The following is a 104,381-nucleotide window of genomic DNA, read 5'->3' on the forward strand; positions in this document are numbered from 1 at the left end:
TAATTAAAAAGATTAAAATAGATAAAAGAAAAAAGTATCTAGATTCAAAAAATTCTGATAGATAGTATCGCAAAAAGAGAAGAAATAATATGTAACTGTACAGATACACATTTAAAGAAGCATACCAATAAAACATCTGGTATACCGAAGGCAGGGTGGTCAAATTAATAATAATAAAGAGAAAACCAATTAGTATAATTGAGAAGAATGAACTTTTCAGATTATAGAGCACTAATAACTTTCTAACAAAATAGAATTGTACACAAATAAAGATTATAAATGAGATTAGACATATAAACCTATAAAAACTCAAGCTGTATACAGGTAATAGGCTCAAAAAAGAATTGGTATACCTACCATTATGACTTTTATACCAGTGAATAATATTTGAGAAATATTGATCACTCTTAAGAAAAGCCCTACAGAAGTCGTCTGCTTGAGGAAATATGTAAGAGAATACTAATAAAAAAGGAAAAAGAAAAAGCAGGAAGATAAGCAATAAAAGTCCATACTGGAAGGCCTTCTTCTTCATCACTTATAAGTTTTATATATAAAGTATAACTGTTTCAATATCCTTAAATTCTGACTAAATTTGAAGTTGGAAAAATTGGATTTAGAATATCCCAAAACCGGAACCTCAACGATACGATTTCTTAGGTAAGGAATACCACTTCTAAGTCTTAAAAAAATTTCAATATCAAATAACCATTTTGAAATAAAGGGATCTTTAAAACACAATCTATAAATTTCCCTTTTAAATAATTTACATCCACATTGTGTATCGGATAATCCGGGTTGGAGTTTAATTAATTTATTTGCGATCTTAACAATAAAAACAGATCCGAAATTTCTAACAGAGAGCTTTTTTAAATTTTTCAATAAATCTCTTTTACTAATTGCTATTAAATAATCCCCGGCCTCAATTTCGTTTCTTAAAAATCTAATCTGATTTAAAGGTATATCGGAATCGGCATCTATAAATCCAAAATATTCGTAATCTTCAAGATCTGAATTTAATATAGCATTTCTTAAAGCAGGTCCCTTTCCAATATTTCTTACGTTCTCGATAAGAGAAACGTTTTCATAATTTAATAACTTTTGTTGTAGCAGCTTGCTGGTGTTATCTATACTCCCGTCATTGACGAAAAAAAAATCGATTGAATTTAATTCTGCCTCGATAAACCTTTCAAAAGCAGGTATATCTAATCGTTTTTCTTCATTATAACAAGGAATAAAAAGAGCTGTTTTTGTCACTTAACAAATACTTTATGAAAAAACATGTTACTCAAAATTCCGCATGAATTTTCTCCACGATTCCTTTAATTGTGATATTTTAGAAGGTGTGGCGCCATAATAACCCTTAGCATATTTATTATAACCATAACCATAACCGTAGCCATATCCATAACCGTACCCATATCCATATTTTGCCCTATGCACAAAATGGTTCAGCACAAAACTAATATTCTTAACCTCCTGCTTTTTATACTTTTCATTGATGGTTTCAAGCATTCCCCGTTTGGTATAATCCTGCCGAACTAAATATAAGGTTGCATCGGCATACTTTACCAGATTCAAGGCATCAGCCACCATCCCGATTGGAGGTGTATCTAAAATGATATAATCATATTGTTCCTTGAGCTTTTCGATTAAAGTATCCATTTTATTAGTCATCAATAATTCAGATGGATTAGGAGGTACTGGCCCTGAGGTTATCACATCAAGGTAAGGGATCTTGCTTTGCTGAATAATCTCGTCCGCTGATGCCTGATCAATTAGGTAATTCACAATACCAAAATCATTGTTCAGTTCAAAATCATCAAATATCTTGGGTTTTCGAAGATCGACCCCAACAAGAACAGTCTTCTTTTCACTTAACGCGAATACTGTTGCAAGGTTCATGGCACAGAAAGTTTTCCCTTCTCCTGAAACAGAAGAAGTTATTAGAACTGTTTTAGTTCCCGTTACTCCCTGACGTTTATACATAAATTGCAAACTGGATCTTAAGCCTCTAAAACTTTCAGCAATAGATGATTTAGGAGAATTGAAAACTGCCAGGTTAGAATCGAGTTTATTCCTCCCTATTAGACCAAGAATCGGGATTGGTGATAATCGTGTAATTTCCTGAGCATTATGAATATTAGTATTCAAGAATACCAATAAGAAAACAAAAGTTAAAGGAATAAGCCCACCCGTAAGTACTGCCATTACATAATTTAGCTGAGTATCTGGTCCAATTCGCCCTCCTCCAGTATCTTTTGCTTTATCAATAACCATTACATCACTAACATTCGCAGCCTTAATAAGTCCTGCTTCACTCCTTTTTTCAAGGAACATATTGTAAGCATTCTGACTAATTGAATATTTTCTCTGGATCTTAAGCAGATCCTGTTCCTCCTGAGGGAGTCTCTTTACCTGGCTTTCAAGCTGATTTATCCTGTAATTAATTTCCCTAAGTTCAGAGTTCAATAAACCTTTTGAAGAACTGATATTTTCAAGTAGTATGGATTTCACCGAATTTATCTGCCTGTCTATATCATCAAATACTGGAGAATTTTCTTTTAAAGTGTATTGGTAATTGCTACGTTCTTCTGCAAGTTGGATAATTTTATTCACACCATTAGAAATACTACCCTCATTGATTCCGGCTACTGATGGTGCTGGAACATCGGAATAGTTTTCCCTGGTCTGCAAATAAGTTTCAAGATTATCGTAATAAGAAAGTTGTCGCCTTATCGTTTCCTTTCGAAGATCCAGATCAGCCAATTTAGAAGACAATTGTCCACTCTCACTTGTAATATTTAATATTTCCTTTTCATTTTTAAATTCATTGAGTTCCTCCTCTACCGCTTTTAATTCTTCTGCTTGCACTGCCAGAGTACTATCTATAAAGCGTATGGTTTTAGAGGCAAATAAATTTTTTCTTTCCAACATATTAGCACTCAACACTCCAACCGAGCCATTTAGATAATCTACAATTCTAGCCTTATTTAATCCAGTCTGGCTAAGATTTAGTACTGATGAACCCTGCCCATTGGGAGAGATTGATACATTTCTATATCTACCAACTGCACCATCAAAAGGGGTAAAACTAACATAGACCGATTTATCTCTAGGTACTTCCTTTTCGGTTCTTACTATATAACCAGAAAAAAAAGGTAAAGTAATATGTTCTCCATATTTAAAATTCCGATCAAACTTCCCTGCTTCAATGATTCTTGTATCTTTCTCTTTTGTCTTATAATTTGTTCGGCTTAGAGTTCCCGGAATACTAGCCTGGATATTAAAAGATTCATCGTTCACCTGACGGATAACCATTGTAACATTATTGGCCTGATAAGCTGACGAATCGGCTATTACTCTAAAGGGAGTCTGACCATATACATCTACCCTTTGGTACTCTCCATCGGCCTGGTAATTGATATAAAACTGAAGTTTTTCAACTACTTCTTCATTATGTGAGCGAGATCGTAGAATGGTAATAGCAGTATTTACCTTATCTGATGTTCCTCCCCAGTTAAATGTTAAACTTGTAGTAGATGTGAAGAATGGGTTTTGATCATCTTTAATCGATATCTGATTCCCTAATCGGTAAACCGGTAATTTTCGAACATTATTATAATAGGCAACTGCCAAACTTATGCTTATAGAAAGAAGAATGAGTTTCCAGTAACTTACTGTTTTAAGAATAAAACCTTTGAAATCAAAGGTTGAACCTACATCTGATATGTGATCATCTTCATGCGCCATTTATCGTGTTGTTAAAAAATAAATCGAAGTAGCTAAAGTGATAAGACTGGTTACAGTTCGAAAAACTTCAAGTCCGGTTGTTCCAAATCCAAGAGCTTTTCTTGGCAATGGATTTACCACGATCATATCATTAGGTTGGATATAATAGTACGGACTTTTCATTATATCTATATCTGTTACATCAACAGTATGCACTTCTTCTCCCTGAGGGTACTGCCTTATGATCTGAACATTTTCACGATCTCCATAATCATTTATCCCTCCCGCATTGGCGATCGCTTCCATAATAGTAACCTGGTCCTTATAAACAACCTGGCTACCCTGACCTATTTCACCTAAAGTGGTATAACGTATCCCGGCTAATTTAACTGTAACGAATATATTTGCTTCTTCTCTAAAATATTCTTCCAGTAATTTCTGCTCTATCTTTTCCCTTACTTCTTTTTCTGTAAAACCCAGTACATTTATTTCTCCCATTGTGGGAACCCGGATATTTCCATGATCATCTACTGTAAAACCATCAAAATAAACGGCTTCCTCGGTAGTGGCATTAGGATTTTCGCTACCTATTGGATTGAACATTCCAACAATATCCTGGTCAAGAGCCTTCACCCTTATACTTAATAAGTCTCCTACCTGAATTCGATAAGGCTGCCGCAATCTTTCAACCTGAATGATACTATCTATCTCCTTCTCATGTTCCTGAAGATAGGACATCTGTTTGGTAGACACGCAGGAACTTAAGGCTAGCAAGGTAGCGAATAAAAACAGTAATGATCTATATCGCATAGGGGGACTTCACATAGTTTTAACAAATATAGTTTTTACGTGCTAATAATAAAATATTGGCTGTAATTTATCTAAGCTTTTGGTATTTAACGGGTATCCCAATTAATTCAAAAACCTTTCTTTATAGACCTTCTTTATTCCTTCCTTTAGTTTTATGCTATGCTTCCAACCTAATGAATGAATTAGGGACACATCAAGCAATTTTCTGGGTGTTCCATCAGGTTTTGTAGTATCCCACGAGATTTCTCCTTTATATCCTACAATTTCCTTAATAAGTATAGCTAATTCTTCTATTGAAATATCCTTTCCCGTCCCAATATTAACACTTACATTTCCCTCATATTTGTGCATAAGATGATAACAAGCTTCAGCCAGATCATCTACGTGTAAAAATTCCCTTCTCGGCGTCCCACTTCCCCACAACTCAACAAATTCCTTCTGGCTAAACTTTGCCTCATGGAACCTGCGCAGCATTGCGGGTAGAACATGGGAGGTTTTAAGGTCATAGTGATCATTGGGGCCATAAAGATTGGTAGGCATTACAGAAATAAAATTAGAACCATACTGCAGATTATAATTCTCGCACATTTTAACACCTGCTATTTTCGCAATGGCATAGGGTTCATTGGTAGGTTCCAGTTTTCCGGTAAGCAAATACTCTTCTTTTATGGGTTGAGGGGCCAGTTTCGGGTAAATGCAGGAGGAAGCCAGAAATAACAACTTCTTTACTCCATGAACATAAGACTGGTGTATCACGTTGTTCTGGATCATCAGGTTTTCATACAAAAAATTAGCTCTGTACTTATTATTGGCCTCTATGCCTCCTACTCTCGCCGCGGCCAGAAAAACATATTCCGGGTTTTCATTTCTAAAGAAAGATTCCACCGCCGACTGATTAGTGAGATCAAGTTCGCATGAAGTCTTTAAAACCAGATTGGAATAACCTTCTTTCTGAAGCTTTCTCACCAATGCTGATCCTACCATCCCGGTATGTCCAGCTACATATATTTTTGATCTCTTTTCCAAAATATCGCTATCTATTACTATTCCCTATTCACTATGCACTTTTCACTTAAAACTTATTCATTATAATTCAGGGTATCGTGCCCACCGTCCCTTAAATATTTCTCCTTTTCAAAAAGCCTTAGATCGGTCTCTACCATCTCTTTTACAAGATCAGGCAGTGTATATTTTGGTTGCCAATTTAACTTTTCCCTGCACTTGCTTGCATCACCCCTAAGCAAATCTACTTCGGTAGGACGATGATAGTTAGGGTCAATCCTCACAACAACCTTTCCTGGTTTTAACTGGAAATTTGTATTAGTACATGAATCCACCACTCCTACTTCATTCTCCCCCTTCCCTGAAAATTTTAAGACTACCCCAAGTTCAGAAAATGCCATTTCAACAAATTCCCTTACAGAAGTGGTGACACCGGTTGCTATTACATAGTCATCTGGCTCTTCCTGCTGTAGCATGAGCCACATCGCTTCTACATAATCTTTTGCATGCCCCCAATCCCTACGAGCATCCAGATTACCCAGAAAAAGACAATCCTGCATTCTAAGAGCTATTCTGGCTGCCGCCCTGGTTATTTTCCTGGTAACAAAAGTTTCCCCCCTTAAAGGTGACTCGTGATTGAACAGTATCCCGTTACATGTGAACATATCATATGCCTCCCGGTAATTCACCGTGATCCAGTAGCCATACAATTTCGCGACACCGTACGGACTCCGGGGGTAAAAAGGGGTCTTTTCGTTTTGAGGAACTTCCTGAACCTTCCCATAGATTTCTGATGTCGAAGCCTGGTAGACTTTGGTTTTATGCGTTAGTCCCAATAAACGCACAGCTTCAAGAATTCTAAGAGTGCCCAGTCCGTCAATATTCCCTGTGTATTCCGGAGTATCAAAACTCACTTTTACGTGAGACATGGCCCCAAGGTTATATAACTCATCTGGCTGCACCTCCTGAATGATACGGGTAAGGTTCATAGAATCGCTCAGGTCACCATAATGAAGTTTAAAACGAATATGCTTTTCATGTGGATCCTGATAAAGATGGTCTACACGTTGGGTATTAAACATGGAAGAGCGCCTCTTTATTCCATGAACCTCATATCCCTTTTCCAATAAGAACTCAGCTAAATAGGCACCATCCTGACCTGTTATTCCCGTAATAAGGGCTGTTTTCATATAATTTGGGTATTTACTCAAAATTCTTTTCTAATTTATCAATTTTGGCCTACCTATGGTAATTTTCTTTAATTTTCTAATGTTTAATCTAAATTGAATTCCACTATTGGAAGTATATTGAATACTTATATTGCCCAAAGTAGTTGACACCATAGATCAAAAGGACCCTAATATGAGGTGAAATGATTCAATCCACACACTTTGTTTCCTGATGTCATTTTTTAACAACGACCCCTTCATGCCTCTCATCTTAAAACTTCAGCAGTTAATTCTCATTTATCCATTCTCAATTATCAATTACCTATTGTACTTTTGAGTCCGAATAAAGACATAGACTAGAACATGAACTACCTTTCAGTAGAAAATATCGCCAAATCTTATGGAGAGCGGGAACTTTTCAGCAATATCTCATTCGGAATAAACGAGGGCCAGAAAGTGGGTTTCGTAGCCAAGAATGGTACAGGAAAAACCAGTCTGTTAAATATACTTTCCGGTTCAGACACCCCCGATGAAGGCAAAGTGATCTACAGGAACGATATACAGGTAGCTTTTCTTTCGCAGGAACCGAACCTTGATCCACATCTAACCATAGAACAGACCATCTTCTCAAGTGAAAATCCTACTCTTAAGATCATAGAAAACTATGAAAAGGCTCTAAAAAACCCTGAGGATGCCGATGCTCTACAGAAAGCTATGGATGAGATGGAAAGCCATAATGCATGGGATTTTGAAACCACATACAAGCAGATCTTATTTAAACTGAATCTCGAAGACCTTGAGGCTGAAGTAAAGAATCTTTCCGGCGGACAGAAAAAGCGACTCGCACTTGCAAGAATGCTACTAAAAAAACCTGACTTTATAATTCTTGATGAGCCCACCAACCATCTGGACCTGGACATGATAGAGTGGCTGGAAGAATACTTCAGAAAAGAAGACTTTACCATCTTCATGGTTACTCACGATCGCTATTTTCTGGAAAGAGTATGCAATGAGATCATAGAACTGGAAGATGGTAAATTATATACATACAAAGGAAATTACTCCTATTATCTCGACAAAAAGGAAGAAAGGCATCAGCTGGACCAAACCAATACCGACAAGGCTCAGCAACTATACAAAAAGGAGCTGGAGTGGATGCGCCGGCAGCCCAAGGCCAGAACTACCAAATCTAAATCCCGGATTGAGGATTTTCACGAAATAAAGCACAGGGCAAGTCAGCGAAGGAAGGATCACAAGGTGCAGTTAGAACTGAATATGGAACGCCTTGGAAGTAAGATCGTGGAACTTCATAATATCTCTAAAGAACTTGGAGGTAAACAGCTTATCCGGAATTTCGACTATAACTTTAAAAAAGGGGAACGATTAGGAATAATCGGGAAAAATGGTACAGGAAAATCCACTTTTCTTAATATGCTCACAGGTAATCTTAAACCCGATACAGGGAAAATTGTGGTAGGTGAAACTGTAAAATTTGGATATTATACCCAGAAAGGCATCGAAATTAAACCCGGCCAGAAGGTCATTGAAGTGATCAGGGAGTTCGGCGATTATATTCCGCTTAAAAAAGGTAGGCAAATCTCTGCCGAGCAATTGCTGGAAAGGTTTTTATTCGACAGGAAGAAGCAATACGATTATGTTGAGAAACTGAGCGGTGGGGAAAAGAAGAGACTTTATCTATGTAATGTGCTTATTCAGAATCCTAATTTCCTAATTCTGGATGAACCCACGAACGACCTGGATGTTCTGACGCTGAACGTTCTGGAAAACTTCCTATTGGATTTCCCAGGTTGTGTGATCGTAGTATCTCACGACAGATACTTTATGGATAAGATCGTGGATCACCTTTTTGTTTTCGAAGGTAAAGCCGAAATAACTGATTTTCCCGGTAATTATACCGACTACAGGGAGTATTCTGAAAGCAAAAAAAATTCGGAACCTAAACCCGTTGAAAAGAAAGCTAAAGAAAATACATGGCGGGATGAGTCAACCGGCTCAAAACTAAGCTATAAAGAACAAAAGGAATTCGGAAAACTTGAAAAGGAGATCACAAAACTTGAAAAGGAAAAAGAGGAGATCCAGAAAGAATTTTTAAAGGACCTAAACGGTGAGGAGATCAAGAAAACTTCGGTTAAGTTGCAATCTGTCGAAGATGAGATCGAAGAAAAAACCATCCGTTATTTTGAGCTGATGGAAAAGATGGAGAGTTAAGGATTCTGTTGTGGGTTGTGGGTTGTGGGTTGTGGATTGTGGATTGTGGGCTGTGGATTGTGGATTGTGGATTGTGGATTGTGGATTGTGGATTGTGGGTTAAGATTTGAAAAATCATGAAGAGCTACAAGGATCTAGATATTTATAATATGGCATTTGAATATGCAATTGAAGTTCATAAAGTCTCTATGAAACTTCCAAAATTTGAGATTTATGAGCAGGGTAGCCAGATTCGGAGATCTTCCAAAAGCATTAAAGACAATATAGTAGAAGGTTATGGAAGAAGAACCTATAAGCAGGATTTTATAAAATATTTGATTTATTCACATGCTTCTTTATTAGAATGCTTATCACAGTTGGAGATGATGGATCAATTATATGATATCCCGGAAATCAAAAAGCTTAAAGAAAAATACGAGATCCTTGGTGCGAAAATCTATACTTTCATCAAATATGTTGAAAAAGAATGGAGATAATAAAAAGGAGCAATAAATAACAAACAACTCAAAACCCACAACAGATAACAGTGTTCTTCGAAATAAAATCCTATCTCAAATTCCTTTCTAAAAGCCAGAACCAGCATGGCCTGCACTCTCCTTTTGTCTATGATCTGGTGACAAAATGTTTTTATGATAAGACCTCTTATCCTGAATATGCTTTGATAAAAAGTTACAGAAATGATCTTTTAAGGAACAGGCAAAAAATAAAGGTAACCGACTTTGGGGCAGGAAGTCGGGTTTTCAAATCAGATGTAAGACCGGTTTTTGCGATCGCTAAAAATGCTGGCATTACACTTCACCGGGCTAAATTATTATTCAGGCTTACCAGGTATCTCGATATTGAAAACGCTCTTGAACTAGGAACATCACTGGGAATCGCTTCTGCTGCTATAGGAGCTAATAAACAAACCAAACTCTCTACAATTGAAGGCTGTAAAGCAACAGCAGGTATCGCCAAAGAGCAATTCAGAAGATATGAACTTGATAATATAAAGCTACGAACCGGATCCTTTGATGAGGAGTTGAACACGGTAATAAAAACCAAACCTAAATTTGACTTGATATTTGTGGATGGTAATCACAAAAAAGATACTACCCTGCAATACTTCAAGACTCTATTACCGACCGCACACAACGATTCAGTTTTCATTTTTGATGATATACACTGGTCTCCCGGCATGGAGGAAGCCTGGGAAGAGATTAAAAATCATCCGAAGGTACAGGTTACAATAGATACCTATAAATGGGGGCTGGTGTTCTTTCGTAAAGAGCAGGCTAAACAGGACTTCGTTATTCGGGTATAACCCTTACTGCCATATACTTTTCGAGTACCAGATGTGTGGCTACAATTATTATCAGAATTTCCAAACCGCTCTGAGGCATTCGAAACCTAAAGCCTGAGTATACAATTATACTTATAAGAATAGTGGAAAAGAATATACCCCAGACAAGGGCCTTCATCTTTTCCGAACCTTTCAAAAGGATTACAAAACATGCTAAAAGTGCCAACACCTGATAGATGACCCGTCCCGTTTCCAGAATTCCCGGTCTGGCAGTTTCAGGAAGAGGATTAAAAGCACTTTTCAGTTTTTTAAAGATGATTGGCAAAATCATATCCGGATTGGATTTTATAAAATTCATGGTCGCTTCCTGATACAACTTCATCCCTCCCACTTCACCATTATAGTTAGATTTGATATGATCAAAATCCTGTAAAACAAGTGTTTCATCAGCCAGGTCGCCTTTAGTATTTGTATGCAAATCGGGCACTTTCTTATTCCAGCCTTTGGCCATCGCGGCACCCGAAGAAGTTGTGATTAAAAGTTTATCCGTATCAAGTACAATATAATTTCTTACTACCCAGATGGATACCGTGGCAATAGCTATAGTTCCTAACAAAAAGGTATTCTTGAAACTGAGCCTCTTATATAAGAAAAGAAAGAACCAGATGGAAAAGGGTAGAAAAATATAATATGAATGTGTGAGTATAAGAACACCTCCAAGCAACGCATTTAGCCAGAGTAAGCTTCCTATTTTTAGATATCTTACTAATGACCAGATGAATAGGGTCACAAAGAACAGCGTTATAGGTTCAGAAAGAAACACCCGAGAATATATCTGCCAGGCCGGATTCACCAGATACAATAAAACTCCGAGATATATAAAAATTGTGCGAATCTTAAAATATCCCAGCGTTTTGTAAAAGAACCAGCCACCTATTAAATGTAATATAAATTTAAAAGCTACCAGAAAACCTAAAGAATATCCCGATATAAGAAAACAAAAAGCGATGATGACCGGCCAAACCGGTGGTCTCCATGTAGAATGACCACTAAACTTATAAGTTTGATTGCGATGATTCCCATTCTTAAAACCTTGAACGAGTTCTCTATGTGATAGTTCAAGACGTCCGTATTTACCCGTTTTTGCAAGAGTTAATCCTAAATGAATAAAATCGGAAGCATCGCCTCCAAATTCATATTTTAAATCATTGGCTATAGAAAAATTATAAGCAAATAAGACTGCTGCAATTAGGGAAATAATTATTATAATTCTATTCACAGGATTTTATTTTTCACCAACCACTATAGTTGATAATCCAATCTTATGGTATACCAGTCTATCTGCTATGCGAAATAAAGGCACCAGACTTTCATAAATTTTCATTTTAGACACGGATATACTGTCATTTTTAAACAACTTACCATTCACAAACCACCCCGGTATTCCACCAAAGTTGAAATATTGAGAATGTACAATCTTTAAATTATTAAGTTTAAAAATAGTTTCTAATGATTTAACAGTATACCTTTTATAATGCCCCAATCCCTTATCTACTCGGTTATACAGAAACATATAAGATGGTACTAAAATAATTAATGTACCACCATCTTTTAATAATTGCCTGGCATTAAATATGGCAAGCTGATCTTCTTTTATATGTTCTAATACATTAAGAGCGAAGACTGTATCAAATTCATTGAAGTAAGAGCTGTATCTGGTTTGAAAATCCGGAGCAACCAGGTCAATGGATTCTACTCCAAGGCATTTTTTATGTGCACTAAATTTCTTTTTTAATATTTGGCAATAATCCGTATCAATATCTGATAGAAAGATTTGTCCGTCATGATTGTTAAGGAAAATCTCTGAAATATTACCAATTCCACTTCCTATTTCAAATACTTTACTTCCACAATAGGGATGAATAACATCAAACATCCATTTATTGAACCTTTTCGCAATTTTTATAGATTCTAAAATTTCCTTTCCCGTGTTATCCCGATAATCAAATTCCTTCATTATCCACGGAAAATATTATAACGAAAAACACACCAAATGGATCTCATCCCATCTTTCCAGTTGATCTTCTTTCCTTCGGCATAAGTGCGGCCATAATAGGAAATTCCTACTTCATAGATCCTTATCCCCGGCACCCTGCTTACTTTGGCAGTTACTTCCGGTTCAAAACCAAAACGTTCTTCCTTAAGATCCAGACTTTTTAAGATATCTGTCCTGAACATCTTATAGCAGGTTTCCATATCGGTTAGATTCAGGTTTGTAAAGGCATTGCTTAAAGTGGTGAGAAATTTATTTCCTATGGAATGCCAGAAGAATAAGATTCGATGGGCATAGCCGCCCATAAACCGGGAGCCATAAACCACATCTGCCTTACCCTTTAAGATAGGTTTTAAAAGATTGATATATTCTTCAGGATCATATTCGAGATCGGCATCCTGTATAACTGATATATCTCCGGTGCAAATCTCTATGGCCTTATGAAGAGCTGCCCCCTTTCCCTTATTAACTTCCTGCCTGAAAAAGAGTACCTGAAGCGATGGATTCTCCTTTATAAAACTCTCTACCAGAGAAGGAGTAGCATCGGTAGAACAGTCGTCCACCACCACCAGTTCCTTATCCAATTCCACACCCAAATTCAGGTCCTTCAGAACATTTAAAATTTCAAGAATCGTATTCTCCTCGTTAAAAGCCGGGATTAGGATAGAGAGTTTTCTGGTCAATTAGTTAGTTTTGGTTGTAAATCTAAGAATTCTGTTGAAAGATATTCCGTTTGTAACAAAAAACCTAAATTCACGTCATACATGTGAAATTTGAGTCTGAATGAGCAAAGTAATCGAAATAAGAAATATCACAAGGGATTTCCCATTAGGCCAGGAAGTGGTAAAAGTTCTTAAAGGTATTGACCTTGATATAGACAAGGGAGAATATGTTGCGATCATGGGGCCTTCCGGTTCGGGGAAATCCACCTTGATGAATCTGCTTGGCTGCCTGGACACTCCCACTTCAGGAACTTATATACTCAATGGAAAGGATGTAAGCCAGATGGACGATGATGAGCTCGCTGAAATACGAAATAAGGAAATAGGCTTTGTTTTCCAGACTTTTAACCTGCTTCCCCGCACCACCGCCCTGGATAATGTGGCGCTGCCGATGGTTTATGCCGGCGCTTCCAAAAACGACAGAATAGAAAGAGCGAAGCAAGTACTTCGAAGTGTAGGACTTGGGGACCGTATGGACCATAAACCCAACCAGCTTTCGGGAGGACAAAGACAGCGTGTGGCCGTTGGCCGTGCTCTGGTGAACAAACCTTCAATTATTCTTGCTGATGAACCTACCGGAAACCTGGATTCCAAAACATCGGTGGAGATCATGAACCTGTTCGATGAGATCCATGAAGCAGGAAATACTGTAATTCTTGTTACACATGAAGAGGATATTGCTAAGCATGCGCATCGCATCATCAGACTTATGGATGGTACCGTAGCCAGTGACCAAAGGAAGACAGTAAGCAGTGAAGTATAGAAAGTCTTTTTCAATATTTAAAATTCAAATCTCAAGCAAGAGCCACACTTTGAACTTCTTATAAACTTTACTATATTGTGCCTACTATAAGTCATTTACGATGATCGATTTAGACCAGGAAACCTGGATTTATCTTGCCATTATAGCTGTTTTCCTCGCTTATTTTCTGTGGAATTCCCGCAGGGCTAAAAAACTCAGGAAAGACAGGAAAAACAGAAATTTCAGAAAAAGATACTTCGAAAGAAAACAGGAAAAAGAGGCTGATTCCAGGCTGCAGTAATTATTTCAAAATCGCTTAGTAATATTTTGATTAGTAATCTGAGGCCTCTGCATCTATTGTCATTTTAAAGAAGCTAAGCGACTGAGAAATCTCAATAAATGATCTGAAAATCATCTGAATGAATATTTAGATTTCTCCCTCCGGTCGAAATGACTACAAATAATTAGCATAAAACCAAAATTCAGCAATCCAATCCAAACTTCGTATTTTAGCACAAAAGCTGAAGCATGAAAATTTACACAAAGACCGGAGACAAAGGAACCACCTCTTTATTTGGTGGAACCCGCGTCCCTAAACACCACATAAGGATTGAAAGTTATGGCACCGTAGATGAGCTTAATTCACATATAGGCCTCCTTCGGGATCAGGATACAGATAAGCAAACAAAAGAATTTCTCACAGAGATACAGGACAGGCTGTTCACGATAGGTTCTGTTCTTGCAACCGATCCGGAAAAAGCAACTCTTAAAAATGGAAAGGAAAGGCTTAATATTCCTAAAATCACCGAGGCAGATATTGAAAAACTGGAAAAAGAGATAGACCGTATGAACGAGGAGCTTCCCGAAATGACACATTTTGTTCTTCCTGGCGGTCACCAAAGCGTGTCATTCTGTCACATAGCCCGCTGTGTATGCCGCCGCGCTGAAAGACTTTCCAGCGCATTATATGACATTGAGGCCTTTGATGATAAGGTGCTGGTCTATCTTAACCGACTTTCAGACTATCTTTTTGTGCTGGCACGGATGTTGTCTAAACAATTAAAGGCTGAAGAAATTCAGTGGATTCCTAAAAAATCATGAATCCTAATTAGATATTAAAATACCCTTTGTAATACTTGCAAAGAATTAAAGAAATTGTTACGTTCTTATTATTATTGTTTAAATAATAGATTTTTTTCTTGGCTATTTCGGTAAAAAAATTATTTTTGCCAAAATTTAAAACCCGATTAATCAATGTATTGGACTTTAGAATTAGCATCCTATTTGAGTGATGCCCCCTGGCCGGCCACCAAAGATGAGTTAATAGACTACGCGATTAGAACCGGAGCTCCGCTTGAGGTTGTGGAAAATCTGCAGGCCATTGAAGACGAGGGAGACTCTTATGATTCTATTGAGGAAATCTGGCCCGATTATCCAACCGATGAAGATTACCTCTGGAATGAGGATGAATATTAAGATAACACACAAAAAAAATAGGAAAAAGTCTCATTCATGAGGCTTTTTTTTTGCTTAAATTTGAACCCCTTAAATAAAATGATCCTGAGCTTTAATAATGAAGAAGTGAAGTAGATACTAAATATCGCAGCCCGATGTTTCAAAACTTATAAGATTCTAATTAGAAACGCTTTTTTTAAGCTGCATATTGAATTAAACCCGGATCGATTAAACAAAAAAACCAATATGAGTTTTTTAAATTCTGTATTAAAAGCTTTTGTAGGCGATAAGTCTAAGAAAGATGTAAAGGAGATACAACCTATAGTAGATAAGATAAAGGCTCTGGAGCCCGAGATGGAAGCCCTGAGCCTGGATGAACTTCGCGGGAAAACCTCCCAGTTCAAAACTAAAATATCCGACGCTACCAAAGAGATCAAAGATCAGATAGAAAATCTGAATAAGGAAGCAGACGAAACCGATGATATTACCCGGAAAGAGGATATCTACGCTGAAGTAGACACCCTGAAGGATAAATCCTATGAAATATCTGAAGGCATCCTTAATGAAATTCTTCCCGAGGCTTTCGCTGTGGTAAAAGAAACTGCGAAACGATTTGTGCATAACACCGAACTGAAAGTACAGGCTTCGGCGTTTGACCGTGAAATTTCAGCAGAAAAGGATTATGTGACTCTTGAAGGGGATCATGCAATTTGGAGTAATTCCTGGGATGCCGCCGGTAAACCGGTTACCTGGGATATGATACATTACGATGTTCAACTTATAGGTGGTGTGGCCATGCACCAGGGTAAGATCGCAGAGATGCAGACAGGAGAAGGTAAGACCCTTGTGGCAACCCTTCCTGTCTACCTGAATGCACTTACAGGCCGTGGCGTTCACCTGGTAACGGTTAACGACTACCTTGCTAAACGTGACAGTGCGTGGATGGCTCCAATTTTTGAGTTCCATGGCTTAAGCGTTGACTGTATAGATTACCACCGTCCTAATTCAGCGGAGCGTAGAAAAGCATACAATGCTGATATTACCTACGGAACAAATAACGAATTCGGTTTCGACTACCTGAGGGATAATATGTCGCATGCGCCTGATGATCTTGTACAGAGACCGCATAATTACGCGATCGTGGATGAGGTGGATTCGGTATTGATCGATGATGCGCGTACTCCGCTTATTATTTCGGGACCCGTTCCAAAAGGAGACACCCACGAATTCATGGAACTGAAACCTGCGATTGCCAATATCGTAGAGGTTCAGCGTAAATATCTTACAAAGGTTCTGGCTGATGCCAAAAAACTCATCAAGGAAGGTGATGCTAAAGAAGGGGGATTCCAGTTACTAAGAGTATATCGTGGTCTGCCAAAGAATAAAGCTCTAATTAAATTCCTGAGTGAGGAAGGTGTAAAACAGCTGCTTCAGAAGACCGAGAACCATTACATGCAGGATAACAACCGGGAAATGCCTAAGGTTGATGCCGAATTGTATTTCACTATTGATGAAAAGACCAACCAGATAGACCTTACCGATAAGGGTATTGAATATCTTTCAGGGAAGGACGACCCTAATTTCTTTGTGATGCCCGAAATCGGGATGGAGATCGCGAAGATCGAAAAGGAAGGTCTTTCCAAGGAAGAGGAAGCTGAAAAGAAGGAAGAACTCTATCGCGATTACTCTGTAAAGAGCGAAAGGATACATACCCTTCGCCAGCTTTTAAAATCCTATACCCTTTTTGAAAAGGATACCGAATATGTTGTAATTGACAATAAGGTTAAAATTGTTGATGAACAAACGGGACGTATCATGGAGGGCCGTCGATACAGTGACGGACTTCATCAGGCCATCGAAGCCAAGGAAAATGTAAAGATCGAGGATGCGACCCAGACCTTCGCAACGGTTACACTTCAGAATTATTTCAGGATGTACCGGAAATTATCGGGTATGACCGGTACTGCGGTGACAGAAGCCGGAGAATTCTGGGAGATCTATAAACTGGATGTAGTTGAGATCCCAACTAACCGTCCAATTGCAAGAGACGATAAAGAAGATTTGGTATATAAGACCAAACGTGAAAAATATAACGCGGTGATAGACCATGTCACCGATCTTTCCCGGGCAGGAAGACCAGTGCTTATTGGTACTACTTCTGTTGAGATTTCGGAATTGTTAAGCCGAATGCTGAAACTCAGGAATGTACCACACAATGTACTTAACGCGAAACTCCACAAGAAAGAAGCCGACATTGTTGCTGAAGCTGGAAACGCGGGAGTAGTGACCATTGCAACCAACATGGCCGGTCGTGGTACCGATATTAAATTAAGCCCTGAAGTAAAGGAAGCCGGTGGTCTTGCCATTGTGGGTACCGAGAGACATGATTCCAGACGTGTAGACAGACAGTTAAGAGGTCGTGCAGGCCGTCAGGGGGATCCGGGAAGTTCACAGTTCTATGTTTCTCTGGAAGACAACCTGATGCGTTTGTTTGGTTCTGAAAGGATCGCGAAACTTATGGACCGTATGGGGCTTGAAGAAGGTGAAGTGATACAACATTCCATGATCTCCAAGTCTATAGAAAGAGCCCAGAAGAAAGTAGAGGAGAATAACTTTGGAGTTCGTAAGAGATTGCTGGAATATGATGATGTAATGAACGCGCAACGTGAAGTAATTTACAAGCGCCGTTATCATGCCCTCTTTGGAGAAAGATTAAGAGTGGATCTCGCGAATATGATCTTTGATATCGCTGAATCGGTTACCGAAACCAATAAAGCCGCAGAAGACTTTAAAAACTTTGAATTTGAGCTAATCAGGAACTTCTCCATGAGTTCTCCTGTAACTGAAGAGGAATTCAAAAAGATAAACACTCAGAAGCTTGCAGGAGAAGTTTATAAGGCTGCTTATAAGCATTATGATGAAAAAATGGCCAATAATGCCGAAAGAGCCTACCCTGTGATCAAACAGGTTCATGAAGATGAAAGGAACAATTTTGAGAGAATTTCAGTTCCTTTTACCGATGGCAATAAGACGCTTCAGGTGGTTACTAACCTTGAAAAGGCATATGAAAGTGAAGGTAAACAGCTGATCAAGGATTTTGAGAAGAATATTACCCTTGCAATTATCGATGATGCCTGGAAGACACATCTTCGCAAGATGGATGAATTGAAGCAGAGTGTTCAGCTTGCTGTGCATGAGCAAAAAGACCCGCTTCTTATCTATAAGTTTGAGGCATTTGAATTGTTCAAGGCTATGCTCGAGAATGTGAACCGTGATGTGATCTCATTCCTTTTCAAAGGAGAAATTCCATCGGCCGGAGCACCTAGTATTCATGAAGCCCGTCAAACCAGGCAGAAGGAAAAAGTTGAAACGAAAAAAGAGGATATTCCTAATCTTGATGAAAGAGCCGCTCAAAGCCGTGCTGCCGGAAATACTCAAAGCCAGCCTGAGATTACTGAAACCATCGTCCGCGAAAGACCGAAGATTGGTCGTAATGAGAAGGTAACGATCAAGAACGTTATGAGCGGTGAAAATAAGACCATGAAATACAAACAGGCTATTCCACTTCTTGATAAAGGAGACTGGGTGCTTGTAAATGAATAGACGTTAGACGTTAGACGTTAGACGTTAGACGTTAGACGTTAGACGTTAGACGTTAGACGTTAGACGTTAGACGTTAGACGTTAGACGTTAGACGTTAGACGTTAGACGTTAGACGTTAGACGAAATTAAAAATCCTGAAGTTAAAACTTCAGGATTTTTTTATAATTTTTCAATCATAGATATTTCGTCATGCTGAACTTGTTTCAGCATCTCTATTGAGAATTTAGACCACTGAAATAAGCTCTACTAGTGAAATTAGATTTCTCAGTCCCTGCGGTTCTTCGAAATGACTATCAAAAATTGATTCATAGCTATGTCATTTCGAGCGAAGCGAGAAATCTCATCCTATTCTAAATATTATTATAACCTATACTCCCTATCCAAAAATCTTTTAAGAAATGGTATCTGCAAAAAGAACAGTGCTATGAATGCAATTGCGTATTGCATGGTCCTGGAAAGATCTATTCTGGGCATATCGAAATATTGAGAAAGCTGTAGATCAAAAGACCAGCTTAAGGAAACATCGGCATACATCATATAAAGTCCCGCCACTGCCGATACCAGACATGCTGCCAGTAAATACCACATGAATTTGGGAATAAGGGGTTGATAAGGCTTAATAGTGACATTTCTATTTTCCACTGTCATCATTATCCTTTTCTTGAGATCGGCTGAAGGTCTTTCGGTTCCCGCTTCATTCAGCAACCTCTTCATCAGTTCATCCTCTCTGTTAAATTGCTTTTCCATTTCTATCTGATATTGCTGGTTTTATGTAGCCTTCCAGTAACGAAAATAGTTTTTTCCGGCTACGGTACAATTTGATTTTAATATTGTCTTCGGTCAGATTCGTCACTTCCGCTATCTCTTTGACCGATTGCTCTTCAAAATAATATAAACTAATAATAGCGGCCTCCTCTTCAGGCAACATTTTGATACAATCATTGATCACCCTGCTCCTTTCTTCCGAAAGCATATATTCGAGTCCGTTTTCAATATGGTCCAGGCTATCATCGGTGATCTCTTCTATGATCTCACAGGTCTGCTGCCGTTTATTCTTTTTTATCCTGTCCAGTGCTTTATGATAAACTATCCTGTACAACCAGGTCGAAAATTTTGACTCTCCTCTGAAACCCGACAAAGAATCGAAAGCCTTTATAAAACTATCCTGAGCAACCTCTTCGGCTTCCTCGCTAACCTTGAGCATTCTGATAGCGATAGTGAAAACAAAATTCTGATAACGGTCTACCAGCTCGCCAAAAGCAGAGGAATCCCCAGCCAGGATATCATCGATCAATTGTTGGTCAGTGCGTTTGCTCATTATTACATACGACGATCATTTCTGATCATCGGTTACAGAAGATTCTCAAATAAATTTAAGCTTTTTTGTAACCGGATATGAAATCGTGGCGTCCTAATAGCAAACGAACATTTATTTTCACATTAAAAACTAGAAATCATGGGATCAGAAGTAATTATTATGCCAATCATTTTCGGAGTCATTTTCGGAATGTTCTACTTATACATTTCGGCCAGGAACCGCGAGCGTCTCGCCCTTATTGAAAAAGGTGCCGATGCAAGTATATTCTACAGTAAAAAGAAAAGTGTAACTCCAATCTGGAAAGTGATAGTCATCAATCTGGCATTGCTATTAGTAGGTATTGGCCTTGGAATCTTTATTGCTAACCTTTTAAGCTATAATATGGGTATAGACGAAGATGTGGCTTACCCCGGAACTATTTTCCTTTTAGCCGGTCTTGGCCTGTTCGCAGGTTTCTTTGCCACTAAAAGGCTGAATAAAGACGCATAAAGTCTTAACTTTTCATCATAAGTCTGTCTTAAAAGTCGGTTTCCGTCAAGCTGAACTTATTTTAGCTTCTCACTGAAAAATGATTTCAATTAGTGTAGATTCTGAAACAAGTTCAGAATGACGAATTTGTGACCTTTAAGACAGGCTTTTTTATTATTGACCCGATTTAAAGAGGATTTTTTCTAATTTTAACATTGTAACCAATCAAACAATTCCATGAAAAAATTCTCTATAGAAATTAAATGGGGAATCATCTTCAGCATTATCTCACTACTTTGGATGTTTCTTGAAAAAGGCCTCGGATGGCATGATGAACATATCGCCAAACATGCAATCTATACGAATCTTTTTGCCATTGTAGCCATTGTGATTTATTTCCTGTCTCTGCTTGATAAAAGAAAGAACTTCTATAATGGTAAGATGAACTGGACACAGGGATTCATTTCCGGGATCATTATTAGTGTTGTAGTTGCAATCCTGTCTCCTTTAGCCCAGTACATAACCCATGAATTAATTACTCCCGATTATTTTAAGAATGCAATAGCACATGCTGTAGAGATAGGAAGGTCTAAAGAAGATGCAGAAGCATACTTTAACCTTACATCCTATATGCTTCAGTCATTTTTCTTTGCGCTTACCGTAGGAACGGTTACCTCTGCCATTGTAGCGCTTTTTGTTAGGAGAAAATAAAATTTGTACAGTCATTTCGACCGCAGGGAGAAATCTGTTTATAAACTCCTTTCTAAGCTTTTATGAATAGAACTAAAAAGAGAATTCTCAGTCGTTGCGCTCCCTCGAAATGACCTGGAAACAGAAAAAATAACCTCTGCCGTCATTTCGACTGTAGAGAGAAATCTGTTTATGGGCATCGTTCTAGCTATTTTAAATGGAACTAAAAAAGAGATTTCTCAGTCGCTGCGCTCCCTCGAAATGACCTGGAAACAGAAAAAATAACCTCTGCCGTCATTTCGACCGAAGGGAGAAATCTGTTTATGGACATCGTTCTAGCTATTTTAAATGGAACTAAAAAAGAGATTTCTTGGTCGCTGAGCTCCCTCGAAATGACCTGGAAACAGAAAAAATAAACTCTGCCGTCATTTCGACCGAAGGGAGAAATCTAATTTATGAAAGAATATTATGTATATATAACCACTAACTTTCAAAAGACTGTACTTTATATTGGTATTACGAATAATCTTCCACGCAGGTTAGATCAGCATTTTCAGGAAAGTAAGAATAATAAAAAGTCCTTTACAGGGAAATACAATTGTTTTCACCTGGTCTACTATGAAAAGTTCGAAAATCCTTCAGAAGCAATTTTAAGAGAGAAAACGATCAAGAAATGGAGAAGAGAGAAAAAGTTAAGGTTAATTCAGGAATTCAATCCTGACTGGGAATTTTTAGAAAAAGATATTTTATGAAAAGATTTCCCAGTCGTTAGTCTCCTTCCTAAGTCATTTCGACCGAAGGGAGAAATCTGTTTATGGACATCGTCCTAGTTATTTTAGATGGAACTAAAAAGAGAATTCTCAGTCCCTGCACTCCTTCGAAATGACCTGGAAAAAGAAAAAATAAACTCCGCAGTCATTTCAACCACAGGGAGAAATCTAAATTTTCAACAGTAAATTAGGATCAGGGCAGTTCTTTAAATAATCGTCCAGGTCCTCTTTTTTTATCACCCCCGGAAAATCTCCAGTATTACCTTTCAGGTCTTCTATTACCTGAAAATGCAGATGAGGAGCGTAATCACCATTTTCTTCAAAATCTCCAAGTTCACCTATCTTTTCCCCGGCATTTACAGGCTCACCTTCCCGAGGTCCTTTTAAGGATCCGCGGGTTAAATGACCGTAGAGGGTAAAGAATTCACGGCCATCAATTGAATGTTCCAGAATGAGCGTGGGTCCGTAATCTCCAAATTTATCATTGTCCCTGAAGCTATGGATCTTACCTTCTAACGGACTTAGAATATCTACAAAAGCTGGCGCCCAGATGTCCAGACCTATATGTATATTCCTGTTAGCCTCAGCATTATTGAAAAGTTCACTTCGGTTATATAAAGTCCTTAATTCATTATAACCGCCATAAGCTGCTTTGGCCTGTTTATTTTTCAGAAACTCAGAAATAAAAACAGAAAATGCTTCCGAAGAAGCAACTTCAAGTTTCAACAACTCAGGGTTATTTGCCGAAAGATCTATATAGGCAAAATCCTCTTTTTTATAGCCTTCCCCTATCACCGGCGTATAGCCGGAGGTAATTCCCTTCACAAATTCCGAAAAATCCTGCATCTCTTTCAACTTAAAGATGCCAAATGTAATCCCTAGGATTTAATTTATCAATACATCGCTGAAATTTGCTTTGATAGAGATACTACCATTACCGTCCCTTGATTTGTTATATCCGTTCAGGATCTCATTATCATACGACTTTGTTGATTTCAGCTTCATATTATCAGGGTATTTGATAGAGCTCTGCATACCGTTGAAGGTGAAATTAAAAGCAGTTTCAGGAACATTCAGTTCAAGATCACTATTCTCCAGAGTAATATTAAGAGTTTCAAAACCAGCTCCAAGATTGTCTATATCAAGCTTACCAAAAGAGCCGCTAAGCACCCCGGTTTTTTGAAGTTCTTTGATCCTGATGTCGCTGGAATTTGAATTCAGTTTTATACTCACGGCCTTTTCTATACTACAATTCTGGACGAAATCGGTTGAAAGGATTCCGTAATCCCAGTAGGCGATCTTTACAGGTGAATAAGCTACCTTCACATTGGTATTCTTTCCCATGAGACGGTTAGCTGAAAGCCGACTGTGAGACAGATCGGCCTTCAGATTTTTAATGGTACTTCCCAGTTTAAGTTCTCCGTGACGCACGTTCAGGTGAAGTTTAGCATCCCTGGGAACTTTAAGTTTGATAGTTTTTTTAGAGTTGGAGGATTTTCCATCTTCAAATATGAAAACCTTACTATTTCCATTCTCCATACTGGCCTCAAACTGCTTTCCAAATTCCTCACCCCAGGCTTCCATTTTCTTTCCGAATTCTTCACCCCAGGCTTCCATATCCTTTTCGAAGTTTTTGGCCCATACTTCCATTTTGGCCTCGTATTCCTTCTCGAACTTTTCAGAGTTCTTTTCCATTTCCTTAGCCCATTTTTCCATTTTGACCTCAAAGTCCTTTCCGAACTTCTTCTCAAAATTGGCTTCCCACTTCTCTAAATATTTATCGCCGTCCTTTTTATAAGCTTCATAATCAAATTTCATATCCCTCATATTATCGGTAAATTCTGGCGGTAGTGGATTCGCTGCTATACTGGATAACATCGGGGCGAGGTTTTCCATTAACGGTCCTAACATTTCTGGTAGCTCGGAAAGGGATCCTTCCAAACGTGCCATGTCTATATCAACGTTCATGTTCATACCGCCTCCCGATTTGATTTTTACTGTTCCCTGTGAAGACGCAGTCGAAAGTTGCCATGCTTCCAGAAGTTTCTGAGTTTCCTCCTTGTTACCTGTATCTCCTTCCAGGTAAGCTTCGATCTCCACCTCATTCTTATCCCAGTTCTCTATGATGATATTGGTATGACGGGAATCGATTTCTACGTTCACATCTGCCGGTGTCTTATAATTCTTGCTCAGCTTTTTGGTCTGGGCAAAACTTCCTGCCGTGATGAATAGCAGGACCAGCATCATATATTTAAGCCTGATAGTTCTCATATCTGTTGTCTTTTGATTGTTTAATTTCGTTCAATTTGTTTTTTAATCTTTTAAGAAGATCCAGTCTTAGCTGTAAGTTCGCGATCATAGCTTCAACTGTTTCTTCATTGAGACCGGTTTCCTGGATTTCAGCGTTAAGCGCTACATACTCTTCATCCAGGGTTTCCAGTTTATTCATAAATGCATCTATAAGTTCTTTGTTCTCTGGGGTCATATCCAGGTTGGCAAGCTGAATATTAATACTTGCCATATAATAGTCTTCTATCTTTTTAAATTGCGGAGAAACGTCACTCAACCTGTACTCTGTTGTTTCGTTTTCTTCGGAAGTCTCTTCAGTAACAGGAGTCTCAACGATCTGGGTATTCTCTTCCACAGGTGCACCGTTATCATTGAAGTAGAAGAAGGCTCCCACTCCAAGGGCCACTACAAAGATGGCTGCTATTTGAAGGATCTGATAATAGCTGGTTTTCTTCTCCTGAACCGGAAGTGCTTTCTCCAGCCTGGCCTCAAATCGTCTTTGATGCCCTTTTTCAAGTCTTTCTTTTCCTGAATGTTCCTGGTTGCGGAACATTTCTCTAATATCCTGTCCCATTGCTCATAGTTTTTAGTTCGTCCTGTAATTTTTTCTTTCCTCTGTGTACTAGTGTCCTGGAAGCCACCTGGGTGATCCCGAGGATCTCACTGATCTCCTCATGATCATATCCCTCTATTAGGTATAACATCAGGGGATACTTATATTTTTCAGGTAAATTTTCAATTTCCCTTTTCACCTCTTCCACACCTATTCCATCTTCAACCTGCCAGTTTTCCTCTTCTTCCACGGTGCCAAGAACCTGCTCGTTCATAGCTACCAGTTCAAGTTTTTTTGCTTTTAGCTTATCCAAACATTTATTGATGACGATCCTTTTTAACCAGGCCCCGAAGGTTACCTCTCCGTTAAACTGATGTATCTTGGTAAAGGCTTTTATAAAAGCTTCCTGCATTGCATCCTCGGCTTCCATCGTATCTTTCATAAACCTCAATGCCACGTAATACATCCCGTCGCAATATTTGTTGTACAGCTTGAGCTGGGCCCTCCGGCTGTTCTGTTTGCAAGCTTCTATTAGCTTATGCTGTATCAATTTAATCGGTTTTTGATGGGTTAGTTCACTTTAATGACGAGACAAAAACACTCGCGTTGCAAAAATTCCGAAAAAAAATTCAAATTCCCTTAATATTCCTATTTTTAGGATAGGCAAAGAACAGTTACGGACAAATTTTTGAAATATCTTCTTAATAGAATACGATGAATGAAAGTTTAAAAACTGGCTTAAAGATAGGAGGTACAATTCTGATCTTGGGAATTTTACTGGTTCTTATATTAAGGTATACCACAAAAGCCCATAGTCCTGAAGATACTGTTATCTACCAGAAAGATGACTTAAAACTCGAGGTCTTTTATAACCGTCCCTACAAAAAGGAAAGAAAGATCTTTGGAGAACTGGTGCCTTATGGTAAGGTATGGAGAACCGGGGCCAATGAAGCAACTACCTTTGAAACAAATAAGGATATACTTGTTGACGGAAGTCTTTTGAAAGCCGGGAAATATACTCTATGGACCATCCCAATGGAGAACAGCTGGAAAGTTATATTTAATGATAAAATGTATCCGTGGGGGATCAATCTGGATGAAAAGGTTTATCGAAATTCCAAATTTGACGCGCTTGTGCTCGAAAGGCCTGTAGAGGATTTACCAACAAAGCTGGAGCAATTTACTATCTCCTTTGAAGAATCGGGAGAATTTGTGAATATGGTGCTGGCGTGGGACGAAACGCGGGTAAGCGTGCCTATAAAAATTGAAGAGGAACCTTCAGGCTCCTCTTCAAATAATCTTTAATCGTTTTTTTAGTCTTCTTCCAGTAATAAATTAAGAGTGACATCTATATTATCCCTTGTAGCCCTGGAATACGGACATACTTCATGAGCTTCATTAACCAGGGTTTCTCCCATTTCTGTATCCACTCCCGGAATATAAGAGTCAAGAATCACCGAAAGCTGCAGATCGCCTTCTTCGGTTTTTCCTAATTTCACCGTGGCGGTAACACTATATTCGCCGAGGTTGGCATTATAATCCTTTGCCACGGCTTCCAGCGCAGCTCCAAAGCAGGCAGAGTAGGCAGCTCCGAAAAGCTGTTCTGGGTTGGTGAATTTTCCACCTTCACCGCCCATACTTTTGGGAACGGTTTGCTTAATATCCAGAATTCCATCCTCGCTGCTCGTACGGCCATCTCTTCCACCCTGAGTGGTAACGGTTGTTTTATACAGGTTTTTCATTGCGTGAAATAATTTAAGTAATTTAGTTGAACTCAATATACACATTTAAAAACAGCCTGAAACTGAATTCATAAATTTGTCTAAACATTCCCCTGAATTTTGAATAACGAAAATAGAAAATCGGCTTTAAGCGAGTCTGAGAGTAAACCTTCCTCCAAAAGCGTAAATCCTGAATCTGCCAGCCGGATAAGGAATTTTAGAAAGAATAAATTTTCTGAAAAAGATCTTTTACAGGATTTGCTGAACGGAAATAAAACTGCTTTAGGAAGAGGCATTACGCTTATTGAAAGCAATCAGAAAACTCATCAGAAGCAAGCCGAATATCTTATAGAAGGAGCCTTGCCTCATGCTCACAAATCCATACGAATAGGAATTACCGGTGTTCCAGGAGTGGGAAAAAGCACTTTTATTGAAAGTTTCGGTTCACACTTGATCAAACAGGGTAAAAAAGTGGCAGTTCTTGCAGTGGATCCCAGCAGTTCGGTCTCGCACGGCAGTATTCTGGGAGATAAGACCAGAATGGAGAACCTTGTAAAGGAAAAAAATGCCTTTATAAGACCATCTCCCAGTGGGGATTCTTTAGGTGGAGTTGCAAGAAAGACCAGAGAAAGCATCATTCTTTGTGAAGCTGCGGGTTTTGATGTGATCCTTATAGAAACAGTTGGAGTAGGCCAGAGTGAAACTACTGTTCACAGCATGACCGATTTCTTTCTGTTACTTAAACTGGCTGGGGCAGGTGACGAATTGCAGGGAATCAAAAGAGGGATCGTAGAGATGGCAGACGCCATAGTGATCAATAAGGCCGATGGTGATAATCAGAAACCGGCCAGAGAGGCTAAACTTGAATTTAACAGGGCCCTTCAGCTATATCCTCCAAAGGAAAGTGCATGGAAACCAGAGGTGAAATTGTGTAGTGCTCTTTATAACGAAGGCGTTTCAGATATCTGGAAGATGATTTCAGAATTCAGGGAGAAAGTGCAAAAGAATGGATATTTTCAACATAACAGACAGGAACAAAATAAGTTCTGGCTTTTCCAAACCATTAATGATTACCTGAAAAGCAGATTTTATGATAAGCCAAAAATAAAAGTCGCCTTGAAGGAACAATTACAGCTTATAGAAGATAACAAGACCACCGCCTTTGCGGCCGCCAAATACCTATTAAGCCTTGGCTGAATTTTCCTTTAAGATTTTTGCTACGAGGAATTGTCTCAGCCTGTAAAACCCGAAACCAAATAAACCGCCTATTGCCATTCCTGTAATGATATCTCCCGGATAATGCACTCCAAGGTATATGCGGCTATATGAAACCACTGCGGCCCAGAACAACAGGAAGATAAAGAGTTTAGGGTATACCTTCCGGAAAAGAAGGCTTAGAAAAACCGCCACTCCCATTGAATTAGCAGCATGCGCAGAGAAATATCCAAAACGGCCGCATCTTACGGCAACGAACCGGGCATACTCCATGACCCCTTCCTGCCGGCAAGGCCTGGGTCTTTCAAAACCATGTTTAAAAAGATTTGCCAACTGGTCTGTAGCAGTAATGAGCAAAGCCACTACCACCATTGTGATCAAGGTTGGCTTCCAGCCGAAATTTCGAAATATAAGATATAGCAATACTGCATATAACGGAATTGCCATCCATTTATCACTGATTGCTATCCATAGCCAGTCCCATTCCTCTGAACCCAGGTTGTTCAGAAAAAGAAAAAGCTCTTTATCTAATTGGGCCAGCTTCTCCATTAATCTTCTTCGTATCGGGAAACTTCACGATCGTAGAACTCATTCGCCTGAGTGATAAGACCCTCAGCCTCACTGCTGAGTTCTTTTTCATCTTCCTTATCAAAATCCTCCAGCCACTCTACCTCATCATTCGTAAGATCGATAATGAAACGTGGATATTCGGTATGTATCACAAAAATGGAGTCGGGAAAATCGGTATTATCACCCAGTATAAATCTTGGAAGTTCCATATATCTAGTATCTAGTTTTAAACTTTTATAATCTCTTTTGTAAGAATAAGCTTTTTGCTTAAGTAATTAAATCTGAAATATAACAATAATGCCGAGGATGTCAAGCCTGCCAGTAGTCCCAGCCAGATTCCCATACTACCCATTCTTTCTTCCTGACCAAAATAATAACTTACGGGAAAACCTATTACCCAGTAAGCGATAAAACAGATGAGCGTGGGTAATTTTACGTCCTGCAGCCCTCTTAAGGCTCCAAGGATCACCACCTGCATCCCGTCACTTAGCTGAAAAACCGCAGCTACGATAAGCAACTGTGCAGCAAGAGTTACCACCTCTAAATTATCTATATAAAAGCCGGGCAGGATATCATTAAGCAATATGAAAAGAATGGCAAAAATGCCCATTATACAGAAAACAAGTAAAAAGATGGAAAAGCTGATCCGCCTCAATTCCCTGTATGCTTTTAAGCCAACCTGATTACCAACTCTAATCGTTGCCGTTACCCCGAGTCCTACCGCGATCATAAAAGTCATTGAAGAAAGATTAAGCGCGATCTGGTTTGCCGCCTGCGGATTGGTACCAAGGTTTCCTGCCAGAAAGACCGTAGCGGTAAAAATAGCCACCTCAAAGAACATTTGTAAGGCGGTTGGAAATCCAAGGGCTAATAGACGTTTGAAAATGTCCCACTTCAGCATTTCCTTTTTTGACCATTTGAAATATTCTACGAATTTGGATTTCCTTCTCAATATTTCCCAGACGAACCAGAGCATGAAAAATCTTGAAATAAGAGTACCAATCGCTGCTCCTTCCAGTTCTAGTCTCGGGAAGATCCATATTCCGTAGATCAATAAATAATTGAATACCACATTCACTACATTCGCCAGTAGTGTGGCGTACATGGCATAACGGGTTTGTGAAAGCCCATCTGCGAACTGCTTGAAGGCCTGGAAAGCCATCAGCGGGAGCATTGAAAATGCCACAATATTAAGATAGGGAATCGCCAGCTCTACCACTTCAGGAGGTTGATCCAGGTAATAAAGAGCGGGTTTGGCGATAAGAAGGATAAGAAAAAGGAAAAGACCATTCAATGTGCTAAGAATGAGTCCGTGGTGAAAAAAGCTTCTTCCACTTTCCAGATCTTCAGCACCATCGGCCTCAGCTATTAGCGGAGTGATGGCAAAGGAAAAACCTATTCCTAAGGACATGGCGATAAACACCAGCGCGTTGCCTAGGGAAACTGCCGCCAGTGGGGCGGCCCCTAATCTCCCTATCATCAGATTATCAACCAGCCCTACCATCACATGGCCGAGTTGGCCAAGCATCACAGGATAGGCTATATTCAGGTTTCTTCTGAACTCTTTTGTATAGGCTGAAAGCTGCAAATCTAAATTTTAGGTTTGCAAAGGTAGCCGCTTTAGTTGTCTTTTAAAGGGATATAGACTGAAATTCTTTCACTGGTTTTAATCGGGCATTTCAGCAGTCTCATTACTTATATTATCCAGCCCGTACTTGTCTACCAGATACATTAAAGAGGCCATGGTTGCCGCTCCCAGTTCCAGTTCTCTTTTATTAACTTTATCAAAGGTATCACTAGCGGCGTGGTGATAATCAAAATACCGCTGCGAATCGGGTCTTAAACCGGCAAGAACGATATTACCATCTTTTAGAGGTCCTATATCTGCTCCACTTCCACCCTGCTCGAAATAATGGATAAGGTAAGGTTTGAATAATCTTTTCCAGGAAAGGATCTTATTGAACTGGGTGTCATTTGCTGTAATACTGAATCCTCTGGGTGTAAATCCTCCGGCGTCACTCTCCAGTGCAAAAACATGCTCTTCATTTTGAGCCCTGGCAACCTCGGCATATTTATTACCACCACGGAGTCCGTTTTCTTCGTTCATAAAGAGAACAACTCTTACCGTTCGTTTTGGTTTATATCCGGTTTCCTTAAATAAACGAAGCACTTCCATAGACTGCACCACACCGGCACCATCATCATGAGCTCCATCCCCGAGATCCCAGGAATCCAGATGGCCGCCAACCACCATAATCTCATCTGGATAGTCAGTACCGGTAATTTCGCCAATGACGTTATAGGACTCCACATCCTCGTGCTGCTCACAATTAAGTTTAAAATAGAACTGAAGGTCTTTCTGAAGCTTCAGGATACTACTTAAATATTCGGCATCGTTGGTAGAAATAGCTGCTGCGGGAATCCGTTTGTCTACCGGCGTATCTCCATAGCTCATGGAACCAGTATGCGGATAATCGTCCAGCCTTAGATTCATGGACCTAACGATTACACCAACCGCACCATATTTTGCAGCTTCCTTCGCACCTGAATAACGCTGATCCACACAGCCTCCATAGGCTTCAAAAGTATGAATAAGATCGGCACGCATGGGACGGTTAAAGAAAACGATCTTTCCTTCAATATTTTCCCTTCCGTATTCGGCCAGTTGCTCCAGCCCCTGAACCTCGATAACCTCGGCTTTAGTCCCGCCGGTAGGAGTCGCAACCGAGCCGCCCAGGGCTGTAATATTAACATTTCTCGACGATCCCGGACCAGTTTGCACATAAGCAAATTCTCTTTCTCCTCTTGTCCATTTAGGAACCATTACTGGTTGAAGCCACACCTTATCCAGTCCAAGCTCTTCCAGTTCAGCTTTCGTATACTCCACAGCCTGCTGGGCATTATAAGAACCAGACAACCTTCCACCAATTTCATTGGATAAATGATCCAGCCATTCATAACTCTTCCCATTAAGAAGAGACATGTCATAGATCTTTCTAATATTAAGGGAATCCTCTATATATTGGTTTTGGGCGGAGACCGAAATCCCCGAAAAAAGCATAACAAATGCCAGGTAGAATGGTTTCATCTTACAGATTTTAGGCTGCTAATTAACATTAAAATTTTCACTTTTGCGAACTAACCAATTTCAATTCTTTTCGTGTCTTAGCTGCTCCCTGTATTCATCAAGGTTTTTCAGAATTTCGGGTGCCAGACTTGGTTCTTTCACCTCTTTATAACGGGTTAGTTCTTCATAGAGTATTCTTGCAACCAAATACCGCGCCACAGACTTTTCGTCTGAAGGGATAACATACCAAGGAGCATTACCGGTAGAAGTCCTGTTTATCGCATCTTCGTAACATTTCCGATATTCTCCCCAGAGTGTACGCTCCTTTAGATCGCCTGGGGAAAACTTCCAGTTCTTGTTAGGTTTGTCCAGTCTTCTTAACAATCTTGCTCTTTGTTCCTCCTTGGATATATGCAGAAAGAACTTAAAGATAATCGTACCGTTCTGAACAAGATGCTCTTCGAAATTCCTGATCTGTTCAAAGCGCTGGTCCCAGAACTTTTCATCAATATCCTCCACCTCCTTTATATTCGGTAGATTTTCATTCAGAATATATTCGGGATGAACCCTTGTGACCAGTACATTTTCATAATGAGTGCGGTTAAAAACCCCAAACTTACCCCGTTCCGGCAGGGCGATATAATGCCTCCAGAGAAAATCATGTTTTAATTCCTTTTGCGATGGCACCTTAAAACTATGTACCACCACTCCCCGGCTGTTGAAATCCCTGAAAACTTCCCTTATAAGGCTATCCTTACCGGCCGTATCCATACCCTGTAAACAAATAAGCACGGAATACCTAGCATGAGCATATAAAGTATCCTGCCACTCCCCTAGCTTTTCTCTTGTTTCCCGAAGTTCGTTCTTAAGATCATCTTTAGTCATTCCCAGGTCAAGGGAAGTTTGCCGACTGGAGAGTGATATTTGAGAATTGATTTTAAAATCCTGAAGGTCTTTATACTGCATAGCTTTAGGCTTTGCCCCTAAATATACGACCTTTAAGAGATTTAATTTTTTTATCTTCGCAGCAAATATTATCACCTTGGACAAACTGGAAAAACAAGATATTATAGATAAGGTAGCTACCTTGTTAAAGGAGATCCCGTCTTCTCTGGAAGTTGTGAGAGAAGGGAGAAATCGTGACGAAAGGTTTAAATATCTCGCTACCCATATGGTGGAAAAAGCGATTGAGAAAGACGCGCTAATCGTTTCTGAAAATGGCCAGGGAATCGCTATCCTTTTTAAAACAAGCAAAAAGGATGATAATATCTGGAAGGATCTTTGGGCTCAGCTAAAACTTGTGGTAAATGTTACCGGGGTGAAGAATGCCATGAACATCCTGAAAACTCAAAAATACATCAAGGATCAGCGTCCCCAGGAAGGGGAATACCTTTACTGCTGGTTTTGGGGAATTCTAAAGGAATCCCGTGGTGCAGAGACCCAGGTTGGAAAGGAAATGAAAGACGAATTCTTCAGGATCGCCCATGATACAGGACTGGAACTATATGCAGAAACCCGCGGAAGAACGAACGCTATCGTTTACCAACGGGTTGGTTTTACTCTTTTTCATGAATGGGATCATCCCAGTGGAGATAAGATGTACTTTCTGAAATACGATCCTAAGAATCCCCGAAACAAAAGACCTTAGAATCTGCTTCCAAAGAGTTTCACATCTTCATCGGTAATCTGTTTACCGCCCAGGATTATAAGACGTTCAACTACATTTCTTAATTCTCTCACGTTTCCTCTCCACTCATTGTCTTTAAGAACATTTATAGCTTCAGGGGTAAATTCCTTCTTATTGGTTCCCTGTTCCTGTGCTATCTTTTCGCTGAAATAATCTACCAGCAACGGAATATCCTCTTTTCGGTCCTTTAAAGCAGGTACTTCTATAAGTATAACCGCAAGGCGGTGATAGAGATCTTCTCTAAAATTGTTATCCTCAATCTCCTTTTTCAGGTCCTTGTTCGTGGCAGCAATCACTCGTACATCTATTTTTATGTCCTTATCGCTTCCTACCCTTGAGATCCTGTTCTCCTGCAGAGCGCGTAAAACTTTAGCCTGGGCTGAAAGGCTCATATCGCCTATCTCGTCCAGAAAGATTGTTCCTTTATTAGCTGCCTCAAATTTCCCGGCCCTGTCCTTATTGGCTGAAGTAAAAGCGCCCTTTACATGCCCGAACAATTCACTTTCGATAAGTTCTGAAGGTATCGCGGCACAGTTCACCTCTACCATAGGACCTTTGGAACGATCGCTCTTCTGGTGAAGCCAGTGAGCGACAAGTTCCTTCCCAGTACCATTTGGTCCGGTAATCAAGACTCGCGCATCTGTATGAGCAACTTTTTCTATCATGTCCTTGATGCGTTTAATGGCATCAGACTCCCCGATCATCTGGTAGTTTTTGCTAACTTTCTTCTTGAGCCGTGTGTTTTCCACCACCAGTTCCTTGCGGTCCAGAGCATTGCGCACTGTATTGAGAAGCCTGTTAAGATCTGGCGGTTTAGAAATATAGTCAAAAGCTCCTATTTTCATGGTATTAACGGCAGTGTCCAGATCGCCATGCCCTGAGATCATCACAACCGGGATCTCTGGTTTTATCTTCTTCACAGCTTCCAGAACCTCTACTCCGTCCATTTTAGGCATTTTTATATCGCATAAAATCAGATCGAAATCCTCGTTCTTAACCAATTCCATTCCTTCAAGGCCATCTGCGGCTTCCACCACCTCATAGTCCTTACTTTCTTCGGTAAGGATCTTGTTAAGTACCCTTCGAATAGACGCTTCGTCTTCTATTAATAAAATTCGTGCCATTAGAATATTGAAAATTTTAGTCCGCTACGAGCATAAAAGGTATTAATCTCGTTTATGGTATATACATCGTTTTTATCGGCATCTCTCAGCCTTATATCATTTAGGATTGTGTGTCCCGCATAAACATAGAACCTGAGATGTTCAGTAATCTTATACTGGTATTCCAGTCCGCTTAGTAATACGGTCATCGAAATACTTTCCGCCAGTTCATCGGCAACAGAGCCTGAAGGGGTTGCATCAAAATTTTTCTGAATATTAGCAAAAAATCCATCCAGGGTCGCAAATGCTTCCAGGCTATGTTTATCGTTAAAATAATACTTTATATTGGATTTTGGGGTACCAACCATGTAAGACCAGTTTTCATCCCATCGTTTATGATAATTTAGTATGGGCAGAGGGAATGGGAATCCGGTAGTGGTTGAATAGTGTAATCCGAGAATCAGCCGCCAGTTATCCTCGTAATTTTCATCTTCTCTTATTTTCACGAAGAATAAGGAGCCTGTATAAATAAGATCATCGTTCAATATTTCATTCCTTGAGAAATTAGAGGCAATTTTAAGCCCTCCCTGGGCCCCAAAACGCCAATCCTCATCTATCTTGAAAGTATAACCAAGCGTTGCGGTGAAGGACTGAAACCTGTCTAGTAAATCAGTATTAAAATCTTCAGGATCATCATATACAAAATGTACATTCCTGTATTCCAGCCCCGGAACCAGATATGTACCTTCATTCCCCACTCGTATGGGGAATGCTACCGAGCTTCTAAATCTTCGGAAAGAATTATCAGAATTTTTCTGAGGAAAATAAGTGTATTCTATCCTGGCAAGGTCTGTATTCTGTGCAAACCCACAGCAAGTTATGAAAAAGACCAGAATTGGGACTATTAACTTATGCATCATCAGTATCTGTTAAGCCGGAGGCATCATCATTATTCTTAGGGTAGAACATATGTACATCCCTTTGAGGGAACGGTATAGTGATATTGTTCAATCTAAACATGTTGTTGATTTTGAACCTCAACTCGCTTTTCACTTTAGGATCAACAAAACTGTCTGAAACATAGAAATGCAACCCGAAGAGTAATGCAGAATCGCCAAAATCTTCAAATAATACGAAGGGCTCCGGCTTTTTCAGTATACCTTTCTGTTCCTTTGCGCATTCAAGCAAGACTTCCTTTACTTTTTCTACATCGCTTCCGTATGCCACACCAACTCTAACGACTTCCCTTGTGGTTTTATGATTTTGAGTATAATTATAAACCGTATCGCTTATAAATTTATGGTTGGGAATGATCATTACCTTATCATCCCTTGTAAGAGCGCGAGTGGTTCTAAGCTTTATCTCAAAAACTCTGGCAACCCTGCCTTCCATTTCGATAACATCTCCAACTAAAAGAGATTTATCCAGAATAATAAAAATTCCGCCAATAACGTCCTGAAAGAGTTCCTGTAACGCAAGCCCCAGACCAACAAATAAAGCTGCTGAAGCGGTTAAAAGTATAGTGACATCAACTCCGGTAGAACTTAAGGTGATAAGAATCACTACCACATACACAAAATACTTAATGAATTTGAAGACACTAATGAACTTCATTTTGTCTTCTTCCATCAGTTTTGAAGTGATAAAAGACCTTACAATCCTTAGAACAACGCTGGTTACCAAAAAGGCAAGAATGATTAAAACAACTAATCCTACAGTAATTTCAATATCTTCTCCACCTATAGAGTAACTAAAACCGGCATTCCAGATCTCCTTAATAAGACCCCAGATATCCTGCTCAATTACCTCTGTAACTTTTTCTTTCGTTGATTGATCGTCCTGCATATCTAATATTTAAGCCATTTATACAGTTCTTTATAAGTGGGTTTCTTACCATACATAAGTATCCCCACCCGATATATCTTTGCTGAAAGCCATAGCACTCCAAAGTTAGTTACAATCAGCAATAAAATGGAAGTTACGATTTCCCACCATGGCACCCCAAAGGGAATCCGCATTAACATCACAATGGGAGACGTTAACGGAACAAGGGAAAATATTGTGGAAACCGTCCCGTGAGGATTCTCCACTACCGAAAAGAAGCCCACATAGATCCCGAGAATTAGAGGAAGTATAATAGGAAACATGAACTGCTGGGTATCGGTCTCACTATCTACCGCTGCACCTATAGCTGCATAGATCGCACTATACAGAAAATAGCCGCCGATGAAATATATCACAAAGAAACCAAGCAGGCTTGCATATGGTAAATTAAGAATATCTATCACCAGTTGATTTATTTCGGGTTTTGCAACCTCATTCACCATCGTGGAAGCGGGCATTTGAGCGGCCAGCGGATCTATACCCAGAAAAGACGAAATACTGAAAAGCAGTACCGTTCCTAAAATTACCCAGACACTAAACTGAGTGATCCCGGCAAGTGAAGTACCCAGCACCTTCCCCAGTAACAATTCAAAAGGTCTTACTGAAGATACGATGATCTCGATGATGCGATTGGTCTTTTCTTCGATCACACTGCGCATTACCATGTTCCCGTAAATAATGATGAACATCATTAACAGATAACCCGCGGCGCCTCCAAAGAACATTTTAATATAATTTGACATTTTGGAACTTCGTTCGCCGGCAAAATTCTGGATATCAACGCTTACCTCAGCCCTTGCTTTATCGATCTCTGACATGTCAATACCTTTGGAGATAAGCTGCTCCCTGGTAAGTTTATCCGAAATGGTTTTTTCAATATTTTCAATTGTTCCAAAACCGGGAGCATCCTTCCCAAAGAATTGGATTCGAGCCTTTTCACCCGGGGCTACATTGGCAATATGTATGAGTCCGAAATATTCATTATCGAGCACTTCCTTCCTGGCAACCTCCAAAGACTTATCCGAGTAATCCAGGTACTGTACCTGCTCTGCATCCTTGAACTCAGCCGCGAACATTCCACTTTCATCATGAATACCTATGATCTTCTGCTCGGTGCTATTAAGCATGCTCAAATATGCTATAAGCAGGATCATCCCCACAAATATAAGGGGGCTCAGAAATGTCATTACGATAAAGGTCCTGTTCCTAACCCTCGCCAGATATTCCCTGTTTATGATAAGCCTCAGATTACGCATTTTGAGTTACCGTTTTAATAAAGATATCGTTTACCGAAGGGATCACCTCAACAAAATGGTTGATCCTTGCACGGGTGAGCAGAAACCGTATCAGGTCATTAGGAGATTCATCAGCTTTGAGTTTAATGGTTAATTTAAGATCATCCTGTATACTTTTAAATCTCGCAGGACCAATCTGAAACCTTTCCTCCAATTCCTGCCTCAGGGTAGCTTCATCTACCGCATCCAGTCCTACCTCAAAAGTATTGGACTTATATTCTTTTTTAATGTCAGAAACACGCCCATCCAGTAATTTATTCGATTTATGAATAAGGGCTATATAATCGCAGAGTTCCTCCACACTTTCCATCCGGTGGGTGGAAAAAAGAATGGTTGCCCCTTCTTCTTTCAGCTTAAGTATTTCATCTTTTATGAGATTGGCATTTACAGGATCAAATCCGCTAAACGGCTCATCAAAAATGAGCAGTTTAGGGCGGTGTAAGACAGTAATGACAAATTGTACCTTTTGGGCCATCCCTTTGGACAGTTCCTGGATCTTCTTGTCCCACCAGCCTTCTATTTCAAGTCTTTTAAACCAGTATTTAAGCCTTTCCTTTGCGTCATGTTTGCTTAGACCCTTTAACCGGGCAAGGTACAGAGCCTGCTCTCCCACTTTCATAGACTTATAAAGTCCCCGCTCTTCGGGTAGATATCCTATATGAACCACATCATCGGGACGCAGGGGCTTACCGTCAAAGTAGACCTTACCCTCATCGGGCATGGTAATCTGATTGATTATTCTGAGAAGTGTGGTTTTTCCTGCTCCGTTTGGCCCTAAAAGCCCGAAAATACTTTCCCGCGGAATATTTATTGAAACATTATTTAGTGCGGTGAATTTTCCAAATCGCTTATAGATATTTTCCGCAACCAAAAGATTTTCCATATAGTTTTTATAGGAAAGTTAAAGATATAGAAATCGGTAGAGTGAGGATATCGATTAAGAAGAATTTATAATTTCCGGAAACCTCCTAAAAACAAAACCCACCCTTAAAAGGATTAAGGATGGGAAAAAAATTGCTATGAAAAAGAAAAATTATCACTAAAAGACTTAGTGATACTCAAATATATAAATTTTTTCTTAAAACCGGGTTTTTAAGAAAACATATCTTTAACTTTTTCAAAGAAGGATTTATCGCTCTTTTCGGGGTTTGGCCTGAAGTTCTCATCATCGGCCATCCTTTCAAAAAATTCCTTTTGTTCTCTGGAAAGGGTTTTCGGGGTCCAAACGTTCACGTGAACCAACAGATCTCCTTTGCCATATCCATTGATACTGGAAATACCTTTACCTCTTAATCGTAAAATCTTACCAGATTGTACACCCTCTTCGATCTTTATACGAACCTTTCCGGTTACTGTATCTATCTCCTTGGAAGTTCCCAAAGCTGCTTCAGAAAAACTAATGTATAGATCGTAATGAAGGTTATCGCCTTCTCTTTGAAGAGTTGGATGTTCCTTTTCTTCAATAGCTACCAAAAGATCTCCCGGTATTCCATTCCCCGGCGCTTCGTTACCTTTTCCTGCCACTTTTAGCTGCATACCATCTTCAACCCCTGCAGGAATCTTGATGGATACGGTCTCTTCTTTCATGGTAAGCCCCTGAGCATCGGCTCCTGCCGGTTTATGATCCAGGATCTGCCCCGTTCCGCTACATGTGCCACATGGAGAAGCCGTTTGCATTCTTCCCAGAATGGTGTTGGTAACCCTGGTCACCTGACCTGTTCCATTACAGGTAGAACAGGTTTTATAAGTGGTACCGGGCGCCTGAACTTTACGTTTTACCTTGATTTTCTTCTCGCAGCCGTTAGCTATATCTTCAAGGTTAAGACTTACTCTGATACGCAGATTACTTCCTTTGGTGCGACGCTGGCCACCACCGAATCCTCCAAAACCGGAGAATCCGCCACCAAAACCACCGCCGAAGATGTCACCGAACTGGCTGAAGATGTCATCCATGTTCATTCCACCTCCACCGAATCCGCCACCTTCAAAGGCCTGGTGACCAAAACGATCATATTTGGCTCTCTTATCCTGATTTCCTAATACCTCATATGCTTCAGCAGATTTCTTAAACATTTCTTCGGCTTTGGTATCCCCGGGATTCTTATCAGGGTGATACTTTAAAGCCATCTTACGATATGCTTTCTTGATCTCTGCGGCTGAAGCGTCTTTACTTACGCCTAATATTTCGTAATAATCTTCTTTCATGTCGGGTTTTTACAAATTTTGCAAAAGCGGTTTACTGGCCGGTTACTACCTTAGGGAATCTGATGATCCTTTCTCCCAGCCTGTAGCCAGGCTCTACTACATCAACAATCTTGCCTTTAAGATCATCAGACGGTGCAGGCACTTGTGTGATGGCTTCGTGAATCTCAGAATCAAAATCCTCTCCCTGTTCTACCTTCATTCTTTCCAAACCTTTGCTTCTAAGGGTTTCCCTCAGTTTATTATGGATAAGTTCAACCCCTTTCAAAAGGTTCTCATCTCCGGATTTCTTAAGTTCATTGATCGCCCTGTCAAAATCGTCCAGTATAGGCAGCATGGCTGTCATTAATTCCTGATTGGCAGTCTTGAACAACTCCAGTCTTTCTTTTGAAGTACGACGTTTATAGTTTTCGAATTCAGCAAAAAGGCGTAAAAACTTATCCTTTTCCTTTTCGAGATCCTGTTTTAACCTTTCTTCCTCGCTAAGGCCGTTCTCCTTCTTATCTGCCTGTGAGTCGCTATTTTCGCCGTCTTTATCTACTTCTTCAATGGCATCATCAAGAACTTCCTCAACCTGATCTTTTAAATTTTCCTTATGTTGTTTGGCTTTATCCTTTTTCTTGCTCATTTCTTTAAATTTTCTTTCAGCCTCTTCTGGTCAAAATCATTGCCAATCCTGCTGAAATGTCAAAATGTCACAAGAATTTTTAGTAAAAATTTATGAAGCAAGGTGTGAATTTCCCTTTACTTTTGCGCCGAACTTAAAAAACGTATTCAAATGAAAAGAATTTTTCTTAATACATTGGTTATTGCTGGTCTTGGACTTGCTTTTACTTCATGTAAGAACAATAATAATGAAGCTGAAATGACAGAGGCTAAAGATGCCGCTACTGCTCAGGCCGAAGCAGACGAATATAAAGTAGATACCACTGCTTCTGTGATCGAATGGCAGGGTGAAAAGCCAACAGGAACACATACAGGAACCATTAAGGTAACCAAGGGTACTTTCAAGGCTAATGACAGCATTATTGAAAGCGGCACTTTTGTGATTGATATGAACTCTTTAGAAGTGACCGATCTTGAAGGAGAGGACAAAGCAGACCTTGAAGCACATCTTAAAGGTACTGTTGAGGGCAAAGAAGGTGATTTCTTCAATGTACCGAAATATCCTGAAGCGACCTTTGAAGTTACAGGTATTACAGAAGAGGAAGGACAGAAAATGTTAGAGGGTAACCTTACCATAATGGAGGAGACCAAGAACATTGCCTTTCCGGTAAATGTTTCAAAAGAAGGTGACAACATTGTTATCACCAGTGATGAGTTTACTATAGACCGTACCAAATGGAATGTAAACTACGGTTCAAAATCAGTTTTTGAAGGTCTAGGAGATAATTTTATTTATGATGATGTGGAGCTAAAGATAAATCTAAAAGCCACTAAAGCTTAGTTCATAATCTGAATTGAATATAAAGCCCCCTGATGCGTCATGGGGCTTTTTTTATTATATAAGATCTCCCAGTGCCCGAGCCAAATTGGTGTATTTAAAGCTAAAGCCCTGCTCTTCTATCTTTTTACAGCTAACTAACTGACTGGATAAAACGATTTGCGACATTTCGCCTAAAAGAGCTTTTAAAGCAATTTTTGGAACATTAGGCAACCATACAGACTTCCCCATCTCCTTAGCAAGTTCATGAGTAAGTTCTTTATTGGTAACGGGATTAGGAGCCACTGCATTATATACGCCAGTAAGTTCATTCTCTATCGCAAAAAGGAAGATCCCGGCCACATCTTCAATATGTATCCACGACTGCCACTGCCTACCACTTCCCAGCGCAGCTCCCATATTAAGGGAAATTGGCTTTTTTATCTTTTCCAGCATTCCGCCGTCTTCCGCCAGAACGGGTCCTGTTCTTATCTTAGCTACATCCACTCCCAATTCTTCAAATTGATCGGCTGCAGCTTCCCATTTCTGAACCACCTTTCCCAGGAAATCATCTGCGACCGCAGGATCGTCTTCAAAATATAACTTTTCCAGCGAGCTGGGATAAATATTGATCCCGCTTGCAGAAACGAAATTTTCCACGTTATGAGAGTTTTCCTTGAGGGTATTGTACAGCAGGTCTGCTGTTTCTGTACGGCTTTTAATGATCTTTTTCTTATAGGAATTGGTCCAGGGCTCCGCAATACTGGCCCCGGCAAGATGGACAATACATTTTACACCTTCAATGCAGCCCTCCTCTATCTGATCTTTACCCGGATCCCAGTAAAATCCCTGATAATCTTTCTCTTTCTTAATCTTGGCTTTGGATGTGGTAAGATAATTGACCTGGATACCTCGCTCTCTGCATAAACTGCTAAGCCTGGACCCAACCAATCCAGTTGCCCCGGTAATTAATACACGCATATTTTTTCCTGTTAAGATACATAAGACTATACGCTCCCGCCCGATTTTAAAAGAGGTTTAACGAGAATAAGCTTATAATTTAACAGCCCTTAACATTTCCCGTTTCCCAGGAGGGCCTGGTAGCTTTTCCACCTGAAAACCTGAAGCCAGCATTGCCCTTCTTACACTTCCCTTGGCAGCATAGGTAACCAGTACGCCACCAGACCTAAGGGCTTTAAACATGAGATCAAATATCTCACGCGTCCACAATTCTGGCTGCACCCGGGCACCAAAAGCGTCAAAATAGATTAGATCATATAATTCATCATCCCTTATTTCACTGAACTTTTTCTGCTGCTTGTTAAGCCTGAAATAAGGTGATATTTCCGCCGGTTTTTCCCAGGGTGCCTCATGCATTTTTTGGAAGAATGAAGCCCTATGTTCCACTTGAGCAGCCTCGGGATAGTTAAGCAGTTTCACTTCTTCCAGGGCAACGGGATAGGCTTCTACTCCGGTATAATTGATATTTAGATTTAATCTCTCGGCTTCCAGGTAAGTGAGAAAAGCATTAAGGCCGGTACCAAAACCTATTTCCAGAATAGAAAGTTCAGAAAACTTCTTTTTTTCGATAATGCGAAATAAACCCATTTTAAGAAAAACATGCCTCGCCTCCTGCACCGCCCCGTGTTTGGAATGATATTGTTCATTCCATTCAGGAAGATGAATGGTTACAGAACCATCAGCGGTCTTTATGATCTTTCTTTCCAAACTATTTTTTCAGTAAAACTCCGTGAGCCAGAAAACCGAAGGATTTCTCTGGTTCATTAATAGCTTCGATTTCTTCAGCATTTTTTCCCGCATCTTGGGCAAAATGCCTTCGGTCTTCAACAGAAATCTCTTCAATAAAAGCCAGGCCTTCCACGATCACCTCCCTGCCTTCAATATCCTTTGGCACAAAGAAACCGTAATCCTTAAATTTTATCATAGGGTCTTCTTCGGTTTCAGGCAAGTCCAGCTCCATCCAGCAACCCTTCATTTTACATACAGCATTAACCCTGGTATTAAATTTTGCCTGAATAGTATCTCCAGGCTTGAGGGACTGGTATTTCTGTTGCATTTCGCGAGCTGAAAGACTATTGCTGGCAGATATCCTTTCACCAAAACTTTCATACTCATCCTGAATGTTTTCAAGCTTCGCCAGATCAGCATTATTCTCTGATTTATTCTGCTTACAGGAAGTAAATCCCAGGAGGAGAATTATTAGGAAAAAAGATATTCTCATGCCATCAATAATAAGTAGTTGAAGATCTCAAATTTACCAAAACTTTAGATTTTGAATATTCTTTTTATTAGGTAAATTTGTTCACCTATTTAAACACAATCAAAAAATCCCTCTCCAATGATAGATATACAGAAATCTCCAAGTTCTAAAATAGAAAACACCAATTTTGACAATCTTGTCTTCGGGAAGGTTTTCACAGATCATATGATGGAGTGCGATTATGTGGATGGAGAATGGAAAAAACCGGTTATAAAACCTTACGGTCCCCTTACTTTAGACCCTTCTGCAAGGGTTTTCCATTACGGACAGGCGGTCTTTGAAGGAATGAAAGCCTATAAGGATAAGGATGACAGGATCTGGCTTTTTAGACCGGATGAAAATTTTAAACGTATCAACAGGTCGGGCAAACGACTTGCAATACCTGAATTCCCTAAAGAATATTTCTTTGAGGGACTTGAAGAGCTATTGAAACTGGACCGAAACTGGATAAAGAAAGGATTTGGAAACAGCCTTTATATAAGGCCTTTCGTTATTGCTACCGAGGCTGGAGTATCGGCTTCTGCCGCCAGTGAATATAAGTTCATGATCATCTGCTCTCCTGCCCAGGCATATTATAGCGGTGAAGTAAGAGTTAAATTCTCAGAAAAATTCAGTCGGGCTGCCGATGGAGGAGTTGGATACGCCAAAGCAGCGGGAAATTACGGCGCGCAATTCTACCCTACCAATCTGGCCAAGGAAGAAGGTTTTCAGCAAATAATCTGGACAGATGCCAATTCTCACGAATACCTGGAAGAAGCCGGAACCATGAATATCTTTTTCAGAGTAGGTGATACACTTATCACGGCTCCAACAAACGACAGGATCCTGGACGGGGTGACCCGTAAAAGCATTCTCACTCTGGCAGAGGAGTACAATATTGATGTGGAAGTAAGAAGGGTGAGCGTGCAGGAGATAGTTGAAGCAGCTGAAAAAGGTGAATTGAAAGAAATGTTCGGTTCGGGAACCGCGACGGTGGTTAATCCTATAGTCGGTTTTGGACATAAGGATAAGAAGTTCGATCTGCCGAAGCTGGAAGATTCATACGCGACCTTCTTTAAAGATAAGTTAATGAAGATCCAGTATAATGAAGCCGAAGATAAATTCGGGTGGAGATACGAAGTGAAATAATTGAATCATTGTGAATTCCAAAAGCTGAAAAAAGATCAGCCTGATGAAAATTAAAGTTCTTATATGACGAAAATCCCGGTATGACCGGGATTTTTTATAATGGGCAGGTCATCTGAAAATTGAAAAGAAAAGCTCCAGTTTTTATTACGATGTACTTTAAGTTCTTCTTTGTTCTTTATAGTATCATCTAATACAGATTGCTTATTAGTATCCTTCTGATCATTTTTACAGGACATTATTGAAAATAATATCAGTAGAATGATAGCCGGTCTCATTTTTTATTTTTCAAGTTAAAAAACAGCCTGGCAGATTATTTTAAAAAATCTAAAAAATGAGTCACTATTCTTCAAGAATCCGCGAAATATCAGGCTTGAAATAATTGGGTCCCTTAAGCACCTTGCCATCTTCCCGATAAATAGGTTTTCCATCTTCTCCCAGCTTGCTCATATTACTGGACTGAATCGCATCGAAAACCTCCTCTATCTTATGTTGCATCCCATGTTCGATAATGGTTCCGCAGAGAATGTATAACATATCACCCAGGGCATCGGCAACTTCCGTCAGATCATTATTATTAGCGGCTTCAAGGTACTCTTCGTTTTCCTCTTTCATCAGGTTAAAACGCAGCAGATTCTTCTCCTTTCCAAGATCGGCTACCGGTTCTTCCTTAATCCCAAGACCAAACGCGGAATGGAATTCCTTTACAGCAGCAATTCTTTTCTTCATATTATATCAAGCTTTAAAAAGTTAACTTTGCATAAAAATAACCAAAATGTTTTCTACAGGACAACTCATCTTTGCCGGGCTTTTCGTGATCGCTTTTATTATAGTTATGATCTTTAGCTATAGGAAAGACACCCGTCTTCATAAAAAATACTATAAAGGAAGTATCTATGTATTAATAGGTTTCATCGTTTTTATACTCCTTCTGTTTTTCATCAAAACCCAGCTTAATCACTAGTTTCATGGGAATTGACCTACAATTGGTCTGTTAAATTAATTATATTAGCCTAAACTAATCACGACCAGCAATGAAGATCCTAAAATACCTATTCTTCTTATTACTAATTTTTATAATCGGCGCTTCGATCTATATTGCCACTAAAGACGGCAAATTTCAGATAGAACAGCAACAAATGCTTGCCGCGCCTCAGGAAGTAGTTTTCAACGAGGTAAATGATTTTACCACCTGGAACTCCTGGGAACCCTGGTCCCGGGAAACCGATGATATGATTATTAAATATGGTGATAAGACCAAAGGAGAAGGCGCTTCCTACTCATGGAAAAGCGAAAAAATGGGAGAAGGCGAAATTACAACCCTCAAGGCCAATCCTTATACCAGCATCGACCAAAAGATAAGCTTCGCCACTCCTTTTGGTGATTCTAGTAGTGATGTATACTGGGAATTCGAAAAACAGGGTGACAGCACCTTGGTCACCTGGGGTATGAATGGCGAACAAAGCTTTATGGAAAAAGCGGCTTTCACCTTTCAGGATCAAAGTCTCAGCGAAATGATGCTGCCAATGTTTAAGAAGGGTCTGGACAATCTGCAGGCAAAGATCACCGAAGAAATGGAAGCCTATTCAGTAAACATAGATGGTATCACCCAGCATGGAGGGGGATATTACATGTATATGACCACTGCAAGTAAAATAAGCCAGGTCTCGGAAAGAATGGATGCCATGATAGAAGAGGTTGGCAGTTATATGGAGAACAATAATATTGAAAAAGCAGGCAATCCTTTTATACTCTATAATCAATGGAACGAAGACCAGGGAACTGCTATTTACTCTGCCGCATGGTTCACACCCAGTGAGGTTGTCACTCCCGCAGAAAGTAGTGTCCTGAACGGCTATATGCCCAAACAAAGAACTTTGAAGACCACTTTAAAAGGTGATTACAAGAACCTCAAGGAAGCCTGGGATGCTTCTTATGCATACCTTCAAAAGAACAGCCTTAAAGCTGATGCGAATTCTGAAGCCTTTGAGGTATACCTGAAAGGTCCTGATGATACCGCAAATCCTGCAGAATGGATCACGCAGCTCTACATTCCTATTATGGAGGAAAAATAAAGATATCATGTTTAAAAATCTGATACTTGTTTTTATCGGAGGAGGTTTGGGAAGCAGTCTTAGATATGTTATTAGTAAATATTTGAATGCATCCAGTCTTCTCCCTTATGGCACCTTCCTGGTAAATATTATCGGAAGCCTTATTCTGGGAATAATCCTGGGATGGGCAATAAGATCCAATGCCCTTAATAACTCGACAAATATGCTTCTGGGAGTAGGCTTTTGCGGAGGTTTTACCACCTTTTCTACATTTAGTTTTGAAAATTATTCCCTTATTAAAACCGGTGATTACCTTAGTTTCTCTGTGTACTTCTTTGGCAGTTTAGTTTTAGGGGTTCTTGCGGTTCTCATTGGCATTCTTATCTCAAAATTGATATAACCCTGTTAAAAAAGGGGTATCAAATCTTCAATAAATACTTTTTTAAATAAATACCCCTAATTTTTTAGGGGTATTTATTTTTTATTTAATAAAAATAATCCAACACCCCTATTTTTTAAGGGGTAGTTAACTTCATTTTCATACATTTAACCAATTCTTAATAAATAATCATGAAAAAAATAGAAGCGATCATTCGAAAATCAGAGTTCGATGAAACCAAGGAAGCACTCCACGAGATTGGAGTAACCTTTTTCAGTTATTGGGACGTTACCGGAGTGGGTAACGAAAAAGTGGGGCATGTATACCGGGGTGTAAGCTATAGCACCTCCGATATCCAAAGGAGATACCTGTCTATTGTGGTAACCGATCCTTTTGTAGAAAAAACAGTGGAGGTCATCCTTAAAACTGCATATACCGGCAAGGTAGGTGACGGGAAGATCTTTGTTTCTACTATTGAAGAAGCCTATCGAATACGAACCAGGGAAACTGGCACAGAATCACTCAAATAATCATAAACTTATTAACTAAACATCATGGAAGGATTAATTGCAAACAATGTATGGATGATGATCTGTACGGGACTGGTATTTTTTATGCACCTGGGATTCGCATTTCTGGAAATTGGCTTGACCAGACAAAAGAATACCGTTAATATATTATTCAAAAACATATTTATAATCACCGTAGGCCTCTTGCTCTATTGCGTAGTGGGATTCAACCTTATGTATCCCGGTGCGTTTAACGGGTATTTTGGTTTCAGCGGATTTGGTCTTAGCAGCCCTCTGGTTGACGGAAGCCTGGACCTGAGTTATAATCCGGGTTATACCTACTGGACAGACTTTCTGTTCCAGGGAATGTTTGCAGCCACGGCAGCCACTATAGTTTCAGGCGCAGTAGCTGAACGTATAAAACTAAACAGCTTTTTTATATTCGTAATCCTGTATGTGGGACTGGTATATCCCATCGCCGGCTCCTGGAAATGGGGTGGTGGATTTCTGGACGAAATGGGCTTTTATGATTTCGCCGGATCCACGCTGGTACACTCAGTTGGGGGATGGGCAGCTTTAGTAGCCATATGGCTTCTAGGTTCAAGGATAGGAAAGTTCAAAGACGGTAAAATTGGTGTATTACCGGGACATAGCATGCCTTTTGCGACGGCAGGGGTTCTTATACTCTGGCTTGGCTGGTTTGGGTTTAACGGCGGCTCTGTTCTTTCGGCAGATCCTGAACTAACCTCACTTACACTGGTAACAACATGCCTGGCAGCTGCAGCCGGAGGAGCTTCAGCATTTCTGTTCTCCTCTACCCTATATAAAAACTATGATATCACCATGTTCCTGAATGGAATTCTTGGCGGCCTGGTAGGGATCACCGCCGGTGCCGATCAAATGAACCCTACCGATGCAATTCTTATTGGCCTGGTGGCAGGAATAATCATCGTGATGGGAGTGGCTCTTATAGACAAACTGAGACTTGACGATCCCGTAGGTGCCGTAGCAGTACATCTAATATGCGGAATCTGGGGAACTTTAGCGGTAGGAATCTTTGGGAACCTGGCCGGTTTTGACCAGTTCATCACCCAGCTTATCGGGGTTGCCTGCTATGGAGGATTTTGCGTGGCAAGTTCCTTTATAATTATCTATGGCCTGAAGGTCACAACAGGAATCAGAGTTTCCGATAAAGAAGAAATTGAAGGGCTGGATATCCACGAACATGGGATGGAAGCCTACGATTTCGAGCTGGCCGAACAATAGTTTACTTTAAAAAAAACGGAGCGTTTTGGACCAACGCTCCGTATACATAACCGTTTCACATCATATTTGATTAACAGCTGATTAACTGAGTCGCCAAACATTAGTTAGATCATCTTATTAACCTAGTTTATTATGAAATCAATTACATTTTCAAAATTAGCAAAATTTCTGTTCTTATTTCCTGCATTCTTAACAACAAGTTCAACACTATTAGCTCAGGAGGAGGAAGAAAAATCCTCAAAATTATCAATTAGCGGAAGCGTGGATGCTTATTTCCGTACAAACTTTAATGGTCTTAACAAATCACGGGAAATTGTGGGTGGAGACGAAATGAGTTTTACTCCGGCTGCTCCTGCAACATCCTTTGCTAACGACCCCGGCTTTGCCATAGGTATGGCCAATGTAATCCTTGGATACGAAGGAGAAAAGGCTGGTTTTGTTGCCGACCTGGTTTTTGGACCCCGGGGAGAAGACGCCGTTTTTTTGTCGGCCCCTTCAACTAATATCGTAAACCAATTGTATGCTTATTATAAAGTAAATGACGCACTAAAGTTTACTCTGGGAAACTGGAACACCTTTCTGGGATATGAGGTAATCTCTCCGGCCGCCAACTTTAATTATTCCACTTCATATATGTTCTCGTATGGGCCATTTTCTCACACTGGAATTAAAGCTGATTTTAGCTTTAACGAAAACTGGACAGGGATGCTGGCCATTATGAATCCTACTGATTATACCGAATTTAACCCAATTGGTAAATATTCATTTGGAGCCCAGCTGGGATATTCCAATGGAGCCGGAAGCGCCTATCTTAATTTGCTTTACGGGGAGCAGTCCCTTTCAGACGATGCACTATTCCAGATAGACCTCACGACAGGATGGGACCTTACAGACTCATTCTACCTTGGTTTAAATACTACTTACCAGGATACGGAAGGCGTAGGTTTCTATGGAGCCGCAATATATCCCCAACTCTCTCTTTCGGAAAGTTTTGGAATAGGACTTAGAGCAGAGTATTTTAAAGAGCTTGAAGATGGAGGAATCGTATATGATGCCGATACAAGTGTAACAGCTTTTACACTTACGGGAAGCTACCAGACCGGTGGGCTTATTATTAAACCCGAATTAAGACTTGATAATGTCTCGGATGATTATCCAGCATTTACTGACGGGGATCTCAATCCAACAAGTGACCTGGCTTCTTTTTTAGTTGCCGCCATTTATGCGTTCTAAGCATCCTTATTGAAAACACCAGACCCGGTATTCCTGTTAACCATTACCTTCCTCTGAATTATAGTACAGGGGTACCGCGGTTCTTGTGTGTTATTATCTGAAAGATTAGTCATTGCATTTCCCATCCCTTCCTTCGTCATTGTTTTTTGAATGCCTGCAGAAATTAATTGTACTAACACGCAGAAATTAATTTATTTTTGGAAGCTCATTTCCAGAAATGCAAAAACTTTTCAGATCATATTTTGAATCCTTTGGAGGCTTAAGAAAGGAAATCTGGCTTCTTTCCCTGGTAACACTGATTAACCGGGCGGGCACCATGGTAATTCCCTTTCTTTCGCTATACCTTACTAAAAACAGGGGTTTCAGTCTGGAAGAAGTGGGCTGGATACTAAGTTTTTTCGGCCTGGGATCTGTAACAGGCTCATGGCTTGGAGGTAAACTTACCGATAAAATTGGTCATTATAAGACCATGGCAGGAAGCCTTATTCTTTCTTCGGTCCTATTTGTTCTGTTGCAATTTCCAACATCCTTCTGGTCTATATGCATAGGAATTTACCTGGTAATGACCGTAGCCGATATCTTCAGGCCAGCAGTATTCGTAGCTATAAACGCCTATAGCAAACCACAGAATCGTACCAGATCCATTACACTTATAAGGCTGGCTATCAACCTGGGGTTTTCAGCCGGGCCGGCTATTGGCGGAATTATTATTGAAACGGGAGGATATAGCGGACTCTTCTGGGTAGATGGTTTTACCTGTCTTATGGCTGGGATCCTTTTGCTCAGACTGCTTCACCCTAAACGGTCCCAGACGGAGCCTGAAGAGGTAGTCCCTGATCCGAAAACTGCGATGAGTGATAAACCTTATCTTATTTTCATCTTTGCCATGATGATCTTCGGTTTTATCTTTATTCAGTATTTCTCAACCATGCCTCTTTATTACTCCCAACATCACAGACTGGATGAGTTCGAAATAGGTCTTCTGCTGGGCCTAAACGGATTGCTGATATTCCTTTGGGAGATGCCGCTCATCAAATTCATGGAATCCAAAAAACACTCCGCGATAGGATATGTGATCTTCGGAACCTTACTCACCGGCCTCAGCTTTCTGGTAATAAATCTTACTGACTGGGTTGGGATACTGGTAGTGGGAATGTTACTTGTGACAGTGGGAGAAATGATTGGTTTCCCATTTTCCAACACTTTTGCGCTGGCAAGATCTGACGGGAGAAAAAGAGGATCCTATATGGCCTTATATAGTATAGCTTTCTCAATAAGCCATATTTTTGGCCATACTTCAGGGATGCAATTAATAGACAATTTCGGATTTGAGTTCACCTGGTATACCATGATGGCTCTTGCAATTTTTGCCTGTATACTTTTATATATCCTCAAGGCCCTGCTAAATAAAGAAACCGGCTAATTTTTTTCATCCCTTTCTATATCATTATAGAACTTTGATTCTCCCAGGTATTTTTTTATGATCTCATTATACTCACGAGTGAACTGAAGATCCAGTGTACTCTCAATATTATATAAAGCCTCTATATCTGAATACCCGGTTTTAAGCAGATCTTCCAGATATAGGAGCGCTGTCTCATAATCACCATCTGAACCTGCCAGCGAAATGATCTTAAAGTAAGCTTCCGGATCATCTTTTTGTATGGCTGTACGCAATACACTAATAAATATTTTAGCATCTATAGGTGCTTCAGATTTTAGAATAGCGTCGAATTGTCTTTTGGTAAGAAAATCAAGATAACCATGTAACCTGTAGGCCATATTTGACTTTGCTTCATTAGGACTATTCTTAAGTTTTTCCAGTTCATCTACCTGATAGGCCCACCATCCGATATTCTGATAATTGACAGACATAATATCGGTTCTTAACAAATATTCATATTCTTCCTGCTGCTGTTTTTCGAATGAAGTGGCCTCCCTAAAATCGCTGCGTTGTGATCTAAATCCACTGGTCTTCTTTATCTCCTTCATCCTATCCTCGATTTCCTCCTCAAAACCAAAATCTTCATATTTATCTTCCATTCTGTCCAGCTTTTCATAGGCCTCATAGAAATTACGACTACGACCTAACTGTTCAGTATACGCTATTTCGCTCTCATAGAGTTTCCTGATAAAATCTTTATCGGATACGCGTACACCTTTTCTTATCGCCTCCAGAGTAAAACCTGTCATCGCATTGGAAATAACCGCAGCTTCTGGCCATACATCTTCCATTCCGTCAAAATAATAAGCTTCAGTCTTAAAGTCGAGATCGTCATAGAACCTCAGGTATTCTTCCATTTCGTAAACCATATAATCCTTATCACCGGCCACTGCAATGAACATATAAGGATAATTCTTATCAACATAAGCGGGGTTCACGAATGAATTCCCGATAGCCATGACTCCTGCCATCTTTTTATAGAACATAGGCAAGGCCGATGCCACCTGTGCCCCCTCTCCCATCCCTGCGGTATAAACCAGGTCCGGGTGTACAGGAAACGAATTAAATACAAAATTCATCATGGAAGTAGCCGTTTGTATAATGCTATCCAGCGGCTCAGCTTTAAGATTAAGATTAGCCGAAGCTATAAGATACTGCTGATCTTCTGCAGCCTGCCGAAACAGGTTGGCAGTAGTAGCTCCCCGTCCCTGGGGATCAAAAACGAATACTACAGGCCATTGCTGATTGGGGGTATAATCCCTGGGCGCATACAATGCGAAAGTATTATCACTCGCTCCGGAAATTGGAAGGGAGTCGGTAACCCTACCTTTAAGGATCCTCAATTCCTGAGCGTTCGAATTACAGAAAATAACGATAGCACAAAATGCCAGTAGTAGTTTTTTCATAATAAGAAAATAGGTTTAAATATAATGAATTGAATCATTAATTATTCCATAAAAAAACCCGCGAGCTACAACTGGCGGGTTTTATCTTCTAAATTATTTTTTGGATCACTCTCTATTTACGGTCTGATATTTTACTTTAGGCTTCTCTGGAAAAAACCATTTAGCCATGAGGGAAATTATTACCATATCTGCAAATATCAGAAACATCACTCTAACAACTTCTATCCCGGCAAATGACAAGCCGGTAAATCCTATCAACCCCGTAATCAATGCAAGCACAAAAAACAACAACGTCTTCCTTTTCATAACTCAGTTTTTACTTATTTTTTACTTTGTTTCTAAGGCAAATCTAACTAGGATTTGGACGATGATATCATAAAATAATTACAATTAATCTCGATTTAACTAAAATCTAACTACCTGGTAATCCGCTGTTAATATTTGACAAAAAAAGACCTTTATTTAACAAAGAATTCACTGGCGTAAAAGGACTGACTTTAAAGTCATTTAGTAAAAATCAAAAAGCTCAGGACTGGATCTTTTGACGGATAGGAGCATCCTCAATGACATTGGAAAGCACAATATGGGTTCTTGTTTCTCCATAGGTGATAAGCTGGTCTATGAGCTTTTCCAAATGAACCTGATCATGCAATACCACTTCCATAATAATATTCTCATTTCCTGTAATCCGGTAACAATTGATGACTTCCTTAAAAGTTCTCACGGTCTCCAGAAAGGCTTTAAGCCTCCCTGTGAATGCGCGAAGAGTAATAATGGCCCTAAGCTGGTAACCGGACTTCTGATGAGACAGATGAGCCCGATAGGACTGGATAATTCCAGCGTCTTCCATCTTCTTTACACGCTCGGTTACGGCAGGAGAAGTTAAACCTACTTTTCTTCCGATTTCTGAGAATGAAATTCGGGCATTTTTTTGCAATTCCTCAAGAATAGCCCAGTTTAAATTATCTATATGCATTTTTAAATTTTTATCAATTAATTTCTTTTAAAATTAAGTATAAATATTCATTTAGCCTTTATTTTTAAAGCATCATCAGTAAAATGAATATTAATTTAGATGAAAAATTGGGTATGAAGTATTTCTCCAGGAATTCAGAAAACCGACGTTCGGCTTTATATTTTAAAGCCCAGGAGATCATGCGTATTTCCAGGCGTATTTCTGAATATCTGGTACCCGACCTGGCGGTATTAAATGATCGAGGAACCGAAGATACCAATGTTTACTTTACGGGAGATATCATAAGACATTCTCACTCCCTGGTGACTAATATTGACAAGGCTGAAAATGAGTATTTCCAGGATAACCGAATGAAATATGTTAGTAGTGTAGGCCAACTTACAGAAAGATTGCAGCACGCCTGCGAGCAACTGGAATATGTGAACAGCAACGGTCGTGAATTTCTCCAGATACTCCGCCGAGAATTACAAAAATTCAGAAAATTGCAAAGGATCTGGAAGCTAAGTCTTTAATCCGGATTTTTAATAAAATATAAAGCCCGACTTTTCAAGTCGGGCTTTTTTAATTCAAATACTATAAAGACGCAAACAGTCTGTTACATATTTCTTCTATACTGTCCCCCTACTTCGAATAAGGCGTGCGTGATCTGCCCCAGAGAACAAACCTTTGTGGCTTCCATCAATTCTTCAAAAAGGTTTTCATTCTTAATGGCCGCTTTCTGAATTCTGGACAGAGCCTCTTCAGCTTTGCTTTCTTTAGCCTGATGCAGGGTTTGCAGAGTTTTGATCTGATGTTCTTTTTCTTCTTCTGTCGCCCTAATAACCTCTCCCGGTGTTACCGTAGGGGAGCCTTCAGAACTTAAAAAGGTATTAACTCCAATAATAGGATACTCCCCGCTATGTTTAAGGGTTTCATAATAAAGACTTTCTTCCTGGATCTTTCCACGCTGATACATGGTCTCCATAGCACCAAGCACTCCTCCTCTTTCAGTTATACGATCGAATTCGGTCAATACAGCTTCCTCTACAAGATCCGTAAGTTCTTCAATAATGAAGGATCCCTGAATTGGATTCTCATTCTTAGTCAGACCTAATTCTTTATTAATAATTAGTTGTATAGCCATCGCCCTTCTTACCGAAGCCTCGGTAGGAGTCGTGATCGCCTCGTCATAAGCGTTTGTGTGCAGCGAATTACAGTTATCATAGATCGCGTACAACGCCTGAAGTGTAGTTCTTATATCATTAAAATCAATCTCCTGTGCGTGAAGTGATCTACCTGAAGTTTGGATATGATACTTAAGCATCTGTGCTCTGGCATTCGCACCGTATTTATGCTTTAAGGCTTTAGACCATATCCTGCGGGCCACCCGGCCTATCACCGCATATTCGGGATCTACCCCATTGGAGAAGAAGAAAGAAAGGTTTGGACCAAATTTATTTATATCCATCCCCCTGCTTAGATAATATTCCACATAGGTGAACCCGTTAGCAAGTGTAAATGCAAGCTGTGTGATGGGGTTCGCTCCAGCTTCGGCAATATGATAACCGGAAATGGAAACAGAATAAAAATTCCTTACCTTCTCCTTAATAAAGTACTCCTGAACATCACCCATCAACCTTAAAGCAAATTCAGTTGAAAATATACAGGTATTCTGAGCCTGATCTTCTTTCAGAATATCTGCCTGAACCGTTCCTCTAACCACATTGATAGTCTCTGCCTTTATCTTTTCGTATACATCTTCAGGAAGTATCTGATCCCCGGTAAGACCTAACAACATCAGCCCTAAACCATCATTACCTTCAGGGAGCTCTCCCCTGTATTTAGGACGTTCAATATCATTATCATCATAAAGTTCTTTCAGCTTTGCTTCAACTTTATCTTCAAGCCCGTGTTCTTTAATATATTTCTCGCAATTCTGATCAATAGCCGCATTCATAAAGAATCCAAGCAGCATAGGCGCCGGACCGTTAATGGTCATACTTACCGAGGTCATGGCATCGGCCAGGTCAAAGCCTGAATAGAGTTTCTTGGCATCATCAAGACAACAGATGGAAACTCCGGAATTCCCAACCTTTCCATAAATATCGGGACGATGGTCAGGATCATTTCCGTAAAGGGTGACTGAATCAAAAGCCGTAGACAGACGCTTAGCAGGTAAGCCCTGACTCACGTAATGGAACCGGCGATTCGTTCTTTCAGGCCCACCTTCTCCGGCAAACATCCTGGTAGGATCCTCTCCCGTTCTTTTAAAAGGATACAGCCCTGCAGTATATGGAAATTCTCCCGGTACGTTCTCCTGAAGACACCAGCCAAGAATATCTCCCCAGGCCTTATATTTTGGTAGCGCCACTTTCGGAATCTTTGTATGCGAAAGCGATTCCGTATGCGTCTCAATCTTTATTTCCTTATCACGGACCTTAAAACTATAAACAGGTTCGGTATATTTAGTCACTTTTTCATTCCAACCAAGTATGATCTCCCAGTTATATGGATCAAGGTCCATTTTTACCTTATCGAATTCGGCGAAAAGAAGTTTTAGGAAATCTGTTTGAGAATCATCAGCATATTCATAAATCTCTTCCTGATCTATTCCATTTTTACTAAGGTAATCAGTCTCGACTCCGCTCGACTTGACATTAGCTACAGTTAAAATGGTTTTATAGATCCCATAAAGTTTCTGGGCCACCTCAACCTGTGCTTTTGCTTTTTCGTCATAACCCCGGTTATTCTCAGCAATTTCAGAAAGGTAACGGGTACGCTTTGGAGGAATCACAAAGATCTTCTCGCTCATCTCCCTGGAGATCTCAAAAGTAGAAGAAAGTCCTGAGTTCGCTTTTTCTTCCACCTTGTCCATAATACTCTTATAAAGAGTATTCATTCCCGGATCGTTGAATTGAGAAGCGATGGTTCCAAAGACAGGCAGTTTCTCTGCATCCTCATGCCATAACTGATGGTTCCGCTGGTACTGCTTCTTAACGTCACGCAGTGCATCCTGGGCTCCGCGTTTGTCAAATTTATTGATGGCAACCAGATCTGCAAAGTCCAGCATATCGATCTTTTCAAGCTGGGTGGCCGCACCAAATTCCGGTGTCATTACGTATAGGCTAACATCCGAATGATCCAGAATCTCTGTATCACTCTGGCCAATTCCGGAAGTTTCAAGAATTATCAGGTCATAACCGGCTGCTTTAAGCACCTCAACAGCCTCAGCCACATATTTAGAAAGCGCCAGATTAGCCTGTCTGGTTGCAAGCGAACGCATATATACGCGCTCATGGTTGATAGAGTTCATTCTAATTCTATCTCCAAGCAAAGCTCCGCCCGTTTTTTTCTTTGAAGGATCTACTGAGATAATCCCAATATGCTTATCAGGGAAATCCAATAAAAACCTTCGCACCAGTTCATCTACCAGACTTGATTTTCCTGAGCCTCCGGTCCCTGTGATACCTAGCACAGGAACTTCACTTATCTTTAATTTATCCTTTTGAAAAGCCTCTTTAAAATCCTCGGGCCTGTTTTCTGCCAGAGAGATAAGTCTTGAAATAGTATTTACATTACGAGATTTAAGGTTCTGCTCAACTTTTTCGGCATCCTGTAAACCGGGAACTTCATTATCCACGCTCTCAATCATATCGTTGATCATTCCCTGTAGCCCCATCTCACGTCCGTCATCGGGGGAGTAGATACGGTCTATACCGTAATCCATCAGCTCTTTGATCTCTTCAGGCAGGATCACTCCTCCTCCACCGCCAAATATCTTGATATGACCGGCACCTTTTTCATTCAGCAGGTCATACATATACTTGAAATATTCTATATGTCCACCCTGGTATGAGGTCATGGCAATGGCATGCGCATCTTCCTGGATTGCACAATTCACCACCTCTTCCACACTTCTGTCATGGCCTAAGTGTATCACTTCCACCCCGGTCGCCTGGATAATACGACGCATGATATTAATAGCAGCATCGTGCCCGTCGAAAAGAGACGCAGCCGTTACAATTCTTATTTTATTTTTAGGTTTATAGGGACTTTGTTGTTTCATTTTAAATACTGTGTATTTTTTGGAGCTGCAATTTACGAAAATCGCAATGAAAAAGAGATTTTTAGGAAATTCAATATAAGGGTAGCATTTATAAAAAATGAGCTTTAAATATCTGCAAAATCCTGTTTTATATGTTATTTCAGACTCGTTTTAATACTATTATAACTTTTTGCAAAGATTTTTTAGATAGGCTATCCATATATTTGAAGAAATTAACCTGAAATGAAAAAAATCACAGTCCTTCTTAGTTTATTCATTCTAACCTCCTGCGCCGAACTTCAAACAATAGCTTCCCAGTTTCCGCAAGGTGTCACGGATGCCGAAATAAGTTCAGGCTTAAGGCAGGCACTGCAATTCGGGATCGAAAAAGAAGTTATCAAACTGGGTGAGGATGATGGTTTTTTTAGTAATGAGCTTGTCAGGATAGGACTCCCGCCGGAACTGCAAAAGGTAGACAGGACATTGAGAGATGTAGGTCTTGACGCTCTGGCAGATGAGGGATTAAGGGTTCTTAACCGCGCTGCCGAAGATGCAGTGAGCGAGGCTATTCCTGTATTTGCTGATGCCGTGAAGGGGATCACTTTCGCCGATGCGCGGAATATTCTTATGGGAGGAGAAAATGCCGCAACCCTTTACCTTTCAAACAGAACTAAACAGGAACTATACAACAGATTTAACCCGATTATCAGTAATTCACTGGACAAAGTTGGAGCCACCAAAGTCTGGAAAAATATTATTGAGAGATACAATTCCTTACCTCTGAGCTCTGATGTGAATCCAGACCTGCCAGATTATGTAACTAATGAAGCTCTGGATGGGGTATTTGTAATGATCGCAAAGGAAGAAAAAGAGATCAGAAGTAACATAAGCGCAAGAACTACAGACCTTCTGCGAAGAGTATTCGCGGTCCAGGACCGGTAAGGTTTTTCTTGCTTTTTTTAATATTTTAACACTTTTCCCACCAATATTCTCTGATTTTAAAATAAGCTTAACTGAGCTTTATCACTAAGTAAGACGCTACCTGCTTAGATTTGTAGCAATGTTGAATGATAAAATGAAGTAAGACCCTACAGAATTATGTTTAGAATTTTCGACAATAAGACCAGAGAAGAACGCCTGTGTGCTAAATATTCCATGCTAATGGAACGTGCATACAAATTAGCCCTCATTGATAAAGAACAAAGCGATAAACTTAACTCAAGAGCAAAAAAAATACTGGCTGAATTACGCAGAATGGACTGTCAGTTAGTTGACTCCAAATGAAGCTCCTTAAAATAGTCCATCGCTTCCAGTAACCTACTGCCGTACCAGCTGAAGTATTCTCCATTTACTATTTTAACCTTGTCTGTATAAGGTTGAAATTCTACCTTATGCTTTTCTTTAAACGGAAAAGGTTCAGAAGAAAGAAAACAGCTATCTATTTTCATATTACCTAATTCCTCAAAACTGGTTTGCGGATATCTCTCCTGAGAGAACACATTTTCAAAATTATTGAGTTCCAGCATAGAATCTATAAAGGTTCCCTTCCCGGCTACCATTAGAGGATCATGCCAGATAAAATAAGCCACCTTTTGTCGTGGAGAATTTGAAGCCAGTTCCTTAAGCTTTTTTACCTTCTTAAGGATGGAGGTTGTGAGTGTCTTCGCAAGTGGCTCGCAATTAAAGATCTCCCCATATTGCAGAATAAGTTCATTTGCGTCTTCCAGGGTGGAAACATCTGAAATATGAACCGGGGCAATTTGTTCGAGCTCCTGCACCATCTCTCTTGTATTTTCTTCTTTATTACAAAGAATGATATCAGGTTCAAGTTCTCTGACCTTCCTGAAATTGGCTTTTTTGGTCCCTCCCACTTTCGACTTTATCTGTCTTAAATATGGAGGATGAACACAAAATCTGGTGATACCCATTATGTATTTCTCAAGACCAAGATCTACGAGCAATTCGGTTTGACTGGGAACAAGGGAAACAATTCTTTCAGGAGTATCTTTTAGTTCTATCATTCTCCCTAAGTGATCCCTGAACTGCATATTGTAAGTATTATAGTTTGTCAAGTTCCTCGGCCATCTGGACTTGAAGGGCTTCGGCCTTGGCTCCCGCTATTTCTGCGAAATTTGAGGAGTCTGAAGCGTAAATTATTTTACGGGAAGAGTTAACTAGCAGCCCCACATTCTTCGTTATTCCATATTTGCAAACCTCCTCAAGACTTCCTCCCTGAGCACCAACACCAGGTACAAGCAGGAAATTCTCAGGAATTATCTTTCTGATATCAGCCAGGTATTCAGCCTTGGTGGCTCCAACCACATACATAAGATTTTCAGAATTATTCCAGTCTTTAGAGGTTTTGATCACTTTCTTATAAAGTTCCTCATTATCTGTCTGTAAGGTCTGGAAATCATAGGCTCCCTCGTTGGAGGTTAAAGCCAGTAAAATGGTATGTTTATTTGTAAATTCCAGGAATGGCTCCACTGAGTCCTTACCCATATAAGGGGCTACGGTTACCGAATCGAAACCAAGATCTTCAAAAAAGGCTTTGGCATACATTCTAGAAGTATTTCCAATATCCCCCCGTTTGGCATCAGCGATGGTATAGATCTCCGGGTATTCTGAATGAAGATAATCTATGGTCTTTCTCAAAGCTTTCCAGCCTTTGACACCAATAGCCTCATAGAAGGCTATATTAGGCTTATACGCTACACAATATTTATGAGTGGCATCAATAATCGCCTTATTAAAGCTGAACACAGGATCCTCTTCAGAAAGCAGGTAGGTTGGGATCCTGTCAAGGTCGGTATCCAGTCCTACACATAAAAAAGATTTTTTCTTAAAAATTTGCTGTGTCAGCTCCTGTGAAGTCATGTATTTGTATTGTATGTTGTGTATTCAGAATTAAAAAAATCAAACTTAATTAGAAAGCTTTTCCACATTTCAAATTCAGAATTGAGAATCCAGCTTATAGCTATTTTAAATAATATCCGAATTCTCCTGCATTTTGGCGGTGTTCTCTGCCAGCTGCAGTTCATCTATGATCTTCTGAATATCTCCGTTCACTATATTGGAAAGATCGTACAGGGTAAGGTTTACCCTGTGATCTGTAACCCTTCCCTGCGGATAGTTATAGGTCCTGATCTTCGCACTACGGTCACCACTGGAAACCATCGAATTCCTTTTGGCGGCATCGGCCTCCTGTTTCTTGGCCAGTTCCATCTCATATAATCTTGAACGAAGTACCCGGAAAGCCTTTTCCTTGTTCTTATGCTGTGATTTCTGATCCTGACATTGAGCAACAAGACCGGTAGGCTCGTGAGTCAGCCTCACCGCCGAATAGGTAGTGTTCACCGACTGACCTCCAGGCCCGGAAGAACAGAAGTAATCTATTCTTACATCTTTAGGATCTATCTCCACATCAAACTCTTCCGCTTCTGGCAGTACCATCACGGTAGCAGCTGAAGTATGCACACGTCCCTGGGTTTCCGTTTGAGGGACACGCTGTACACGGTGCACGCCGGCTTCAAATTTCATCGTACCATAAACGTCTTCACCGGTAACCTCAAAAATGATCTCTTTGAATCCGCCACTTGTACCTTCACTAAAATCAACAATATTATGCTTCCAACCCTTGCTTTCAACATATTTGGTATACATTCTGTAAAGATCCCCAGCGAAGATACTTGCCTCATCCCCGCCTGTTCCGGCACGGATCTCCATTACAACGTTCTTGGCATCTTCGGGATCTTTAGGAATAAGCATCATCCTGATCTTTTCCTCGAGTTCGGGAAGCTGTTCTTTGGCTTCTTCGAGCTGAAGTTTCGCCATTTCCGTCATTTCAGGATCGCTTCCGTCTGAAATGATCTCTTCCGCTTCCTTTATATTTTCGGCAAGGCGCATGTATTTCTCCCGCTCATCCATTAAAGCCTTAAGGTCTTTGTATTCTTTGTTTAATTCAATATATCGCTTCTGATCTGATATCACATCCGGTTGAATAATCAAATCGTTCACCTCATCAAACCTCTGTTTTACGATATTAAGCTTCTCAATCATATAGTCTTGCTGAATTTAGGAAGCAAATTTACGATAATTTGCATGAATTGTAAGAGAAAGCTTTAAAGCCTTTCAAACCGGGTTACCCATCCATTTGTCCTTTTAATGGGATTTATAAAATAACCGGAAGATTCTAATTAATACTCAAATTCGCCATGAGCACTCTTAATGCTCAGTCTTTTAGAATCTGAAGCTTCTACCCTACCAATAATCTTAGCGTCCACATTAAATAACCTGGAAATTTCAATAATCTCTGAAGCGATATTTTCATCTACATAAAGCTCCATCCTGTGCCCCATATTAAACACCTGATACATCTCTTTCCAGTCGGTCTTGCTTTCCTCCTGAATAAGTTTAAAAAGTGGGGGGGTATCAAATAGGTTATCTTTAATTATATGAAGCTCATCGATGAAATGCAGGATCTTGGTCTGAGCTCCTCCACTGCAATGCACCATCCCGTCTATCTTCTCATTCCCGATCTGCTGAAGGATCTTTTTAATAATAGGCGCATAAGTTCTGGTAGGCGATAACACAAGCTTTCCGGCGTCTATGGGACTATCTTCCACGGCATCGGTAAGCTTTCTGGTTCCTGAATAGACCAATTCCTCCGGAATGGAACTATCAAAACTTTCAGGATATTTTTCTGCCAGAAGTTTAGAAAAGACATCATGGCGCGCAGAGGTAAGCCCATTGCTGCCCATTCCGCCGTTATACTCTTTTTCATAGGAAGCCTGGCCGAAAGAAGCGAGACCAACGATCACATTACCCGGCTTGATATTCGAATTATCAATCACCTGATCTTTTCGCATCCTGGCCGTCACTGTTGAGTCAACGATAATAGTTCTTACAAGGTCTCCCACATCGGCAGTTTCGCCACCGGTAGAATGTATCTCAACACCAAATTCCTTTAATTCTGAAATCAGTTCTTCGGTACCCTTAATAATAGCTGAAATCACCTCTCCGGGAATCAGGTTCTTATTTCTTCCGATAGTTGAAGAAAGCAGGATATTATCGGTAGCGCCCACACATAATAGATCATCAATGTTCATGATAAGCGCATCCTGAGCAATCCCTTTCCAAACCGAAAGGTCTCCTGTTTCTTTCCAGTACATATAAGCCAGGGACGACTTGGTTCCTGCCCCATCGGCATGCATAATAAGACAGTGCTCATCGCTGCCGGTTAAATGATCGGGAACGATCTTACAGAATGCTTTAGGGAAAAGCCCTTTATCCACATTCTTAATCGCGTTATGTACATCTTCCTTTCCCGCAGAAACACCGCGGCCTGAATATCTTTTGCTTACTTCCTTGCTCATGAACTAATTCTTAGAGTTCCCAAAGATAATTAGTTTAAACAGTTCTGATAAATAATGAAGCGATTTTAAAGAAAAAAGCCACGCTTTTGGGCGTGGCTCTAAAAATTCCTTTTTCATAGTGAATTATCTCGTAAACAACAATTCTCTGTATTTGGTCAATGGCCAAATTTCATCATCTACAAGTAACTCAAGCTTATCACAGTGATATCTTATCTCATCAAAGAAAGGCTTTACGTCATCACAATAAGCAAAGGCCTTCTTTTCCACATCTTCTATCTTATTAGCTACTTTTCTCGCTTCGATCATCGCATTGACCTTGGAGTTTATTGTAGCGATATGAGCTGAAATACTTTCGATGATCTCCAGCTGCTCCTTGGCATGTCTCGCAAAATCATCAGCATAGATATCTTTAAGTCCGCGTACGTTTCTAATAAGGATATTCTGATATTTGATAGCCGTAGGGATGATATGATTACGCGCAATATCACCAAGCACACGACCTTCTATCTGTATCCTCATCGCATACTCTTCAAGTTCGATATCATGACGGGCTTCGATTTCCGTCTTGTTCATCACCTCAAGTTCCTCAAAAAGCTTGATGGTGCTTTTGCTAACCTGAGCTTTGAGTGCCTGCGGCGTGGTCTTATTATTACTTAAACCACGTTTTTCAGCTTCTTTCTCCCATTCTTCAGAATAGTTATTTCCTTCAAATCGGATCTTTTTCGATTTTTTAATATACTCTCTAAGAACATTGAAGATCGCCTCATCTTTCTTCATCTTCTTATCCTTGATGAGTTTATCTACGTCCTTTTTAAAGCTTCTAAGCTGCTTTGCCACAATACTGTTAAGAACGGTCATTGGACCGGCACAGTTAGCAAGCGAACCTACCGCTCTGAATTCCCATTTATTACCTGTAAATGCAAAAGGAGAAGTACGGTTCCTATCGGTATTGTCCAGAAGTATCTCCGGTATCTTTCCAACTACATTAAGTTTAAGATCGGTTTTTTCCTGTGGAGAAAGTTTTCCATCGGTCACTTTTTCAAGCTCATCAAGAACCTTTGTTAACTGTGAACCGATGAATACAGAAAGAATTGCCGGAGGCGCCTCATTCGCACCAAGACGGTGATCGTTAGAAGCACTAGCAATGGCTGCTCTTAAAAGTTCTTCATGTTCATATACAGCCTTAATTGTATTTACAAAAAAGGTAAGGAACTGAAGGTTCTTCATTGGAGTTGAACCGGGAGACAAAAGATTTGTTCCGGTATCGGTCGCAAGTGACCAGTTGTTATGTTTACCACTACCATTTATCTCGGCAAATGGCTTTTCGTGCATTAGCACGGTAAGATTGTGTCTTTCTCCAACTTTCTTCATCACATCCATGATGAGAGAGTTATGGTCTACCGCCAGGTTAGCCTCCTCAAAGATAGGAGCAAGCTCAAACTGGTTTGGAGCCACCTCATTGTGACGGGTTTTTACCGGGATTCCAAGTTTCATACATTCTATCTCAAGATCCATCATAAAGGCAATGGCTCTTGAAGGTATGGATCCGAAATAGTGATCATCCAATTGCTGACCTTTAGCCGGAGCATGTCCCAAAAGGGTTCTTCCGGTTAAGGTTATATCTGGTCTTGTTGCAGCCAGGGCTGAATCTATAAGGAAATACTCCTGTTCCCAACCCAGGGTAGCATTCACTTTCTTTACATTCTTATCAAAATATTTCGCTACATCGGTTGCCGCATGATCTACAGCCTGTAAAGCTCTTAGGAGCGGAGTTTTATTATCCAGTGCCTCCCCGGTGTACGATACGAAAATCGTAGGGATACATAAGGTTGTTCCCCAGATAAAAGCTGGAGAAGTAGGATCCCACGCAGTATAACCTCTGGCCTCAAAAGTATTTCTTATACCCCCGCTAGGGAAACTGGATGCGTCTGGTTCCTGTTGTACGAGTTGTCCTCCGCCAAATTTCTCTATTGCCAAACCTTCTCCCAGAGGCTCAAAAAATGAATCATGCTTTTCTGCAGTAGCTCCGGTAAGGGGTTGAAACCAGTGGGTATAGTGAGTCACTCCTTTGGATATAGCCCACTCTTTCATACCTGTTGAAATGTGATCGGCTACGTTACGGTCTATTTTCTTACCGGTACGCATGGCCTCGATCACATTATTGTAAGCTTCTTTTGTAAGAAACTGCCTCATCACAGTTTCATTGAAAACATTAGTTCCGAAAATATCGGATCTTCTGGCTGGCTCCTCTATCTTAAGAGCCTTCCGGTTCATGGTTTCCTTAATGGCTTGAAATCGCAAAGTTGACATATTAATTTTTTAAAATTTAAGTTGTTGATATTCTATCTCCTACTCTAAAGCAGGCCAATTTCTAAATCATAAAACCTGGATGCAAATTCTCCCGGTTTGAAGTTGCGAATATAGGATATATGATTTTAAAAAAACAAAATAAAACATTAAAAAATATATTTTTAAACTATACACCCCCTCAAAAAACACGGGTGTCGCTTATAAAAATATAATTTTCAAGAGCAATACCCCTTAAAAAAATACATTACAACAAAAATAAAGAGCTTTTAAACAATTCTCGTTTTCAGAAAAAAATATTGAGAATAAGTCAAAAATCAGTTTATAATTAACCTTCAGATTATAAAAACCTAATTATTTTCCATCAAAAGGAATTGAAGTGAATCGAAGTTGTAGAATCAGTATGGAAAAATGAAAAAGGATGCCCCTTTACAATTGAAAAGTCGACTTTGATTTTTTTGATCTGGTAAAACCCTGGAATGAATTCAGCAATATCGTATTGGACTTATAAGAAAGTCTCTCTAATCTGGTCATATAAGCGTTAAAACTATAAAGACCGAATAAGCAATTAAGAGCACAAATCCTTCCTTCCGTCCCATTCTTGAGAATTTAGGAATAAGAAGTAATGGTAAAAGACCAAAAGCTATCCCCAACATCCAGATCATATCGTTGGAAAGGATCTTTTCAGATTGTATACTTATAGGAGTAATTATGGCAGTTAAGCCAAGAACCGATCCAATATTGAAAATATTTGAACCTATAAGGTTTCCCAGGGAAATGGCTTTTTCTTTTTTTACAGCAGCGATCAGAGAGGCTGCAAGTTCCGGAACGCTTGTTCCAATAGCGATAACGGTGACCGAGATAACTCTTTCACTTACCCCTAATTGAGTGGCAAGTTGCACTGCTCCCTTTACCAGGAGTTCAGAGCCACCCCAAAGCGCAAAAATACCTATCAGCAACCACATACTCATTTTAAATCCACTTACCGAGCGTAGAGAAACATCTACTTCTTCAGCCACCACAGTATCCTTTCTCCTGGATCGGCTTATTAAAACGATAAGATACAATACAAGCCCCAGCAATAAAGCCCCTCCTTCTATGCGAGTCAGAACCCCGTTACTTAAAAGAAAAAAGTAAAGAGCGATGGAAAAGACCATCATGACGGGCCAGTTGATCCTAAAGAAATCCCTGTCTACAAAAAGAGGGGATATCATGGCTGTAAGGCCCAGAACCAGACCAATATTAGCGATATTGGATCCTATTACATTTCCTAAGGAAATATCAGAAAAGCCATCAATCGCGGCCTGCAGACTTACCAGAAGCTCGGGAGCCGAGGTCGCGAAAGACACTACCGTAAGACCTATCACCATGCGGGAAATATCCAGCTTAAGTGAAAGCGCCACCGAAGATCTCACCAGAAACTCACCTCCAATAACCAGTAGCACAAAGCCAATAAGTAGAAAAACAATGCTCATACAAACAATTTTTTGACGAAGATAGGAATTGCCTACCTATTACCCAGAATTATAATTTCATGTATTTACTTCCGGGAATAAAAAATATCCAGAAAAAGAGGCTAGCCAGAGAAAGCCCTTAATTTCATAAAATCTCTATCTTTGAGTAAACTACGATCAACCAATGAAAAAGAAATTCTTCAAACTGCTGGCACGTGCCAACAAAAAGCTCCTGCCAAGTTACTCAAAGAAAAGACTGGACCTGCAAAAGGCCAGTAAACTGCAAATGGCAATTATAGGATGGAAATTATGGGTGACAAAGAATTCGTTAGACTAGTTATACGTAATTAGCGAATTTACAGCATATCCCCGTAACTTATCTTTTCCGTTCAAGCCCGCCAGTTCTACCAGGAAATTACACTGTACGATCTCTCCCCCGCACTTCTCAATTAATCTACAGGTAGCCGCAGCCGTTCCCCCGGTAGCGAGAACATCATCGTGAAGCAAGACCTTTTCCCCTTTTTGTATAGCGTCTTCATGTATTTCAAGCGTATCTGTGCCGTATTCCAGTTCATAATCCTCCCGGTGCGTCCTGTGAGGTAATTTACCAGGTTTTCTAACAGGTATAAAACCGGCATTCAGCTTTTCTGCCAGCAATGTGGCGAAGAAAAAACCCCGGGATTCAATTCCCACAACCTTATCTATGTTTTGATGAGGAAGTTGATTTAGAAAAAACTGAACCGCTTGCTTCATGGCTTCAGGACTCAGTAATAAAGGTGTTATATCCTTATACCCAATTCCCTGCTTTGGAAAATCCTGAACTTCCCTAACGTATGATCTTAAATCCATTTAATTTAATTAAACTGTTACCGCCTTATTTAAATACCTTCTGAAAGGCAGCATTTCCTTATACACTTTAATCACCTCATCTTGAAAATCCTCCCGAAGAATTTCCTTTTTAGTAAAATCGTGCTTTACCGCAAAAGTCTTATTCCTTAGAAGATCTATATGCTTATGTTCCCTAGCATATCCTTTTGGTGATGATATTAGTTTATCGTCTTCCAGAAGTTCTGCAAAGGTATTCTTAAAAGATTTCTTATTAAGGATTTTTTTGAATTCATCTCCATTATAATCTATAGCTGCCCGTATACTATGCAGAATATTTTTCCCGGGCCTGTAAAACCCTCCTGCTACAAAACTTTCGTTGATGCCAATATGAATATAAAAGTCGCCTTTCCCTTTTTCCTTGTCCAGCCCTGCTCCAAAATGATCCTTATAGACAGGTTTATCCGGATGAAACATCAGATTATTATTTATTCTGTTTATTGCGTGTTTTCCTGTGGTGGGAGAATAATCAGGATCTATTTTAGCAAGCTTTATATCAAGTTCATTGAGCCAGTGTATGAAAAAATCCCGTACCTCATGGTATTCCTGCCGATGAACATCCATCCATTCTTTATTATTGTTAAGGTTAAGTTTTCTTAGAAATTCGAAAAGTTTACTAAAGCTCATCTTTTATTTTTAAAGATATTAATCCTATGGAAAATATAAATCCTTTAGGCCTTATTTCACACAGGAAAGAGTCAAAATGCATTGATTTACAACCTATTGAATCCACATAAAATGTGATTGAGTTAAAATTTAAAGTTCTTTTTCACTATATTTAGTATCGCCTAATCATAAAAACCCAGCCAATAATGAAGTATGAAAAACTCGGGGATTTTATCTATATTCCTAAACACGCGGGTACTCCTCTAAAGGGGAAAAAGAACATTAAATTCAATTATTATCTTTCCAGTAGGGTCAACGGTCGGCTTATAGACCTTGATATTACCACAAAGCTTTTTGATGAAAATCAGATGTACATCCGAAAGGCCTGTTACAGGGTAAGAATTGGAGAGATTGAGAATTGTGTAAAGGATAGTCTTATTGATCATATGAAAAGTCTGGGAATGGATGAAAGCAATATTCCGGAGTCGCTGCACGCAATAGGTTTGCGTAGTCGCAATATTTCGACTCCAAATGAAAGTGCTCTTAGTGATTAACTTAAACATCCTTCAGTAAAAACCCTGTCCATTGGACGGGGTTTTTTTATGCATTTTTTTCAAAAAATAAATACAATAAATTGAAAACCATGCAAATAAGGTTGGTATTTATTCCGAAAATAATATTGGGAATAATTTAAGAAAGTTTACTTTTGCGAAAAATTTTACCCTTAGTAAAACAACACAAAAACCCCTACACATGAAACATTTTTTATTGCTATTTAGCATAGCATGCCTAAGTATTGTATCTGTGAATGCTCAGGTTACAACCGCCGAAATCACCGGAGAGGTATTTTACGAAGAAGGAACTCCTCTTCCCGGTGCAAACGTAACTGCCATCCACACGCCAACCGGAACAACTTACGGAGCCGTCACCAATTTTGACGGAGGTTTCAACCTCTTAAACCTTAGAGTTGGTGGACCTTACAAAATATCGGTAAGTTACGTAGGCTTCAAGACTTCGGTTCTGGACGGAATTGAACTCAACCTTGGACAAACCTATAATGTTGAGATTGAAATGATCTCTGATGAAACCCAACTGGATGCGGTGATTATTACTGCGGAAAGAAATCAGATAATCAATAGTGATCGTACCGGAGCTGAAACAAATATTGGAAGAAAGGAACTAAAGACCCTTCCTACCATTTCAAGATCGGCTTCAGACTTTTACAGGCTTGAGCCAACTGCATCAAGCAACGGATCTTTTGGAGGTAGAAATGACCAGTTCAACAACTTCAGTCTTGACGGTTCTATTTTCAATAACCCGTTCGGACTGGATGCCGCAACTCCAGGAGGACAAACCAATGCACAACCTATCTCTCTGGATGCGATAGACCAGATCCAGGTTTCTACCGCTCCTTACGATGTGACCCAGGCAGGATTTACCGGTGCCTCTGTAAATGCCGTAACCAAGAGTGGTACAAACAATATCGAGGGAACCGTTTATGGATTTTACCGTAATGAAGACATGACTGGATCAAAAGTGAAAGGAGACGATATTATTGTGCCAGATCTGAAACAGGCACAATATGGTTTTAGCATAGGAGCCCCCATCATCAAGGACAAGCTCTTTGTTTTTGCTAATTTTGAAAAGGATGACCGGAAAGATCTTGGTACTAACTTCGTGGCAAGCAGGCCGGGCTTAACCGGTGAAAATGTGTCAAGAGTATCAGCCGAAGATCTTGAATATGTTTCTACTGAACTAGAAAATCTTGGCTATAAAACTGGACCTTACGAAGGTTACACACACGAGACAGCTTCAACAAAAGGTATTCTGAAACTGGACTGGAACATCAACCAGGATCATCGTCTGGCTTTCATCTATAATTTCCTTGATGCCTCAAGAGACCTTCCGGCACACCCTGAAGCTGGTGGTAGAAGAGGACCAGACCTTACTACGCTTCAGTTTAGAAATTCCGGTTACACCATAAATAATAAGATTGACTCCTGGCTTGTGGAGCTTAACTCCAGATTCGGAAACAATATTTCTAATAAATTCCAGGCTGGATATACTTTCTTTGACGACAGCCGTGATCCTTTCTCAGCCCCTGCTCCAGCAATGAACATCCAGGAGAACGGAGTGCGTTACATAGTCTTGGGACATGAGCCATTCTCAATCAACAACAGACTTGAGCAACATGTTTACCAGATAACGAACAATCTTAACCTGGTAGCAGGAAACCACACTTTTACTTTTGGCGGAAGTTTTGAAAAGTTTGAATTTGACAATTCCTTTAATCTTGGAACTTATACCTATTTCAATGAGAATGGTGGTGTTGGTTTTTTTGGTAATGATTTCACAAGTGTAAGGACCAATCCTGCAAATCCAGGAGGCAGCTTCCAGGAAGCTATAGAAAATGGACTTGTCGCTGAAGCCCTTACGAACGCGCAAAGCGTATTTGATAGCAATAACCAGAATAACAGCTGGGCTCTTGCAGAAACCAATGTGGGACAGCTTGCTTTCTATGCTCAGGATAGATGGAAGATAAATAACGATTTCACCTTTACTTACGGGTTGAGAGTAGATAAACCTTTATACTTCGACACTCAGGATAAAATTCGTGAGAATATTGAGCGACAATCCGGAGGAACCTACCCTGACGGCCTATATCAACCGGATGTAACCTATTATGATGAGAATGGAGAACCTACCAAGCTTAACAGTTTAGATTTACCTTCCAAAGATATACTTTGGTCTCCAAGATTAGGTTTCAACTGGGATGTAATGGGAGACAACTCTTTACAGCTTAGAGGAGGATCCGGAATCTTTACCGGAAGACTACCATTTGTATGGATTGGAAACCAGGTAGCCAACACTACTATCTTCTACTACCAAACAACGGCGCCTAACTTCAAATTCCCTCAGGTATGGAGAAACAGTTTAGGTGTGGATTACAGATTTGAGAATGGACTTGTTGCCACCACCGATCTTATTTATACCAAAGACCTCAATGCTCAGATGGTAAGAAATTATGGGCTTGCAACACCAAGCGGAACACTAAATGGTGTTGATAACAGACCAATTTACCTGGATAGCGACAGAACGATTAGTGAATTTGGCGACATTACCAATGCCTATGTATTTACCAATACGGATGTTGGTTATTCTTTTAACTGGTCTATGAAACTTGCCAAGAATTTCGAAAAAGATTTTTATGCGAGCATTGCTTACAACTACTTAAAAGCTGAAGATGCCAGTTCTATTGAAGCCGAAATTTCAGGTGATGCATACGATCGTAATCCTGCTCTTGGAAATGTAAACAGAGCAGTGAGCACCCCTTCTAGATATGGGGATAAACACAGAATTGTTGGTCAGTTGAACAAACAGTTTACCTACGGAAAAGATGACCGTTGGAGAACTTCTATCGGAGCATTCTACGAATATGCTCAGGGAGCCAGATTTTCCTACACCTATTCAGGAGATATCAACAATGACGGATCAGGCTTGAATGACCTCATATATATTCCTACCCAGTCTGAATTGCAACAATATACATTCAGTGGAGATGCTTCTCAGCAGGAAGCTCAGAGACAGGCTTTTGAAGCATATATTCAGCAGGATGATTATCTAAATGAAAACCGCGGAAACTATGCCGAAAAGTATGGTATCCTAAGCCCATGGAGAGGTAGATGGGATATAAAGTTGCTTCAGGACTACAACTTCAAGGTTGGTGATAACAAAACCAACACCATTCAGTTAAGTCTTGATATCCTGAACTTTGGAAACCTGTTAAACTCTGATTGGGGTGTTATCGAGATTCCTGTAAACGATCAGCCAATAGGGGTGACTGTGGATGAGAACAATACACCGGTTTATACTTTTGGCCCAGATCAAACAAGAACTTTTGCTTACGATTTCAGCCTTCAGTCAAGGTGGCAGGCTCAGGTAGGATTACGTTATATTTTCTAACACCTACCTGCATATATAATATAAAAGCAGCCTTGAGAAAGGCTGCTTTTTTTTTTGGATCTAATTCAGGATTCCAGCTTCTTTTAATAAATAATAAATTGATTCCTCTTAAATTTGATTCCCTAACAAAACTCAATGACACAAGAGACCATACAACTGGGCCTTAAGGAAAACTGGAGACAGTTCGTTTTACTGGTAATCATAAATGCTTTTGTTGGTGGTATGATAGGACTGGAAAGGACCATCTTTCCTGAGTTCGCCGCCACTGAATTTGGTGTAGCTTCAAAAACCGCTATTCTTTCATTTATAATCGCATTTGGGATCACAAAAGCAGTTTCTAATTATTTCGCCGGAAAACTTGCGAATCGTATGGGTAGAAAAAACCTGCTATTGGCCGGATGGATAATCGCGCTTCCCATACCATTTATCCTTATGAATGCTTCTAACTGGAACTGGGTGATTTTTGCAAATCTCCTCCTTGGGATCAACCAGGGACTGGCGTGGAGCAGTACTGTAGTGATGAAGATAGACCTCGTAGGTGAAAAGAACCGAGGCCTGGCTATGGGACTTAATGAATTCTCAGGTTATTTTGCCGTAGGTGTGGTAGCCTTTCTTTCCGGCTTCATTGCCGATAGATATGGCATCACGCCATACCCGTTCTATTTAGGAATAGTAATATCTGTGTTAGGTTTGATTATGACCCTTTTCTGGATAAAGGATACCAAGCATTTTGTGCATAAAGAAAATGCTTCAAGCACCAAGGGAGAACTTGATAATGTCTTCGCGGAAACTACTTTTAGAGACAAGACCTTAAGTTCTGTCACTCAGGCAGGTCTTGTGAATAACCTCAACGATGGGATGATATGGGGATTACTTCCCATACTTCTTTTATCCTTCAATTACAGCACTGAAAATATCGGGATCATTGCCGCGATCTACCCTACGGTTTGGGGTCTCGGCCAGTTGTTCACCGGTAGGATGTCTGATATATATTCCAAAAAAGCCATGTTATTCTGGGGAATGCTACTTCAGGGAATCGCCATTTTAGTAATTCCGTTTACATCCAGCTTCTTTTTTCTGGCTTCCCTATCGGCAATTTTAGGAGCGGGAACAGCCCTTGTCTACCCTACTTTTCTTTCAACCATAGCCCAGGCAACAAGCCCAAATCAGAGAGCGGAAAGTATTGGGACCTTTCGTCTATGGAGAGACCTGGGATACGCAATTGGAGCGGTAATATCGGGGGTTACCGCAGATCTTTTCGGGGTTACCTATGCAATTATCCTGATAGGAATACTTACAATTCTATCATCTGTTATTATCAAGCTAAGAATGCCCCGATTATGAAATACATTGCAGGACGTCTGAAGATCCTGATTTCTTACAACAAGAACAGGTGATTGTAACATAAAAACCAATGGCTTCAGCCAGCCGTGCAGCCATATAAAGATTAACATTCTATAAATTCACTTCAAATCTTTAAACAAACTAAGTATATCCTCCATAGAAGGCTCTTTTTTGAAATAATCTTTCCGGACTTCAGAATTTTCCATCCATCTATATAGCCATGAAATACCCCATTTTTGAAAATAGGAATCTCTCTGCTTATAAAGGGAATCTTTTAAAGCTTCCTTAAGGCTTAGGAATTCATATCCTTCCCCGCGAAGAATAGTTACAATTTGAGGTAAATATTCGGCATTGATTAAATTATCATGGCACAAAGAAATATGGCTGATTTCCTTACCATATACCTCCTTACTTAAGTCTGAAAAATGTTTAAAATACGCTATTGTTGTGGTAACATATTTTTCTCCAATACTATCTGCTTTATCAGCTTTTCCCTCCTTGAGGTAATATTCGTAGAGTGAATTAAAAATCCAGTCAGAACTTTCTACAGTGAACGGTGTATTCACATAATTTTTCTTATTAAGATATTTCAGTATTTCTATATGCAGAAGGGAATCTTTACCCAGATCGTTAAATGGAAACCGAAAATATTTTAAATCCTTATTGTATTTAGATGCTAATTTGCGGGAATAAATTTCTCCCTGCGTTATTTCGGTTTGAAAAGAGTCCAGACCTACCTCTGAATATCTGGCATGAGAATAGGAGTGATTGCCAGGCGTAACCCAGTTCTTTGAAATCCATTCTTCCAAGGTCTGCTGACCTTCCTGTGAGTTATCTACATATTTTTCATTAATAAAGATAGCCACCGGTACCTCCAGACTATCCATAGTAGCTATAATGGACTGATTTTGGATATTAGGAACATCATCGATAGTAATGGCTACTTTTTTCTGGCCATGTGCTACATTAAGCATCATAATTATTAAAATAACGGGTAAAGCCTTCATCTCTTAGCCTTTTGTTCTCTTTAATTCATCAATGACCTTACTACTAACCCAATAAATATCATTGTCACTGGTATAAAACAGATTCTTTCCATCTCTTGTCACGAACGGGCATAACTGATGATTTTTATTATTAATTGCACTACCCATATTTTTTGGGGAAGACCAGTTTTTACCAGTTTTAAAAGATATATAGAGGTCTCCCCTTCCATTACCTTTTTTCCTATTAGCACTGAAAATTACGTAATATTCATCGGGAGCGACAAAAACATCCACTTCATATGATGAAGAGTTAATTACTTCAGGCAATTGGCTCACTACATCCTGACTTTTATTATATCGGAAGATATTGAAATTCCGGCTTTCAGGATCCTTCCTATTTGAAGAGAAATAAATGTCTTCGTCATCAGTAAAAGATATATAATATTCATCACTAGTAGTATTGATAGATTCTTCGGGAAACTTGGGGCCAGACCATTCCTTATCCTACCTTTCCACATACATGATATCGTAATCCTTCATACCCTCCTTTCCCGGCATATTGATGATAAAATACAACCTGCTTTCATCATTTGAGAGCATAGGGTCATTAAAACTATAAACCTCATCTTCAATAACAACACTAGGAGGACTCCAAACACCATTTCTAAGTTTGCTTTCATAAATGCTGGCAACACCATCTTCTTCAACAGCGTAATAGAATTCTTTCCCATCTTTAGAAAAAACGCTACCAAACTCGACTCTATCAGGGAAACTAATCAGATTCGGTGCAAATATTTCCGGCTTGTCACCTGGAGCTTTTTGCCCAAAATAACTCATATAGTCATCGTTGGTAGATCCCACCTTACCCCTTACACTTTCTATTAACAACTCAGGATCGTAGGCCATGCCAGATTTTATTACAGTTTCAACATTTTTAATAACCTCGGGATCGGCATTTAAGTCTCCTTTTAAAACTACAAGATCAGCTTTGTATCCTTCCTGTATGCTACCGGTCTTTTCAAGACCTAACAATTTCGCTCCGTTTCCAGTCATTACCTGTATGGCTTCATGAGGCTGAAAACCAGCTTTTTCAAGCATGGTATAATTCAATTGATCACCAAAGCCTGGTAGGTTATGTAAACTTGGATCAGGTCCCGCTGTTAAAAGACCACCAGATCTATAGAATTTAAGGTCATATGCAATAGCCTTATCCAGCCATTCATCTTTAAAATACCAGTCATCTCCTTTTTCCTGCATACGATCGCGTCTTTGCTTAAGTATCTAATACCCTTTCTATCCTTTCTGGCAGATCCATTCCATATTTTCTGGATTGGATTGCAGAAATTGCCAGTGTAGAAGTTAGAGCAACATTATGGTCTATTAAACTTTGGTGAACTTTCGTCACTTTCGGATCATCAATAATAGTCTCCGACCTAAACGCAGTATTACGAGTACATTCTCCATACGTTTTACCTTCAGCAAGATCATAACTATGCATGAATCCATGTTCGATAGCATCTATACCTAATTCGGCAGCCTCCGTATAAGTTGTTGCACAAAGATGCCCTGTCACTTTAAGTTCATTCTTATGCGCCTCGTCAATAATAATTTTTAAGTCTGATGGTCGAGTATTACGGTAAACCTTGATCCATTTTACACCTTTTTCTGCCCATTTCCTGATTTCCTGTCTAACAGCATTTTCAGAAGTAAAACGAATAAAGTTCTCCTTGCCATCAAGACCAGAAAATAAGGAGAAGAATTTATAATTCTCGGTCCTGGTTGTTCTCCCCGTTCAATATATTGAGAAATAGCCAATTCTTCATCGGGGTTACCCGTACCACAGGTTTGTATAGTGGTTACTCCACCTGCTAAATAAAGTTTAGGGGAACTATATAATAAAGCACCCTGCGGTAATCTCATATGATTATGCACCCTTACGATACCTGGAATGACAGTATGTCCCGCATAATCAAAAACCTTTTCAGAACTTTCAATTTTCTGCCGAGTAGAAATTACTTTTTTTATAAATCCATCATCAATTAGAATATTAAAAGTCCCTTCCTGCTTAACTCCGGAACCATTAATTAAATACACATTAGTTAGCCAGTAATTTTCTGGCCACTGTTTCTGAAAATAGGAGGTATAATCTGAAAATTCCTTTTCATTTTTCTCTGTACCGGATTGGGCTTCTAAATAATGAGAGAATAAGAATAAAGCTAGGATTAGGAATTTTAAAATTTTCATGATTGAGAAAAAAAGCAGGAAAAAAAAGATAATGTGTTAAAGATACTTAATCAAAAAAAGATTTAAGTTTTAGTCCCTTTGTATGATCCAAAAGGCTGGAATATTGATCCTGTATGTTTCTATTGGGAGTAAATAAAGCTAATTATCTAAGAAAGCGATGTATGTAAACATCGCTTTCTATATGTATTAATAAAAATAATGTATTATTTTATCAGGATATTTCCATCACTGGTAGTAATCGATACCGAATTGCCACCCCCATTTATTTCTCCAGAAATTTTATTTCTGGAAACAGTCCCTTCAAGTTTGTAATTCTCTAAGGACACCAATTCCCCACGGGCATCCAGATCGATTCGAGCACCTGGGGTAAGTTTTACAAGGATATTCCCATCTGATGTCGTGAGTTTTGTAGAATTTTTATCGGATAAATAATTGACCTTAATATTCCCATCTGAAGTGACTGCTGTTATCTTTCCATGAAGGTTTTTTAAATCAATATTCCCATCTGAAGTTATCGCTGCAACATCACCTTTTAAATCTTTAATTTGAATATGTCCATCTGAAGTGATTAATTTAACTGACATATTCTTAGGTAATATTACATGGTAATTTAGGATAATTGCATCTTCTGAGGAAATAAAACCTCCATTCTCCCTGGAATTCATTTTAAAGGATAAGGTCGTATTCGTTTTTTCGACCTCTATTTTATATTGATCTCTAGTTAAATTCTCAAATTCTGATTTATCAATATGTAATAATTTTCCATTTTTTATAACCGAATAATAGACAGATATCCAATTTTGATCGTGACTTCCTATGCTAATATTACCATCTGAAGTTGTAATTGAAAGATTTTCAGGATTGCGTAACTCAAAAGCTTCATTAAAAGAATAATTCAAATCCTGTTGCGCTAAAAGATTCCCTGATATTCCCAAAAATAAAATTGCTAGATAAAATATACTTTTCATTGTCCTTATGTTTTTAATGTATTCTAAAGACCACTTTCTAAAATAGTTGTGACACCTTGTGAAGTATAATTTGAATTAAATGATCCGGAGGGCAAGCATTTAGATATCATCAGTTTAAATACTGGGATTACTTCAGATAATTTATGCGTTTTAACATTTCAAAATCTGCAATGTTGTAGTATTCTATTCAAGTAACTGGCGTTTGTTGACTTTCTTAAGAGATTTAGAACGCTCTTCCCTGTCTTGAATACTTTCTTGTCTAATAAATTAATGACTTGGAACTTGTTAGGGAGTAAGCGTTTCAATAAAATTCGAATGGAAAGTTTTGTCTCAATCTTTTCCTCTAAATAGTACCTAATCATTACATATAGAGTCAATTTGGCTAGAAATAGAGGAGAACCTTTATTTCTTATGCATTTTAAATTAATAGTAAATGAATTCAAAAATCTTATATTGTTACATTTTTTTACCTGAAGAAAAATTACTCCTAGAAAATTCTAAATTTCTCATAAAAAGATTTAATTCTTTTCTTTTCTTTCCCGAAACCTTGGTTCTCAGTAATTTTTTTATCTGTTCTAAATGTCTAAGATTATGATTAACTACTATTCTTAATGCATCCCCAATTTTGAGCTTTAAAATTTTACACATACTAAAGGGAACGGAATTACTCATCAGGTTAATACTCTTGGAATCAATTAATAGCTCCAAAATTTTATGTTGATCTGCCAAAAATTGCTTAATCACTTCCAAATCCAGTTTCTGACCTTTGGGATCTTTATTTCTTAGAGTCTTTATCTTTCTCATCCCCTCTTTTGGAAGCATTTGATTAGCAATATAATCACCTATCCAATGACTTTCAAAAAACTCCTGATGACTATTTGGTTTACATAGGTTTATTGCTTTTCTTATTTCGGGTAAATAATAACTAGTATACATATTTAAATGCTCCAGGCATTCAAGTATAGTCCACCAGTTAGGCTCTATTCTATAGTTAAGTTCAGTATAAGATAAAAATTGAAGATTCCTAACATATTGAATGGAAGCTTTTGTGTTCTTAAGTAAATCCTCAATCAATTCCTCAGTTAAAACTACGGTCATTCCTAAATTATTATTATCGAATAAAGCCAGGCTTATTTAGAAAAACAAGCGGAATAATTTTTAAAACCAGAACTGTGAAATATTTGTTTTAAAATTAAAAATCTCACGATTCAATCAAATTCAATAACAAATTAGGAAGATATTGACTCAATTATAAAGAAATGATTCCAGGTGAATGAAGATTGATTGAGGATTTACTTAAGAACACAAAAGCTTCCATTCAATATGTTAGGAATCTTCAATTTTTATCTTATACTGAACNCCAGGTGAATGAAGATTGATCCAAACTCCAATAATATTAATCTTTGGCAACAATACTATGAATAACTTAATTCTGTAAAAGACCATTACCGGTTTCCTTTCCATAAATTAAAAAATCATATAGCGCATTTATTAACGAGTCTCCATAATCCCCATTAGTCATTACAACCCAACCTTTTCCGAGGTCTTCAAAAATCACCGAATCACATTTAAAGCCAGGATTGTTACCACTATGCCCAAGAGTTAAACCAAAGGCTGTTTCTTCAAAATAGGGTCCCAAACCAAAATAATGTTTTTCTGCCCTGGCATTATGGTCAGCATCCGGAGTATGGGTATGTGCACCGAACATATCCTCATAAGTTTCTTTATTCAATCCTGTTCTATTCTTAATTCCCAGCCAAAATTTGGCAAGAGAATTCGCATCTGTAATCATAGAGGAGGCCACATGAGTAGCAGGCCTAATATCATTAACATGAGGGTAATTTCCATTATGACCAAGGGCGGTGTTATCAAGTAGGTCCGGAGCGAATTCAAAATAGGTGTGTGGCACATCCAATACATCTAAAGTTTCCTCATTAAGAATAGAGACAATATCCTTTCCTGTAATTTCTTCCACCACATCCTGAAGATAACCATACCCGGCACCAGAATAACTGTATTTTGTTCCCGGTTCGAATTTGATATCGAGTTTACCATTCGGGTTATTCCAAGGCCAATTGGGAAAACCAGTAGAATGGGAAAGTACTATACGTGCAGTGATTAATTTACTTCTTGGATCATCCTTAACATCCTCAGGTACCGCTAAATATTGATATAATGGCTTGTCGAGATCAATAATTCCACGTTCTGCCAACCTCATTACTGCAAATGCGAAAACAGGTTTAGTAATAGAGGCAGCTTCAAAGCGGGTATCTTTGTTTACAGGCTCCTTAGTATATAAGTTCTTATAACCATAGGTCTTATAGTAAGCCACTTCATCATTTTCAATAATAGCCAATGAGACTCCCGGAATATTATAATATTCAAGATAAGAATTAATAAATTTGTCTAGCTCCTTATGATTGTTTTGGATTGAACCTTTGGTTAAAAGGCCCCGTAAACCGATCATATTATCCTTTTCCTTGAAAGCAATAGTGAATACTTTGTCCTTGTCAGGACCGGTACTAATTAAATTCTCCTTATCTGAAAAAGTAATTTTTTTATAACCATCTTCCATTTGAATAATATCATTCTCCAATAAAATTTCATATTTACCAGAAGGCAATTCTGTAGCAAATCTACCTAAAGAATCAAGACTCAGAGATACCCAATCAAAGGGCTTTTTTAAAGATTGTAAGACAATTGAAGAAGGATAACCGTCTATGGTGTCCTGTTCCCAAGCAAGTTTTCCTTTTATTTCTTCTAATTTATCTTGTGAATCCAGAATCATTATCTGACCAAGCTTTCCGGCATCACTTTCCTTCCAAACAGAATTTTTCCAGGCAACATAAGAATTTTCAGATTCATCTATATCTTTGTCTATTAGGACAAAATCTATTCCTACTACCTTTCCTCTTTGAATCTTCTCTGTTAGTTTCAATTGAAATTCTATAATCCTCTTTTTACCTATAGTCTCTATAGCATATGTCAAGTTATTCCAGTTTTGTAGCTGGGCAATCTCTGGATCCCAACTGATTTTCGGATCACTTTGATCCCCGAACAATTTATTGAAGGTATATTTTACAACACCAGAATGATTCAATTCGTGTTTTTCATCAATATAAAGGCTGTAAGTATCTTGAGTGCTCCACTTGGCATCGTTCGAGGTGTCTTCAACAAAGGAGTCATCTTCAACCACAATGCTGAACAATAAGACATTTTTATTTTGATTATAGCCAACTTGAAAATATGCCTTGAAATCGCCTTCACCTTCTATCTTATCATTATATGGCAACATGGAAATATCATTCTTTGGCAGATATGTTGGCCAATCATTCAAATTGCCATCTATGTCAATTTTGTCCATCGGATAGGCGTAGGCCAAATAGTTTGCCGGTTTCCCAGATTGTGCGACAAGATCATTCAGGTGTAAAAAATAAAAGACAAAAAAAACAATTGCTATTTGGGAACCTATTCTTTGAAATGGTAGTTTTTTAAAGGAATTCATCGATCTCTATTTTAAGTTAGTGTTATTACTATAAAGAGGGATTCTGATTCTAATTGTTACATATAATCAGACAAATAGCCGGTATTTGATCCAAAAACCACTGAAACTGATTCCAAGTGCTGAATTTTGATCCAATCAGTATGAAAAATCGAATTTTTCCTCCTCCGAGTTCGGAAATAAGGGCCTGATCAATATCAAGAAGGAGCACCTAACCTATCTCTTATTGAATATTGATTTTTACTTTTAGAATTTTGGGTTGACGAAATAGTGACAGAAATGCTGAAAACTAGATACAGGTCCCCAGTCTATCCGAACTGCAAAAGACCTTTATTTTATACTGTTAAAGATTCTCCTTGAATATGGAATTAATTTCCTCAACTGACAAATCTGGATTAGCTTCAATATCGGGTATAACCCCTTTTAATTCCCAATTGGAATCCGTTACAGTTATCAAGGGTGCGGCCGTAGATATTGAAATCCGAAAATCGTGTGGAAGCTCAAAAAATTCATTCATATGTGCAGCACCATTAGTGCGCTCTCCTATTATTTTAGCAACACCAAATGCTTGTGCGGTATATGAAAATATTCTGCGGCTGAGCCAGTTTTTTTATTTACGATTAAATATAAAGGTGTTCCTTTTCTCAGTTTCCCATACACTAAATCAGAAGTATACTGCGTGTAAGGCACATTATCCTTATTTGCAAAATAGGTTGTTGAAAGATGTGTAGGAGAGCCATCAAAATAATGATTCAATATGTACATCATGATACCTGGATAACCACCGCCATTATTTCGTAAATCCAAAATGAGGTTTTCTGAATTCTCTACCAGTTTCATCGCTGCAACAGCTGTGGGCATTGTACGCTTCGGGTGCATAAATTCGGTTATCTTTATATAACCTGTACTATCATTCAGTATTCTTACACTTTCAAAACCATAGTTATTCTTAATTTCAGCTTCCTTTTCTAATTCTTCCCAGCTTTTGCCTGAACTCCCACTGTGCTTTTTAAGCTTCTTCCTTTTAACATACATGTGACCATCATTACTGATCTGTTCTAAATCCCTGGAAAGCACAACTGCTAAACTATCAGGACTATGAATCTTCAAGTATTTCTTTGAATTGAGTAGCTTTTTAAATTCTTTAGCTATTTTTATCCCCTTCTCCTCGAACACATAATGTTTCAGGATTAATTCAGGTATGGCATTAGTTATTTGTTTTATCTGCTCTTCCGTCAAATCTTGCACACCGGAACTCTCCACTTCCCTGGAATAGGACTTTTCCATATCAATAGTCTTCTGATGGGAAGGTGAATTGGGAAATAAGAATCCACTGAAGATAAGACTACCTAAAATGGCTATTCTTAATTTTCTTTCTAAAGATTTTTTATGGTAGGAATTTTTCATGATTCTAAGTCTTTAATATTTTGATTACACCTTAAAATTCTATCTACTTCTAAGATAAAATGTTCCTTACATTAAACTTGATTTCCTGTCGGGACTATTTTGCTGCTTTTTAAACTACCCACAACAGTAAAAGGGAACAGAAAAATGATTTCCTCCTTAATTTTCTGTATCAAGTAATAGAAGAGCTTAGGCATATTAAATAAATTTAACATACACTACACCCTTTTTTGATCCAGCTAGCCTAATAGATGAACCAAAAACAGGTTTCTTCGAATTTTAGTAAATGATATAGAAGAAAATTCAAATCAATTACTATAAACCGTAGCTTAAATGAAGGGTCATATTTCTGATGGAATACATTATAAGTTTCGGATCATTTTGGTGTCTCCACGACTAATCCGGCTTAAAACGAAATTGCCACTCTCGTTCTTTTTAAATTCAAAGGAATAGTTATTCGGTGTTAAATAAACACCTAGAATGTTTTCCTCACTGTAATTAGTTTAAAGTCAAGAAGGGTCGTAAGAAAAATAAAACTAAATGAATAATAAGACCTTCGTAGACCTGGAGATTTCTTTTCATGATTGAAGATTCAATTTTAATTGGTGCTCTAAAGGAAGTTTAAAATTAAACTTAACACCTTCACTACCTTCAATATTCTCCACATGAAGACGATAGTTCGTACCATACAAATGGTCCAGTCTATTCCTTGAATTACTTAAACCGGTTCCTCTTTTAAAAATAGTATCTAAATGCTCAATAGGTTTCCCATTGTTTTGGATAACTATTTTCAGAAAATCATTAGTTGTCTGCACTGAGATTAAAATTTTAAGGGTTTTATGGTCTTTACTATATCCATATTTCAAAGCATTTTCTACTATCGGTTGTAGAAGGAGGGATGGAGCTTTATAATTCAGACAGTTTGTATCTATATTTTTTGAGTAGCTAACCTTATCAGCAAATCTCACTTTCATCATGGCCATATATTTATCCAGAATATGTAATTCTTCTTCCATAGAAATGTATTGTTTATCCCCTACCGCCAAAATATTTCTAAAGAAATCACTTAAATCGATCAGAGTGTCTTGAGCTTTCTTATGATTTTTCATCAAATAGACTAACAATACTATTAATAGTATTGAACAAAAAATGTGGCTGTACCTGGGAGCTAAGAATTTTAAACTTGGAATTGATTAATTCCTTCTCTATTTTATTTTTTTCGATCTCCTTGTTATTACTATTCTCTAAATAAAAATAGGCAAGAATGATAAAATTGAAACATAGGATCAATAGAAAATTATAAAACATTCTGGAAATATTTAATTGGATTCTCAAAACCTCGAATGGTAAACATGTATCCTCCCAGGTTATAAATTGTTATAATTAAAAAGGTAAGTATAAAAGAAAGGAGTAAATTAAATAAAATAATTCTAGACCAATAAAATCTCTTTTTTAATTGGATTTTTGTCAAAAAGATTAGTAACCAGGCGGCTAGGATTACAAATATATATTCAAATGCCCATATTTTTAGAACATCTACGAGTGAGATCGGAGGATTGTAAGCCTCTATGAAGAAACGCGCGTAAATATTAATACCTATGCGTAGAAAAAAATAAATTGAATAAAAAATGGACAGAAATAATAATAAGCTATATTTTTTCTTATAAAAAGGAATCTTCACCATAAAGTCTTTTTTATCTAATTTATTTTAAACCAGTCCAATATAGCAAGAAATCACTCATCTTAAGACTTAAATATAATTCCATGTTTCCAACCAGTATTTAACCTCAGTCCATGTACTTTTAAATCTTCAGTACTATTTAAAAAATATCTTATTACAACACCCACCGATAGTATCGCAAGCTTCATAAATAGAGAGAATATTGCCTATTCATTTTACTGAAAAGTTTTTCCTTATATAATCATTGCAATTGGCAAATAGAACGCTTGACTCCCCTGTCAATTTAATCCTTGGATCTCTGTAGTAAATTTTTCGACATATTGATACGGATCCGTATTTAGCGGTCATATCTCACTTCTAACTTCAAAACCATATTCTTAAAAACGATCTAATACCTGCTGATATTGATATTTTCCATATTCTTTTCGGAAGGCGTGGACATCCTGGTCTTCTAAGATTCTACCATGAAGATAAAACACCACCTTTTAAGATTTGTCCTAAGCATAAATATATGAAAGCGAAACTATAATAATAACAGTAAACGATTTCAGAAAGTTCATTAACCCTAGCATAACCAGTTCACATTTTATTGTATAAAATTGAGGGAATGTTTTTGTACACAGAAGCTATAATTCTCCATCTCTTACTGATGTAAACAACTTTCTTTTCTGCTCTTATCGCATCATAAATTTGTTTCGCTGCTTTCTTTACCGGCACAACCCAAAACAAACCTTCTCCTTTAGCCATTGCCGTGTCAACAAATCCCGGTCGGACATCAGTTATTATTATGGGAAGTTTGTTGTATGTTGCACTCTGGCGTAAACTTTCCAAATAATTTATTTGATAAGCCTTTGATGCACTATAGGAAGGTGCTCGCCGGCTACCTCGTAATCCCCCTATTGAACTTATAGCTACTATATGCCCGTACTTTTGATCTTGAAAAAATTTAAACGCCCAGTTTAAGATATTTGTAAATCCCGCAATATTTGTACTGATAGCATTCCGATCATTTTCAAAATTCAATTTATCATTTAATTCCCCTACTCCAGAACTAAGAATTAACATATCCAACCCACCCATTTCTTCAACTAATAATTGTAATTTAAGTATTGAGGTTTCCAATTCCGTAACATCAAAACAAGCAACTTCAAAAGCCTCTGGATTTTCACGCTGTAAATCTAAAAGCAAATCCAACCTCCTCCCGGTTATCCCGACTTTAATTCCTTCCTCAGTTAAACGTTTTGCAAGACCTCTCCCAATTCCTGAGCTAGCTCCTATAATTATTGCTTTCTTTTGCATTTCTATTTCTTAATAATATTCATATTGTTGTAAAACCGTCCCGCTCTCATACTTGAGGATGATGCCCGAGCCACCAATGGTCGAAATTCAAATGTCATTAGATTTATGGATTTGAAACCATTCTGATTCGAATAAAAAAACGCTTCTAAAAGTATGACAAAGCGCCATTAAACCCAGCCGGCATGATCCAAACCAGCCACATCTTGCTCCCAAAATCCAAAAACAGGAATAAACAATAGCAACTATAATGACAAGCGCAGAATGCTATAGATAATCGTAGCAAAAGGATAATATTTACTATCTTCATTCTGTAACATTTTTGGTTAATTGCAGTCTATTAGTACAGACAACCTTTCACGAAAACAAATTCTAATGAAAATATTAATAGTTGACGATGAAATTTTAGCAAGGAACAGAATCAAAACCTTACTGAAAGGCAGAAATGATATTGAACAAGTTAAAGAGTCTCAAAGTGGAGAAGCGGCAATTCTTTTAGTCCAGGAGTTTAAACCCGACCTGGTCTTCTTAGACATTGATTTAAAGGATATGACCGGTTTTGATGTGCTGGACAGCCTCAAAGATGAACATAAACCAATCTTAAATCAAAAATAACTGAAGGATAAAAAAATTCTGAAATTAATCATGGTATTTTTAGCTTTAAATGCCTGGAGCAGCACATTTAAATTCATATGGAAGCCTGTATTTTTTTTTAAAACCATTTTCTAATAAAATTACAATCGATAGTTACTCCTAACCCAGGAATTCCCCATTCCTTATTACAATGTATAAGAACAAAAAGGTGAAAGATTTTTTAAGCCAGATATCTCCAGTCGATCAAGAAATTCTCAATAAATATACTTCTCAATGGACTGAATACCACGCCCCCAAAAGAACCATTCTGACAGCACCTGGTGAAACAGAGCGATACATGTATTTTGTTCTTGAAGGGACTCAAAAATCTTATTACCTAAATAAAGATAAACAACACATCATTGCATTTACCTATCCACCTTCTTTTAGTGGAATACCAGAATCATTCCTCACACAAACGCCATCAAAGTACTATTTAGAAACCATCACGGAGAGTAAATTTCTAAGGCTTTCCTTCGAACAGCACCAGCAATCAATGAAGGAACACCGAGAAATAGAATCCTTGTTTCGAAAAGCCACAGAACTTTTTTTAATTGGAATGGTTCAACGTCATTACGAATTAATGGCATTTTCCATAGAGGACCGATTTATAGCCTTTGCTCAAAGAAGTCCGCACCTATTCAACCTAGTTCCTCACAAAGACTTGGCCTCCTATTTACGAATTGATTCTACCAACTTCAGCAAATTATTTAATACAATTAAAATTTAAATTGTTGGTATATACAAATAATAAGATCGCGATAGTACCCGAAATTTGTCTCATCATTTAAACCAGTAGAATTAGAAAGTAATCTAGTAATTTTATTATCGATGAATATAGCAGAATTTTCAAAATCGTGGGTAAATACCAACCTTTACCCTTTTGAAAGTAAATACCTGAACTTGGCAGCAGGAAATATGCATTATGTTGAAGAAGGAACAGGAGAGACTATACTCTTTGTGCATGGAACTCCAACATGGTCATTTTTGTACAGAAATTTCATTAAAGAACTTTCAAAAAATTATCACTGTATTGCCATAGACCATCTAGGGTTTGGTCTCTCTGAAAGTCCAAAATCAATACCAGGAACACCAGAATGGCACTCGGCTAATCTTGGAGAGTTCATCAAAAAATTAGACCTCCAAGATATCACCTTGGTTTTGCACGATTTTGGAGGTCCTATAGGACTAGCAGCTGGTATACAAAATTCCGAAAGAATTAAGAAAGTAGTGTTATTTAATTCATGGCTTTGGGCAACTGAACAAGAAAGGGAAGCTCAAAAAATTGATAAGATTATCAATAGCTGGTTAGGAAGATTTCTATATCTTAATATGAACTTCTCACCTAATATACTTTTGAAAAAAGGTTTTTCAAATAAGAAAAATTTACCAAAAAAAGTCCATCAACAATACCTCAAACCCTTTCCCAATAAAAACTCAAGGATTCCATTGCTAAATCTCGCAAAATCATTAGTTGGTTCTTCTAAATGGTATCAGGAACAATGGGAACAACTCCATGGCCTAGCAAAAAAAGATTGGCTTATACTTTGGGGTATTAATGATAGCTTTCTGAATTTAACTTATTTAGAAAAATGGGAACAACGACTTATAAATTCAACCACAAAAAAGTTTGACTGTGGGCACTTTGTGCAGGAAGAAAAGACTATAGAATCAATTCAGGAAATTGAAATCTTTATGAAAAAATAATGCATTTTCAGAATAAGACGAGCTATACGCGGAATTTAATTTTTTTGATCAAAACCCAATAACTTGTTCAATCTCTTTTCGCTTTAATTCAGTTATATTACAATTTGATGCATTTACATAAGCTTTGGTATCTTTTTACCCTTTCGTAAGAATTTCTACTCTAATTTTCACTGTTCTCTCCAGAGAAAACACCATTTAAAGATTTCTATAGTTTAATTAAACTTCATAATGCACATTCGACATTTATTTTTCATCTCCTTCCTTAGTCCGATTCTTTTTTCCTGCCAAGTAGATACTATTGAAACTGAAGCTCGTAATTCTTGGATGCAAATCGAGGTACCAGAAGCAAGTACGGTTTATAGCATGTATGGTAGTCTTCAGAATGAATTGATAATAGGGGGGCTTGGCAATATCTTTAAAACTACCAATAAGGGCGTTAACTGGTCTATTGTTCAAAACGACATTACTGCATATGAGCTGAGAGAAAAGCAAGATTCAATATTTGCCATTGCTCTATATAACTCCACATATAAAGACTTCTATACTTTGGATAATGGAGATTCATGGCACCTCCATAATAAAAAATCTTTACAAGATCTCAGAACCAGGAGTGTTACCACCTCCAAAGGAATAACTTATTTGGTTGTGAGTTCTGAAACTTTCCCCAAACAACCAGATATTGTTTTACGATCCAATGATGGAGGTTCAACCTGGGTTGACATTTTCCCATATAAACATTCCATTTATTCCATATACTTAGATTCTGATGACAATTTGTATCTGGGAACTAACGATTGGGAATGGGACGAAACAGCAGACACCTTTGATACTAATAACAAAAATAATATTGGTATTATCTATGTCCTAAATGACTAAGTTTAGTTAAAACCTCCATTTGACTCCACATTAGTTAAGTTCTGTTGTTCAATTACCTAAATGAAAAATAGAATATTTCAATTTTTGCTATTGGGTCCAAAAAAATTACTTCTAAAATCAAACTCCGTATTATCAGTAATATGATTAATATTTTTAAACTCCTGTAGAAAAATAATTAAGACTGAATTCTTGAGGCGGCTGGCTTTATGGTCATTATAAGTGGACTTTTGACTGTCTCGTTTGAAAGCTGTAAAAGTGACAGAATGGAGGGAAAACGGATGTTGTATCTAAAGAGAAACCTGGATAATTGGGGATGTTAATGGCGGAGGATCACAATTTTAATCACAACCTACAACGGAGATATCACTATCCGGGAAAACAAAAAGTAAATGAATAAAATATTTCTAATTTTAAGCTTTCTGACAAGCGTCGCTTACAGTCAGAAGGCTCAGGACATCGATGCCCTTTTTGAAGAATATAAAGACACGCCTGGAGCTGTCGTGGGAGTCTTTAAAGACGGCGAGATTGTGTTTAAAAAGGGCTATGGCATCGCTAATATGGATTACGGAATTGAATTGTCTCCAACATCTGTTTTAGACATTGCCTCGAATGGCAAACAATTTACAGCCGCAGCCATTACCTTATTGGAAATTGAGGGAAAATTAAATTTCGATGATCCCATTCGTAAATATTTGCCTGATTTTCCTGAATATCCCGGTAATCCAATAACAATCAATCATCTTATTCATCACACCAGTGGAATCCGTGATTATATAGATTTAATTGACTTTTCAGGCCAATCGTGGGATAATAAATTTTCTAAAGAAGAGATTCTTGAAACCATCTTTCGCCAGCCTCGTTTGAATTTTGAACCGGGAGGACATTATGACTATTGCAATTCGGGATACCTTTTACTTGGACGTATTGTGGAACAAGTATCTGGCCAGTCCTTTGCTAACTTTATTGATCAGAGGCTTTTTAAGCCTTTAGGCATGAGCAACTCATTGATTTATGATAACAATAATGAGATTATTCCAAACAGAGCGATAGGTTATAGAAAATATAAGAATGGAATTGAGATGGATCATGATTTTAATGTTAGCCTCAGTGGAGATGGTCAATTACTCACAAATGTGATAGATTTTAAAAAGTGGGATGATAATTACACGAATAATAAATTAGGTGACAGAACCTTTTTGGAAAAAATGTTTAGAAAAGGGGTATTAAACAATGGAGATACGATAGGCTACGCCGGTGGAATCTTCCGAGAAGAATATCAGGGTTTTGAAACTATAGAGCATAGTGGCTCCTGGGCAGGTTTTCGATCTTATTATGCGAAAATTCCGAAAAAAAATCTTGCCGTGGTAGTCTTTAGCAATTTTGCTGAAATGAATGCTATCAAAAAAGGTCGAAAAATTTTAGACATTTTGCTCAATATTCCTTCTGAAGAAAATAGTAAGGATATTCGGGAACCTGAAAACCAGTCAGATTTCAATATATCCGTAAAAGATCTAAAAAAATATGCCGGGATGTATTGGAACGACCGATTTCTATTTTCACAAAATATTTATATATCTAATGACACGTTGAGACAAGATAAAACTGAGAATACACTGAACCCTGTTTCTACAGGCAAATTCCTTTTAAACAATAATAAGAGTAAAGTATTTCAGTTTTCAAAAAATAATGATAGCATCAATCAAATTTACTTAAAAGACGGAGATTGGGAATTGGAATTCGAAGCTTTTACTCCTGTTGAAATGCCTTCAGATTTTAAAAAATTCTTGGGTGAATATTACTCTGAGGCATTAAAATCTTCTATTTCGATAAAGCAGGAAAATATCAAATTTATACTCTATAAGAATGGAAGGAATTATGGCGAAATATTTCCGAAAAAAGAAAATGAGTATTACGTAAATTTTTTTGGAACATTTAGTTTCGACCATCATAACAATCTGGAACTTTCAACAAGAAGGCTAAAAAATGTCATTTTTAATCACAATCAAATTAAATCATAAACCGAATTATCGTAGAATTTAAACTGCTTCTTATCAATAGCTTTCAAATTCTTATCAAGTTGTAAAATTGATAAAAAAATTAAGGAAATCGTCTGATCCATAGAAAACTAAATACTCCAGGATTCTTTTAAAAATATATAATTACTTAAAAATCGATATAATGAAAAAGTTCATAACCACCCTACTATTCTTATTTGTAGTTAAAATAGCATCGGCATGTTCTATTTTCGCTTGTTCTCATAACGGAAAAGTCCTGGTAGGTTCAAACGAAGACGGTGATTTCCCTTTCTCATTTGTAAGAACAATTCCCTCTACAGATAATTCATACGGTGCAATCTTTTTTGGCACTGTAGATATGCAGGCACAATCCGGGGTAAATGAACACGGGCTTTTTTTCGATTTTACTTTTTTACCGGAAGGTGAAGTAGATCCATCGTTTCTTAAGGAGACAAATGAAAGTTGTGCACCTAACATTTCAAATCTGGTTTTAAAATCGAAAAATGTACCAGAGTTATTGGAGAAATTAAAGGATCATCCTTTTAATATTCTGACTTCTCAATTATTTATAGCAGATGCTAATGGAGAAAAAGCGATCATTAATGCACAGGATATAATACATCAGAAAGACGGCTATCTTACCGCTACTAATTTCAATGTCTGTAAAGCTGAAGATAGAGATTATTCCTGTACCCGATATGATAAAATTGAAACCTCTCTAGCTCTAAATAAAGATATTTCCGTAAAAGATTTCAGGAAATATTAAACGATGTTCATGTTGAAGGCCAAACCGCAACTCAGTATTCAAATGTTTATGATTTAAAGAATGGTAAAATCTATATGAATCTTTATCACAATTATGCGGAAACCGCTGAAATTGACGTGAAAAATCAAATCAGCAAGGGATATGCTATTCAACCACTGGAGAGTTTCTTTAACAATAAAAATTTTATGACACCGGTAACCTTTAAAAATCATTCAGATTATCATCGATTAAAGTTAACTGATAAATTTTACACGGAAGGTTTCGATAAGGGTATAGCCTATTATAAACAGTTAATAAAAGAGAATCCTGCAAAAGCTGAAAAATTGAAGAATAGTCTTGCTTTAGTGCCGATCACCATTACTTCTTTTGAGAGAGCAAAGTTTAATAACTCCCCGTTGTTCTTTTATTATCATCCGGATTTTCATTACTGTGATACCTATTGGAAAGCGCCCAGTGAAGAAATTAAAACAGCCAAATCCTTGTTGACATATCTACTTAAAGAAGATATTTTACAAAATGATGCTTCCTATTTTGAAGATATGGGATATACCCAAATGGTATTAGGTGAGCCCCAGGAAGCATTACGGTCATATGAAAATGCTCTTATGAAAACAAAAGATGATGATCAATGGAACATTGAAAGACTACAGAATATGATTAAAATTTTAAAGTGAGAATGCACTGGGAGGCAACGAGTCTTAAAAATTGAAGATGAAATACTAATTAATAGCCTTTTTGCAAGTGGAAACTGGGTATCATCTTCTACATAACTAAATAATAATGATGGCATTTATGTGCTTAAACTAACCGAAACAGACTTACCTGGCTGCTTTAAACAAAATAAATTAAAATTTAGTATAAAATCAATGCGGTTAAAAGTGGAAAACTTCCCAAGTGAACCACTGCTTATGAGCTAGGTCTTGTGTCTTGGAAAAGCTTTAGGAATAGATCCGATATTCTGATAAGCTGAGAATACCGAAAAATTGTAGCTGATAACAAAAAATAAAGAAGGTTAATTTGTCAGACTGGGAACTAACATCTCCTGTAAAAGTAAAGATTTGTTGTATTGCATATTTTAGTTTTTAAAATGAGAGTTAAAATTTCAAATTCATCAGCAGAACTTCTTCTTCTCATTTGTTGTTTTTATTTACCTCATTATACAATTTACTTATTTCGTTGATCACAATTTCAGGCTGATCGGCCCATATCTTATGTTCGGCATTTGAAGCTAATATGTAATTGCGGTTGGGACCGCAACCAAAAGATTTTAGACATTCCCTCCACTTTTGTGCTTCATGAGGTTTAACCATAGCCGGAAGGTTTTCTGCGGCAATTATACTCACAGGTAAATCGTTAGGTAATGATTTATCACTCATAAAACCTGAAATTTGTTCCAGGTTTTTTAGTACATAGAATAATCCCTTCCTATACTCTTTAAGCATTTTCCAGTCCTTTTCTGCAATTGTACTGACGTAATTAGCTGACCATTCTTTTGTAAAAAAACAGGGGAGTGCCACATCGATAAATACTGCACCCTTAACTCTTTCTTTATTCCTGTTAGCAAAGAGAGTAGAATAGAAACCCCCAAAGGAATGACTAACAATAAAGAGCTCATTGTTAACACCAAGTTTTTGAAGTGCACGCTCCAGGTCTATTACTTCCTGTTGAAAATTCACTGCTAATGTATCTATTCCACTTTTCCCTAACCCGGCACGATCATACGTAATAATGGTTGCTCCGGTAGATTCTTGAATTGGCTTTAAAATTTTTTTCCACACACTTGCATCATCACCATTACCAGCTTCAAAGAGAATTGGGGTGCCTGCTCCTTTCAAAATTTTAAAATGCAATTTGTGATTCCCTACATCAATGAGAGTATCTATTGATTGAGAAAAAGCTTTACTCCAAGTAAAAAGGAAAAGTAGGATTAACAGGAAGGAGGTATTTTTCATTAACTTCATTCTTATAGCTCAAATATCCAAAAAAAGTTTTTATTCTCTTACTTATTTTGCAACTCTACAATTATCTTACTGGCATTCTCAGCATTTCCGTATTCGGGGTTAATCTCGAGAGCTTTTCTGTAAGATTCAAGAGCAGGTTCGGTCTGTCCGTTCATTTTATAAGATTCTCCCAGACTGTCGAATAAATTGGCTTCTTCAGGATAAAGTTCTGTTCCCAGTTTGAAAACTTCTATAGCCTGGGGTAATTTATCGGATTTTATCAATTCGTAACCGGCAACATTTAGGGTGTAAGGATCAAGTAGTTTTTCCCTGTCGGCTTCTTCATCTAATTTTGAAAGCTCTTCTTGTAATCCGGCAATTCCCTTTTCATTTACCAGCTTAACAATTTGTGAAGCAGTAAGCGTTTCTATGAATTTGGTATTGGTAAGCTTCGCTTCAATCTTTTCTTCCAGATTCAAAATCCAGCCACCACCGCTGGAAGTTAACAGCACTTTTCCGGTATTTAATTCAGGTGTAAAAGAGTAAAACAAGGTATAGCCATCGGCATCTCCATCATGCTGGTATCGATCTCCTTTTAAAAGTGGCCATTTCATAAGGCCTAAACCATAGATAATATCGGGATCCTCATTCATTAACATCGTATCCAATGACTTTCTATCTGTTAAGATCATAGGTGACATGGTACTATCTTTCAGAAATTCTCTATAGGCTTCCAAATGATCCTGCATTAAAACCATGAGATCATCTACATTAGAAAACAGGCCGGTAGCCGGAGTCGCTTTTCCCCAATAGCTATAACCGGTCATTCTTTTAGGATCATCTGGAGGATACGCCATTGCAATATTCCTCTTTTGATCTTCGGATAACTGCTTAATTGTATTTGGCATTTCCCTACCGAAAGTCACATATTTCTTAACCAGTTCTTCATACTCCATTCCGGTTACTTTTTCGCAAATATATCCGGCTATATTATATCCGGAATTGGAATAATCAACTCGGGTTCCAGGTTCAAAATCTAGCTCTATACTGTTGATATCTTTAATAAGTTCTTCTTCTGAATATCCGCCATCCCAGGAAAATCCATCGGCTTTAGCTTTACCATATACCGTACAGGCGTAATTTGGAATTCCGGCCTGATGTTGCATTAACTGTTGCAGTGTAATTCCTTTAAAGGTTTTTTTTGCACGTTCGGTAAGGATATCCTTAAGGTAAAAATTGATTTCCCGATTGAGTTCCAGTTTGCCTTCTTCAATAAGATGGCTTACCACGAGCCCGGTAAACATTTTAGAAATGGAGGCTATCTGAAATATGGTATTAGAAGTAACATTTTCATCACTTTCACGAGTGAATGTGCCGAATCCATCTTTATAAATAATCTCTCCATCCCTTATAATTCCTACAGCTACTGCGGGAATATCATTCTCCTGCATTGCTTTCTGAATTTCTTTAGCGGTCCAGTCTGCAAATTCCTCATTGGTAAGTGACTGTGTATTTTCTGTCTGGGCTACCGTATTCGTATTCTGTTGGCAGGCATTGAGGAGGACTAATAAAAGAAGGGACAGTTTTTTCATTTTAGCATGTATTAAACTCACCGTGAATTCACATAGAATTCGCGGTGAAATTTTTAAAAATAATTAAGTCTTAAGCCGAGAAATCATATCCTCCGCATTTTTATTTTCAGGATTTAAGTCTAAGGATTTTTGAAAGTTTGTTTTGGCTTTTTTATTATTCCCAATTTTCATATAAGCTTCTCCAAGACTATCATAGGCATTGAAAGAATTCGGAAATTCGTTTACCATCGTTTCAAATAAACGTACAGCGTATTTGGGATTATTATCAATAAACTTATAGCCAAGTGCATTTAAATGCGCTTCGGTATCTTCAGCAAACAGCTTTTTATAATTCTGAAAAACCCCCTCTGCTGAGATATTACCTTCAATGAATTCTTCTTCAATTTTATTCATCATGAGCTCATTTTCATCTGCAAGATCTTTATCTATCATACCCGCAAGGTGGTTAATTACCATATTATGAACTGAATAAGTTTTCATTCCATTACTCAAAAAGATTATAGCCATATCCTTCTCCGGGAAAAAACGAATCCCGCTTACTCCACCACCTGTAAATCCATAAGTGAGATTTCCATTTACTTTATAAACCGCCCATCCGTTGGTAAAATGTTCTTTTGGACCTTTTTCATATTCAAAAGTTTCCAACATTAATTTGTGGGTTTCAGAAGATAAAAACTTATTTTTTAAAACATTTTGGCACCATTCAATAAGCCTTGGCATGGTAATACTGATTCCATTTCCCGGATGTCCAATTTCATCACCGACAGGTGTATTTCTTTCGAATAACTCCCGTTTTGCTATATAATTATATTTGATTACTCTATTTGGGATGGCCTCCTTGAAATTTGAAGAATAAAGTATACCTTCAGAATTGCCATTAAATTGATTTCGAATTATATAGTCAGCAAATTTATCTCCTGTGATCTGTTCGATGATTCTCGCCAAAAACCAATAATTAGTCTGGTTATACTGAAAATGTGCACCAGGCTCAAAATACATCTCTTCCTTATACAGCTCCTTTAAAAGCTTGTCATGTGGAAGACTCATGTCAAATCTGATAAAATCAGGAATTCCAGAAGAATGAGTCAGCAGGTTTTGGATCGTTACCTTTTTCCATTCTTCAGGGATATCCTTAAAATACTTACTAATAGGATCTGTTATATTGATCTTCTCCTCTTCAACTAATTTAAAAACGGCGACGTTAGTCATTAGTTTAGATGCAGAAAATAATGGCATCATCGAATTTTTAGAAACAGGAGTCAAAGATTCAATCATACCGGTCCCAAAATAATCCTGATAGAGTATGTTATCATTTTTTATAACAGCGGCGGCCATCCCCGGAATACCATGTACTTTTTGAGTATTTTCTAAATATTCAGAGATTTTTGAACTAACCGAATTCTGAGCAACGCTAATTATGCTAAAAAGAGAAAGTGTAAATAGTAAAAGTTTAATTTTCATGGTTTATATTTTGTTTCCCTAACGACGAGTAGTAAATACAAGTGTTGCAAAAGCTTTTTAAAGTGGTAAAGCTCTGGAAGTATATGCTTTATGAACAATCTTCCATTCTCCTTCAATTTTCAAAAGCATGAAATAATCGGTATATAATTTTTTACCCGGAATTAAAATTTCTGCTTTTGCAATCGCCGCATTATTTTCAAAATCTATAGAAATAATTCTTCCCACCCGGTTGTTTTTCTGGCCTTCTTTAAAGATAGAGATATACTCCTTTCCGTTCCAGGTTTTAAGCGTCTGGTCTTCGGTAATAGAGTAAAGATTCAAATTTTCATGAAAAGCCTCTTTAATACGATCCGGCTCTCCGTTAGAAGTTCCCTCCATATAGTGATTAATGGTTTCGGTAATTTGCTCCAAATCGCTCTGGGCATTTGAGAAGTATGAAATACCTATAAAAACTAGGCTTAAAACTATTTTTTTCATGTGAATTGATTTATTGATTTTTAATTGTTTCAATTACCTTCTGTGCTACTAAGCGACTACCAGAAGGATCCTGCCCTGAAACTAACCGTCCATCGTATACATAAAAGCCGTCCCAACCCCTTTGGGAATATTTATACTCACCCCCATTTTCCTTCAATTTCTTTTCTATAGAAAAAGGAAATTGCTTGTAATAATCAGCGTCTAAAGTTTCAAATGCATCTGGAAATCCACTAATTTTTTTCCCTTCATATATATACTTTCCGTCTGGCAATTTCACATTAACGAGACCTGCAGTACCGTGACAGATGGCTGAAACCACTCCCCCCTTTAGGTAAATGAAACTTGTTAGTTCCTGAATACTTTTATTATCTGGCACTCCAAACATGGCGGCACCTCCACCGCTGTAATAAACCGCTAAGTAACCTGAGGCTTTAATTTCATCAGGCCTTTTAGTGTTTTTCAACAGATTCATAAAGCTAGAATCATACAAATAGTGCTTTTGAACAGGATCTGAAGTTCTAATATATCCTAGTGGTATAGCCCCACCTTCCGGACTTACGAAGTCCACTTTATAACCAGCTTTCTTAAATTCATCAAAAGCTACTACTATCTCCTCAAAATGGTTCGCAGCATCTTTTTTAAGGTCACCATAAGTATGCTGATTTGAGGTAACAAAAAGAATTTTATTTTGAGACTTAACAGGCAATGTTAATCCCACAACAAGAAAAAACACCAAGTAAGATTTTAATCTTTGCATATCGACTGAATTTTGATGCAATATGCAGGCAAAAATTAAAGAAAAGGTTTTTTGCTATAATTCGGGAGTTCGGTTTTATAAAAACAGACTTTTTATTCTTTGCATATAAGCCAATTAACGAAATTTTAAATTCAGAAAATCTGAAAATTCCAATTTTTCAAGTATGGCAATTGCAAGTTCAATCTATGAATTAAACTCTCAAGCAATTTTTTATAATCACAAATGGCCATAATTTTAATTCGGATTTCCGAAATAGTTTTAATCGAATCATCATAAGTATTTGGTGATTACAGAAAATGAAAAACGTCTAATTATTTCTGGAAATAATTTCCTCGAAAGTAAGACTCAGATTGAGACTTATTTTTATAATTAATTGGTTTAGGATTCAACTGACCTCCAAATAAACCTTGGTTTTTACCAAAGAAATTGATCCTTTCATAGTTCAATTTGATAGATTCTTTGTCCAGATTGGGCCAGCCCCCTTTCAATTCCCGCGAGTTATTTGCATAATTAGGTGTCCCAGAATTAAAATTCTTTAGTTTATAAAAGAAATAGGAAGTAGAAATACCTAGAAGCACAAACAGGCCGCAGACGATAATTTTATTCCCAAAAAAAGATTCTGGTGTTTGCATCTGATTAGGATAAATAATTATTACATTCGGTAAAATCAAATGTAAATCAGGATCTAAAGACCAGCGCAATAATATCTTAAGAGGTTGTTTAATTATATAAAATAGAAGTCCATGATTATAAAATCAAACCTTATTTTTATATCCAGAGGGTGTGAGTCCTGTAATTTTTTTAAAGGCAGAAAAAAAGGTCGATTTTGTATTAAAGCCACTTTCGTAACCAATGGCTTCTATGGTGTAATTGTGTTTAGAATGCAATAAGCGTTTCGCCTCTTCAATTCTAAATTCATTGATATATAGGGAGAACGATTTTCCCAAGTTATCATTTAAATATTGAGAGAGAATATGGGTGGATATGTTAATTTCTTGGGCTAGGTCAGCTAGTTTTAAATCGGAATTCTGATATAACTTTTTTTCCTCAACCACTTTTAATTTTTTAGTAATCTGCTCAAGTTGTTCTTCATCTATTGCCTTATCTTCATAAGATGACTTATTCTCAAAAAACAGCGAATTATGTTTATTTTTAAAAACCCACAATAGAATTAATAAATAGAAAACAAAGGAAAAACTTAATGCACCTACAATATAGGAAACATAAGAACCTAAAACGTATGCAAACCAAATAATAAAAATTCCCGCTACTATATTCAGAAACCATTTTTCGCGATCATTTAATGAATCTTTTCTAGAATATAATCTCCGAAAGACATCCTTCAAAAGGTAGACTGCCAGCACTATATAAATAATCCATTGCAGATATATCAATGGTACCAGAGTTTTGCTCCATAACTCCTTATAAGACCAATAAGGATATTCCCAACCAACTATGAGGAGTACAGCCAGATAAGGCAGAATATTTAGTATCCATATATAAGTAGATATATTATTTTTTATCTGGGAGCGAATGTAGAGATACAGAAAAGGTCCAATCAACGAGCACGCAGTTAAACCTATTTGGATAATACTATCAGCGAGGTTTGGAATTATATAATAGAAGGCAGATTTTAAGATCCTAACGCTTATGACTAATAATAATAACGATAGAAACCAGTTCGAAAATTTCTTTTTATGAGCAATGATACCAAAATATACGCTTAAGATTAAAGCATTTAAGCCACCGAAGGCGCTTAGTAAAAACAAAACCTGACTACCAAGATCCATGGCTACTAAATTACAAATAAGTTTAATATTTTATTTTTGAAATCGAAATCCCTATTAATGTATAGCATGTCCAATTAGATTCTGACCGGTTAAAACTAATAGATTGTTCATCTAACTTATAATGTCAGTTCAATATTACATATTGGTCGCAACTGAATAAAAAGCCATATTTAAATACAATAAAAATAATAGGAATTAGTATTTATTTCCTTTAAAAGATATTTTATCATTTCCAACCATGAATATATTAGAGAGGCTAACTAAGGAAATAGAAATAGAAGGTTCATGGGATAGAACCCTAGAACTCGAGAGAAATGAAATGCTCGAGAGTCCTCTTACAAAAGACACCAATCTATATTTTATAGATAGATATGAAAGAGTTTTAAAAAGGAGCCCACAGCTGTTTTAGGAAATTCCTCATAAATATATAGCTGCTTATCTAAGAATGTCTCCAGAAACCCTTTCAAGGATGCAAAAATCTTGATGAGAAAAAATTGTTATTTGAATAAACATCTACTTCTTTATACCTAAAATATATTATGACGGATAACTGCTAGCGAGTCTATTATTGTTTTTCCGGCCATTCGTCTTTTAAGATACTATAGAAAATGGTGTCCCTTCTTCGGTTATTTGTCATTAGCGTATGACTTCTTAAAATACCTTCCTCAATTAATCCAGATTTAAGCATTCCTTTTCTAGCAGGAATATTTAATACATCTGTTTTTAATTCTATTCTAACAGTTTCAGTTTCCTCAAAGAGAAATTTGAAAAGCAATTTTTTAACATGACTATTAATTCCTGTGCCTTGGTATTCTTTTGCAATCCAGGTCCATCCAATTTCAACTCGCTTATCTCTTTGCGAAATATTCGAAACCCGGGTAGAACCAATTATTTCATCATTTTCCACGGTTATAATTGAAAATGGAAGTGATTTTTTGTTTTCAAGTTCCTTTATTGCCAGGTTAATCCAATCTTCCAACATGGTTTCCTTTGACAAATCTGTAGTAAAATAATACCACATATTTTGATCGTTAGTTAAGTTATTCATAACCTCAAAATCTTCTTTTTTAATCGGTCGAAGAATTACTCGAGGAGATTCGATTGTTTTATTAAAATTCAACATTTATTGTCAGATTATCTTTCAAGGTAGTTTGATTGAAGAATAAGTAATTTCTAATTAATTTTTTTAGTGAATTCATAAACCCCTCCTCTATTCTTTATTCTAAGTTTATCATCATTTATAGTATAATGAAAATCACCGGTAATCTGTTCTAAAAATGGAATACTCCAATTTTCATCACAGTTTGTAGGCCGTGGAAATATTGTTAAGGGTTCAATAAATATTCTTCCTTTCTCAATTCTTAAATTGCGTTTGAGTTTTATTCCACAGCCCAGGTTTATCTCTACTTCTCTATCAAAAACATCAAATTTTAATGACGGATTTGATCTAAGAATTTCATATTCTTCCAAATCCCCCAATTTGATATCATCAATTTTCTGCAAAACCCATTCTTTATTTTCTATTGGTAAAAGGTCAAGTTTTTTTAGCCTAACCTTAATAGAATCAGAATATAAAATTAATATGTCTTCTATAACATGCAACGAATCTGAACCTAATAGTAATTTGCTAAAATGATTTTCAAGGGATAAAGAAGGGCAAGCAACCTCGTTCTGAAAAAAGTCTGAAAAATGGATTCGATTTCCTTCCTTTTTAAATTTGGCACTAAAACCATTACACCCCAGACTGCCGTAAATTAGACTTTTTACAGTATCCACTTTAAATCTAGGCACAGAAATATGGTTAAGCATTTCTTTCTCCGTAAAGGAAGTATCCCCCATTTGTTGTAAAATCCATCTGTTTTGGAACGCTACGCTCTCCCTATTGCTTTGATTTTCTTTTATTTTATTTTGGCTGGAATCATTTGAGGATTCCTCTTTACAGGAAAAAAGCAATGAAAATAAAAAAAGTAGCAGATATAGACCTTTCATTATATATAATTCAAATATGCTTTCACCAAAATACTTTATTTCTTACTAACCTCATCTTGCTATTCCTGCCAGTGGGATCAAAAAAACATCTCCCGGCATCATTTTAATTTTTAAGACGATTCAGCTTTATAAAATTTAAATAACCACCTTATTAAAGCATTATTTTTACTAAAAAGTATTGATTATGTCATTTCCAATACTCTATACAAAAAGACTACTTCTCAATAAACTAAAAGATCGTGATATTCCGGCAATTGTTGCAATGGCTTCTAATAAGAAAATTTCTGATTTAACCAGAAACATACCTCATCCATATACTGAAAATGAAGCTGTCTCTTGGTTGAAATCTATAGCTTCTAGCTATGAAAAAGGTATACATTACGCGTTTGCAATTCGACTGAGAGAAAAAAAAGACTTTATTGGTACTATTAGTTTAAAATTAAAAAACGATAAAAATGCTGAGTTGGCTTACTGGGTAGGAGAAGAATACTGGAACCATGGTTATGTAACGGAAGCTGCCAAGCATATTTTGGATTTTGGCTTCGCCGATCTTAAACTTCAAACCATTTTTGCATCCTATCTTAAAATAAATAAACCGTCTGCTAGAGTACTCGAAAAGATTGGGATGTTAGATACTGGCGAAATGGAGGTTTCTTCTGAACTTAATACCTGCAGCATCGAAAGTACTCGTTACTTTTCTCTAACAATGGGTAGTTAGGAAGCATTTTAATAATCTGTATCTCTTATTTTATATTTCTTGATAACCTGGTTTCTAATAGAATCGTTAGCAACTTCTACTCCCAATCCTCCACCCTGTGAACCGAAAATCTGACACCCATACTTTATAGCATATATCCTGTCGATAAGCATCTTAAAAGGTAGAACATTTATCTCATTATTTGCATAAGCTTTTTGAATCTCCGGTAGATATTTTTCCATCATTGTAATATTCGAATGTTGAATAACCGACCACATGACATCACTATATTCTTCTCCGGCTAATTCTCTGCCGATATACTTTTTATATATTGAAAATAAGGAATCAACAGATTTTTGATTGGAAGCATCCAAAACATGTTGTTTTTCCCAGTCAATTTCTTTATCGAATCTATACTACTGATCTTTTAATTTTATGTCCTGAAGCGTTGCGATAAGCTCACAATCTTTGGCATTTTATATACAATATTCCGTATCATAAATCGAAGAAGAAAGATTGGTTTCTTTTCCTGTACATCCTGTATAGAAATCAGTGAAATTGGCTTTTAGCAGCATCTCCACCTTGCTATTCCCCATAGATTTAGAATAATTACAAAAGGAATCAGCATCGTTCTCAATACCCTTCCGAATAGCTGTCAAAATGTTCTCTTTATCTTCCTGTAGCGATATAAAGGCAATGGCAATATTCCAGTAATCTGCCACATTAAAATTCTCGGGATTATTTTGAGTATCTTCTTTTGTATTTTCAATGATCATTTTCCCATATCTAAACTTCTTATCAGCAACAGCTTCTTTTTGAACTGGAGAATAGGACAGTACGAAATTCTCAAAACTATAACCCTGAGAAAAAATATTAGTGAAGCATAAGAAAATAGAAATTCTGAATATAGTTTTCATGATTGACTGAATTTCTCATGATTAATAAATTTTAAACATCATATCTGTCATTTTTACCACTATGCAAGATGCCCTCTAACGCATTCTTTCTCCAGGCTTTTGTAGAATCATAAAGTTGCTCTTCAAAATCAATATCGGCGATTAAAACTTGAGTATTATTCCGTTCTGCTGAATTGGAAATAAATCCATCAGGTCTCACCAAAAATGCACCCCAGCAGCTTTCTTTTGCAGAAGTGTTGCTGCAACTTATAAACATATAATTATTAGCAGCATACGAAATAATGGAAGCTATCATCGTCTGGGTAGGGATATTATCCGAAATGTTCAAAGAATGATTTTTAGCAAAAGGAAATTTCATTTTTTCAAACTTTTCCGAGGGAATGTTTCCGGCATGAAACGAATGAAATACCATTTGCACATTTCTTTTCGCAAGCTCTCTATAGAGTTCGGGATATCTATAGTCATGGCAAATAAGCATACTACACGTAATACCTTTCACCTTAAAAATTGAAAAATGATTCCCGGACCGATAATGTTTCAAATCATCGATCCCTCCTTCTGTTCCACCTGCGCAAAACCTTTTATCATATCTTTCCTGAATACCTCCATTTTCATCAATTGCATATAATGAATTAAAGGGCTTCAGGTTTTTATTGTCCAGAAAAGAGGTGCCGAGAATGATTCTTATTTTAAGATCATTCGCGAGACTCTGAATTTCTTCGGTAAGCTTATCAAGTAATGCCCAGTCAAAATCTTTCAAATCCGGAAAGTCTACCCCTGCATATCCCGATAAAGCACACTCCGGAAATTGTATAATATCACACTTTTTACCGGCAGCTTCTCTAATATGCTGGCATATAAATTCAAAATTAGAATTTAAATTCTGGCTTACGGGAAACTGACTAATACCTACACGTAAATTCATTTTAAACTTTTCTTTACTTCCGGAAATTCCAATTTATTGGAACGTTTTGAAATATTATATGGCAGTAATTTTATAT

103 protein-coding genes and 3 pseudogenes are annotated in these 104,381 nt (G+C 38.1%); 39 read left to right on the forward strand and 67 right to left on the reverse strand.

Features of this window, described 5'->3' with window-relative positions:
- Window positions 1–531 precede the first annotated feature (531 nt).
- From EZJ28_RS13765 to gmd, 5 genes are all read right to left on the reverse strand, one after another.
- A complete protein-coding gene (locus EZJ28_RS13765) occupies window positions 532–1,254 on the reverse strand; it encodes a glycosyltransferase (RefSeq protein ID WP_131398875.1) in 723 nt (240 codons plus the stop codon).
- A 27-nt stretch (window positions 1,255–1,281) separates the two neighbouring features.
- The gene (locus EZJ28_RS13770; RefSeq protein WP_131398877.1) at window positions 1,282–3,750 is read right to left on the reverse strand and encodes a polysaccharide biosynthesis tyrosine autokinase; all 2,469 of its coding nucleotides are present in this window, start codon (window positions 3,748–3,750) and stop codon (window positions 1,282–1,284) included.
- A complete protein-coding gene (locus EZJ28_RS13775) occupies window positions 3,751–4,539 on the reverse strand; it encodes a polysaccharide biosynthesis/export family protein (RefSeq protein WP_131398879.1) in 789 nt (262 codons plus the stop codon).
- Between the two features lie 102 nt (window positions 4,540–4,641).
- Window positions 4,642–5,565: a GDP-L-fucose synthase gene (locus EZJ28_RS13780; protein WP_131398881.1), complete on the reverse strand. Its 924-nt coding sequence runs from the start codon at window positions 5,563–5,565 to the stop codon at window positions 4,642–4,644.
- A gap of 53 nt (window positions 5,566–5,618) precedes the next feature.
- Complete coding sequence (gmd, locus tag EZJ28_RS13785) at window positions 5,619–6,731, reverse strand: GDP-mannose 4,6-dehydratase (RefSeq protein WP_131398883.1); 1,113 nt, start codon at window positions 6,729–6,731, stop codon at window positions 5,619–5,621.
- A 342-nt stretch (window positions 6,732–7,073) separates the two neighbouring features.
- Between gmd and EZJ28_RS13790 the strand changes: the two genes are divergently transcribed.
- From EZJ28_RS13790 to EZJ28_RS13800, 3 genes are all read left to right on the forward strand, one after another.
- Window positions 7,074–8,939: an ABC-F family ATP-binding cassette domain-containing protein gene (locus tag EZJ28_RS13790; RefSeq protein WP_131398885.1), complete on the forward strand. Its 1,866-nt coding sequence runs from the start codon at window positions 7,074–7,076 to the stop codon at window positions 8,937–8,939.
- 116 nt (window positions 8,940–9,055) lie between these two features.
- Window positions 9,056–9,415, forward strand: coding sequence for a four helix bundle protein (locus EZJ28_RS13795; protein WP_131398887.1), 360 nt, complete (start codon window positions 9,056–9,058; stop codon window positions 9,413–9,415).
- A 50-nt stretch (window positions 9,416–9,465) separates the two neighbouring features.
- Window positions 9,466–10,242 carry an O-methyltransferase gene (locus EZJ28_RS13800; protein WP_131398889.1) on the forward strand — a complete coding sequence of 259 codons (777 nt, stop codon included), beginning with the start codon at window positions 9,466–9,468 and terminating at the stop codon, window positions 10,240–10,242.
- Here EZJ28_RS13800 and EZJ28_RS13805 read toward each other — a convergent pair.
- Genes EZJ28_RS13805 through EZJ28_RS13815 form a run of 3 tightly spaced genes read right to left on the reverse strand, consistent with a single transcriptional unit; the run spans window position 10,229 to window position 12,957 of the window.
- Window positions 10,229–11,500, reverse strand: a complete 1,272-nt coding sequence (locus EZJ28_RS13805) for a glycosyltransferase family 39 protein (protein WP_131398891.1) — start codon at window positions 11,498–11,500, stop codon at window positions 10,229–10,231. The genes EZJ28_RS13800 and EZJ28_RS13805 overlap by 14 nt on opposite strands.
- 6 nt (window positions 11,501–11,506) lie before the next feature.
- Window positions 11,507–12,238, reverse strand: coding sequence for a bifunctional 2-polyprenyl-6-hydroxyphenol methylase/3-demethylubiquinol 3-O-methyltransferase UbiG (locus tag EZJ28_RS13810; RefSeq protein ID WP_131398893.1), 732 nt, complete (start codon window positions 12,236–12,238; stop codon window positions 11,507–11,509).
- The gene (locus tag EZJ28_RS13815) at window positions 12,238–12,957 is read right to left on the reverse strand and encodes a glycosyltransferase family 2 protein (RefSeq protein ID WP_131398895.1); all 720 of its coding nucleotides are present in this window, start codon (window positions 12,955–12,957) and stop codon (window positions 12,238–12,240) included. Before EZJ28_RS13815 ends, EZJ28_RS13810 begins: the two co-directional genes overlap by 1 nt.
- Window positions 12,958–13,057: 100 nt before the next feature.
- Here EZJ28_RS13815 and EZJ28_RS13820 point away from each other — a divergent pair, with 100 nt between their 5' ends.
- From EZJ28_RS13820 to secA, 5 genes are all read left to right on the forward strand, one after another.
- Window positions 13,058–13,759 carry an ABC transporter ATP-binding protein gene (locus tag EZJ28_RS13820; protein WP_131398897.1) on the forward strand — a complete coding sequence of 234 codons (702 nt, stop codon included), beginning with the start codon at window positions 13,058–13,060 and terminating at the stop codon, window positions 13,757–13,759.
- Between the two features lie 100 nt (window positions 13,760–13,859).
- Entirely contained in the window at window positions 13,860–14,039 is a 180-nt protein-coding gene (locus EZJ28_RS13825; RefSeq protein WP_131398899.1) for a hypothetical protein, read from the forward strand.
- Window positions 14,040–14,266: 227 nt separating this feature from the next.
- Window positions 14,267–14,839 (forward strand): cob(I)yrinic acid a,c-diamide adenosyltransferase, encoded by a 573-nt coding sequence (locus EZJ28_RS13830; RefSeq protein WP_131398901.1) that lies wholly within the window; start codon window positions 14,267–14,269, stop codon window positions 14,837–14,839.
- A 153-nt stretch (window positions 14,840–14,992) separates the two neighbouring features.
- Window positions 14,993–15,214 (forward strand): DUF2795 domain-containing protein, encoded by a 222-nt coding sequence (locus tag EZJ28_RS13835; protein ID WP_008272287.1) that lies wholly within the window; start codon window positions 14,993–14,995, stop codon window positions 15,212–15,214.
- Window positions 15,215–15,439: 225 nt separating this feature from the next.
- Entirely contained in the window at window positions 15,440–18,796 is a 3,357-nt protein-coding gene (secA, locus tag EZJ28_RS13840) for a preprotein translocase subunit SecA (protein ID WP_131398903.1), read from the forward strand.
- A gap of 360 nt (window positions 18,797–19,156) precedes the next feature.
- Here the strand turns inward: secA and EZJ28_RS13845 are convergent, their stop codons facing one another.
- Window positions 19,157–19,543, reverse strand: a complete 387-nt coding sequence (locus EZJ28_RS13845; protein ID WP_131398905.1) for a hypothetical protein — start codon at window positions 19,541–19,543, stop codon at window positions 19,157–19,159.
- Window positions 19,527–20,114, reverse strand: coding sequence for an RNA polymerase sigma factor (locus EZJ28_RS13850; RefSeq protein ID WP_131398907.1), 588 nt, complete (start codon window positions 20,112–20,114; stop codon window positions 19,527–19,529). The genes EZJ28_RS13845 and EZJ28_RS13850 overlap by 17 nt, the downstream gene beginning before the upstream one ends.
- Window positions 20,115–20,252: 138 nt before the next feature.
- Here EZJ28_RS13850 and EZJ28_RS13855 point away from each other — a divergent pair, with 138 nt between their 5' ends.
- The 3 genes from EZJ28_RS13855 (at window position 20,253) to EZJ28_RS13865 (ending at window position 22,024) form a co-directional block, all read left to right on the forward strand.
- A complete protein-coding gene (locus EZJ28_RS13855; RefSeq protein WP_131398909.1) occupies window positions 20,253–20,603 on the forward strand; it encodes a DUF6249 domain-containing protein in 351 nt (116 codons plus the stop codon).
- Between the two features lie 216 nt (window positions 20,604–20,819).
- Entirely contained in the window at window positions 20,820–21,293 is a 474-nt protein-coding gene (locus tag EZJ28_RS13860) for a DUF4199 domain-containing protein (protein WP_131398911.1), read from the forward strand.
- Between the two features lie 434 nt (window positions 21,294–21,727).
- On the forward strand, window positions 21,728–22,024 hold the full coding sequence (locus EZJ28_RS13865; protein WP_131398912.1) for a GIY-YIG nuclease family protein: 297 nt from the start codon (window positions 21,728–21,730) through the stop codon (window positions 22,022–22,024).
- Between the two features lie 186 nt (window positions 22,025–22,210).
- On the opposite strand, the gene EZJ28_RS13870 is transcribed toward EZJ28_RS13865, so the two are convergent.
- The 4 genes from EZJ28_RS13870 to EZJ28_RS13885 are packed head-to-tail and all read right to left on the reverse strand — an operon-like array spanning window position 22,211 to window position 25,434.
- Complete coding sequence (locus EZJ28_RS13870) at window positions 22,211–22,888, reverse strand: peptidoglycan DD-metalloendopeptidase family protein (RefSeq protein ID WP_131398914.1); 678 nt, start codon at window positions 22,886–22,888, stop codon at window positions 22,211–22,213.
- Between the two features lie 39 nt (window positions 22,889–22,927).
- Window positions 22,928–24,313: a hypothetical protein gene (locus tag EZJ28_RS13875; protein ID WP_131398916.1), complete on the reverse strand. Its 1,386-nt coding sequence runs from the start codon at window positions 24,311–24,313 to the stop codon at window positions 22,928–22,930.
- Entirely contained in the window at window positions 24,294–24,905 is a 612-nt protein-coding gene (locus EZJ28_RS13880; RefSeq protein ID WP_131398918.1) for a hypothetical protein, read from the reverse strand. The genes EZJ28_RS13875 and EZJ28_RS13880 overlap by 20 nt, the downstream gene beginning before the upstream one ends.
- Window positions 24,889–25,434: an RNA polymerase sigma factor gene (locus EZJ28_RS13885; protein ID WP_131398920.1), complete on the reverse strand. Its 546-nt coding sequence runs from the start codon at window positions 25,432–25,434 to the stop codon at window positions 24,889–24,891. The genes EZJ28_RS13880 and EZJ28_RS13885 overlap by 17 nt, the downstream gene beginning before the upstream one ends.
- Window positions 25,435–25,598: 164 nt before the next feature.
- Here EZJ28_RS13885 and EZJ28_RS13890 point away from each other — a divergent pair, with 164 nt between their 5' ends.
- Window positions 25,599–26,189, forward strand: coding sequence for a DUF2911 domain-containing protein (locus tag EZJ28_RS13890; RefSeq protein WP_131398922.1), 591 nt, complete (start codon window positions 25,599–25,601; stop codon window positions 26,187–26,189).
- A gap of 8 nt (window positions 26,190–26,197) precedes the next feature.
- Here the strand turns inward: EZJ28_RS13890 and EZJ28_RS13895 are convergent, their stop codons facing one another.
- Window positions 26,198–26,626 carry an organic hydroperoxide resistance protein gene (locus EZJ28_RS13895; protein ID WP_131398924.1) on the reverse strand — a complete coding sequence of 143 codons (429 nt, stop codon included), beginning with the start codon at window positions 26,624–26,626 and terminating at the stop codon, window positions 26,198–26,200.
- Window positions 26,627–26,725: 99 nt separating this feature from the next.
- Here EZJ28_RS13895 and meaB point away from each other — a divergent pair, with 99 nt between their 5' ends.
- Window positions 26,726–27,802, forward strand: coding sequence for a methylmalonyl Co-A mutase-associated GTPase MeaB (gene meaB, locus EZJ28_RS13900; RefSeq protein WP_131398926.1), 1,077 nt, complete (start codon window positions 26,726–26,728; stop codon window positions 27,800–27,802).
- Here the strand turns inward: meaB and EZJ28_RS13905 are convergent.
- From EZJ28_RS13905 to EZJ28_RS13925, 5 genes are all read right to left on the reverse strand, one after another.
- A complete protein-coding gene (locus EZJ28_RS13905) occupies window positions 27,788–28,369 on the reverse strand; it encodes a phosphatase PAP2 family protein (RefSeq protein ID WP_131398928.1) in 582 nt (193 codons plus the stop codon). The genes meaB and EZJ28_RS13905 overlap by 15 nt on opposite strands.
- A complete protein-coding gene (locus EZJ28_RS13910; RefSeq protein ID WP_131398930.1) occupies window positions 28,369–28,599 on the reverse strand; it encodes a hypothetical protein in 231 nt (76 codons plus the stop codon). Before EZJ28_RS13910 ends, EZJ28_RS13905 begins: the two co-directional genes overlap by 1 nt.
- A 17-nt stretch (window positions 28,600–28,616) precedes the next feature.
- Complete coding sequence (locus tag EZJ28_RS13915; RefSeq protein ID WP_131398931.1) at window positions 28,617–29,978, reverse strand: MATE family efflux transporter; 1,362 nt, start codon at window positions 29,976–29,978, stop codon at window positions 28,617–28,619.
- 78 nt (window positions 29,979–30,056) lie between these two features.
- Window positions 30,057–31,478 (reverse strand): M20/M25/M40 family metallo-hydrolase, encoded by a 1,422-nt coding sequence (locus tag EZJ28_RS13920; protein WP_131398933.1) that lies wholly within the window; start codon window positions 31,476–31,478, stop codon window positions 30,057–30,059.
- A gap of 60 nt (window positions 31,479–31,538) precedes the next feature.
- Window positions 31,539–32,423: a PPK2 family polyphosphate kinase gene (locus tag EZJ28_RS13925; protein WP_131398935.1), complete on the reverse strand. Its 885-nt coding sequence runs from the start codon at window positions 32,421–32,423 to the stop codon at window positions 31,539–31,541.
- 76 nt (window positions 32,424–32,499) lie between these two features.
- Between EZJ28_RS13925 and EZJ28_RS13930 the strand changes: the two genes are divergently transcribed.
- Complete coding sequence (locus EZJ28_RS13930; protein ID WP_131398937.1) at window positions 32,500–33,105, forward strand: hypothetical protein; 606 nt, start codon at window positions 32,500–32,502, stop codon at window positions 33,103–33,105.
- Here EZJ28_RS13930 and EZJ28_RS13935 read toward each other — a convergent pair.
- The 7 genes from EZJ28_RS13935 to EZJ28_RS13965 all read right to left on the reverse strand — a co-directional run bounded on the left by EZJ28_RS13935 (window position 33,102) and on the right by EZJ28_RS13965 (window position 40,256).
- Window positions 33,102–34,268 (reverse strand): sigma-54 dependent transcriptional regulator, encoded by a 1,167-nt coding sequence (locus tag EZJ28_RS13935; protein ID WP_131398939.1) that lies wholly within the window; start codon window positions 34,266–34,268, stop codon window positions 33,102–33,104. The genes EZJ28_RS13930 and EZJ28_RS13935 overlap by 4 nt on opposite strands.
- The gene (locus EZJ28_RS13940) at window positions 34,268–35,167 is read right to left on the reverse strand and encodes a DUF6268 family outer membrane beta-barrel protein (protein WP_347562604.1); all 900 of its coding nucleotides are present in this window, start codon (window positions 35,165–35,167) and stop codon (window positions 34,268–34,270) included. The genes EZJ28_RS13935 and EZJ28_RS13940 overlap by 1 nt, the downstream gene beginning before the upstream one ends.
- A complete protein-coding gene (locus EZJ28_RS13945) occupies window positions 35,157–36,092 on the reverse strand; it encodes a mechanosensitive ion channel family protein (protein WP_131398941.1) in 936 nt (311 codons plus the stop codon). Before EZJ28_RS13945 ends, EZJ28_RS13940 begins: the two co-directional genes overlap by 11 nt.
- Before the next feature lie 2 nt (window positions 36,093–36,094).
- Window positions 36,095–37,387, reverse strand: a complete 1,293-nt coding sequence (locus tag EZJ28_RS13950) for an ABC transporter permease (RefSeq protein ID WP_131398943.1) — start codon at window positions 37,385–37,387, stop codon at window positions 36,095–36,097.
- Window positions 37,380–38,309: an ABC transporter ATP-binding protein gene (locus EZJ28_RS13955; RefSeq protein ID WP_131398945.1), complete on the reverse strand. Its 930-nt coding sequence runs from the start codon at window positions 38,307–38,309 to the stop codon at window positions 37,380–37,382. Before EZJ28_RS13955 ends, EZJ28_RS13950 begins: the two co-directional genes overlap by 8 nt.
- A 209-nt stretch (window positions 38,310–38,518) precedes the next feature.
- Entirely contained in the window at window positions 38,519–39,631 is a 1,113-nt protein-coding gene (gene dnaJ, locus EZJ28_RS13960; RefSeq protein ID WP_131398947.1) for a molecular chaperone DnaJ, read from the reverse strand.
- Between the two features lie 31 nt (window positions 39,632–39,662).
- The gene (locus EZJ28_RS13965) at window positions 39,663–40,256 is read right to left on the reverse strand and encodes a nucleotide exchange factor GrpE (protein ID WP_131398949.1); all 594 of its coding nucleotides are present in this window, start codon (window positions 40,254–40,256) and stop codon (window positions 39,663–39,665) included.
- A gap of 150 nt (window positions 40,257–40,406) precedes the next feature.
- Between EZJ28_RS13965 and EZJ28_RS13970 the strand changes: the two genes are divergently transcribed.
- On the forward strand, window positions 40,407–41,075 hold the full coding sequence (locus EZJ28_RS13970; protein ID WP_131398951.1) for a YceI family protein: 669 nt from the start codon (window positions 40,407–40,409) through the stop codon (window positions 41,073–41,075).
- Between the two features lie 54 nt (window positions 41,076–41,129).
- Here the strand turns inward: EZJ28_RS13970 and EZJ28_RS13975 are convergent, their stop codons facing one another.
- The 3 genes from EZJ28_RS13975 to EZJ28_RS13985 all read right to left on the reverse strand — a co-directional run bounded on the left by EZJ28_RS13975 (window position 41,130) and on the right by EZJ28_RS13985 (window position 43,293).
- Window positions 41,130–42,032: a TIGR01777 family oxidoreductase gene (locus EZJ28_RS13975; protein ID WP_131398953.1), complete on the reverse strand. Its 903-nt coding sequence runs from the start codon at window positions 42,030–42,032 to the stop codon at window positions 41,130–41,132.
- 72 nt (window positions 42,033–42,104) lie between these two features.
- Entirely contained in the window at window positions 42,105–42,779 is a 675-nt protein-coding gene (gene mnmD / locus EZJ28_RS13980) for a tRNA (5-methylaminomethyl-2-thiouridine)(34)-methyltransferase MnmD (RefSeq protein ID WP_131398955.1), read from the reverse strand.
- A gap of 1 nt (window position 42,780) precedes the next feature.
- Window positions 42,781–43,293, reverse strand: a complete 513-nt coding sequence (locus EZJ28_RS13985; RefSeq protein WP_131398957.1) for a DUF4920 domain-containing protein — start codon at window positions 43,291–43,293, stop codon at window positions 42,781–42,783.
- Window positions 43,294–43,410: 117 nt separating this feature from the next.
- Here EZJ28_RS13985 and EZJ28_RS13990 point away from each other — a divergent pair, with 117 nt between their 5' ends.
- Window positions 43,411–44,460, forward strand: a complete 1,050-nt coding sequence (locus tag EZJ28_RS13990) for a branched-chain amino acid aminotransferase (protein ID WP_131398959.1) — start codon at window positions 43,411–43,413, stop codon at window positions 44,458–44,460.
- 59 nt (window positions 44,461–44,519) lie between these two features.
- Here the strand turns inward: EZJ28_RS13990 and EZJ28_RS16120 are convergent, their stop codons facing one another.
- Both EZJ28_RS16120 and EZJ28_RS14000 read right to left on the reverse strand, forming a co-directional pair.
- Entirely contained in the window at window positions 44,520–44,735 is a 216-nt protein-coding gene (locus tag EZJ28_RS16120) for a hypothetical protein (RefSeq protein ID WP_131398961.1), read from the reverse strand.
- Between the two features lie 64 nt (window positions 44,736–44,799).
- A complete protein-coding gene (locus EZJ28_RS14000) occupies window positions 44,800–45,186 on the reverse strand; it encodes a nucleoside triphosphate pyrophosphohydrolase family protein (protein WP_131398963.1) in 387 nt (128 codons plus the stop codon).
- Window positions 45,187–45,232: 46 nt separating this feature from the next.
- Here EZJ28_RS14000 and EZJ28_RS14005 point away from each other — a divergent pair, with 46 nt between their 5' ends.
- The 7 genes from EZJ28_RS14005 (at window position 45,233) to EZJ28_RS14035 (ending at window position 51,321) form a co-directional block, all read left to right on the forward strand.
- Window positions 45,233–45,421, forward strand: coding sequence for a hypothetical protein (locus EZJ28_RS14005; RefSeq protein ID WP_131398965.1), 189 nt, complete (start codon window positions 45,233–45,235; stop codon window positions 45,419–45,421).
- Window positions 45,422–45,491: 70 nt separating this feature from the next.
- A complete protein-coding gene (locus EZJ28_RS14010) occupies window positions 45,492–46,532 on the forward strand; it encodes a GyrI-like domain-containing protein (RefSeq protein WP_131398967.1) in 1,041 nt (346 codons plus the stop codon).
- A 7-nt stretch (window positions 46,533–46,539) separates the two neighbouring features.
- On the forward strand, window positions 46,540–46,911 hold the full coding sequence (gene crcB / locus EZJ28_RS14015) for a fluoride efflux transporter CrcB (RefSeq protein WP_165499088.1): 372 nt from the start codon (window positions 46,540–46,542) through the stop codon (window positions 46,909–46,911).
- A gap of 170 nt (window positions 46,912–47,081) precedes the next feature.
- Entirely contained in the window at window positions 47,082–47,420 is a 339-nt protein-coding gene (locus tag EZJ28_RS14020; RefSeq protein WP_131398969.1) for a P-II family nitrogen regulator, read from the forward strand.
- A 24-nt stretch (window positions 47,421–47,444) separates the two neighbouring features.
- Entirely contained in the window at window positions 47,445–48,665 is a 1,221-nt protein-coding gene (locus tag EZJ28_RS14025; RefSeq protein WP_131398971.1) for an ammonium transporter, read from the forward strand.
- 132 nt (window positions 48,666–48,797) lie between these two features.
- Window positions 48,798–49,898: a porin gene (locus EZJ28_RS14030; protein WP_131398973.1), complete on the forward strand. Its 1,101-nt coding sequence runs from the start codon at window positions 48,798–48,800 to the stop codon at window positions 49,896–49,898.
- A 217-nt stretch (window positions 49,899–50,115) separates the two neighbouring features.
- Complete coding sequence (locus EZJ28_RS14035) at window positions 50,116–51,321, forward strand: MFS transporter (RefSeq protein WP_131398975.1); 1,206 nt, start codon at window positions 50,116–50,118, stop codon at window positions 51,319–51,321.
- On the opposite strand, the gene EZJ28_RS14040 is transcribed toward EZJ28_RS14035, so the two are convergent.
- From EZJ28_RS14040 to EZJ28_RS14050, 3 genes are all read right to left on the reverse strand, one after another.
- Window positions 51,318–52,748, reverse strand: a complete 1,431-nt coding sequence (locus EZJ28_RS14040) for a hypothetical protein (RefSeq protein WP_131398977.1) — start codon at window positions 52,746–52,748, stop codon at window positions 51,318–51,320. The genes EZJ28_RS14035 and EZJ28_RS14040 overlap by 4 nt on opposite strands.
- A 105-nt stretch (window positions 52,749–52,853) precedes the next feature.
- Entirely contained in the window at window positions 52,854–53,054 is a 201-nt protein-coding gene (locus tag EZJ28_RS14045) for a DUF1328 domain-containing protein (RefSeq protein WP_131398979.1), read from the reverse strand.
- 220 nt (window positions 53,055–53,274) lie between these two features.
- Window positions 53,275–53,724: an Lrp/AsnC family transcriptional regulator gene (locus EZJ28_RS14050; protein ID WP_131398981.1), complete on the reverse strand. Its 450-nt coding sequence runs from the start codon at window positions 53,722–53,724 to the stop codon at window positions 53,275–53,277.
- Between the two features lie 83 nt (window positions 53,725–53,807).
- Here EZJ28_RS14050 and EZJ28_RS14055 point away from each other — a divergent pair, with 83 nt between their 5' ends.
- Entirely contained in the window at window positions 53,808–54,236 is a 429-nt protein-coding gene (locus EZJ28_RS14055) for a hypothetical protein (protein ID WP_242670130.1), read from the forward strand.
- 83 nt (window positions 54,237–54,319) lie between these two features.
- Here EZJ28_RS14055 and EZJ28_RS14060 read toward each other — a convergent pair whose 3' ends face one another.
- Complete coding sequence (locus tag EZJ28_RS14060; RefSeq protein WP_131398983.1) at window positions 54,320–57,769, reverse strand: methylmalonyl-CoA mutase family protein; 3,450 nt, start codon at window positions 57,767–57,769, stop codon at window positions 54,320–54,322.
- 222 nt (window positions 57,770–57,991) lie between these two features.
- Between EZJ28_RS14060 and EZJ28_RS14065 the strand changes: the two genes are divergently transcribed.
- Both EZJ28_RS14065 and EZJ28_RS14070 read left to right on the forward strand, forming a co-directional pair.
- Window positions 57,992–58,690: a DUF4197 domain-containing protein gene (locus EZJ28_RS14065; protein WP_131398985.1), complete on the forward strand. Its 699-nt coding sequence runs from the start codon at window positions 57,992–57,994 to the stop codon at window positions 58,688–58,690.
- A gap of 156 nt (window positions 58,691–58,846) precedes the next feature.
- Window positions 58,847–59,032 carry a Lacal_2735 family protein gene (locus EZJ28_RS14070; RefSeq protein WP_131398987.1) on the forward strand — a complete coding sequence of 62 codons (186 nt, stop codon included), beginning with the start codon at window positions 58,847–58,849 and terminating at the stop codon, window positions 59,030–59,032.
- On the opposite strand, the gene EZJ28_RS14075 is transcribed toward EZJ28_RS14070, so the two are convergent.
- The 6 genes from EZJ28_RS14075 to EZJ28_RS14100 form a co-directional block, all read right to left on the reverse strand.
- Window positions 59,011–59,796: an ABC transporter substrate-binding protein gene (locus tag EZJ28_RS14075; protein ID WP_131398989.1), complete on the reverse strand. Its 786-nt coding sequence runs from the start codon at window positions 59,794–59,796 to the stop codon at window positions 59,011–59,013. The two genes, EZJ28_RS14070 and EZJ28_RS14075, sit on opposite strands and share 22 nt — an antisense overlap.
- Before the next feature lie 10 nt (window positions 59,797–59,806).
- Complete coding sequence (pyrF, locus tag EZJ28_RS14080) at window positions 59,807–60,625, reverse strand: orotidine-5'-phosphate decarboxylase (protein WP_131398990.1); 819 nt, start codon at window positions 60,623–60,625, stop codon at window positions 59,807–59,809.
- A 105-nt stretch (window positions 60,626–60,730) separates the two neighbouring features.
- Window positions 60,731–61,807, reverse strand: coding sequence for a peptide chain release factor 1 (gene prfA, locus EZJ28_RS14085; protein WP_131398992.1), 1,077 nt, complete (start codon window positions 61,805–61,807; stop codon window positions 60,731–60,733).
- Between the two features lie 137 nt (window positions 61,808–61,944).
- A complete protein-coding gene (locus EZJ28_RS14090; RefSeq protein ID WP_131398994.1) occupies window positions 61,945–63,123 on the reverse strand; it encodes an AIR synthase related protein in 1,179 nt (392 codons plus the stop codon).
- Window positions 63,124–63,246: 123 nt separating this feature from the next.
- On the reverse strand, window positions 63,247–65,433 hold the full coding sequence (locus EZJ28_RS14095; protein ID WP_131398996.1) for a glutamine synthetase III: 2,187 nt from the start codon (window positions 65,431–65,433) through the stop codon (window positions 63,247–63,249).
- A 527-nt stretch (window positions 65,434–65,960) separates the two neighbouring features.
- Entirely contained in the window at window positions 65,961–66,905 is a 945-nt protein-coding gene (locus EZJ28_RS14100; protein WP_131398998.1) for a calcium/sodium antiporter, read from the reverse strand.
- Between the two features lie 163 nt (window positions 66,906–67,068).
- Between EZJ28_RS14100 and EZJ28_RS14105 the strand changes: the two genes are divergently transcribed.
- Window positions 67,069–67,221: an SsrA-binding protein gene (locus tag EZJ28_RS14105; protein ID WP_131399000.1), complete on the forward strand. Its 153-nt coding sequence runs from the start codon at window positions 67,069–67,071 to the stop codon at window positions 67,219–67,221.
- On the opposite strand, the gene EZJ28_RS14110 is transcribed toward EZJ28_RS14105, so the two are convergent.
- Both EZJ28_RS14110 and EZJ28_RS14115 read right to left on the reverse strand, forming a co-directional pair.
- Window positions 67,218–67,733 (reverse strand): adenine phosphoribosyltransferase, encoded by a 516-nt coding sequence (locus EZJ28_RS14110; protein ID WP_131399002.1) that lies wholly within the window; start codon window positions 67,731–67,733, stop codon window positions 67,218–67,220. The two genes, EZJ28_RS14105 and EZJ28_RS14110, sit on opposite strands and share 4 nt — an antisense overlap.
- A gap of 9 nt (window positions 67,734–67,742) precedes the next feature.
- Window positions 67,743–68,396, reverse strand: coding sequence for a DUF2461 domain-containing protein (locus EZJ28_RS14115; RefSeq protein WP_131399004.1), 654 nt, complete (start codon window positions 68,394–68,396; stop codon window positions 67,743–67,745).
- 185 nt (window positions 68,397–68,581) lie between these two features.
- On the opposite strand from EZJ28_RS14115, the gene EZJ28_RS14120 reads away from it, so the two are divergent.
- The 3 genes from EZJ28_RS14120 to EZJ28_RS14130 all read left to right on the forward strand — a co-directional run bounded on the left by EZJ28_RS14120 (window position 68,582) and on the right by EZJ28_RS14130 (window position 73,682).
- Window positions 68,582–68,929, forward strand: a complete 348-nt coding sequence (locus tag EZJ28_RS14120) for a hypothetical protein (RefSeq protein ID WP_131399006.1) — start codon at window positions 68,582–68,584, stop codon at window positions 68,927–68,929.
- A gap of 199 nt (window positions 68,930–69,128) precedes the next feature.
- A complete protein-coding gene (locus tag EZJ28_RS14125) occupies window positions 69,129–72,338 on the forward strand; it encodes a carboxypeptidase regulatory-like domain-containing protein (RefSeq protein ID WP_131399008.1) in 3,210 nt (1,069 codons plus the stop codon).
- A 135-nt stretch (window positions 72,339–72,473) separates the two neighbouring features.
- Entirely contained in the window at window positions 72,474–73,682 is a 1,209-nt protein-coding gene (locus EZJ28_RS14130) for an MFS transporter (protein ID WP_131399010.1), read from the forward strand.
- Between the two features lie 119 nt (window positions 73,683–73,801).
- Here EZJ28_RS14130 and EZJ28_RS14135 read toward each other — a convergent pair whose 3' ends face one another.
- The 12 genes and pseudogenes from EZJ28_RS14135 to EZJ28_RS14200 form a co-directional block, all read right to left on the reverse strand.
- Window positions 73,802–74,689 carry a polysaccharide deacetylase family protein gene (locus EZJ28_RS14135; RefSeq protein WP_131399012.1) on the reverse strand — a complete coding sequence of 296 codons (888 nt, stop codon included), beginning with the start codon at window positions 74,687–74,689 and terminating at the stop codon, window positions 73,802–73,804.
- Between the two features lie 3 nt (window positions 74,690–74,692).
- Complete coding sequence (locus EZJ28_RS14140) at window positions 74,693–75,004, reverse strand: PD40 domain-containing protein (protein ID WP_131399014.1); 312 nt, start codon at window positions 75,002–75,004, stop codon at window positions 74,693–74,695.
- A gap of 168 nt (window positions 75,005–75,172) precedes the next feature.
- A complete protein-coding gene (locus tag EZJ28_RS14150) occupies window positions 75,173–75,925 on the reverse strand; it encodes an amidohydrolase family protein (RefSeq protein WP_131399015.1) in 753 nt (250 codons plus the stop codon).
- 16 nt (window positions 75,926–75,941) lie between these two features.
- Window positions 75,942–76,241, reverse strand: a complete 300-nt coding sequence (locus EZJ28_RS14155) for a hypothetical protein (protein WP_131399017.1) — start codon at window positions 76,239–76,241, stop codon at window positions 75,942–75,944.
- A gap of 80 nt (window positions 76,242–76,321) precedes the next feature.
- On the reverse strand, window positions 76,322–76,912 hold the full coding sequence (locus tag EZJ28_RS14160; RefSeq protein WP_131399019.1) for a hypothetical protein: 591 nt from the start codon (window positions 76,910–76,912) through the stop codon (window positions 76,322–76,324).
- Between the two features lie 203 nt (window positions 76,913–77,115).
- Entirely contained in the window at window positions 77,116–77,880 is a 765-nt protein-coding gene (locus EZJ28_RS14165; RefSeq protein WP_131399021.1) for a DUF4097 family beta strand repeat-containing protein, read from the reverse strand.
- A gap of 456 nt (window positions 77,881–78,336) precedes the next feature.
- Window positions 78,337–78,978 carry a DinB family protein gene (locus EZJ28_RS14170; RefSeq protein WP_131399023.1) on the reverse strand — a complete coding sequence of 214 codons (642 nt, stop codon included), beginning with the start codon at window positions 78,976–78,978 and terminating at the stop codon, window positions 78,337–78,339.
- Window positions 78,979–79,306: 328 nt separating this feature from the next.
- Window positions 79,307–81,385, reverse strand: coding sequence for a serine hydrolase (locus tag EZJ28_RS14175; protein WP_131399024.1), 2,079 nt, complete (start codon window positions 81,383–81,385; stop codon window positions 79,307–79,309).
- 340 nt (window positions 81,386–81,725) lie between these two features.
- Window positions 81,726–82,789 (reverse strand): annotated as a pseudogene (locus tag EZJ28_RS14185) (S41 family peptidase).
- Between the two features lie 575 nt (window positions 82,790–83,364).
- Window positions 83,365–83,802, reverse strand: coding sequence for a sensor histidine kinase (locus tag EZJ28_RS14190; protein WP_394346093.1), 438 nt, complete (start codon window positions 83,800–83,802; stop codon window positions 83,365–83,367).
- Window positions 83,797–84,094 (reverse strand): annotated as a pseudogene (locus EZJ28_RS16235) (histidine kinase); the annotation flags it as partial. The gene EZJ28_RS14190 and the pseudogene EZJ28_RS16235, both read right to left, overlap by 6 nt.
- A gap of 952 nt (window positions 84,095–85,046) precedes the next feature.
- Window positions 85,047–85,766, reverse strand: coding sequence for an SDR family NAD(P)-dependent oxidoreductase (locus EZJ28_RS14200; protein ID WP_131399032.1), 720 nt, complete (start codon window positions 85,764–85,766; stop codon window positions 85,047–85,049).
- Window positions 85,767–86,138: 372 nt separating this feature from the next.
- On the opposite strand from EZJ28_RS14200, the gene EZJ28_RS14205 reads away from it, so the two are divergent.
- The 7 genes from EZJ28_RS14205 (at window position 86,139) to EZJ28_RS14235 (ending at window position 92,434) form a co-directional block, all read left to right on the forward strand.
- On the forward strand, window positions 86,139–86,378 hold the full coding sequence (locus tag EZJ28_RS14205) for a LytTR family DNA-binding domain-containing protein (RefSeq protein ID WP_131399034.1): 240 nt from the start codon (window positions 86,139–86,141) through the stop codon (window positions 86,376–86,378).
- Between the two features lie 187 nt (window positions 86,379–86,565).
- A complete protein-coding gene (locus tag EZJ28_RS14210; RefSeq protein WP_131399036.1) occupies window positions 86,566–87,126 on the forward strand; it encodes a Crp/Fnr family transcriptional regulator in 561 nt (186 codons plus the stop codon).
- 101 nt (window positions 87,127–87,227) lie between these two features.
- Window positions 87,228–88,103, forward strand: coding sequence for an alpha/beta fold hydrolase (locus EZJ28_RS14215; protein WP_131399038.1), 876 nt, complete (start codon window positions 87,228–87,230; stop codon window positions 88,101–88,103).
- A 324-nt stretch (window positions 88,104–88,427) separates the two neighbouring features.
- Window positions 88,428–88,979, forward strand: coding sequence for a two-component regulator propeller domain-containing protein (locus EZJ28_RS14220; protein ID WP_131399040.1), 552 nt, complete (start codon window positions 88,428–88,430; stop codon window positions 88,977–88,979).
- 389 nt (window positions 88,980–89,368) lie between these two features.
- Window positions 89,369–90,997, forward strand: a complete 1,629-nt coding sequence (locus tag EZJ28_RS14225) for a serine hydrolase (protein WP_131399042.1) — start codon at window positions 89,369–89,371, stop codon at window positions 90,995–90,997.
- Between the two features lie 160 nt (window positions 90,998–91,157).
- Complete coding sequence (locus EZJ28_RS14230; RefSeq protein ID WP_131399044.1) at window positions 91,158–91,760, forward strand: hypothetical protein; 603 nt, start codon at window positions 91,158–91,160, stop codon at window positions 91,758–91,760.
- Window positions 91,761–91,834: 74 nt separating this feature from the next.
- A complete protein-coding gene (locus EZJ28_RS14235; RefSeq protein WP_131399046.1) occupies window positions 91,835–92,434 on the forward strand; it encodes a hypothetical protein in 600 nt (199 codons plus the stop codon).
- A gap of 456 nt (window positions 92,435–92,890) precedes the next feature.
- Here EZJ28_RS14235 and EZJ28_RS14240 read toward each other — a convergent pair whose 3' ends face one another.
- The 6 genes from EZJ28_RS14240 to EZJ28_RS14265 all read right to left on the reverse strand — a co-directional run bounded on the left by EZJ28_RS14240 (window position 92,891) and on the right by EZJ28_RS14265 (window position 99,777).
- Complete coding sequence (locus EZJ28_RS14240) at window positions 92,891–93,721, reverse strand: alpha/beta fold hydrolase (protein ID WP_131399048.1); 831 nt, start codon at window positions 93,719–93,721, stop codon at window positions 92,891–92,893.
- A gap of 38 nt (window positions 93,722–93,759) precedes the next feature.
- Window positions 93,760–95,292, reverse strand: a complete 1,533-nt coding sequence (locus tag EZJ28_RS14245; protein WP_131399051.1) for a serine hydrolase domain-containing protein — start codon at window positions 95,290–95,292, stop codon at window positions 93,760–93,762.
- 63 nt (window positions 95,293–95,355) lie between these two features.
- A complete protein-coding gene (locus tag EZJ28_RS14250; protein ID WP_131399053.1) occupies window positions 95,356–96,753 on the reverse strand; it encodes a serine hydrolase domain-containing protein in 1,398 nt (465 codons plus the stop codon).
- A 57-nt stretch (window positions 96,754–96,810) separates the two neighbouring features.
- Window positions 96,811–97,230, reverse strand: a complete 420-nt coding sequence (locus EZJ28_RS14255; RefSeq protein WP_165499089.1) for a nuclear transport factor 2 family protein — start codon at window positions 97,228–97,230, stop codon at window positions 96,811–96,813.
- 10 nt (window positions 97,231–97,240) lie between these two features.
- Entirely contained in the window at window positions 97,241–97,987 is a 747-nt protein-coding gene (locus EZJ28_RS14260) for a type 1 glutamine amidotransferase domain-containing protein (protein WP_131399055.1), read from the reverse strand.
- Between the two features lie 755 nt (window positions 97,988–98,742).
- Entirely contained in the window at window positions 98,743–99,777 is a 1,035-nt protein-coding gene (locus EZJ28_RS14265) for an AraC family transcriptional regulator (RefSeq protein WP_131399057.1), read from the reverse strand.
- Window positions 99,778–100,144: 367 nt separating this feature from the next.
- On the opposite strand from EZJ28_RS14265, the pseudogene EZJ28_RS16165 reads away from it, so the two are divergent.
- Window positions 100,145–100,261: pseudogene (locus tag EZJ28_RS16165) on the forward strand (Crp/Fnr family transcriptional regulator); the annotation flags it as partial.
- Between the two features lie 81 nt (window positions 100,262–100,342).
- Here the strand turns inward: EZJ28_RS16165 and EZJ28_RS14275 are convergent.
- Window positions 100,343–100,900: a GNAT family N-acetyltransferase gene (locus EZJ28_RS14275; RefSeq protein WP_131399059.1), complete on the reverse strand. Its 558-nt coding sequence runs from the start codon at window positions 100,898–100,900 to the stop codon at window positions 100,343–100,345.
- A 50-nt stretch (window positions 100,901–100,950) separates the two neighbouring features.
- Window positions 100,951–101,766, reverse strand: coding sequence for an META domain-containing protein (locus EZJ28_RS14280; protein ID WP_131399061.1), 816 nt, complete (start codon window positions 101,764–101,766; stop codon window positions 100,951–100,953).
- 184 nt (window positions 101,767–101,950) lie between these two features.
- Here EZJ28_RS14280 and EZJ28_RS14285 point away from each other — a divergent pair, with 184 nt between their 5' ends.
- Window positions 101,951–102,484: a GNAT family N-acetyltransferase gene (locus EZJ28_RS14285; protein ID WP_131399063.1), complete on the forward strand. Its 534-nt coding sequence runs from the start codon at window positions 101,951–101,953 to the stop codon at window positions 102,482–102,484.
- 8 nt (window positions 102,485–102,492) lie between these two features.
- Here EZJ28_RS14285 and EZJ28_RS14290 read toward each other — a convergent pair whose 3' ends face one another.
- The 3 genes from EZJ28_RS14290 to EZJ28_RS14300 all read right to left on the reverse strand — a co-directional run bounded on the left by EZJ28_RS14290 (window position 102,493) and on the right by EZJ28_RS14300 (window position 104,305).
- Window positions 102,493–102,837 carry a hypothetical protein gene (locus EZJ28_RS14290; RefSeq protein ID WP_131399065.1) on the reverse strand — a complete coding sequence of 115 codons (345 nt, stop codon included), beginning with the start codon at window positions 102,835–102,837 and terminating at the stop codon, window positions 102,493–102,495.
- Between the two features lie 102 nt (window positions 102,838–102,939).
- A complete protein-coding gene (locus tag EZJ28_RS14295; protein WP_131399067.1) occupies window positions 102,940–103,380 on the reverse strand; it encodes a hypothetical protein in 441 nt (146 codons plus the stop codon).
- 31 nt (window positions 103,381–103,411) lie between these two features.
- Window positions 103,412–104,305 carry a carbon-nitrogen hydrolase family protein gene (locus EZJ28_RS14300; RefSeq protein ID WP_131399069.1) on the reverse strand — a complete coding sequence of 298 codons (894 nt, stop codon included), beginning with the start codon at window positions 104,303–104,305 and terminating at the stop codon, window positions 103,412–103,414.
- Window positions 104,306–104,381 lie beyond the last annotated feature (76 nt).

Source organism: Gramella sp. KN1008, from assembly GCF_004332155.1.
In the GTDB taxonomy this organism is placed as follows: Bacteria; Bacteroidota; Bacteroidia; order Flavobacteriales; family Flavobacteriaceae; genus Christiangramia.

Excerpts from the sequence above, each read along its gene's own strand:
- EZJ28_RS13770 (WP_131398877.1), bottom strand. The coding sequence starts at position 3,750 with ATGGCGCATGAAGATGATCACATATCAGATGTAGGTTCAACCTTTGAT.
- EZJ28_RS13775 (WP_131398879.1), bottom strand. The coding sequence starts at position 4,539 with ATGCGATATAGATCATTACTGTTTTTATTCGCTACCTTGCTAGCCTTA.
- gmd (WP_131398883.1), bottom strand. The coding sequence starts at position 6,731 with ATGAAAACAGCCCTTATTACGGGAATAACAGGTCAGGATGGTGCCTAT.
- EZJ28_RS13790 (WP_131398885.1), top strand. The coding sequence starts at position 7,074 with ATGAACTACCTTTCAGTAGAAAATATCGCCAAATCTTATGGAGAGCGG.
- EZJ28_RS13795 (WP_131398887.1), top strand. The coding sequence starts at position 9,056 with ATGAAGAGCTACAAGGATCTAGATATTTATAATATGGCATTTGAATAT.
- EZJ28_RS13810 (WP_131398893.1), bottom strand. The coding sequence starts at position 12,238 with ATGAAGGAATTTGATTATCGGGATAACACGGGAAAGGAAATTTTAGAA.
- EZJ28_RS13820 (WP_131398897.1), top strand. The coding sequence starts at position 13,058 with ATGAGCAAAGTAATCGAAATAAGAAATATCACAAGGGATTTCCCATTA.
- EZJ28_RS13825 (WP_131398899.1), top strand. The coding sequence starts at position 13,860 with ATGATCGATTTAGACCAGGAAACCTGGATTTATCTTGCCATTATAGCT.
- EZJ28_RS13830 (WP_131398901.1), top strand. The coding sequence starts at position 14,267 with ATGAAAATTTACACAAAGACCGGAGACAAAGGAACCACCTCTTTATTT.
- EZJ28_RS13835 (WP_008272287.1), top strand. The coding sequence starts at position 14,993 with ATGTATTGGACTTTAGAATTAGCATCCTATTTGAGTGATGCCCCCTGG.
- secA (WP_131398903.1), top strand. The coding sequence starts at position 15,440 with ATGAGTTTTTTAAATTCTGTATTAAAAGCTTTTGTAGGCGATAAGTCT.
- EZJ28_RS13845 (WP_131398905.1), bottom strand. The coding sequence starts at position 19,543 with ATGGAAAAGCAATTTAACAGAGAGGATGAACTGATGAAGAGGTTGCTG.
- EZJ28_RS13850 (WP_131398907.1), bottom strand. The coding sequence starts at position 20,114 with ATGAGCAAACGCACTGACCAACAATTGATCGATGATATCCTGGCTGGG.
- EZJ28_RS13855 (WP_131398909.1), top strand. The coding sequence starts at position 20,253 with ATGGGATCAGAAGTAATTATTATGCCAATCATTTTCGGAGTCATTTTC.
- EZJ28_RS13860 (WP_131398911.1), top strand. The coding sequence starts at position 20,820 with ATGAAAAAATTCTCTATAGAAATTAAATGGGGAATCATCTTCAGCATT.
- EZJ28_RS13865 (WP_131398912.1), top strand. The coding sequence starts at position 21,728 with ATGAAAGAATATTATGTATATATAACCACTAACTTTCAAAAGACTGTA.
- EZJ28_RS13870 (WP_131398914.1), bottom strand. The coding sequence starts at position 22,888 with ATGCAGGATTTTTCGGAATTTGTGAAGGGAATTACCTCCGGCTATACG.
- EZJ28_RS13875 (WP_131398916.1), bottom strand. The coding sequence starts at position 24,313 with ATGAGAACTATCAGGCTTAAATATATGATGCTGGTCCTGCTATTCATC.
- EZJ28_RS13880 (WP_131398918.1), bottom strand. The coding sequence starts at position 24,905 with ATGGGACAGGATATTAGAGAAATGTTCCGCAACCAGGAACATTCAGGA.
- EZJ28_RS13890 (WP_131398922.1), top strand. The coding sequence starts at position 25,599 with ATGAATGAAAGTTTAAAAACTGGCTTAAAGATAGGAGGTACAATTCTG.
- EZJ28_RS13895 (WP_131398924.1), bottom strand. The coding sequence starts at position 26,626 with ATGAAAAACCTGTATAAAACAACCGTTACCACTCAGGGTGGAAGAGAT.
- EZJ28_RS13905 (WP_131398928.1), bottom strand. The coding sequence starts at position 28,369 with ATGGAGAAGCTGGCCCAATTAGATAAAGAGCTTTTTCTTTTTCTGAAC.
- EZJ28_RS13910 (WP_131398930.1), bottom strand. The coding sequence starts at position 28,599 with ATGGAACTTCCAAGATTTATACTGGGTGATAATACCGATTTTCCCGAC.
- EZJ28_RS13920 (WP_131398933.1), bottom strand. The coding sequence starts at position 31,478 with ATGAAACCATTCTACCTGGCATTTGTTATGCTTTTTTCGGGGATTTCG.
- EZJ28_RS13925 (WP_131398935.1), bottom strand. The coding sequence starts at position 32,423 with ATGCAGTATAAAGACCTTCAGGATTTTAAAATCAATTCTCAAATATCA.
- EZJ28_RS13935 (WP_131398939.1), bottom strand. The coding sequence starts at position 34,268 with ATGGCACGAATTTTATTAATAGAAGACGAAGCGTCTATTCGAAGGGTA.
- EZJ28_RS13940 (WP_347562604.1), bottom strand. The coding sequence starts at position 35,167 with ATGATGCATAAGTTAATAGTCCCAATTCTGGTCTTTTTCATAACTTGC.
- EZJ28_RS13945 (WP_131398941.1), bottom strand. The coding sequence starts at position 36,092 with ATGCAGGACGATCAATCAACGAAAGAAAAAGTTACAGAGGTAATTGAG.
- EZJ28_RS13950 (WP_131398943.1), bottom strand. The coding sequence starts at position 37,387 with ATGCGTAATCTGAGGCTTATCATAAACAGGGAATATCTGGCGAGGGTT.
- EZJ28_RS13955 (WP_131398945.1), bottom strand. The coding sequence starts at position 38,309 with ATGGAAAATCTTTTGGTTGCGGAAAATATCTATAAGCGATTTGGAAAA.
- dnaJ (WP_131398947.1), bottom strand. The coding sequence starts at position 39,631 with ATGAAAGAAGATTATTACGAAATATTAGGCGTAAGTAAAGACGCTTCA.
- EZJ28_RS13965 (WP_131398949.1), bottom strand. The coding sequence starts at position 40,256 with ATGAGCAAGAAAAAGGATAAAGCCAAACAACATAAGGAAAATTTAAAA.
- EZJ28_RS13970 (WP_131398951.1), top strand. The coding sequence starts at position 40,407 with ATGAAAAGAATTTTTCTTAATACATTGGTTATTGCTGGTCTTGGACTT.
- EZJ28_RS13975 (WP_131398953.1), bottom strand. The coding sequence starts at position 42,032 with ATGCGTGTATTAATTACCGGGGCAACTGGATTGGTTGGGTCCAGGCTT.
- EZJ28_RS13985 (WP_131398957.1), bottom strand. The coding sequence starts at position 43,293 with ATGAGAATATCTTTTTTCCTAATAATTCTCCTCCTGGGATTTACTTCC.
- EZJ28_RS13990 (WP_131398959.1), top strand. The coding sequence starts at position 43,411 with ATGATAGATATACAGAAATCTCCAAGTTCTAAAATAGAAAACACCAAT.
- EZJ28_RS16120 (WP_131398961.1), bottom strand. The coding sequence starts at position 44,735 with ATGAGACCGGCTATCATTCTACTGATATTATTTTCAATAATGTCCTGT.
- EZJ28_RS14000 (WP_131398963.1), bottom strand. The coding sequence starts at position 45,186 with ATGAAGAAAAGAATTGCTGCTGTAAAGGAATTCCATTCCGCGTTTGGT.
- EZJ28_RS14005 (WP_131398965.1), top strand. The coding sequence starts at position 45,233 with ATGTTTTCTACAGGACAACTCATCTTTGCCGGGCTTTTCGTGATCGCT.
- EZJ28_RS14010 (WP_131398967.1), top strand. The coding sequence starts at position 45,492 with ATGAAGATCCTAAAATACCTATTCTTCTTATTACTAATTTTTATAATC.
- crcB (WP_165499088.1), top strand. The coding sequence starts at position 46,540 with ATGTTTAAAAATCTGATACTTGTTTTTATCGGAGGAGGTTTGGGAAGC.
- EZJ28_RS14020 (WP_131398969.1), top strand. The coding sequence starts at position 47,082 with ATGAAAAAAATAGAAGCGATCATTCGAAAATCAGAGTTCGATGAAACC.
- EZJ28_RS14025 (WP_131398971.1), top strand. The coding sequence starts at position 47,445 with ATGGAAGGATTAATTGCAAACAATGTATGGATGATGATCTGTACGGGA.
- EZJ28_RS14030 (WP_131398973.1), top strand. The coding sequence starts at position 48,798 with ATGAAATCAATTACATTTTCAAAATTAGCAAAATTTCTGTTCTTATTT.
- EZJ28_RS14035 (WP_131398975.1), top strand. The coding sequence starts at position 50,116 with ATGCAAAAACTTTTCAGATCATATTTTGAATCCTTTGGAGGCTTAAGA.
- EZJ28_RS14040 (WP_131398977.1), bottom strand. The coding sequence starts at position 52,748 with ATGAAAAAACTACTACTGGCATTTTGTGCTATCGTTATTTTCTGTAAT.
- EZJ28_RS14045 (WP_131398979.1), bottom strand. The coding sequence starts at position 53,054 with ATGAAAAGGAAGACGTTGTTGTTTTTTGTGCTTGCATTGATTACGGGG.
- EZJ28_RS14050 (WP_131398981.1), bottom strand. The coding sequence starts at position 53,724 with ATGCATATAGATAATTTAAACTGGGCTATTCTTGAGGAATTGCAAAAA.
- EZJ28_RS14055 (WP_242670130.1), top strand. The coding sequence starts at position 53,808 with ATGAATATTAATTTAGATGAAAAATTGGGTATGAAGTATTTCTCCAGG.
- EZJ28_RS14060 (WP_131398983.1), bottom strand. The coding sequence starts at position 57,769 with ATGAAACAACAAAGTCCCTATAAACCTAAAAATAAAATAAGAATTGTA.
- EZJ28_RS14065 (WP_131398985.1), top strand. The coding sequence starts at position 57,992 with ATGAAAAAAATCACAGTCCTTCTTAGTTTATTCATTCTAACCTCCTGC.
- EZJ28_RS14070 (WP_131398987.1), top strand. The coding sequence starts at position 58,847 with ATGTTTAGAATTTTCGACAATAAGACCAGAGAAGAACGCCTGTGTGCT.
- EZJ28_RS14075 (WP_131398989.1), bottom strand. The coding sequence starts at position 59,796 with ATGCAGTTCAGGGATCACTTAGGGAGAATGATAGAACTAAAAGATACT.
- pyrF (WP_131398990.1), bottom strand. The coding sequence starts at position 60,625 with ATGACTTCACAGGAGCTGACACAGCAAATTTTTAAGAAAAAATCTTTT.
- prfA (WP_131398992.1), bottom strand. The coding sequence starts at position 61,807 with ATGATTGAGAAGCTTAATATCGTAAAACAGAGGTTTGATGAGGTGAAC.
- EZJ28_RS14090 (WP_131398994.1), bottom strand. The coding sequence starts at position 63,123 with ATGAGCAAGGAAGTAAGCAAAAGATATTCAGGCCGCGGTGTTTCTGCG.
- EZJ28_RS14095 (WP_131398996.1), bottom strand. The coding sequence starts at position 65,433 with ATGTCAACTTTGCGATTTCAAGCCATTAAGGAAACCATGAACCGGAAG.
- EZJ28_RS14100 (WP_131398998.1), bottom strand. The coding sequence starts at position 66,905 with ATGAGCATTGTTTTTCTACTTATTGGCTTTGTGCTACTGGTTATTGGA.
- EZJ28_RS14105 (WP_131399000.1), top strand. The coding sequence starts at position 67,069 with ATGAAAAAGAAATTCTTCAAACTGCTGGCACGTGCCAACAAAAAGCTC.
- EZJ28_RS14110 (WP_131399002.1), bottom strand. The coding sequence starts at position 67,733 with ATGGATTTAAGATCATACGTTAGGGAAGTTCAGGATTTTCCAAAGCAG.
- EZJ28_RS14115 (WP_131399004.1), bottom strand. The coding sequence starts at position 68,396 with ATGAGCTTTAGTAAACTTTTCGAATTTCTAAGAAAACTTAACCTTAAC.
- EZJ28_RS14120 (WP_131399006.1), top strand. The coding sequence starts at position 68,582 with ATGAAGTATGAAAAACTCGGGGATTTTATCTATATTCCTAAACACGCG.
- EZJ28_RS14125 (WP_131399008.1), top strand. The coding sequence starts at position 69,129 with ATGAAACATTTTTTATTGCTATTTAGCATAGCATGCCTAAGTATTGTA.
- EZJ28_RS14130 (WP_131399010.1), top strand. The coding sequence starts at position 72,474 with ATGACACAAGAGACCATACAACTGGGCCTTAAGGAAAACTGGAGACAG.
- EZJ28_RS14135 (WP_131399012.1), bottom strand. The coding sequence starts at position 74,689 with ATGAAGGCTTTACCCGTTATTTTAATAATTATGATGCTTAATGTAGCA.
- EZJ28_RS14150 (WP_131399015.1), bottom strand. The coding sequence starts at position 75,925 with ATGCAGGAAAAAGGAGATGACTGGTATTTTAAAGATGAATGGCTGGAT.
- EZJ28_RS14160 (WP_131399019.1), bottom strand. The coding sequence starts at position 76,912 with ATGAAAATTTTAAAATTCCTAATCCTAGCTTTATTCTTATTCTCTCAT.
- EZJ28_RS14165 (WP_131399021.1), bottom strand. The coding sequence starts at position 77,880 with ATGAAAAGTATATTTTATCTAGCAATTTTATTTTTGGGAATATCAGGG.
- EZJ28_RS14170 (WP_131399023.1), bottom strand. The coding sequence starts at position 78,978 with ATGACCGTAGTTTTAACTGAGGAATTGATTGAGGATTTACTTAAGAAC.
- EZJ28_RS14175 (WP_131399024.1), bottom strand. The coding sequence starts at position 81,385 with ATGAATTCCTTTAAAAAACTACCATTTCAAAGAATAGGTTCCCAAATA.
- EZJ28_RS14190 (WP_394346093.1), bottom strand. The coding sequence starts at position 83,802 with ATGGAAGAAGAATTACATATTCTGGATAAATATATGGCCATGATGAAA.
- EZJ28_RS14200 (WP_131399032.1), bottom strand. The coding sequence starts at position 85,766 with ATGCAAAAGAAAGCAATAATTATAGGAGCTAGCTCAGGAATTGGGAGA.
- EZJ28_RS14205 (WP_131399034.1), top strand. The coding sequence starts at position 86,139 with ATGAAAATATTAATAGTTGACGATGAAATTTTAGCAAGGAACAGAATC.
- EZJ28_RS14215 (WP_131399038.1), top strand. The coding sequence starts at position 87,228 with ATGAATATAGCAGAATTTTCAAAATCGTGGGTAAATACCAACCTTTAC.
- EZJ28_RS14220 (WP_131399040.1), top strand. The coding sequence starts at position 88,428 with ATGCAAATCGAGGTACCAGAAGCAAGTACGGTTTATAGCATGTATGGT.
- EZJ28_RS14225 (WP_131399042.1), top strand. The coding sequence starts at position 89,369 with ATGAATAAAATATTTCTAATTTTAAGCTTTCTGACAAGCGTCGCTTAC.
- EZJ28_RS14230 (WP_131399044.1), top strand. The coding sequence starts at position 91,158 with ATGAAAAAGTTCATAACCACCCTACTATTCTTATTTGTAGTTAAAATA.
- EZJ28_RS14235 (WP_131399046.1), top strand. The coding sequence starts at position 91,835 with ATGAATCTTTATCACAATTATGCGGAAACCGCTGAAATTGACGTGAAA.
- EZJ28_RS14240 (WP_131399048.1), bottom strand. The coding sequence starts at position 93,721 with ATGAAGTTAATGAAAAATACCTCCTTCCTGTTAATCCTACTTTTCCTT.
- EZJ28_RS14245 (WP_131399051.1), bottom strand. The coding sequence starts at position 95,292 with ATGAAAAAACTGTCCCTTCTTTTATTAGTCCTCCTCAATGCCTGCCAA.
- EZJ28_RS14250 (WP_131399053.1), bottom strand. The coding sequence starts at position 96,753 with ATGAAAATTAAACTTTTACTATTTACACTTTCTCTTTTTAGCATAATT.
- EZJ28_RS14255 (WP_165499089.1), bottom strand. The coding sequence starts at position 97,230 with ATGAAAAAAATAGTTTTAAGCCTAGTTTTTATAGGTATTTCATACTTC.
- EZJ28_RS14260 (WP_131399055.1), bottom strand. The coding sequence starts at position 97,987 with ATGCAAAGATTAAAATCTTACTTGGTGTTTTTTCTTGTTGTGGGATTA.
- EZJ28_RS14265 (WP_131399057.1), bottom strand. The coding sequence starts at position 99,777 with ATGGATCTTGGTAGTCAGGTTTTGTTTTTACTAAGCGCCTTCGGTGGC.
- EZJ28_RS14275 (WP_131399059.1), bottom strand. The coding sequence starts at position 100,900 with ATGTTGAATTTTAATAAAACAATCGAATCTCCTCGAGTAATTCTTCGA.
- EZJ28_RS14280 (WP_131399061.1), bottom strand. The coding sequence starts at position 101,766 with ATGAAAGGTCTATATCTGCTACTTTTTTTATTTTCATTGCTTTTTTCC.
- EZJ28_RS14285 (WP_131399063.1), top strand. The coding sequence starts at position 101,951 with ATGTCATTTCCAATACTCTATACAAAAAGACTACTTCTCAATAAACTA.
- EZJ28_RS14295 (WP_131399067.1), bottom strand. The coding sequence starts at position 103,380 with ATGAAAACTATATTCAGAATTTCTATTTTCTTATGCTTCACTAATATT.
- EZJ28_RS14300 (WP_131399069.1), bottom strand. The coding sequence starts at position 104,305 with ATGAATTTACGTGTAGGTATTAGTCAGTTTCCCGTAAGCCAGAATTTA.